This window comes from Bryocella sp. (assembly GCF_058498515.1).
Genome location: NZ_JBMHYI010000066.1, coordinates 56,326 through 170,548, shown reverse-complemented (window position 1 = coordinate 170,548; position 114,223 = coordinate 56,326). Strand labels below are relative to the sequence as shown.

General features: G+C 63.3%; 102 protein-coding genes (2 of these 102 running past the window's edge). 41 read left to right on the top strand and 61 right to left on the bottom strand.

Features of this window, described 5'->3' with window-relative positions; genetic code table 11:
* The 25 genes from rpmD to rpsL form a co-directional block, all read right to left on the bottom strand.
* Positions 1-42, bottom strand: partial view of a 50S ribosomal protein L30 gene (rpmD, locus tag AC5E6W_RS19830; protein ID WP_491754070.1) — the 5' end (the start) only. The gene continues 144 nt to the left of window position 1, outside the view; only the first 42 of its 186 coding nucleotides appear in the window; its start codon is at positions 40-42; its stop codon lies off the left edge, out of view.
* A 49-nt stretch (positions 43-91) separates the two neighbouring features.
* A complete protein-coding gene (rpsE, locus tag AC5E6W_RS19825; RefSeq protein ID WP_491754069.1) occupies positions 92-598 on the bottom strand; it encodes a 30S ribosomal protein S5 in 507 nt (168 codons plus the stop codon).
* Between the two features lie 99 nt (positions 599-697).
* Positions 698-1,063 carry a 50S ribosomal protein L18 gene (gene rplR / locus AC5E6W_RS19820; protein ID WP_491754068.1) on the bottom strand — a complete coding sequence of 122 codons (366 nt, stop codon included), beginning with the start codon at positions 1,061-1,063 and terminating at the stop codon, positions 698-700.
* 135 nt (positions 1,064-1,198) lie between these two features.
* Positions 1,199-1,738: a 50S ribosomal protein L6 gene (gene rplF, locus AC5E6W_RS19815; RefSeq protein WP_491754067.1), complete on the bottom strand. Its 540-nt coding sequence runs from the start codon at positions 1,736-1,738 to the stop codon at positions 1,199-1,201.
* Positions 1,739-1,968: 230 nt separating this feature from the next.
* Positions 1,969-2,367 carry a 30S ribosomal protein S8 gene (gene rpsH / locus AC5E6W_RS19810; protein ID WP_491754066.1) on the bottom strand — a complete coding sequence of 133 codons (399 nt, stop codon included), beginning with the start codon at positions 2,365-2,367 and terminating at the stop codon, positions 1,969-1,971.
* A gap of 165 nt (positions 2,368-2,532) precedes the next feature.
* Positions 2,533-2,718, bottom strand: coding sequence for a type Z 30S ribosomal protein S14 (locus tag AC5E6W_RS19805; protein ID WP_491754065.1), 186 nt, complete (start codon positions 2,716-2,718; stop codon positions 2,533-2,535).
* Between the two features lie 65 nt (positions 2,719-2,783).
* The gene (gene rplE / locus AC5E6W_RS19800) at positions 2,784-3,332 is read right to left on the bottom strand and encodes a 50S ribosomal protein L5 (RefSeq protein ID WP_491754064.1); all 549 of its coding nucleotides are present in this window, start codon (positions 3,330-3,332) and stop codon (positions 2,784-2,786) included.
* Between the two features lie 160 nt (positions 3,333-3,492).
* Positions 3,493-3,816 (bottom strand): 50S ribosomal protein L24, encoded by a 324-nt coding sequence (gene rplX / locus AC5E6W_RS19795; RefSeq protein WP_491754063.1) that lies wholly within the window; start codon positions 3,814-3,816, stop codon positions 3,493-3,495.
* 167 nt (positions 3,817-3,983) lie between these two features.
* Positions 3,984-4,355: a 50S ribosomal protein L14 gene (gene rplN, locus AC5E6W_RS19790; protein ID WP_491754062.1), complete on the bottom strand. Its 372-nt coding sequence runs from the start codon at positions 4,353-4,355 to the stop codon at positions 3,984-3,986.
* A 100-nt stretch (positions 4,356-4,455) separates the two neighbouring features.
* On the bottom strand, positions 4,456-4,788 hold the full coding sequence (rpsQ, locus tag AC5E6W_RS19785; protein WP_491754061.1) for a 30S ribosomal protein S17: 333 nt from the start codon (positions 4,786-4,788) through the stop codon (positions 4,456-4,458).
* Between the two features lie 2 nt (positions 4,789-4,790).
* The gene (gene rpmC / locus AC5E6W_RS19780) at positions 4,791-5,000 is read right to left on the bottom strand and encodes a 50S ribosomal protein L29 (RefSeq protein WP_491754060.1); all 210 of its coding nucleotides are present in this window, start codon (positions 4,998-5,000) and stop codon (positions 4,791-4,793) included.
* 114 nt (positions 5,001-5,114) lie between these two features.
* Entirely contained in the window at positions 5,115-5,549 is a 435-nt protein-coding gene (gene rplP / locus AC5E6W_RS19775) for a 50S ribosomal protein L16 (RefSeq protein WP_491754059.1), read from the bottom strand.
* A 440-nt stretch (positions 5,550-5,989) separates the two neighbouring features.
* Entirely contained in the window at positions 5,990-6,658 is a 669-nt protein-coding gene (gene rpsC / locus AC5E6W_RS19770; RefSeq protein WP_491754058.1) for a 30S ribosomal protein S3, read from the bottom strand.
* A gap of 197 nt (positions 6,659-6,855) precedes the next feature.
* Complete coding sequence (gene rplV, locus AC5E6W_RS19765) at positions 6,856-7,365, bottom strand: 50S ribosomal protein L22 (protein WP_491754057.1); 510 nt, start codon at positions 7,363-7,365, stop codon at positions 6,856-6,858.
* Positions 7,366-7,452: 87 nt separating this feature from the next.
* Positions 7,453-7,737, bottom strand: a complete 285-nt coding sequence (rpsS, locus tag AC5E6W_RS19760; RefSeq protein ID WP_491754056.1) for a 30S ribosomal protein S19 — start codon at positions 7,735-7,737, stop codon at positions 7,453-7,455.
* Positions 7,738-7,943: 206 nt separating this feature from the next.
* Positions 7,944-8,774: a 50S ribosomal protein L2 gene (gene rplB / locus AC5E6W_RS19755; RefSeq protein WP_491754055.1), complete on the bottom strand. Its 831-nt coding sequence runs from the start codon at positions 8,772-8,774 to the stop codon at positions 7,944-7,946.
* A 136-nt stretch (positions 8,775-8,910) separates the two neighbouring features.
* Positions 8,911-9,204 carry a 50S ribosomal protein L23 gene (locus tag AC5E6W_RS19750; protein ID WP_491754054.1) on the bottom strand — a complete coding sequence of 98 codons (294 nt, stop codon included), beginning with the start codon at positions 9,202-9,204 and terminating at the stop codon, positions 8,911-8,913.
* Between the two features lie 3 nt (positions 9,205-9,207).
* Entirely contained in the window at positions 9,208-9,870 is a 663-nt protein-coding gene (rplD, locus tag AC5E6W_RS19745) for a 50S ribosomal protein L4 (RefSeq protein ID WP_491754053.1), read from the bottom strand.
* A gap of 154 nt (positions 9,871-10,024) precedes the next feature.
* Positions 10,025-10,756 carry a 50S ribosomal protein L3 gene (gene rplC / locus AC5E6W_RS19740; protein WP_491754052.1) on the bottom strand — a complete coding sequence of 244 codons (732 nt, stop codon included), beginning with the start codon at positions 10,754-10,756 and terminating at the stop codon, positions 10,025-10,027.
* A gap of 160 nt (positions 10,757-10,916) precedes the next feature.
* Positions 10,917-11,234 carry a 30S ribosomal protein S10 gene (gene rpsJ, locus AC5E6W_RS19735; protein WP_103934077.1) on the bottom strand — a complete coding sequence of 106 codons (318 nt, stop codon included), beginning with the start codon at positions 11,232-11,234 and terminating at the stop codon, positions 10,917-10,919.
* 262 nt (positions 11,235-11,496) lie between these two features.
* Entirely contained in the window at positions 11,497-11,997 is a 501-nt protein-coding gene (locus tag AC5E6W_RS19730) for a hypothetical protein (RefSeq protein ID WP_491754051.1), read from the bottom strand.
* Positions 11,998-12,159: 162 nt separating this feature from the next.
* Entirely contained in the window at positions 12,160-13,347 is a 1,188-nt protein-coding gene (gene tuf / locus AC5E6W_RS19725) for an elongation factor Tu (RefSeq protein WP_491754050.1), read from the bottom strand.
* Between the two features lie 125 nt (positions 13,348-13,472).
* Positions 13,473-15,569 (bottom strand): elongation factor G, encoded by a 2,097-nt coding sequence (gene fusA, locus AC5E6W_RS19720; protein WP_491754049.1) that lies wholly within the window; start codon positions 15,567-15,569, stop codon positions 13,473-13,475.
* 117 nt (positions 15,570-15,686) lie between these two features.
* Complete coding sequence (rpsG, locus tag AC5E6W_RS19715; protein WP_491754048.1) at positions 15,687-16,157, bottom strand: 30S ribosomal protein S7; 471 nt, start codon at positions 16,155-16,157, stop codon at positions 15,687-15,689.
* A gap of 142 nt (positions 16,158-16,299) precedes the next feature.
* A complete protein-coding gene (gene rpsL / locus AC5E6W_RS19710) occupies positions 16,300-16,686 on the bottom strand; it encodes a 30S ribosomal protein S12 (RefSeq protein ID WP_123489299.1) in 387 nt (128 codons plus the stop codon).
* A gap of 662 nt (positions 16,687-17,348) precedes the next feature.
* On the opposite strand from rpsL, the gene AC5E6W_RS19705 reads away from it, so the two are divergent.
* The 4 genes from AC5E6W_RS19705 (at position 17,349) to AC5E6W_RS19690 (ending at position 23,573) form a co-directional block, all read left to right on the top strand.
* Complete coding sequence (locus tag AC5E6W_RS19705; RefSeq protein WP_491754047.1) at positions 17,349-18,134, top strand: GNAT family N-acetyltransferase; 786 nt, start codon at positions 17,349-17,351, stop codon at positions 18,132-18,134.
* A 48-nt stretch (positions 18,135-18,182) separates the two neighbouring features.
* A complete protein-coding gene (locus AC5E6W_RS19700; protein WP_491754046.1) occupies positions 18,183-20,198 on the top strand; it encodes a S9 family peptidase in 2,016 nt (671 codons plus the stop codon).
* A 149-nt stretch (positions 20,199-20,347) separates the two neighbouring features.
* On the top strand, positions 20,348-21,031 hold the full coding sequence (locus AC5E6W_RS19695) for a hypothetical protein (RefSeq protein ID WP_491754045.1): 684 nt from the start codon (positions 20,348-20,350) through the stop codon (positions 21,029-21,031).
* A gap of 157 nt (positions 21,032-21,188) precedes the next feature.
* On the top strand, positions 21,189-23,573 hold the full coding sequence (locus tag AC5E6W_RS19690; RefSeq protein WP_491754044.1) for a hypothetical protein: 2,385 nt from the start codon (positions 21,189-21,191) through the stop codon (positions 23,571-23,573).
* Positions 23,574-23,761: 188 nt separating this feature from the next.
* Here AC5E6W_RS19690 and nusB read toward each other — a convergent pair whose 3' ends face one another.
* Positions 23,762-24,187 carry a transcription antitermination factor NusB gene (gene nusB / locus AC5E6W_RS19685; RefSeq protein WP_491754043.1) on the bottom strand — a complete coding sequence of 142 codons (426 nt, stop codon included), beginning with the start codon at positions 24,185-24,187 and terminating at the stop codon, positions 23,762-23,764.
* Positions 24,187-25,077, bottom strand: coding sequence for a 6,7-dimethyl-8-ribityllumazine synthase (gene ribH / locus AC5E6W_RS19680; protein WP_491754042.1), 891 nt, complete (start codon positions 25,075-25,077; stop codon positions 24,187-24,189). The genes nusB and ribH overlap by 1 nt, the downstream gene beginning before the upstream one ends.
* A gap of 124 nt (positions 25,078-25,201) precedes the next feature.
* On the opposite strand from ribH, the gene AC5E6W_RS19675 reads away from it, so the two are divergent.
* The 3 genes from AC5E6W_RS19675 (at position 25,202) to AC5E6W_RS19665 (ending at position 28,848) form a co-directional block, all read left to right on the top strand.
* Complete coding sequence (locus AC5E6W_RS19675; RefSeq protein WP_491754041.1) at positions 25,202-25,735, top strand: hypothetical protein; 534 nt, start codon at positions 25,202-25,204, stop codon at positions 25,733-25,735.
* A complete protein-coding gene (gene mctP / locus AC5E6W_RS19670) occupies positions 25,736-27,253 on the top strand; it encodes a monocarboxylate uptake permease MctP (protein WP_491754040.1) in 1,518 nt (505 codons plus the stop codon).
* Positions 27,254-27,447: 194 nt separating this feature from the next.
* Complete coding sequence (locus AC5E6W_RS19665; protein WP_491754039.1) at positions 27,448-28,848, top strand: NADP-dependent isocitrate dehydrogenase; 1,401 nt, start codon at positions 27,448-27,450, stop codon at positions 28,846-28,848.
* Positions 28,849-28,959: 111 nt separating this feature from the next.
* Here AC5E6W_RS19665 and AC5E6W_RS19660 read toward each other — a convergent pair whose 3' ends face one another.
* The 7 genes from AC5E6W_RS19660 to AC5E6W_RS19630 all read right to left on the bottom strand — a co-directional run bounded on the left by AC5E6W_RS19660 (position 28,960) and on the right by AC5E6W_RS19630 (position 36,636).
* The gene (locus AC5E6W_RS19660) at positions 28,960-30,885 is read right to left on the bottom strand and encodes an alpha-L-arabinofuranosidase family protein (protein WP_491754038.1); all 1,926 of its coding nucleotides are present in this window, start codon (positions 30,883-30,885) and stop codon (positions 28,960-28,962) included.
* 60 nt (positions 30,886-30,945) lie between these two features.
* On the bottom strand, positions 30,946-31,896 hold the full coding sequence (locus AC5E6W_RS19655; RefSeq protein ID WP_491754037.1) for an alpha/beta hydrolase: 951 nt from the start codon (positions 31,894-31,896) through the stop codon (positions 30,946-30,948).
* 106 nt (positions 31,897-32,002) lie between these two features.
* A complete protein-coding gene (locus AC5E6W_RS19650; protein ID WP_491754036.1) occupies positions 32,003-33,064 on the bottom strand; it encodes a DUF7544 domain-containing protein in 1,062 nt (353 codons plus the stop codon).
* 107 nt (positions 33,065-33,171) lie between these two features.
* Entirely contained in the window at positions 33,172-33,843 is a 672-nt protein-coding gene (locus tag AC5E6W_RS19645) for an aspartate/glutamate racemase family protein (RefSeq protein ID WP_491754035.1), read from the bottom strand.
* A gap of 31 nt (positions 33,844-33,874) precedes the next feature.
* The gene (gene trmFO / locus AC5E6W_RS19640; RefSeq protein WP_491754034.1) at positions 33,875-35,329 is read right to left on the bottom strand and encodes a methylenetetrahydrofolate--tRNA-(uracil(54)-C(5))-methyltransferase (FADH(2)-oxidizing) TrmFO; all 1,455 of its coding nucleotides are present in this window, start codon (positions 35,327-35,329) and stop codon (positions 33,875-33,877) included.
* Between the two features lie 2 nt (positions 35,330-35,331).
* Positions 35,332-35,904 carry a GNAT family N-acetyltransferase gene (locus AC5E6W_RS19635; protein ID WP_491754033.1) on the bottom strand — a complete coding sequence of 191 codons (573 nt, stop codon included), beginning with the start codon at positions 35,902-35,904 and terminating at the stop codon, positions 35,332-35,334.
* A 72-nt stretch (positions 35,905-35,976) separates the two neighbouring features.
* Positions 35,977-36,636: a hypothetical protein gene (locus AC5E6W_RS19630; protein WP_491754032.1), complete on the bottom strand. Its 660-nt coding sequence runs from the start codon at positions 36,634-36,636 to the stop codon at positions 35,977-35,979.
* A gap of 182 nt (positions 36,637-36,818) precedes the next feature.
* Here AC5E6W_RS19630 and AC5E6W_RS19625 point away from each other — a divergent pair, with 182 nt between their 5' ends.
* The 9 genes from AC5E6W_RS19625 to moaC all read left to right on the top strand — a co-directional run bounded on the left by AC5E6W_RS19625 (position 36,819) and on the right by moaC (position 45,546).
* Positions 36,819-38,114, top strand: coding sequence for a 3-deoxy-D-manno-octulosonic acid transferase (locus AC5E6W_RS19625; protein ID WP_491754031.1), 1,296 nt, complete (start codon positions 36,819-36,821; stop codon positions 38,112-38,114).
* Positions 38,111-39,196, top strand: a complete 1,086-nt coding sequence (gene lpxK, locus AC5E6W_RS19620) for a tetraacyldisaccharide 4'-kinase (protein WP_491754030.1) — start codon at positions 38,111-38,113, stop codon at positions 39,194-39,196. Before AC5E6W_RS19625 ends, lpxK begins: the two co-directional genes overlap by 4 nt.
* A complete protein-coding gene (locus AC5E6W_RS19615) occupies positions 39,193-40,257 on the top strand; it encodes a glycosyltransferase family 9 protein (protein ID WP_491754029.1) in 1,065 nt (354 codons plus the stop codon). Before lpxK ends, AC5E6W_RS19615 begins: the two co-directional genes overlap by 4 nt.
* Before the next feature lie 13 nt (positions 40,258-40,270).
* On the top strand, positions 40,271-40,867 hold the full coding sequence (locus tag AC5E6W_RS19610) for a methyltransferase family protein (RefSeq protein ID WP_491754028.1): 597 nt from the start codon (positions 40,271-40,273) through the stop codon (positions 40,865-40,867).
* A 64-nt stretch (positions 40,868-40,931) separates the two neighbouring features.
* Positions 40,932-41,786 (top strand): DUF3108 domain-containing protein, encoded by an 855-nt coding sequence (locus tag AC5E6W_RS19605; RefSeq protein ID WP_491754027.1) that lies wholly within the window; start codon positions 40,932-40,934, stop codon positions 41,784-41,786.
* A gap of 63 nt (positions 41,787-41,849) precedes the next feature.
* The gene (locus AC5E6W_RS19600) at positions 41,850-42,182 is read left to right on the top strand and encodes a putative signal transducing protein (protein ID WP_491754026.1); all 333 of its coding nucleotides are present in this window, start codon (positions 41,850-41,852) and stop codon (positions 42,180-42,182) included.
* Positions 42,183-42,488: 306 nt separating this feature from the next.
* The gene (locus AC5E6W_RS19595; RefSeq protein WP_491754025.1) at positions 42,489-43,682 is read left to right on the top strand and encodes a carboxypeptidase-like regulatory domain-containing protein; all 1,194 of its coding nucleotides are present in this window, start codon (positions 42,489-42,491) and stop codon (positions 43,680-43,682) included.
* A gap of 87 nt (positions 43,683-43,769) precedes the next feature.
* On the top strand, positions 43,770-45,047 hold the full coding sequence (locus AC5E6W_RS19590) for a molybdopterin molybdotransferase MoeA (protein ID WP_491754024.1): 1,278 nt from the start codon (positions 43,770-43,772) through the stop codon (positions 45,045-45,047).
* A 13-nt stretch (positions 45,048-45,060) separates the two neighbouring features.
* Positions 45,061-45,546 carry a cyclic pyranopterin monophosphate synthase MoaC gene (gene moaC / locus AC5E6W_RS19585; RefSeq protein WP_491754023.1) on the top strand — a complete coding sequence of 162 codons (486 nt, stop codon included), beginning with the start codon at positions 45,061-45,063 and terminating at the stop codon, positions 45,544-45,546.
* A 346-nt stretch (positions 45,547-45,892) separates the two neighbouring features.
* Here moaC and egtD read toward each other — a convergent pair whose 3' ends face one another.
* The 3 genes from egtD to AC5E6W_RS19570 all read right to left on the bottom strand — a co-directional run bounded on the left by egtD (position 45,893) and on the right by AC5E6W_RS19570 (position 49,537).
* Entirely contained in the window at positions 45,893-46,879 is a 987-nt protein-coding gene (egtD, locus tag AC5E6W_RS19580) for an L-histidine N(alpha)-methyltransferase (RefSeq protein WP_491754022.1), read from the bottom strand.
* Positions 46,880-47,176: 297 nt separating this feature from the next.
* The gene (egtB, locus tag AC5E6W_RS19575; RefSeq protein WP_491754021.1) at positions 47,177-48,604 is read right to left on the bottom strand and encodes an ergothioneine biosynthesis protein EgtB; all 1,428 of its coding nucleotides are present in this window, start codon (positions 48,602-48,604) and stop codon (positions 47,177-47,179) included.
* 201 nt (positions 48,605-48,805) lie between these two features.
* Positions 48,806-49,537, bottom strand: a complete 732-nt coding sequence (locus tag AC5E6W_RS19570; protein ID WP_491754020.1) for a VIT1/CCC1 transporter family protein — start codon at positions 49,535-49,537, stop codon at positions 48,806-48,808.
* Between the two features lie 190 nt (positions 49,538-49,727).
* Between AC5E6W_RS19570 and AC5E6W_RS19565 the strand changes: the two genes are divergently transcribed.
* The 5 genes from AC5E6W_RS19565 (at position 49,728) to AC5E6W_RS19545 (ending at position 58,349) form a co-directional block, all read left to right on the top strand.
* Positions 49,728-50,588, top strand: a complete 861-nt coding sequence (locus AC5E6W_RS19565) for a hypothetical protein (protein WP_491754019.1) — start codon at positions 49,728-49,730, stop codon at positions 50,586-50,588.
* A 127-nt stretch (positions 50,589-50,715) separates the two neighbouring features.
* Positions 50,716-54,354 carry a carboxypeptidase-like regulatory domain-containing protein gene (locus tag AC5E6W_RS19560; protein ID WP_491754018.1) on the top strand — a complete coding sequence of 1,213 codons (3,639 nt, stop codon included), beginning with the start codon at positions 50,716-50,718 and terminating at the stop codon, positions 54,352-54,354.
* 89 nt (positions 54,355-54,443) lie between these two features.
* Positions 54,444-56,672, top strand: coding sequence for a VWA domain-containing protein (locus AC5E6W_RS19555; protein ID WP_491754017.1), 2,229 nt, complete (start codon positions 54,444-54,446; stop codon positions 56,670-56,672).
* A 302-nt stretch (positions 56,673-56,974) separates the two neighbouring features.
* Positions 56,975-57,874, top strand: a complete 900-nt coding sequence (locus tag AC5E6W_RS19550; RefSeq protein ID WP_491754016.1) for a tetratricopeptide repeat protein — start codon at positions 56,975-56,977, stop codon at positions 57,872-57,874.
* 85 nt (positions 57,875-57,959) lie between these two features.
* Positions 57,960-58,349, top strand: coding sequence for a CZB domain-containing protein (locus AC5E6W_RS19545; RefSeq protein WP_491754015.1), 390 nt, complete (start codon positions 57,960-57,962; stop codon positions 58,347-58,349).
* Here AC5E6W_RS19545 and AC5E6W_RS19540 read toward each other — a convergent pair.
* From AC5E6W_RS19540 to rpe, 6 genes are all read right to left on the bottom strand, one after another.
* Entirely contained in the window at positions 58,346-58,519 is a 174-nt protein-coding gene (locus tag AC5E6W_RS19540) for a C1orf53 family protein (protein WP_491754014.1), read from the bottom strand. The two genes, AC5E6W_RS19545 and AC5E6W_RS19540, sit on opposite strands and share 4 nt — an antisense overlap.
* Positions 58,516-63,750, bottom strand: a complete 5,235-nt coding sequence (locus AC5E6W_RS19535) for a DEAD/DEAH box helicase (RefSeq protein WP_491754013.1) — start codon at positions 63,748-63,750, stop codon at positions 58,516-58,518. The genes AC5E6W_RS19540 and AC5E6W_RS19535 overlap by 4 nt, the downstream gene beginning before the upstream one ends.
* A gap of 123 nt (positions 63,751-63,873) precedes the next feature.
* Positions 63,874-64,305, bottom strand: coding sequence for a hypothetical protein (locus AC5E6W_RS19530; protein ID WP_491754012.1), 432 nt, complete (start codon positions 64,303-64,305; stop codon positions 63,874-63,876).
* Between the two features lie 291 nt (positions 64,306-64,596).
* Entirely contained in the window at positions 64,597-65,559 is a 963-nt protein-coding gene (locus tag AC5E6W_RS19525; RefSeq protein ID WP_491754011.1) for a pseudouridine synthase, read from the bottom strand.
* Between the two features lie 114 nt (positions 65,560-65,673).
* Complete coding sequence (locus AC5E6W_RS19520) at positions 65,674-67,629, bottom strand: outer membrane protein assembly factor BamD (RefSeq protein WP_491754010.1); 1,956 nt, start codon at positions 67,627-67,629, stop codon at positions 65,674-65,676.
* Between the two features lie 326 nt (positions 67,630-67,955).
* Positions 67,956-68,633 (bottom strand): ribulose-phosphate 3-epimerase, encoded by a 678-nt coding sequence (rpe, locus tag AC5E6W_RS19515; RefSeq protein ID WP_491754009.1) that lies wholly within the window; start codon positions 68,631-68,633, stop codon positions 67,956-67,958.
* Between the two features lie 300 nt (positions 68,634-68,933).
* Between rpe and AC5E6W_RS19510 the strand changes: the two genes are divergently transcribed.
* Positions 68,934-69,989, top strand: a complete 1,056-nt coding sequence (locus AC5E6W_RS19510; RefSeq protein WP_491754008.1) for a cytochrome P460 family protein — start codon at positions 68,934-68,936, stop codon at positions 69,987-69,989.
* A gap of 11 nt (positions 69,990-70,000) precedes the next feature.
* On the opposite strand, the gene AC5E6W_RS19505 is transcribed toward AC5E6W_RS19510, so the two are convergent.
* Positions 70,001-71,773 (bottom strand): excinuclease ABC subunit C, encoded by a 1,773-nt coding sequence (locus tag AC5E6W_RS19505; protein ID WP_491754007.1) that lies wholly within the window; start codon positions 71,771-71,773, stop codon positions 70,001-70,003.
* Here AC5E6W_RS19505 and AC5E6W_RS19500 point away from each other — a divergent pair.
* Complete coding sequence (locus AC5E6W_RS19500; RefSeq protein ID WP_491754006.1) at positions 71,772-72,041, top strand: hypothetical protein; 270 nt, start codon at positions 71,772-71,774, stop codon at positions 72,039-72,041. The genes AC5E6W_RS19505 and AC5E6W_RS19500 overlap by 2 nt on opposite strands.
* Entirely contained in the window at positions 72,034-72,324 is a 291-nt protein-coding gene (locus AC5E6W_RS19495; protein ID WP_491754005.1) for a type II toxin-antitoxin system RelE/ParE family toxin, read from the top strand. Before AC5E6W_RS19500 ends, AC5E6W_RS19495 begins: the two co-directional genes overlap by 8 nt.
* Here the strand turns inward: AC5E6W_RS19495 and AC5E6W_RS19490 are convergent.
* Positions 72,321-73,778 (bottom strand): TldD/PmbA family protein, encoded by a 1,458-nt coding sequence (locus AC5E6W_RS19490; RefSeq protein WP_491754004.1) that lies wholly within the window; start codon positions 73,776-73,778, stop codon positions 72,321-72,323. The genes AC5E6W_RS19495 and AC5E6W_RS19490 overlap by 4 nt on opposite strands.
* A 94-nt stretch (positions 73,779-73,872) precedes the next feature.
* Between AC5E6W_RS19490 and AC5E6W_RS19485 the strand changes: the two genes are divergently transcribed.
* Positions 73,873-74,973, top strand: coding sequence for an SGNH/GDSL hydrolase family protein (locus AC5E6W_RS19485; RefSeq protein ID WP_491754003.1), 1,101 nt, complete (start codon positions 73,873-73,875; stop codon positions 74,971-74,973).
* Between the two features lie 92 nt (positions 74,974-75,065).
* Here AC5E6W_RS19485 and AC5E6W_RS19480 read toward each other — a convergent pair whose 3' ends face one another.
* The 4 genes from AC5E6W_RS19480 to AC5E6W_RS19465 all read right to left on the bottom strand — a co-directional run bounded on the left by AC5E6W_RS19480 (position 75,066) and on the right by AC5E6W_RS19465 (position 78,629).
* Positions 75,066-75,443, bottom strand: a complete 378-nt coding sequence (locus AC5E6W_RS19480; RefSeq protein WP_491754002.1) for a hypothetical protein — start codon at positions 75,441-75,443, stop codon at positions 75,066-75,068.
* Positions 75,440-76,924, bottom strand: coding sequence for a metalloprotease TldD (tldD, locus tag AC5E6W_RS19475; RefSeq protein WP_491754001.1), 1,485 nt, complete (start codon positions 76,922-76,924; stop codon positions 75,440-75,442). Before tldD ends, AC5E6W_RS19480 begins: the two co-directional genes overlap by 4 nt.
* A gap of 167 nt (positions 76,925-77,091) precedes the next feature.
* Positions 77,092-77,613: a Uma2 family endonuclease gene (locus tag AC5E6W_RS19470; RefSeq protein ID WP_491754000.1), complete on the bottom strand. Its 522-nt coding sequence runs from the start codon at positions 77,611-77,613 to the stop codon at positions 77,092-77,094.
* A gap of 53 nt (positions 77,614-77,666) precedes the next feature.
* Positions 77,667-78,629 carry a glycoside hydrolase domain-containing protein gene (locus AC5E6W_RS19465; protein ID WP_491753999.1) on the bottom strand — a complete coding sequence of 321 codons (963 nt, stop codon included), beginning with the start codon at positions 78,627-78,629 and terminating at the stop codon, positions 77,667-77,669.
* A gap of 151 nt (positions 78,630-78,780) precedes the next feature.
* On the opposite strand from AC5E6W_RS19465, the gene AC5E6W_RS19460 reads away from it, so the two are divergent.
* From AC5E6W_RS19460 to AC5E6W_RS19450, 3 genes are all read left to right on the top strand, one after another.
* The gene (locus AC5E6W_RS19460) at positions 78,781-79,317 is read left to right on the top strand and encodes a YfiT family bacillithiol transferase (protein WP_491753998.1); all 537 of its coding nucleotides are present in this window, start codon (positions 78,781-78,783) and stop codon (positions 79,315-79,317) included.
* A gap of 69 nt (positions 79,318-79,386) precedes the next feature.
* Positions 79,387-82,248: a valine--tRNA ligase gene (locus AC5E6W_RS19455; protein WP_491753997.1), complete on the top strand. Its 2,862-nt coding sequence runs from the start codon at positions 79,387-79,389 to the stop codon at positions 82,246-82,248.
* A 179-nt stretch (positions 82,249-82,427) separates the two neighbouring features.
* On the top strand, positions 82,428-83,621 hold the full coding sequence (locus tag AC5E6W_RS19450; RefSeq protein ID WP_491753996.1) for a DUF2252 family protein: 1,194 nt from the start codon (positions 82,428-82,430) through the stop codon (positions 83,619-83,621).
* Between the two features lie 3 nt (positions 83,622-83,624).
* Here the strand turns inward: AC5E6W_RS19450 and AC5E6W_RS19445 are convergent, their stop codons facing one another.
* Positions 83,625-84,038 carry a hypothetical protein gene (locus AC5E6W_RS19445; RefSeq protein ID WP_491753995.1) on the bottom strand — a complete coding sequence of 138 codons (414 nt, stop codon included), beginning with the start codon at positions 84,036-84,038 and terminating at the stop codon, positions 83,625-83,627.
* A gap of 115 nt (positions 84,039-84,153) precedes the next feature.
* Here AC5E6W_RS19445 and AC5E6W_RS19440 point away from each other — a divergent pair, with 115 nt between their 5' ends.
* The 6 genes from AC5E6W_RS19440 to AC5E6W_RS19415 all read left to right on the top strand — a co-directional run bounded on the left by AC5E6W_RS19440 (position 84,154) and on the right by AC5E6W_RS19415 (position 90,999).
* Positions 84,154-84,990 (top strand): biotin--[acetyl-CoA-carboxylase] ligase, encoded by an 837-nt coding sequence (locus AC5E6W_RS19440; RefSeq protein ID WP_491753994.1) that lies wholly within the window; start codon positions 84,154-84,156, stop codon positions 84,988-84,990.
* Positions 84,991-85,035: 45 nt separating this feature from the next.
* Positions 85,036-85,836 (top strand): type III pantothenate kinase, encoded by an 801-nt coding sequence (locus AC5E6W_RS19435; RefSeq protein ID WP_491753993.1) that lies wholly within the window; start codon positions 85,036-85,038, stop codon positions 85,834-85,836.
* Positions 85,837-85,914: 78 nt separating this feature from the next.
* Positions 85,915-86,628, top strand: a complete 714-nt coding sequence (locus tag AC5E6W_RS19430; RefSeq protein WP_491753992.1) for a hypothetical protein — start codon at positions 85,915-85,917, stop codon at positions 86,626-86,628.
* On the top strand, positions 86,625-87,806 hold the full coding sequence (locus tag AC5E6W_RS19425) for a class I SAM-dependent RNA methyltransferase (RefSeq protein WP_491753991.1): 1,182 nt from the start codon (positions 86,625-86,627) through the stop codon (positions 87,804-87,806). The genes AC5E6W_RS19430 and AC5E6W_RS19425 overlap by 4 nt, the downstream gene beginning before the upstream one ends.
* Positions 87,807-87,872: 66 nt before the next feature.
* A complete protein-coding gene (locus AC5E6W_RS19420) occupies positions 87,873-90,617 on the top strand; it encodes a ComEC/Rec2 family competence protein (protein ID WP_491753990.1) in 2,745 nt (914 codons plus the stop codon).
* Positions 90,618-90,690: 73 nt separating this feature from the next.
* A complete protein-coding gene (locus AC5E6W_RS19415; protein ID WP_491753989.1) occupies positions 90,691-90,999 on the top strand; it encodes a hypothetical protein in 309 nt (102 codons plus the stop codon).
* Between the two features lie 71 nt (positions 91,000-91,070).
* Here AC5E6W_RS19415 and AC5E6W_RS19410 read toward each other — a convergent pair whose 3' ends face one another.
* The 6 genes from AC5E6W_RS19410 to AC5E6W_RS19385 form a co-directional block, all read right to left on the bottom strand.
* Positions 91,071-94,913, bottom strand: coding sequence for a carboxypeptidase-like regulatory domain-containing protein (locus tag AC5E6W_RS19410; protein WP_491753988.1), 3,843 nt, complete (start codon positions 94,911-94,913; stop codon positions 91,071-91,073).
* Positions 94,914-95,339: 426 nt separating this feature from the next.
* Positions 95,340-96,383, bottom strand: a complete 1,044-nt coding sequence (gene glk / locus AC5E6W_RS19405) for a glucokinase (RefSeq protein ID WP_491754089.1) — start codon at positions 96,381-96,383, stop codon at positions 95,340-95,342.
* Between the two features lie 216 nt (positions 96,384-96,599).
* On the bottom strand, positions 96,600-97,406 hold the full coding sequence (gene pgl / locus AC5E6W_RS19400) for a 6-phosphogluconolactonase (RefSeq protein WP_491753987.1): 807 nt from the start codon (positions 97,404-97,406) through the stop codon (positions 96,600-96,602).
* 177 nt (positions 97,407-97,583) lie between these two features.
* On the bottom strand, positions 97,584-99,131 hold the full coding sequence (zwf, locus tag AC5E6W_RS19395; RefSeq protein ID WP_491753986.1) for a glucose-6-phosphate dehydrogenase: 1,548 nt from the start codon (positions 99,129-99,131) through the stop codon (positions 97,584-97,586).
* Between the two features lie 134 nt (positions 99,132-99,265).
* Complete coding sequence (gene gnd, locus AC5E6W_RS19390) at positions 99,266-100,171, bottom strand: phosphogluconate dehydrogenase (NAD(+)-dependent, decarboxylating) (protein ID WP_491753985.1); 906 nt, start codon at positions 100,169-100,171, stop codon at positions 99,266-99,268.
* Between the two features lie 157 nt (positions 100,172-100,328).
* The gene (locus tag AC5E6W_RS19385) at positions 100,329-101,216 is read right to left on the bottom strand and encodes an oxidoreductase (RefSeq protein WP_491753984.1); all 888 of its coding nucleotides are present in this window, start codon (positions 101,214-101,216) and stop codon (positions 100,329-100,331) included.
* A gap of 109 nt (positions 101,217-101,325) precedes the next feature.
* Here AC5E6W_RS19385 and AC5E6W_RS19380 point away from each other — a divergent pair, with 109 nt between their 5' ends.
* A complete protein-coding gene (locus AC5E6W_RS19380; protein ID WP_491753983.1) occupies positions 101,326-101,931 on the top strand; it encodes a YkgJ family cysteine cluster protein in 606 nt (201 codons plus the stop codon).
* A 31-nt stretch (positions 101,932-101,962) separates the two neighbouring features.
* Here the strand turns inward: AC5E6W_RS19380 and rpiA are convergent, their stop codons facing one another.
* The 3 genes from rpiA to tkt all read right to left on the bottom strand — a co-directional run bounded on the left by rpiA (position 101,963) and on the right by tkt (position 106,047).
* Positions 101,963-102,658 (bottom strand): ribose-5-phosphate isomerase RpiA, encoded by a 696-nt coding sequence (rpiA, locus tag AC5E6W_RS19375; RefSeq protein ID WP_491753982.1) that lies wholly within the window; start codon positions 102,656-102,658, stop codon positions 101,963-101,965.
* A 75-nt stretch (positions 102,659-102,733) separates the two neighbouring features.
* Positions 102,734-103,915 carry a TIGR03435 family protein gene (locus tag AC5E6W_RS19370; protein WP_491753981.1) on the bottom strand — a complete coding sequence of 394 codons (1,182 nt, stop codon included), beginning with the start codon at positions 103,913-103,915 and terminating at the stop codon, positions 102,734-102,736.
* A 119-nt stretch (positions 103,916-104,034) separates the two neighbouring features.
* Positions 104,035-106,047 (bottom strand): transketolase, encoded by a 2,013-nt coding sequence (gene tkt, locus AC5E6W_RS19365; RefSeq protein WP_491753980.1) that lies wholly within the window; start codon positions 106,045-106,047, stop codon positions 104,035-104,037.
* Between the two features lie 299 nt (positions 106,048-106,346).
* Between tkt and AC5E6W_RS19360 the strand changes: the two genes are divergently transcribed.
* From AC5E6W_RS19360 to AC5E6W_RS19345, 4 genes are all read left to right on the top strand, one after another.
* Positions 106,347-106,958 carry a hypothetical protein gene (locus tag AC5E6W_RS19360; RefSeq protein ID WP_491753979.1) on the top strand — a complete coding sequence of 204 codons (612 nt, stop codon included), beginning with the start codon at positions 106,347-106,349 and terminating at the stop codon, positions 106,956-106,958.
* A gap of 66 nt (positions 106,959-107,024) precedes the next feature.
* Positions 107,025-107,711, top strand: a complete 687-nt coding sequence (locus tag AC5E6W_RS19355) for a hypothetical protein (protein ID WP_491753978.1) — start codon at positions 107,025-107,027, stop codon at positions 107,709-107,711.
* A gap of 64 nt (positions 107,712-107,775) precedes the next feature.
* A complete protein-coding gene (gene pyrR / locus AC5E6W_RS19350) occupies positions 107,776-108,363 on the top strand; it encodes a bifunctional pyr operon transcriptional regulator/uracil phosphoribosyltransferase PyrR (RefSeq protein ID WP_491753977.1) in 588 nt (195 codons plus the stop codon).
* Positions 108,364-108,477: 114 nt separating this feature from the next.
* Positions 108,478-109,845 (top strand): MFS transporter, encoded by a 1,368-nt coding sequence (locus tag AC5E6W_RS19345; protein ID WP_491753976.1) that lies wholly within the window; start codon positions 108,478-108,480, stop codon positions 109,843-109,845.
* A gap of 40 nt (positions 109,846-109,885) precedes the next feature.
* Here the strand turns inward: AC5E6W_RS19345 and hemL are convergent, their stop codons facing one another.
* Positions 109,886-111,208, bottom strand: coding sequence for a glutamate-1-semialdehyde 2,1-aminomutase (gene hemL, locus AC5E6W_RS19340; RefSeq protein ID WP_491753975.1), 1,323 nt, complete (start codon positions 111,206-111,208; stop codon positions 109,886-109,888).
* Between the two features lie 75 nt (positions 111,209-111,283).
* Between hemL and purM the strand changes: the two genes are divergently transcribed.
* Positions 111,284-112,366 carry a phosphoribosylformylglycinamidine cyclo-ligase gene (gene purM / locus AC5E6W_RS19335; protein WP_491753974.1) on the top strand — a complete coding sequence of 361 codons (1,083 nt, stop codon included), beginning with the start codon at positions 111,284-111,286 and terminating at the stop codon, positions 112,364-112,366.
* Positions 112,367-112,518: 152 nt separating this feature from the next.
* The gene (gene purN / locus AC5E6W_RS19330) at positions 112,519-113,154 is read left to right on the top strand and encodes a phosphoribosylglycinamide formyltransferase (protein WP_491753973.1); all 636 of its coding nucleotides are present in this window, start codon (positions 112,519-112,521) and stop codon (positions 113,152-113,154) included.
* A gap of 440 nt (positions 113,155-113,594) precedes the next feature.
* On the opposite strand, the gene AC5E6W_RS19325 is transcribed toward purN, so the two are convergent.
* A protein-coding gene (locus AC5E6W_RS19325) for a site-2 protease family protein (protein ID WP_491753972.1) crosses the window boundary here: on the bottom strand, positions 113,595-114,223 show its 3' portion. 433 nt of this gene lie beyond the right edge of the window; 629 of the gene's 1,062 nt are visible here — the last part of the coding sequence; the start codon falls outside the window, past its right edge; the stop codon is at positions 113,595-113,597.

Sequence of the window (114,223 nt, the reverse complement as noted above, 5' to 3'; positions counted from 1 at the left end):
CGAGCGGAAGTATTGAAGCTTCATCATTTTTTCGGCTGCCATTGTTCTTCTCCGATATAAGGCCCGGGGTTGATCGCCCCGGGGCCGTTCCTTAGAGTTCGTCGACCGACTTGCCGCGAAGCGCGGCGACATCGGCCTTGTCACGCAGCTGCGAGAGGGCCACGAAGGTCGCCTTCACCACGTTATGCGGGTTGGCGGAACCGAGGGACTTCGTCAGCACGTTCTGCACGCCGGCGGCCGTCATGACTGCACGGACCGTCTTGCCGGCGATCACACCGGTACCTTCCGGCGCCGGCTTCAGCAGGACCTGACCAGAACCGAAGCGGCCGATGGTGTCGTGGGGGATCGTGTAGCTGGTCAGATTCACCTTGATCAGGTTCTTCTTGGCCGACTCGATGCCCTTTCGGATCGCCTGCGGAACTTCCTTCGCCTTACCCGAGCCGTAGCCCACAACGCCCTCGGCCGGATCACCAACGATGACCAGTGCCGCGAAGCTCATGTTCTTGCCGCCCTTGACGACCTTCGTCACGCGGTTGATCGCTACAACCTCATCCTTCAGGTTCAGGCGATTCGCATCAATTCTCTTCTTGATTACCATGAGGCACTCTTCCTTTTCTTTATTTGTCCCCGGCACACCGGTCCGGAGCTGCAGCCTCGTCGGGCTGCGTTGCGGGGCTTGAGCCCTCTTGGAAACTGTTTAGAACTCGAGGCCAGCCTCACGAGCGGCATCGGCCAGGGCCTTAATGCGACCGTGATACAGGTAGCCACCGCGGTCGAATACGACCTTCTTCACACCAGCAGCCAGGCCACGCTCAGCGATGAGCTTGCCGACTGCCTTGGCAGCCTCGACGTTGCCGCCGGCCTTCTTCTCTTCGCCCTTCTTCTGGACGGTGGAAGCCGAAGCGATGGTCTTGCCGTTCGCGTCGTCGATCAGCTGGGTGTAGATGTGGTTGAGCGAGCGGTAGACATTGAGACGCGGACGCTCAGCTGTGCCCGTCATCTTGGAACGGATGCGGGAGTGAACTCGCTGGCGGATTGCATTGCGTTGCGGCAGAGCGATCATGATGGGTTTCCTTTCCTAATGGCGTCGCTGACCTTCAACGACGTTCGGGTTGGAGTGAATAGTGGCTAGTGAATAGTGAAGAAAGACGCCGTTGTCTTGTTCACTATTCACTTCCTCACTATTCACTCGCCTTGCTTACTTGGCGCCGGTCTTTCCGACCTTCTTCTTCAGCTTCTCGTCGGAATAGCGAACACCCTTGTTCTTGTACGGGTCCGGCTTGCGCAGCGAGCGCATATCCGCCGCGACCTGGCCGACCTTCTGGCGATCGATGCCGGAGACCGTGACATGCGTCTGCTTGGGGTCGATGGCGACCTCGATGCCGGTGGGGAGCGGGAACTCGATGGGGTGGGAGTAGCCGAGCGTGAACACGACCATGTCCTTACCCTTGAGCTCCACGCGGTAACCGATACCGACTACGTCGAGTTCCTTCTTCCAACCGTTGGTTACACCCTCGACCGCGTTGAAGACGAGCGAACGGGCCAAGCCATGCAGCGCTGCCTGCTTATCGCTCTCGCGCTCCACGTGCAGAATGCCGTCCTTTTCCACCAGCGAGATGCCGGTGGGCAGGATCGCCGAGGTCTTGCCCTTGGGGCCTTCGACCACGACGAGGTTCGTCTGCACGGTGTACTTGACACCCTTGGGCAGCGTGATGGGCTTCTTGCCGATACGTGACATGATTCAATCCTTTGGTGGCTTGCGAGTCGCGGGGAAGCTAGCTTCTAGCTACTAGCTCTTAGCTTTTAGCCAAGGGCTCCGTTCCACTGCAGCCGACGGTTGCCCGCCTTACCTCAGGGGCTAAAGCCCCTTGAAACTTTGCCGGCAAATGTCACGGCCGAAGCCGTGACCTGCCGTTCTTGCCGGGCCCAGGGACTTGAATCTCAAATCCCTGGGCTCTAATTCGTTCACTACCAAACTTCGCAGAGGATCTCGCCGCCGACGTTTTCGCGGCGGGCCTGGCGGCCGGTCATGACGCCCTTGGGGGTGGTCATGATGCTGATGCCGAGGCCACCCTGGACGCGCTTGATCTCGTCACGGCCGATGTAGACACGGCAGCCGGGCTTGGAGACGCGCTTGAGGTCGCGGATGACGGACTCGTTGTTGGGGCCGTACTTGAGGTACACACGAAGCACGCGGCGGCCGTCTTCTTCGGCGGCCTTGTAGTTCGCGATGTAGCCCTCTTCCTTGAGGATGCGGGCAATTTCCGCCTTCAGCTTCGAGGCGGGAACATCGAGCTTCTGGTGGCGTGCGCCCTGCGCGTTGCGGATGCGCGTGAGAAAGTCTGCGACTGGATCGGTCAGATTCATCGTCTATCCTTTCATCCTCCGTTCGCTTCGGGCGGTACGCGCGAAGAACCAGCGAGGATGGTTGTGGCGCCCTTGAATCGATCAAGCACGCCGGGACCATGTTGCTCGCCACAGACTCACGCCCGCTTGTGCGGACAGGTCTCTGCGGCGCAGAGCCTTTGTTGCTTACCAGCTCGACTTGACGACGCCCGGGATTTCACCCTTCAGCGCCAGGCCGCGGAAGCATAGACGGCAGCAGCCAAACTTGCGCAGGTACGCGCGCGGACGACCGCAGAGCTGGCAGCGGTTGTGCTGGCGCGACTTGAACTTCGGCTTGCGTGCGTCTTTGACCTTCTTAGCAGTAGTTGCCATTTGTTTCCTCTGAGGCTTACGCCTCTGCTTTCCAGGCCCCCAAAGCGGGCCACGAAACCTAAGACTTAGTTACCCTGGCGGAAGGGCATCCCGAAGGCACGCAGCAGTGTGCGGGCTTCGTTATCGTCCTTCGCCGTGGTCACGATCGTGACGTTCATGCCCTTGGTCTTGTCGACCTTGGAGTAATCGATCTCCGGGAAGATCAGCTGGTCGCGCAGACCCAGCGTGTAGTTGCCGCGGCCGTCGAAGCTCTTCGAGCTCACGCCGCGGAAGTCACGCACACGGGGCAGGGCCACCGAGATCAGGCGATCAAGGAACTCGTACATCTTGTCGCCGCGCAGCGTAACCATTGCGCCGATGGGCATGCCCTCGCGGAGCTTGAACGCAGCGATCGACTTCTTCGCCTTGGTGACGACCGGCTTCTGGCCGGCGATCGCGGCAAGGTCGGCCGTCAGCGGATCCATGATCTTCGCGTTCTGCGTGGCTTCGCCGATACCCATGTTGATGACGATCTTCTCAAGCTTGGGAACGGCCATCAGGTTCTCGATGCCGAGTTCCTTCTGGATCGACTGCTTGAGTTCGGTTTGAAACTTCTCTCTCAGACGTGCTGCCATGATTCGTCTCTCTTTCTCACGGTGTCGGGGTGGGTACCGGTTCGTGAGGCGCTCAATTTAGCTGCTAGCTTCTAGCTCTTAGCTATTAGCCAACCGCCAGGTCCTAACTTTCCGCTCGCCGCAAACTCCCGCTAGAAGCTAAGAGCTAACGGCTAGCAGCTTACTTGGCCTTCGGCTCCGCGATGCTTGCGCCGTTGGAACGCGCGATGCGGGTCTTCTTGCCACCCTCGGTCGAGAAGCCAATGCGGGTCGGCTTGCCTTCGGAGTCCACCACCATCACATTCGAGATGTGGATGGGGGCTTCCTGCTTCACAATGCCGCCCTGCGTGGTCTGCGTGGGCTTCTTGTGCTTGGTGACGATGTTGATGCCTTCCACCAGCACGCGCTGCTTGTCGGTGTACACGCGGAGAACGCGGTGCGTCTTCGTGCCCTTGTTCTTGCCGGCGATTACGACCACCATGTCGTTGCGCTTGATCTTTGCCATCGAACTTTCTCCTTCAAACAGCCTCGGCGAACATGCTCAGTGAAGAGCGCGGAGCCGGAATCCGCTGAAATACAGTGAATAGTGGTTAGTGAATAGTGAGGTAAAGATTGAAACTCAGAGTCGTGAGGTTTTCTTCACTATTCACTCCTTCACTATTCACTCGCCAGTTAGATCACCTCAGGCGCCAGCGAGACGATCTTGAGGAACTTCTTCTCGCGGAGCTCGCGGGCGACGGGACCGAACACGCGGGTGCCGACCGGCTCCATCGAATCATTCACGACTACGGCCGCGTTCTCATCGAAGCGGATGTAGGTGCCGTCGCGACGGCGGGATTCCTTGTGCAGGCGAACGATGACTGCCTTCACAACCTTGCCCTTCTTGACCGTGCCATCCGGGGAAGCTTCCTTGACCGCGGCGGTAACCACATCGCCGAGACCGGCCTTCTTGCCAAGCCCACCGCCGAGCGGGAGGATCACCTGCAGCTTGCGCGCGCCGGAGTTATCGGCAACGGCGAGCATGGTGCGCATTTGAACTGACATGGATGTATCTCCTTGCGCTTACGCAACTACCTTCTTGTCATCCTGGGCGGGGCGAAGGATCTGCTTCCCGCGCAGTATGCCGGCAGAAGCCGGCCCAAACTTACTTGGCAGCCGCTTCGGCCCGAAGGGGCTTCTCGTCTGCAATCGCGGAGAGCGAGGAGCGGCGGATGATCTCTTCGAGATTCCAACGCTTCAGCTTCGACAGGGGACGGGTCTCGCGGATGCGGACCACATCGCCCACGCGAGCCGAGTTCTGCTCGTCGTGCGCGTAGAACTTCTTGTTCGACTTCATCACGCGCTTGTACTTGGGGTGGGCCTTGCGCATCTCGATCTCGACCACGATCGTCTTCTGCATCTTGGTCGAAACCACGTTGCCGACCTTCTCGTTGCGGCGTGCGGCTTCCTGCTGCGGTACCTGTGTTGTCTCAGCCATTGTTACTTGCCTCCCTTGGCGGCAGCCAGCACGCGCTCGCGTGCGATGGTCTTGAAGCGCGCAATGTCCACCTTGAGCGAACGGATGTTCTTGATGCCTTCCGTCTTGCCCAGGGACTTCGAGAAGCGAATACGGAAGAGCTGCTCGGCCGTTTTCTTTTCCTCGGCCTTCAGGTCCTCGTCGCTGAGACTACGGATCTTGTCCAATTCCATTTCTTTTTCCTTCCGCCTGAACGGCAGTGCTTTTCTACTCAGGAAATTTGGTGCATCCTGTCTTGCAATAGCTTCAGCCGAAGAGGCTTCCCTCTCCGGCCGAAGCCGAAATCTTTACTTGGCGGCAGCCTCAGGCGTGAAGCCCGGGCGAACGACAAAGGCGGTCCTGAGACCAAGCTTGTGAGCGGCCAGGCGCATCGCTTCCTTCGCGATGTCCACCGGAACGCCTTCCATCTCGAACAAAATCTTGCCGGGGCGAACGACCGCTACCCAGTGATCAGGAGCGCCCTTGCCCTTACCCATACGGGTTTCGGCAGGCTTCTTGGTGATGGGCTTGTCCGGGAACAGACGCAGCCAGACCTTGCCACCACGCTTGATGAAGCGGGTCATCGCGATACGCGAAGCCTCGATCTGGCGGTCTGTAATGTAGCCGCACTCGAGAACCTTCAAGCCGTAATCACCAAACGAGATATCCGAACCGCGCCACGCCTTGCCGCACATGCGGCCGCGCTGTTGCTTGCGGTACTTGACCTTCTTGGGCAGAAGCATTGTTCAATCCTTATCGTTTCCTCGAAGGCCTTGCAGCTTCGAGGGGTATTGCCAGGCAGCTCTCATGGAGCAGGCCCGGAAGATCGGCACGCAGAGCGTGATCGATCCAGCGAAGAGACGCGTTGAAACTCGCACGTCTCGATAGACCCGTTGCCGGGACTGTTGCACGGTGAAACCCTTGGAGCTTGCCGGCATCGGCCCAGAAACGGGACTGGCGCAGGAGATAAGCCTCAGTCGTTCGGCTCATCTATAAGCTCGACCGAGGTCTCTGCCACTCGCCGTAAGGCACGGGGCAGACTCAGGGCCAAACCAAATTAGTGTAGCAGAAATCCGCGCGGGGCGCGAATTTCGTAGGGTTCAGGTTCCAGGGCTCAGGGTCCAGAAAGCCGCAGCCTTCTTGGCCCCTTAAGCCCTATACCCTGGGTCCTGACTAAGGGAGCTTAGAAAGCTCCGGTGGTCGTAACGTTGTCGCGGCGCTTTTTCTGCTCGTAGATGTCGCCACGGTAGATCCAGGTCTTGACGCCGATGACGCCGAAGGTCGTCTTGGCTTCGGAGAAGCCGTAGTCGATGTCGGCGCGAAGGGTGTGCAGCGGCAGACGGCCCTGCAGGTACCACTCCGAGCGCGCGATCTCGTTGCCGTTGAGACGGCCCGAGACGCGAACCTTGATGCCCTTGCAGCCGAAGCGCAGGGCCGAATCGACCGACTTGCGCATCGCGCGGCGGAAAGAGACACGCTTCTCCAGCTGGAGGGCGATGTTCTCGGACACGAGCTGCGCGTCGAGCTCAGGCTTGTTGACCTCGAGGATGTCGATGAACACCTCGCGGCTGGTGCGCTTCTGGATGTCAGCCTTGAGCTTGTCGATCTCGGCGCCCTTGCGGCCGATGATGATGCCCGGACGCGCGGTGCGGATGATCAGGCGGAGCTTGTTGCCCGGACGCTCGACCTCAACGGACGAGACACCGGCGGCCTTCAGCTTGTCGCGAAGCTCAGCCTTGAGCTTGACGTCCTCGACGAGGAGCTTGTCAAAGCCGCGCTCGGTGAACCAGCGCGACTTCCACGGCTTGTTGACGCCGAGGCGGAATCCATACGGATGGACTTTCTGTCCCATATTTCCTTCTTTTCTCGCCTCCGCCGGTTGAGCCGGCGAGGCCTAGCTACACGGATTTTGTCTCCGGCCGCGGACTGTATTCTGCCGCGTGTCGAGGACTCACCAGGACTGCAATCATCTCCCCCGTGGTTCGTCTCCGTTGCCCGTCCAGGAATAGGGCTCAGGGCGGACAACGGAACACGGAGAACGTCGTACGGTTACTTCGCTACTGCCTTCTTGCTCGCGGACTTCTTCGCGGCCTTCTTGGCAGTGGACTTCTTGGCCGCCTTCTTGCCGGCGGTCTTCTTCGGGGCCGCTGCGGCGTCAGCCGAAGCGGTTGCCACCTCGGCAGCCTTCTTCTCGGCCACCGTGATGATGATGTGCGCGATGCGGCGCTGGTAGCGATACGCACGGCCCATTGGGGCAGGGCGGATACGCTTCATGCGCGGACCTTCATTGGCCACCGCGGTCTTCACGAACAGGTTGTCGACGTCGACGTCGAGACCGCGCTCGTCGGAGAGGTACTGGGCGTTCGCCACGGCCGAGCGGATCACCTTCTCGACCACGGGGGCGATGCGCTTGTTGGTGAACGCGACCGTATTGATCGCAGCTTCCACGCGGAGGCCCTTGATGAGGTCAAGCACCAGCTTGGCCTTCTGCGGGCTGACGCGCTGGTTCCGAGCCTCGGCGCGGAACTCAGGTGCAGCAGTTGTTGTCGTCTTTGCCATCTTCTTATCCCTTACGGCTGGAAGCCAGGAGCCTTGCGGCTGGCAGCTTCGGCCTGATCTTGTTGACCCTGATCCTGTTGGCCGAAACTACTTGGCCTTCGCCGTATCCCCGCCCTTGGCGGTGTGGCCCTTGAACGTGCGCGTCGCGGAAAACTCGCCGAGCTTGTGGCCGACCATGTTCTCCGTGCAGTACACCGGGATGAACTTGCGGCCGTTGTGCACAGCGATGGTGTGGCCGACCATGTCCGGGTGAATGGTCGAGCGACGCGACCAGGTGCGGATGACCTTCTTGTCACCAGCCTGGTTCATCACATTGATCTTGCTCATCAGGTGCTCGTCGATGAACGGGCCCTTCTTCGTGGAGCGTGACATTGGAACTCCTTGGTGCTCGATGCTACGAATCGCAGGAGGAGTGCTGCGACTTGGTCTCGCCCTTTTGGCGCCGATGTCCTGACGCTCCTCCGGGTGGCGATTAGCTCTTAGCCATTAGCTCTTAGCTACTAGCCCTTGATGTCGCCGCCAGCCGCTGCTCTTCGCTTCTTCTAACAGCTAAGAGCTAGCGGCTAACAGCTTCGTTCTTACTTGCCCTTATTGCGGCGTTGAACGATAAAGACGTCGGTGCGCTTGTTGTTGCGCGTCTTGTAGCCGCGCGTCGGCTGACCCCATGGGGTCACCGGGTGACGGCCACCCGAGGTCTTACCTTCACCACCACCGTGCGGGTGATCGACCGGGTTCATCGAGACACCGCGGTTGGCCGGGCGGATACCCTTCCAGCGGTTGCGGCCCGCCTTGCCGATGGTCACGTTCTCGTGGTCGGTGTTGCCTACCTGGCCGATGGTCGCCATGCAGTCGATGAGCACCTTGCGGGTCTCGCCCGAAGGCAGCTTCAGGAGGGCGTAGTCGCCTTCCTTCGCGATCAGGTTGACCTGCGCACCAGCGGAGCGGGCCATCTGCGCGCCCTTGCCAGGACGCAGCTCGATGTTGTGCACCGTGGTACCGACGGGGATGTTGCGCAGCGGGAGGGCGTTGCCGACGAGGATGTCGGCCTCGGGACCGCTCATCACCTTCTGGCCAACCTTGAGACCGACAGGCTGGATCATGTAGCGCTTCTCGCCGTCCGCGTAGTGGATGAGCGCGATGCGCGAGCTGCGGTTCGGGTCGTACTCGATCGTCGCGACGGTGCCGGGGATGCCGTACTTGTCGCGCTTGAAGTCGATGAGGCGCAGCTTCTGCTTGTGTCCGCCGCCCTGGTGGCGAATGGACAGCTTGCCCATGTTGTTGCGGCCACCGGTGCGCGGCTTGACCGCGAGCAACGGCTTATGCGGCTTGTCGGTGGTGATGTCGTCGTTGACCAGCTTCGTCTGGAAGCGAAGGGTCGGGGTAATCGGACGGAATGATTTGATCGGCATAGTGCCTTATCTCTCTTCTCCGCGCGGCCGTCAGACCTGCGCGATAGGTGATTCGAACTACGTTGTACGTTCTAAGTTCCACGTTGTACGTTCGACTGGCCAAGGCCGCGTAGAACGTACAACGCAGAACGTACAACTAAATCTCTGCGGCGAAGTCGGGAACCTTTTCCCCGGCCTTCAGGCGGACATAAGCTTTCTTCCAGTCGGGAAGGAAGCCGGCAAACTTGCCACGGCGGCGCTCCTTGCCCAGCACCAGCGCAGTGCGGACGCTGGCAACCTTGACATTGAAGAGCTGCTCGACGGCCTGCTTAACCTCGGTCTTCGTCGCGGTCGAAGCTACTTCGAATACCAGCGAGCTTTCGGTCTCGCGAGTCGTGAGCGCCTTCTCGGTGATCAGCGGGCGGCGGATGACTTTATATAGGGTCGACATGAGTTACGCGACCTCCTTGTGAGCTCTCTTCGAAACGTTCTTCTTCAGCGTCTCCTGCAGAGCTTCAAACGCAGCCTTCGAGAAGATGGCGCGCTCGTAGCGGAGCAGGTCGTAGGGATGCACCTCGCTCGAGAGGACCAGCTCCACACCCGCCAGGTTGCGCGAGCCAAGGTAGAGCTTCTCTTCGAGCTGCTGGGTCGACTCGACCAGCAGGGTGGTCTTCTTGGCATCGAGCTTGTTCAGCGCGTTGCGGAAGAGCTTGGTTTTGGCCTCGGACAGGAGGAAGTTCTCCACGATGGTGAGCTTGCCATCGGCCAGCTTGGACGCGATCGCCGAGCGCAGCGCGCCGAAGAGCTTCTTCTTCGGGAACTGGTACTCGTAGCTGCGCGGCTGAGGTCCGTGGACCGTACCACCACCACGCCAGAGCGGGGTGCGGATGGAGCCGACACGGGCGCGGCCCGTACCCTTCTGCTTCCAAAGCTTCTTACCTGCGCCGCTGACCGCTTTACGATTCTTCGTCGCGTGCGTACCCTGGCGGAGCGAAGCACGATAGTGCTTTACAGCCTCCCACAACAGGGCCTCGTTGATGTCTCCCGAGAACAAATCGTCGAGCTCCAGCTCGCCGACCTTTCCGCCCTCGAGATTGACCACCTGAATGCTTGCCATCTCAACTTCTCTTTTCCGTGCCCGCGAACGTTGCCTCGGGCCCTTCGGTTGTTAGGCTGCGGTACTCGCTTTGTTCCGCGCGCAGCTGTTGTTGCAAGCCGTTAGCTTTTAGCTCTTAGCCTTTCGCTAGGAACCAGAAGCTAACGGCTAAAAGCTATTTCTTCTTCGGTGCAGCCTTCTTCGAAGCCTTCAGCGCATCCTTGGTCTCGGTACCGGCGAAGCCACGACGCTCGCGCGGCGGCGACTTAGCCTTCGAGACGAGAACATAACCCTCACGCGCACCCGGAACCGCGCCTTCGACCAGGAGGAGATTGTCCTCAACGTCGACGCCGCGGATGCGGAGGTTGCGGACGGTGATCTGCGCGTCACCGAAGTGACCCGGCATACGCTGGCCCGGGAAGACGCGCGACGGGAACGACGAGGCGCCGATCGAGCCCTGGATCTGGAACATGTGACCGTGCGACTTGGGACCGCCGGCAAAACCATGACGGCGAACGACGCCCGCGAAACCACGACCCTTCGACTTGCCGATGATGTCGACGAACTTCGCGTCGTTGAAGATCTCGACGGTGATGCGATCGCCAGCCTTGGCGCCCTGATCACCCTCGCCGCCAGTGACGGACTCGAGTGCAACCTCACGGAAGACACGAACCGGGGGAGCGGAGGTCTTGCCGAGGTGGCCGGTCATCGGCTTGTTGATCTTGGAAGCCTTCACGAACTCGACCAGGCCGATCTGGGCGGCATCGTAGCCATCCTTCGCCTTGGTCTTGAGCTGCGTGATCACGCACGGGCCAACCTGCAGGACCGTGATCGGGTGAACGTCACCCTTTTCGTCGAAGACCTGCGTCATGCCGATCTTCTTACCGAGAATGCCTGTTACTGACATTACTTTCTCTCCTCATCATGCCGGACACGAGGTGCCGGCACTGTAGGTGTTCGCTGAGAGCCATTAGCTCTTAGCTTCTAGCTGTTAGCTAAATCCTTGGAAACCATAACTGCTCGTGTCGCCGACCCCAGGCTAGAAGCCAGGAGCTAACGGCTAAGAGCTACTTGGTAACCGTCTTGATCTCGACGTCGACACCGGCGGGGAGATCGAGCTTCATCAGGGCATCCACCGTCTGCTGCGTGGGCTCCAGGATGTCGATCAGGCGCTTGTGGGTGCGAATCTCAAAGGCCTCGCGGGACTTCTTGTCCACGTGGGGCGAGCGCAGGACGCAGTACTTGTTCTTCATGGTGGGCAGGGGAATCGGTCCTGCCACCTGTGCACCGGTGCGCTTGGCGGTCTCGACGATTTCTCCAGTGGAGGTGTCGAGAACACGGTAGTCATACGCCTTAAGGCGAATGCGAATGCGCTGCTGAGCCATTCGGAACTACTTTCTGACCTTCAAACAAAGATCGGTTTGGAGTATCTTGCGCGCGATCGTACCTCTGGACCGGACACGCAAGTCTCGTTTCGTGGAAGAACCGGACTTCAGATGTTTTGCGGGGGCTTCGCGTCCGCCCAGATTCCGGCAGACACAACGCACTACGGACGCAGTACGCCCAACCCAATAAGCATAGCTGGTCCCGGTGGAAAACTCAAGGGCGCGCGCCTAGAAATCAGGCACTGCGGCTCTCGCATTCGAATCACCCCTCTGCAGCCCGCCTCTTTGCGCGCGCGAGGAGACGCCGAGCGACCACGATCTCAGAGATGGCGACCACCATTGGGCCATAAAGCATGGCCGCAACATATGGCGGCATCCCTTTGGGTCCATCACTCCGCGTCCACCAGGGAGACAGACTCGGGCGAGCCCGGAGGGCCAGCATCTGCAGAAGGACGACTACCACCAGGTAAATAAGGTGGATCACCAGCATGCGCGGCACCTCGTCCTGCACATATTGGTCGCCAAGGCTGTGCTTCGTCTTGATTCCCCGGGTGCGAAAGAAGGTCCAGACGCACACAACTCCCGTGTAACTGATCGCGGTAACGATCTGAAGCCCGTACGGCTGTTCACGTAGCGTGATAAAGAGCAGCACCGATCCCAAGGCCAGCAGCAGAATCAGCACATACACGCCAAGTGCCTCGCCCAATGTCACAGGCTCTTTGGACTGCTCACGTTTTTCCCGATCGTCGAGCGACTCAAACACGCGGCCTCGCAGCTGGTAAAGCGATTCTAACCAGAGGGACCGAAAAGGCTTCAAACAGAAACGCGGTCAGCCGAAGCTGACCGCGTTTCCTATTCCTTGAGTCCCGAGGCTAGCGCCGGCTGAAGCCGGTCGCCTACCCGTAACTTAACGCGAAGCGTGAAGTTACTTGAGGATCTCGGAGATCGTGCCGGCGCCTACCGTACGTCCACCCTCACGGATGGCGAAGCGGAGACCCTTCTCCATGGCGACCGGCGTGTGCAGGGTCACCTCGAGCTGGATGTTGTCGCCGGGCATGCACATCTCGGTGCCCTCAGGCAGCTTGGCCGAACCCGTCACGTCCGTGGTGCGGAAGTAGAACTGGGGGCGGTAGCCGTTGAAGAACGGGGTGTGACGTCCGCCTTCGTCCTTCGAGAGGACGTAGACCTCACCCTTGAAGGTGGTGTGCGGTGTGATCGAACCCGGCTTGGCAAGAACCATGCCGCGCTCGACGTCTTCCTTCGCGGTACCGCGGAGGAGGAGACCGGCGTTGTCGCCCGCCAGACCTTCATCGAGCTGCTTCTTGAACATCTCGACGCCGGTGACGGTGGTGGCCTGGGTGTCGCGGAAGCCGACGATCTGTGCCGCCTCGCCAACCTTGATCTTGCCGCGCTCGATACGGCCGGTGACGACGGTACCACGACCCGAGATCGAGAAGATGTCCTCGATCGGCATCAGGAAGGGCAGGTCGACCAGACGGTCGGGCTGGGGAACCGAAGCATCGACAGCAGCCATGAGCTCGTCGATCTTGGCTTCCCACTGGGCTTCGCCGTTCAGCGCGCCGAGCGCCGAGCCGCGGATGACGGGGACGTCATCGCCAGGGAAGTCGTACTTCGAGAGCAGCTCGCGAACTTCCATCTCGACCAGGTCGATGAGCTCTTCGTCGTCAACCGCATCGCACTTGTTCAGGAACACGACGATGTACGGAACGCCGACCTGACGAGCGAGCAGCACGTGCTCCTTGGTCTGGGGCATCGGGCCGTCGGTGGCCGCGACCACGAGGATCGCGCCGTCCATCTGCGCCGCACCGGTGATCATGTTCTTGATGTAGTCAGCGTGGCCCGGGCAGTCGACGTGAGCATAGTGGCGGTTCGCCGTCTCGTACTCCACGTGGGAGGTCGAGATGGTGATACCACGCTCGCGCTCCTCAGGAGCGTTGTCGATTGTGTCGAACGAGCGGAACGAGTTCTTCGGGTTGTGCTTCGAGAGAACCTTGGTGATCGCCGCCGTGAGGGTGGTCTTGCCGTGGTCGATGTGACCGATCGTGCCAACGTTCACGTGCGGTTTGCTACGATCAAATTTTTCCTTCGCCATCGTCTTCTCCGTCTAAGAATTACTGCTGATTCCTATGTCTTGCGCACGCTCGTCAATGTTCCAGAGCTCCAGTGCGCGGCTTGCTTTGCTAAACCGTCGCAGCTTTGGGCAGATGCCCCGAGCCGCTACCTGCCGTCCTTGGCGCCGCCATTCTTGGCGATGACTTCCTCACTCACCGAGCGAGGCGCTTCCTCGTACTGCTTGAACTCCATGGAGAAGTTCGCACGACCCTGCGTGGAACCACGCATCGCCGTAGCATAGCCGAACATCGTGGACAACGGCACGGTCGCCTTGATGGCCTGAACACCACCCACCATCTCCATGCCTTCGATACGGCCGCGGCGAGAGTTGAGATCGCCGATGATCGTGCCCATGTACTCTTCGGGCACGGTCACTTCGACCGACATCACAGGCTCAAGAAGAACAGGCTTGGCCTTGCGGGCAGCTTCCTTGAACGCCATTGAGCCGGCGATCTTGAAGGCCATTTCGTTCGAATCGACGTCATGGTAGCTGCCGTCGTACAGCTCTACCTTGATGTCGACCATCTCGTAGCCGGCGAGCACGCCGCCCAGAAGCGCTTCCTGAATGCCCTGGTCGATCGGCTTGATGTACTCCTTCGGGATGGTGCCGCCCTTGATCACATTGACGAACTCGTAGCCCTTGCCGGGCTCGTTGGGCATAATGCGGATCTTGGCGTGGCCGTAGTTACCCGAACCACCCGTCTGACGGATGTACTTGCCTTCGGCTTCTGCTGTTCCGCGAATGGTCTCGCGGTAGTTCACCTGCGGCTTACCGACGTTGGCCTCGACCTTGTACTCGCGCATCATGCGGTCGACGATGATCTCAAGGTGCAGCTCGCCCATGCCGGCGATGATGGTCTGACCGTTCGTGATGTCCGTGCGGACCTTGAACGTCGGATCTTCCTGCGCGAGCTTGGCCAAGGCCATGCCCATCTTTTCCTGGTCGACCTTGGTCTTCGGCTCCACGGCAACTTCGATGACTGGCGCCGGGAAGTCGATGGACTCGAGCACGATCGGGGACTTCTCGGTGCAGATCGTATCGCCCGTGACGAGGTTCTTGAGACCGACGCAGGCGCAGATGTCGCCCGCGAGGATCTCGGTGATCTCTTCACGCTTATTGGCGTGCATCTTCAGCAGACGGCCGATGCGTTCCGTCTTGCCGGTGCGCGGATTGAGCACCGAATCGCCGGTCTTGAGCTGCCCCGAGTAGACACGGATGAAGATCAGCTGGCCGACGAACGGGTCGGTCATGATCTTGAAGCCCAGGGCCGCGAACGGCTCATTGTCATCCGCATGGCGGACCAGCTTGGCCTCGGTGTCGTACGGATCGATGCCTTCGATCGGAGGAACATCGAGCGGGCTCGGCAGGTACGCCACGACTGCGTCCAGCAGGGTCTGAATGCCCTTGTTCTTGAACGCCGTGCCGCACATCACCGGGAAGATGTTCATCGCGATGGTGGCCTTGCGGATCGCGCGCTTGAGTTCCTCGGCGGTGACGGTCTCACCCTCGAGGTACTTCATCATGACTTCTTCATCGGAGTCGGCGACAGCCTCAAGCAGCTGCTGATGCATCTCCTCGGCCTTTTCCTTCAGGTCGGCCGGGATCTCGACGACATCGTAGTGCGCGCCCATCTCCTCGTTGGTCCAGACGATACCCTTCATCTCGACGAGGTCGACGACGCCCTGGAACTTGGCTTCCTCGCCAATCGGCCAGTTGATGGGAACCGCACGCGCGCCGAGGCGCTGCACGATGGTCGAGGTCGCGTACTCGAAGTTCGCGCCCGCCTTGTCCATCTTGTTGATGAAGCAGATACGCGGAACCTTGTATTTGTTGGCCTGACGCCACACTGTCTCCGACTGGGGCTGAACGCCCTGCACGGAGTCGAAGCAGGCGACCGCGCCATCGAGCACGCGCAGCGAACGCTCCACCTCGGCCGTGAAGTCCACGTGGCCGGGGGTGTCGATGATGTTGATGCGGATGCCGTTCCAGGTGCAGGTGGTTGCGGCGGACGTGATGGTGATGCCGCGCTCCTGCTCCTGCTCCATCCAGTCCATGGTGGCGGTGCCCTCGTGCACCTCGCCGATACGGTGGTTGACACCCGTATAGAAGAGGATGCGCTCGGTCGTCGTCGTCTTGCCGGCGTCGATGTGAGCCATGATGCCGATGTTCCGACACTTATTCAGAGGTACTGTGCGAGCCACGGTAGTTCTTTCTGCAGGCCTACTGACCTGCGGTCAGGAGCTTTTAGCTGTTAGCTTCCAGCTCCTAGTTTTCGTCTGCCCGAGTCCTAGCTAAAAGCTAGGGGCTAGAGGCTGCTCTTACCAGCGATAGTGAGCGAACGCCTTGTTCGCCTCAGCCATGCGATGAACGTCTTCCTTCTTCTTCATCGCGGCGCCACGGCCGTTGGCCGCATCGAGCAGCTCGGCGGTGAGCTTTTCGACCATGCCCTTTTCGCCACGGGCGCGGCCGTAGCTCACGAGCCAGCGGATCGCGAGTGAGGTGCGGCGCTCCGGAGCGACTTCGATCGGCACCTGGTAGTTCGCACCGCCGACGCGGCGGCTCTTCACTTCGAGGGCCGGCTTGACGTTCTCAACGGCCTTCTTGAACAGCTTCAGGGCCTCCTCGCCGCCCTTCTTCTCGAGGTTCTCCATCGCCTCGTAGAAGATGGCCTGCGCGGTGGACTTCTTGCCACCCCACATCATGCTGTTGACAAACTTTGTGACCAGGGTCGACTGGTAGATCGGGTCCGCGGGGACCTCACGCTTGGCGATGTAGCCTTTTCTCGGCATTCTCTCTCTTCTTTCTTCTTCCCCCGGTGCGGTGACTTCTCACGCTGCCGGGCCTGAACTGCGTTGTACGTTGTTCGTCGTACGTTCTACGTGTCGAACGCCGGAACGGCGGCGCACAACGTAGAACGCGCGACGTAGAACTTTACTTGGCGGCAGCAGCCTTCGGACGCTTCGCGCCGTACTTGGAGCGGCTCTGCTTGCGGTTGGCGACGCCGACGGAGTCGAGCGTGCCGCGAACCACGTGGTAACGGACACCCGGGAGATCCTTCACACGGCCGCCGCGGATGAGCACGATCGAGTGCTCCTGCAGGTTGTGGCCGATGCCCGGGATGTAGGTGGTGACCTCGATGCCGTTGGTCAGGCGTACACGGGCGACCTTACGTAGCGCCGAGTTCGGCTTCTTCGGGGTCTGGGTGTAAACGCGGGTGCAGACGCCGCGGCGCTGGGGCGAACCCTGCAGAGCCGGCGAGGCAGTCTTGTAACGGGTGGGCGTGCGGCCCTGCTTGACGAGCTGGTGGAATGTAGGCACTTCGAAAAACCTCTCTCTTCTTGCAACACCGGCAGCTGCGTGGATCGCAACCTCCGGGCTTTCGACTTCTCCCTCGAACGCAACGCAGGGCAGCGCCTTCGCTCTTCTCCGCATTCATGCCGGCGTAACCTGACCGGCGCACACGCGAATGGCGGAGCTCGAGGCTGGTCTCCCAGCGGGTTGATCTCCCGTTTTCAGGGACGTGCGCAACCCAAGCTCCGGCGAAGTTCTGAATCCTGCACGCGGCCGTACTGCTCCCAAGCCGAACTGCCTGGGCGAATCCGCTTGCTGTTACTGCACAATCACTGCTCAGGCTTGAGACAGGCGACGGTGGCCGGTGTGGTCTCCCCTTCGTAAGCTTCTCGTACTTCACGAGAGGCCCGCCCAAAGAGACTGCCCAACTCCGTATCGCGCTGTTCCGGCCCCGCCGAGCCCTCTTGATATAGGTTCCGCCGGTGCAGACTCGCGGAAAGAGGGTGACGCAGGCTCTCAGACAGGTGGTTCCGCGAAACACACGGAACCCTCACACTCTATCAAGAGCCAGGGGCGGAGTCAAGAAATCGGGCACTCCAAATGGCCCAAAGGAGCCAGTGTTTCCCGCGATTTGCCTCACTTCCGGGGCAGCCGGATAGGGGCTGCGTCGCGCTTGCTATCGTCGTTCCATGCCTGCCGCCCCGTCCCAGCTCCCGCCCGAGGCCTCCGACGACCGGTTTGCCAACACCGCCCTGACGGCACTCCGCTCGACGCAGGTCCATCTGGCCGACCTTTCAGATTTTCCGAGCGAGCACATCCTCCGCTACCGTCCCGAGGTCTGCCCCTTCGTCTGCCTACTCGGCGACGCGGAGGCCGGGCTGACGGAGCTGGCCGGACGGATGCAGCCCGGTGAGATGGAGTGGGTGCTGCACCCCACCGCCGAGCCGCTTCTCCCGGACGCTTCTGCCTGGGCGGAGGTGCACGGCATGCGCCTGAGCGGCTTCGGCGGCGTGAGCCAGATGGTCTTCCCGGCCGACGCGCCGATCGCGGAAGACCCAGACTCAAATGACGCGGGCGAGATCGTTCCCATGCTCGGCCCTGATGCCGGGCAGGAGATGGTCGACCTCACGACGGTCGCCTTTCCCGGCTTCTTCCGCATCCGCACCAACGCCATGGGGCCTTACTTCGGCATCCGGCGCGAGGGCCGCTTGATCGCCATGGGCGGCGACCGCATGTGCTTCGACGAGTTCCGCGAGGTCTCCGGCATCTGCACGCTACCGGAGTACCGCGGGCAGGGGCTCGCCGGAGCCATCATCCGGCACATCCTGCGCGAGCATCGGGCGGCCGGCTTCCGCAGCTACCTCCATCTGTCGACGGCCAACATCGGAGCCCGGCGAATTTATGAGCAGCTGGGCTTTGTCTTTACGCGCGAGGTCTTCTGCACGCGGGTCATCAAGCCGTTGCCGAATAGCTGATATACCAAATCGCCCCACGAGCCGCCCATCGTTGGTAGGCTGGACGACATGATCCGCAGTGCACGTGCTCTCCTTTCTGTAGGCGCCCTGGCTTTTGCAGGCGTCCTCGCTGTGTTTCCCGTTAGCGCCCAGCGCCCGGGCCGGGTGCGTACCCCGGGCGCCGTTGCCATCTCCCCTGACGGCGCGCTGGTCGCCTGGACTCTTCGCGGGGCTGGAACCGAGGGGCTCCGCTCCGGCGGCCCGTCGACGCTGCATGTGAGCGTCGCCGCCAACTCCGCGAGCGACAAAACGATTGCCCCCGAAGGCAAAGGCTGCTCCGGGACTGACCCCGTCTGGTCGCCCGATGCGCAGACGCTGGCCTTCACCGGCAGCTGCCCTGCGGCTGACGGCAAGCGTGGGCAGGACGAGATCTATCTCTGGTCGCGCACGAGCGGCGAGGTGAAGCAGCTCACGCATGTGACCGGCATCTTCAAGCAGGCGACCTTCTCGCCGGATGGCAAGACACTGGCCTTCCTCTTCGTGAAGGACGCAACCCGCAGCGCGGGCGCTCTGGATGCGATGAAACCGTGGGCAGGTGTCATCGGTGAGGACAACCTGGAGATCCAGGGTCTTTACAGCGTCGATGTCGCGACCGGCGAGGGCAAGTGGATCGTCGCTCCTACGCCGCAGATGTACGTCTTCGAGTACGGCTGGGCGCCGGATTCGAAGACGGTCACCTTCATCGGCGCGGCTGCTCCCGGCGAGAACAACTGGTGGGTGGCGAAGCTCTACACCGGCACGACCGATGGCGCGATCCGCGTCGTCTTCGACCCGAACACCACGAAATCCGCGATGCACGGCCTGCAGATCGCCGTTCCCCGTTTCTCGCCCGACGGCACAAAGATCGCCTTTATCGGCGGGCTGATGAGCGACTTCGGTTCGAACGGCGGCGATGTCTGGGTGGTCAACGCCGACGGCAAGGGAGAACCCACGGATGTGACGCCGAAGATCGACGGCACGCCGACCTTTGAGGCATGGGTCTCCAATACGTCCATCGGCTTTGTCGAGGATCGTCGCGGCCACGTTGTGCTTCCCGACTACGACATCGCCACCCGCAAGGAGATTCCCGGATCGGCTGCCGATCTCGGCGAGGTATCACTGGCCGGTGGGCCACTGAAAAATGCGATCTCCTTCACCAACAAGGGCGTCTTCGCCTTCGTCAAGTCCGGCCTGACGGCTCCTCCCGAGGTCTTCGTCGGCTCGCTGGATAAGCTGCAACAGTTCACCCATCTGAACGATGGCGCCAAGCCTAACTCGCGCACCGAGTCCGTGGAGTGGGAGAACGAGGGCTTCCACATCCAGGGCTGGATCACCTACCCCAAGGACTACGACCCGGCGAAGAAGTACCCCATGATCGTCAGCGTGCACGGCGGTCCTTCGTCCTCCGTGGGAGCGCGCTGGAATGCAGCTTCGGAGTGGTCGGACGCGGGCTACTTCGAGTTCCAGCCCAACCCGCGCGGCAGCTATGGCCAGGGCGAGGCTTTTACCGCGGCCAACCGCAAGGATTTCGGCTACGGTGACCTGCGCGACATCCTCAAGGGCATGGACACGCTCGAGGCCAAGCTCCCGATCGACAGGAACCGTGAGGGCCTGACGGGCTGGAGCTATGGCGGGTTCATGACGATGTTCGCCATCACCCAGACGCATCGCTTCCGCGCGGCGGTGGCGGGCGCTGGCATCAGCAACTGGCAAAGCTACTACGGAGAGAACTCCATCGACCAGTGGATGGTGCCATTCTTCGGAGCCAGCGTGTATGACGATCCGGCGGTGTACGCCAAGAGCTCGGCGATCAACTTCGTGAAGAAGGTGACGACGCCGACGCTCATCATCGTGGGCGACCGCGACGGCGAGTGCCCGGCACCGCAGAGCTTCGAGCTGTGGCACGCGCTGCGGGCCGAAGGCGTGAAGACTCAGCTGGTGGTCTACCCGAACGAGGGACACGGCTTCCGAGACCCGGAGCACCTGCGCGACCGCACCGAACGCGAGCTGAAGTGGTTCGCCGAGAACATGCCTGCCGGCAACTGACCTGTCCTCCCAACCGAAGCACGATCCCGCGGGGCCAAAGTTTTCACTTTGGCCCCGCGCTCGTTGTGCAGTAGGCTGGCGAACATCCGGGCAAAGCGAGACACACAAGCAGCGGGATGTTCTTCCGCGTGCTCCCCGGAGGAGAACCCTTGACCTACCTCATCGATCGCGACGGCCAGCAGTACGGCCCCTACACGCTGGAACAGCTGCGCGGCTATGTCACCTCGGGCTCGATCCTGCCTACGGACATCGCCCGCCACACCGAAACCGGCGTCGCCACCACGGTCGCCGCGCTGCTGCAGGAAGAAAACGCGCGCTTCCCGCCGCCGGGGTACGTTCAGCCGGGCTACGGCTACGTCCGGCCGGAGCATGTGCCGATCGTGCCCCTGCCGCCCAACCTCCACTGGGCGGTGGTGCTGTTGATCAGCTTTGTGCTGAACCCTTTTGCGGCCGGTTGGTACGTCTACCAGATGGTCTGGGTCCGGAACCTCGACCGTGAGAACAAGGCCCTGCTCTACTTCGTCGCGGGGTTCGGGGTAGGTCTGGCGGGATGCCTGGCGGGCGGGCTGGCCATGGCATTCAACGAATCCGGGCACTTCCCGGTCCTCGGTCTCACCCTTTTCCTGTTCGCCAGCCTCGCCATGACCGTTCTGCACATTCTCTCGATCTTCGAGGTGCGGCGGTCCATGCTGGCCTACTACAACACTGTGGAGCCGATCGGCCTGCGCCTGTCCGGGGTCATGACGTTTTTCTTCAACGTCTTTTATTTTCAGCACCACATGTCGCGGATCGTGCTTTGGAAGCAGACCGGATACCTCAGCCCGCAGAATTGACTTCCCGGCGGGGGCCGACAAACCTCCCCCAGAGCGCAGGAAGGGGTACCCCGCCTTGCCGCTTCAACCGTCCAACCCCTAAACTGAAGACTCGGAGATTCAGCGGAATTGCGGTTTACCGCTCAGCGTGAGTTCCGGTTGAGCGGGGAGGTTCTTAGTGCGTTTGGTGGTTCATGCGACAGCGAGGCGGATTCTTGGCCTGGCGATTCTTCTGTTTCTTGCCGTGCCCTTTGGCATCTCGGTAACGGGTTGTGCAAAGAAGACGGCAACGGTGTATTGCAACGGCCTCAGCTCGGGTCCGGTCGTGGGACAGGTGGCCAGCATTACGCTGTCGCCCAGCCTCGCGACGACGGGCCTCTCGCTGAACTATGGCCAGATCGGCTCGGGACTCTCGGCGACCGCGACCGACTGCAAGGCCAACAGCGTCTCGGTCTCCAAGTACACCTACGCCTCGAGCAACCTGGCGGTGGTGGACATCAACCCTTCCGGCGGAGCGACCTGCGCGGGCACCTGGAACCGCAACACCGGTGGCGGCGTGGCGGATTACACCATCTGCACCCCACCGGCAACCGTCCCAAGCACCCACCTGGCGTACGTGACAGCGACTGCGGACGGCGCGAGTTCAAATGCCATTCCGGTGTTCGTGCATTCCACCGTCACGGCCGTGGAATTGGGCGGAGCCAGTACAGACTGCACCAACGATCCCGCCACGAACTGCACCTTCCCGGGTCTTCCCGCACCGACGACTTCGGCGACGCCGTATGACGAGAGCACCTGCGTCTCGCAGACCAAGACCGCGCAACTGATCGCGCGAGTCTTTGCCGGAACGACCAACATCACGGCGCAGGTCGGTCATCTCACGTTCTCGCCGCTGACCTCCTCCAGCGTCGGCACCATCGACGAGAACGGCGTCGTCACAGCAAATCAGCCGGGATCGACGGCGATTGCAGCCTCCATCGCGAACTCCTCGACGGCGTCCGCTGTCGGCTTCTTCTCCACTTGCCCGCCGGCCTCGATCGTGATGTCGATCCCAGGTGCAGCGGCCGGTACCTCCAGCATCAACGTATCGGTCAACACGACACAGTCGCTGAACACCGTCATCTTCGACAAGAATGGCCAGCAGCTCACCGGCGTCTCGCTGGAGTTCGAGTCGACGACGCCGCAGACCATCCCTGCCAGCTCCGGTTCCGCGACGCCTGCCTTCCCCGGTTCGGCGACCATCAATGCGGTCTGCATGCCCGGGACCTGCAACCCGTCCCCCTTCAGCCAGATCGGCTATTTAGGAAACGGCGCGCCGCTGACCTCCAACGGCATCACCATCAACACCACGGGCACCAGCGCGACCGTACTGTTCATCGGCAGCACGCAGTCGCAGTACCTATATCCGTACGACACCACCACAGGCGCGGCGAGCTCGCTGATCAAGCTGCAGTTCGTCCCCAACTCCATGGTGATGGACCTGGCCGGAACCACGATCTACCTGGGCAGCCCGCAGGGCATGATGGTCGTCTCGGCCAGCAGCCTCGCCCAGACCGCGGCGTATACCTCGCTGCAGGGAACGGTGCTGGCGGTCTCACCCGATGGTTCCACGGTCGTGGTCACGGACCCGAACCGCCAGACCGTCTCGCTGGTCACCGGATCGACAGGCGCGATTGTCACCAGCTACAACGGTGTGGGCACCAGCGCTGCCTGGACACCGGACAGCCAGATCGTCTATGTCACGACCACCACCGATACCCTGCTGAAGTACCAGAACTTCACCAACTGGCAGACGGATACAGCCAACGTGCCCTACTCGGCTGTAGCGGTGACAGTACCCGCGGTGGGAGCGTACTTCGCTGGTCAGAGCACCCCGGGGGTCGGTACGACCGACGGCCGCAGCTACTGCCCGTCGCAGAAAGCTTCGACCGGCACCGCACCGCCTTCGATCACCAATGATTTCATCCCGGTGGCCGACACGCAGCCCGGCGTGATCAATGATGTGCTGACCGCCACCACCGATGGCAAGCACATTCTGGGCGCTACGGCAGCTACGCCAGCGCGGATCAACGATCTCGCCATCACCAAATTGAATGCAAACACAGCCTGCCCGACGGCGGTGACTACTGGCTACTTCACCAGCACCAACACGCCACACAACCTCACCGGCCCGACGGTCACCTCGATCAACGGTGTAGTGGCTTCGCCGAACTCGTCGCTGGCTTTCGTCACCTACAACGGCTCGTCGGGCCTGCTGCCGGAGTACATCCCTTCCACCGGTGCGGTCTCCAACATCACGCTCGGCAACGGTGCGACGGCAGCGTCGGCGCCCGTCTCAGGCATCTTTTCGACCGACAACCTGACCTTCTGGACAGGAACTTCGAGCGACAACCAGGTGCACACCTTCTCGATCAGCGGCACCACGCCGACCGAGACCGGAGTCATCGTGCCGAAGCTGCCCTGCAGCGTTGGCAGCAACCTCTCGCCAACACCGGCCTGCACCAGCGGGACCTTCGTGATGCCCAACCTGCTCGCGCAGCATCCGAAGAAGACGCTGAACTAAAAGGCAGCAGAACAGCTGAGTAGCAGAACAGCAGAGTAGCAGAACAGCAGAATAGTAACGGCAAAACGGACCAGCCCAGGCTGGTCCGTTTGCTTTGCATACAACTCGCAGAAGAGGACGATCAAACCTGTTCTGCTGTTCTGCTGTTCTGCTGTTCTGCTGTTCTGCTGTTCTGCTGTTCTGCTGTTCTAGCGCGCGAGCCGTTTCTCCAGCAGATCCCGCCCGATGGCATCCAGCACTCCATTCAGGAAGTGAATGCTCTCCGGCGCGGCGAAGGAGCGTGCGATCTCCAACGTCTCATTGATGATCACGGCGGCGGGGGTCTTGGGGAAGCCCAGCATCTCGGCCGTGGCGGCGCGCAGCAGGCTGCGGTCGACCACCGGCATGCGCTCCAGCCGCCAGTTCTTGGCGTGCGCCTGGATGAGCTTGTCCACCTCGTCGATACGAGCCGCGGCGGTGCGGTGAATGTCGTCGGCGAAGCCGCGGGTGTCGTCATCGACATCGTCGCGCGATTCCCAGAAGAGCTTCTCGACCTGCTCGGGAGTCTGTTTGCCCAGGTCGCCCTGGAAGAGCATCTGCATCGCCAGCTCACGGGACTTTCTACGGGTTCCCATCAGGCTGTCTGCTCCGCGTGCTCGGGCTGGCGCGCGGCCAGCTTCTGTTGAATGCTGGCCATTTCGACGGCGGCAATTCCTGCTTCGAAGCCCTTGTTGCCAGCCTTGAGGCCGGCGCGATCCAGTGCCTGCTCCAGCGTCTCGCAGGTGAGCACCCCGAAGGCGTGCGGCACGCCGGTATCCTGCTGGCTCTGTCCGATGCCGCGCGAGACCTCGTTGTAGATCGCCTCGTAGTGCGCCGTCTCGCCGCGCAGCAGCACGCCCAGCGTGATGATGGCAGCGAAGCGTTTGGACTCGGCCAGCGTGCGCGCGGCGGAGGGGATCTCCCACGCGCCCGGCACACGGACGATCTCGATATCTTCCATCTTCGCGCCGGAACGCGTGAGCGCATCCAGCGAGCCTTGCAGCAGGCGATCGGTGATCACCGCATTCCAGCGCGCGACCACGATGGCCCACTTGCGGCCGGCGGCGGAGAGATCGCCCTCGATGGCGACAGGAACGCCGTGCAGCACGTTCTCCGACTGCCAGAAACCGACTTCCAGCTCCGCATCGAGCTTGACCGTGAACAGACGCGAGTTCCAGTGCGTCAGCTCGACCGCCGAAAGCTTTGCGGGAACCTCTTCCGTGCGGAAGCGACCCTGCAGCCAGGCCTCGACCGTGGCGTGCACCTGGTCCAGCTGCGTGGTTTCGATGAGCAGGCGGGGCACAGCCGGAGCCCGCCCCGTCACCAACTCAAGATTCGCCAGCGGCGCAAGAAATGCCGCGCCCCGGCCCGTACCGTCGTTCCAGTTCTTGCCGGGCTCGAAGCCCAGCGCGGACAATAGCTCGCCCAGCGCGTCGAAGGTCTCCAACGACGCGACCGGCGTGACCGCTGTAATTGCTTTAATCATGGCTCCTCGATTGTATCGTTCGCGATCCGTCGGAGGGACCTCTAACGGCGCAGCCGCCAACGCGAAGCGCTCCCCGCGAAGCGGCTAAGAGCGAAGCCGCGGCACCTCCTGCTATCCTTTCCCCGTGCGTTCCCGCTCTCTCTTCCTCCTGCTTTTTCCGGCCGTCCTGCTGGCCGGGTGCCACCGTCATCCGCCGTCGATCACCCAGCTCGAGCAGAAGAAGGCTGAGCAGCAGGCGCTGGCCAATGCACAGCGCTCCCAGGTAGAGCAGATTCCGCCACCCTCGAAGAACCGCTACATGAACATCCATACCTTCGACGAGTGGCAGAATCCCTACATCACCGTGCAGCCAGGAATGCTCGAGATCCACATCCTGCAGGCCGATGCGACGCCCGGGGTCTTCGGGTCGGGCGGCATGTTGCGGCCCGCCGGAGCGCGCCGCCAGGTGGTGATGATCGCGTTCGAGAAGCTCGGCGAGGCGGTGAGCTCCATCCCGCAGAACGCCTGGCCTTACGGGCGCGTGGTCGCCATCGAAGAGGCTCACCACACGCCCAAGACGGCCGAGCCGCTGGTCCGCCGCAACATGGAACAGGCCATCGCCACGCTGAACGACCTGGGCATCGAGGTCTACGACATCAACGAGGGCAGACTTCAATAGATGCCCATCCATCGCGTAGCTCTCGCAGTCTTCTGCCTGCTCTTCCTGCTCGTTACCGTGGCGGGATTCTGGGCAGCGCGCTGGCGGCGACCGGCGGCGGGGCTGCACTCGCTGGAGGAGTGGGGTCTGGCCGGGCGCAGCTTTGGGACGCTGATCACCTGGTTCCTCGTCGGCGGCGATCTCTACACCGCCTACACCGTTATCGCCGTTCCCGCGCTGATGTACGGTGGCGGAGCGAACGCGTTCTTCGCCGTTCCCTACGCGGTCATCGCGTACCCCTACATGATGCTGGTGCTGCCACGACTGTGGCGCGTCTGCCATCGGCATAGCTACGTCACCTTCGCGGACTTCGTGCACGGCCGCTATGGCAATCGCTGGCTGGCTGCGGCTATCGCGCTTACGGGAATCCTGGCGCTGATGCCCTACATCGCGCTGCAGCTGGTGGGCATGCGGGTGGTGTTTGAGGCGATGGGCCTGGGCGGTAGTGGCTGGAAGGGCGAGCTTCCGCTCATCATCGCCTTCGTCATCCTCGCGACGTATACGTACTCCAGCGGGCTGCGCGCGCCTGCGGTCATCGCCATCGTCAAGGACATCATGCTGTACGTGATGGTTCTTGCCGCGATCGTCATCATCCCCATCAAGCTGGGAGGCTACGCGCACATCTTCGCTGCCGCGCAGACGGCGCTGGCCGCACACAAAGCTTCTACACTGCTGCGGCCGCAGCAGTATCTCGGCTACTCCACGCTGGCGATTGGCAGCGCCATTGCGCTGATGCTCTACCCTCACACGGCTACCGCAGTGCTCAGCGCCAAGGATGAAAACGTGGTCCGCCGCAACGCCGCGCTGCTGCCGGCCTACAGCTTCCTGCTTGGCCTGATCGCGCTGCTGGGCTACATGGCGCTGGCTGCGGGCATCGTGACGAAGGACCCCAACGCCGTTGTTCCGCTGCTCTTCCTCAAGCTCTTCCCGGAGTGGTTTGCGGGCTTCTGCCTCGCGGCCATCGCGGTGGGCGCGCTGGTGCCGGCGGCGATCATGTCCATCGCGGCGGCGAACCTATTCACCCGCAACTTGCTCGGCTCGTTTTGGCACTCCGAACTCACCGACCGCGAGGAGTCATCCCTCGCCAAGATCGTGAGCCTGCTCGCGAAGTTTGGGGCGCTCTTGTTCGTCCTCAAGATGCCCATCACCTACGCCATCCAGCTGCAGTTGCTGGGCGGCATCTGGATGGTGCAGCTGCTGCCCTCGGTGGTCGTGGGCGCGTTCTCACGCTGGTTCCATCCCTGGGCGCTGTTCGCGGGCTGGGCGGCGGCGATGGTCACTGGCACGGCGATGGCTGCATCGCTAGGCTTCAAGAGCAGCATCTATCCACTGCATCTCTTCGGCCATACCTACGCGATGTACGCTGCGGTTCCTGCGCTGCTGCTGAACCTCGCGCTGTCCGCAGTGCTGACGCCGGTGCTCCGCGCGGCCAAGTTCGACAATGGCAGCGATGAGACGGTGGCGACGGACTATGCGTAGCTGGCGAACCACTGCGGGAACGCTGTCGCGCGATGATCGCGCGAGTGTGACGGGAATCATTGTCACCGCTTAAATCGCGGTGCTATGCTGCGCCCCAGGATTGACGCGGGTTTCCGCAATGCTGCGGAGCCTCGCGCTGCGCGGGCGCTCCACCAACCTTCCCGCCCGCGATCCCCGAAAGGCGAGGATTTTTCATGCAGACGAGCTACAACGGCATTCCCGTGCCCACCGACGGCGCCCCCATTCAGTACAGCGACGGCACGTACCAGGTACCCGATAACCCCATCATTCCCTTCATCGAAGGCGACGGCACCGGACGCGACATCTGGAAGGCTTCGCAGCGAGTTTTCGACGCCGCGGTCGCGAAGGCCTACGGCGGCAAGCGCAAGGTGGCGTGGTATGAGGTGCTGGCCGGCGAGAAGGCTTTTCGCCAGACGCAGAACTGGCTCCCGGACGACACTGTGAAGGCGACGGTGGACTTCCGCGTTTCCATCAAGGGACCTCTGACCACTCCGGTCGGCGGCGGCATCCGCTCGCTGAACGTGGCGCTGCGCCAGTTGATGGACCTGTACCAGTGCATCCGCCCGGTGAAGTACTACGCGGGTGTGCCCAGCCCGGTGAAGCATCCCGAGCTGGTCGACATCGTCATCTTCCGCGAGAACACCGAGGACATCTACGCGGGTATCGAGTTCAAGGAAGGCACGCCCGAGGCTGAGAAGTTCATCTACTTCGTCAACAACGAGATGCTGCAGGGCACCAAGAAGAAGGTGCGTCTCGACTCCGGCGTAGGCGTGAAACCAATCTCCATCACCGGCTCCAAGCGGCTGGTGCGGGCGGCCATCAAGCATGCGCTCGAGAACAAACTGAAGACCGTCACGCTGGTACACAAGGGCAACATCCAGAAGTTCACCGAGGGCGCCTTCCGCGACTGGGGCTACGAGGTCGCGACCCAGGAGTTCCGCGGCGATGTCATCACCGAGCGCGAGAGCTGGATCCTCGGCAACCTCGACGCCAAGCCCGGCCTGAGCGCTGAAGACAATGCCGCGATGATCGAGCCCGGCATCGACTTTGCTCCTAAGGAGTTCGGAGATTCCATCATCGCCGAGGTCAAGGATGTGGTCGCGAAGATCGGCGCCACGCACGGCAACGGCGTGTGGAAGTCGAAGATCCTCGTCAACGATCGCATTGCGGACTCAATCTTCCAGCAGATCATCATCCGGCCCAGCGACTACAGCGTGCTGGCAACGACCAACCTCAACGGCGACTACATCTCTGACGCCGCTGCCGCGCAGGTTGGCGGCCTGGGCATCGCGCCCGGAGCGAACGTCGGCGATGGCTACGCCGTGTTCGAGGCAACGCATGGAACGGCGCCAAAGTATGCCGACAAGGATGTCATCAATCCAGGCAGCGTGATTCTGAGCGGTGTGATGATGTTCGATTTCCTCGGCTGGAAAGAGGCCGCGCGCATGATCGAAAGCTCCATGGAGAAGACCATCCAGCAGAAGTACGTGACCTACGACTTCGAGCGCCAGATGCAGGGCGCGACGAAGGTGAAGACCAGCGAGTTCGCTACGCGGATGATCGAGAACATGTAGGACTGCAGTGGATAGTGAAGTAGTGAATAGTGAAGTAGAGCAAGAACACAAAGGGCTGCCCCATTCGGGTCAGCCCTTTGTCTTTCTTCACTATTCACTGCTCACTATTCGCTACTTCAACACCACATCCACCGTCTGAATCGTCAACGCCGGCACGGTGTGGCTCCATGAACTGCCTGACACCTGCGATGACGACAACAGCGGATGCACCACGCTGGGCTCGGTGATGGTGTTTGTCGCCTCATAGCTTCCCGCATGCAGCGAGGCCAGCTTAGCAACGTGCACGCCGGTCAGGCCTTTGAGCTCTACCTCCAGCGGCTGCTCGTGATCGCTTGCGTTTACAAACTTCAGGTGCAGCGTGCTGGTCTTCGAGTCCACGGTCGCGGAGTAATAGAAGCGCGAGCCCTCGGCGCTGATCGTCGACTTCGGCACGCCGTCGCCGAGATGCTCAGCGAACATCACCTGCGCGTAGTAACTCGGCGAGCCGAAGCTCGTCTGAGCGTCATAGCCGATGAGGTTCGTTCCCCACTGGGAGGCCTGCGGATTCACGTTGACCAGCAGAGGAGCGTACGCGCTCATGATGATGAGGTCGCTGTTGCGCTCCATCGAGGTCATCCAGGCGGAGTCGGCCAGCGCTGCACCGAAGTTCGGCGTCGGCGACCCGGCGAGCGTGGCCCATTCGCCCACAAAGATCTTCGGCCCGGTGCGCGGCGCATCGTCGTAGTGCTTTGTGAAGTCCAGCATGTCCGCTGTGTGCTTGTAGTAGTGGTCGTCGACGACGTCCGCTTCTTCGAGCTTGTTTGCAGCCTTCACCGGTGTGGTCGCGATCAGCTTGTACTGCGGATACTTGGTATGCAGCGCGCGCGCAAATGGTGGCCAACGCTCGGAGTAGCTTCCACTCTTGTCCAGCCAATCCTCGTTGCCGACCTCGATGTAACGCAGCGGGAAGGGCTTCGGATGCCCATCCTTGGCACGCTCTGCGCCCCACTTCGTGTTTACGTCGCCGGTCACGTACTCGACCTCATCCAGAGCGTCCTGAATGTACGGCTCGAGGTCCTTGCCAGGCTTCACATGCTCGCCCTTGAGCGAGTAGCCCGCATACACTGCGAGTACCGGCTCAACCTTCAGGTCTTCGCACCACTCAAGGAACTCCAGCAGCCCAAAGCCATCCGTCGACCAGTAGCTCCACGGCGCCTGGTGGCCAGGGCGATCCACGATGGGCCCGATGGTCTTCTTCCAGTCGTACCAATCCTGTAGGCGATCGCCCTCAAGGTAGTTGCCGCCGGGCAGACGCAGGAACGTGGGCTTCATCGCGGCCATCTTGTCCATCAGATCGACGCGGTTGCCGTTCTCGCGGCCCGCGTAGGTTGGCGGCATCAGCGAAACGGACTGCAGCCATAGCGTGCCCGGCTGGCTGACCGTGAACTCGATATGGTTCTCGGAGGACGGTGCAACCTGCCCAGTCTTCAGCGTGTACTCATACTGCGACCAGTCGCCACTCTTGAGCTTCACGATGGTCTCGGCGAGCGTCTGTCCGCTCTTGTTGGCGATGAGGCGCACGGTGAGCGGACCGCTCAAGCTCTCGGACTTCGCATAGAATGATCCCTTGTACTCGGTGTGCGGCTTGAGGCCAATTCCCCACCATCCGGGGTTACCCAGGCCCGCGGCGTTGCTCTCCGTCGCGGAGGTGATCTCCAGCCTGGCGCTGTAGTCCAGCGCTGTGCTGGGCCCGGTCTTCTTGTCGATCGACAGGCTCGCCTGCGCGTTGCCGCGGCGCACGATCTCCCATCGCTGCAGCCCAGCCCAGTCGCCGCGGAAGGTGCGATTGGAGATCAGCTCCGCGTACAGCCCGCCCTCGTAGGAGTGGTTGATCTCCTCGGTCATCAGGCCGTAGAGCATCGGGCTTACCGGATGCACGATTTCGGCCGGGTCGATGCTGAGCTTCGCCGCCTCCGGGTGCGACTCCTGCGCGCCCATCCCTGCGGGTAACGCCATCAGCGCTGACGCGTACAACCATCCAACCCACTTGCCTCTCATGCTCGCTCCATTCTGCGTTCTCAAGCCTTGAACCGATCTCTTTGTTGAAACTCGCGAGCCTTACTGCGCCGCCATCCAACCATGCACGCGCATCCACGCAGCCAGTGCCTCGGTCCACAGCTCCACGCCTGGCCGGCCCTTGGCGAGGCCGAGCCCATGCGGGCCGTGCTCGTAGAGGTGCATCTCGACATCAACGTGCTTCGCCGCGCAGGCCTCGTAGAAGCGGACGGAGTTGGCTACGGGGACGGTCTTGTCGTCGGTGGTGGCGAAGAGGAAGACCGGCGGCGTCTTCTCGCTCACCTGCAGCTCGCTCGAGAACATGGCCTGCATCTTGGGGTCGGGATCCTTGCCCAGCAGCGCGGTGCGCGAGCCCATGTGCGCGATCGCGGGGTCCATGGTGATCACCGGGTAGGAGAGTACGGCAAAGGCCGGCTTGTCGGAGAGCTTGTCGGTGGCGTCCGTCGGCAGGGATTCCGTGTTGGGCAGCGCTTCGTCGAAGTGCGTGGCGAGCACCGAGGAGAGATGGCCACCAGCCGAAAATCCCCACACGCCGATGCGGTCTTCACCGAGGCCATACTCCGCAGCGTGCGCGCGAATCACCCGCATGGCGCGCATGCCATCCAGCAGCGGCGCGGGATAGGTGTACGGTGCCACGCGGTAGTGCAGCACGAAGGCCGCGACACCATGGGCGTTGAGCCACTGGGCGATCGCCGAGCCCTCCTTCACCAGGGACTCATGCATGTAGCCGCCGCCGGGAATCACCAACACGCCGGTCTTCGTGGGGTTCGCAGCAGGAAGGAAGATGTCGATCGAGGGAATGTCCGTGGTCAGGACCTCCGTGCCGAAGCTGGTCCCCGTAGAGAGCGGGGCGGTGCCGGCCCACAACGGCAGATTGCGAGATGCCGTTTGAGCTCCGGCACACAGCGGAACGGCAGCCAGGAACGCAGCTGCCACCAGCGCGGAAGCAAAGCTGCTACGCGCAGAAAGGACTCGGGACAACGTTTTCTTCATCACCGAGGATCATTCACCCAAACCCCGAAGCCAGTCAATACGAAGCGCTAAAGTCCGCGGGCCGCGCGGTTTCCGCGCGGCCTGGGTCTCGCAACGAATCAGAGGCCTAAGAGGCTGGAGGAGCAGCGTATCCGGCCGCCGGCACGTAGGTCGGGGAGGGCGGAAGCAGCGGCTCCAGGTAGGCGCCGACCTTGGGATATCGTCCGCCCAGGAAGTACAGCGCGTAGGCCTGCAGGAACGTATAGAAGTAGCCGCAGGCCATCACCACCGCGACGATCACCACCGCCAGCAGCACCAGTCCGAGGACGATGAGGCCGCCATAGAGAACCGCGTGGCCCGCCACTCCCGCATTGTGCAGCGCGACCCACAGCAGCCCAGCCGCGCCGCCCAGCGGGATAGCCGCCACCGCCAGCAGCAGCGCTGCCCCAATCGAGATGACAGCGGCGCAGGCCATCGACAGCAGCAGGTTCATCAGAAGGAACAGAAAGATGTCTACCGGCTCGGCCTGGGCCAGCCCGAAGACCCGCCGCACGGTCTCACGCAGCGTGGTGCTCTCAAGCGCCATGGAGGGCAGCGCAAAGCTGACCAGCAGGCGATACGCCGCGCCCAGCAAGAGGCCAAGGGTGAATAGCACCATCCCGAAGCCGAGCATGCCGGCGACGAAACCGATCATCTGGTGAGGGTCGCCGGTGAGGTGGGGCATCGTCCGGAATACGTGGACGAACATAGGCGCGAGGATCGGCGCCAGCGCTACCAGTGCCACGGCCAGGAAGGCGAGCTTCAGTGCGATCCAGCGCCAGGTCGCCGCGCTGTAGCGGCTCCAGATGGGGCCGATCTGTGTGTCCCGCCGCAGCACGACCTCGAAGAGGACAAACTGCATCCGCGAACCAACGTAAAAGATGGCCGCCCAGACCAGGAAGCCGACGATGGCCAACGCCACGAAACCCGCGACGATGGCTGCCATGACCGCCGGAGGCACGACGTGATGCACGTGGTTGATCGGGCCGTGGAAACTGTTGTTGCTGGAGAAGTTGAAGCTGGCCATCTGGGCCAGCACCGCGACGAAACCAATCTTGAGCAGCAGCCGCCAGCTGCGCGGAGCCCACAGAAGATTGCGCGTGTGAGTCCACGCGGGAGAGATCGCATCAATCGCAGAAAGAGGACGCATGCTGCACCTCATGGTGAGATCGGCCTGCGGGTGTGAGTCTAGTCCAGTCCAGGTCCGAACGCTACCGTACGCAGTCTTCTACGCAAGGCGTTGGCTCGTGGTTCCCCTCACCCCAGGGCCAGTTGCGCCAACGCGTCCGCGTGGATCGCGGCGCAGTTGACGAGCGGGAACGGCGAGGTCCGCTCGTCAAAGGCCAGCGCGAGGTCAGTTCCACCCAGCATGATGGCCTCGGCCCCCTGGGTTTCGATCAACCGCTTGCTGGCCGCGTAGAAGATGGACCGCTGTTGCTCGGTGACGACGCCTGACGCCGCCATCGCGACGTAGGCCTCATGGACGGCGTCCAGGTCCGGTCCGGCGGGCGGCAGAATCTCCGCGCCGCGGATGCCGCCGTAGAAGCGCGTTTCCATCACGGTGCGGGTTCCAAGGATGCCGATCCTCCGAAGCCCGCGCGCGTCGATCGCCAGGCGAACCTCGGAGAGCATATCAACGACGGGGAGCGGGGATACGGACTTGAACTCCTCAATGCAGAAGTGGCCTGCAATCGAAGTGACGGCGACGCAGTTGGCTCCGGCCGCGGCCAGCCGGTTCGTCAGGCGAAGGTAGATCGCGACCTGCGCCGCGGCATCCTTCGTTGCCAGATGCCGCAACAGCGTCGGTGTGTCGGCGTGCACGATCGTCAAGTCCAGAGCCGCGCTTTTGCTGGCGAAGGTGGAGATCAGCCGGCGGTAGTAGTAATCCGTGGCTGCCGGTCCGATTCCTCCGATGAGTCCGATATGCATCTCTCCTCCAGTCCACCCGACGACGGGCGCACTATGCCGTCCATGCCGCGGCACTCACCGCCAGCCAGGCGTCGAAGGCCTCCAGCGCCCGTTCACACTGGATGCGGTGGCGCTCCTTCTTGTCGCGAGTTTTCTTGCGCAGCTCCTCTTCGAGCGGCACCAGGAGATCGAAGGTGATGTTCGCCGGCTGGAAGGTCTTGGCCTCGGCGTGGGTGATGTAGTGCGAGAGCGAGCCGTTGGCGCTCTGCCGCGGTGCTGGAGCAGGCTGCTGACCGCGAGCGAGTGCGGCCGCGTAGCGCCCGGCGAGCAGCCCGCTGGCGATGGACTCCGTATAGCCTTCGACACCCGAGAGCTGGCCCGCGATCATCACGCTGGGATGCTTGCGCAGCTGCAACGTCTCCGTGAGCAGCGAGGGCGCGTGGATGTAGGTGTTGCGGTGGATCTGCCCGTAGCGCAGGAAGGTCGCGTGCTCGAGCCCTGGGATGAGGCGCAGCACCTTGGCCTGCTCGCCATACTTCAGCGAGTTTTGGAAGCCGACGAGGTTGTAGCTGTCGGCGCGCAGGTTTTCCTGGCGCAGCTGCACGCAGGCATACGGCCAGCGGCCGGTCTTCGGGTCTGTGAGGCCCGCTGGCTTCATGGGACCGAAGCGGAGCGTATCGCGCCCGCGGCTGGCGAGGATCTCGATGGGCAGACAGCCTTCGAAGTACGAGGGTTTAGAAGGCGAGGGCTCAGGGCCAAGGGCCAAGGGTCCAGAAGACGCATGATTGCCGGCCACATCGTCGCCTTCTGAGCCCTGAGCCCCGAAACCTGGCCCCTCATCGATCCGTTCCCACGACTTGTGCTCCACCTTCTCTGCGCCGATCAGCGCGTCGATAAACGTGTTGTACTCGTCCCTGGTCATGGGGCAGTTGATGTAATCGGCTGTGCCCTTGTCCCAGCGCGCAGCCATGTAGACCTTGTCGCGATCGATGCTCGAAGCCTCGACGATGGGTGAGATGGAGTCGTAGAAGGCGAGCTCCGACGCTCCCGTAAGCCGGGTGAGTTCGGCAGTCAGCGCAGCGCTGGTCAGCGGGCCTGAGGCCAGAATGGTGATGCGGTCGGGATCATTCTCGTGAAGCTCGGTGACTTCTTCGCGGCGAACCTCGATGTTCGGCTGGGCGGCGATGGCCTCGGCGACGCGGCGCGAGAACTCCACACGATCCACGGCGAGCGCGTGACCCGCGGGTACGGCGGTCGCGTCAGCCTCACGTAGCAGGAACGACCCCGCGCGTCGCATCTCCTGCTTGAGCAGCCACGGCGCGGTGTTCTCGCTCTCGCTCTTCAGCGAGTTGGAGCAGACCAGCTCGGCAAAGTCGGACGTCAGGTGCGCCTCGGTGGAGCGATGCGGCCGCATCTCGTACAGCACGACCTTGCAGCCCGCCGCGGCCGCCTGCAGCGCGGCCTCCGGGCCTGCGAGGCCTCCGCCAATGATGTGAATCGTCTTCATAATCATTCCACCGGCTCCGCGATGATCGGGTCGGGCTGCATCGAAGCCGGCGCGTTCTCCCGATCCTGCGCGGCCATCGCCCGCAACGTATCGTCGGCGAGCCGCATGATGCGCCACGACTTCAGCATCGTCGCTCCGACCTTCTCGTACACCGCAATGGCGGAAGCATTCCAGTCCAGCACATCCCACTCCAGCCGCGGACAGCCTTCGTCCACGGCGATCTTCGCCAGCCGCGCCAGCAACGCTTTGCCCACGCCATTGCCGCGCTTCGCGGGCGTCACATACAAGTCTTCGAGGCGAATGCCATGATGCCCCCGCCACGTCGAGTAGGTCCAGAAGTAGAGCGCTAAGCCCACAGGCTCGCCATCGAGCTCAGCAATCAATGCAGCGAAGCGACGTTGCAGCTCACCTGCAAGTGGCGTGACGCCATCGGCAGCGAGCCCCCAGCCATCGCGCAACAGGTCAGCCCCGGTTGCAAGTACAGCATCCGGCTCGCGCTCGTATTCGGCGAGTTCGCGGATGAAGCGCATCATGGTGGGAACGTCGGAAGGTTCGGCGGGACGGATATGAATCATGAATGCTTTGGACAGCCTGGGCAAGCAAAGCTGTTCGTTCCTGGCTTCTAGCCAGGAACGAACAGCTAGAAGCTAGTGGCTATCTTTCCCTTCTACCGTGGGATGCAGCGGGATCTCAAACGAATCCAGCGCCTGCTGCGAGGACGTCCAGCGCACCTTGCGCAACTCCAACGTGGCCTTCTCGAGCACCGGCCTATCCAGCCCCTGCATGTCATAGAAGAGGTATCCCGCAACGGTTGCGTGGGCCTTCACCGTCGTGGTCTTGAATCCAAAGTCGTCCAGATCCTGCAGGATCTTCTTGTCCACGTTCTTATGCACCGTGATGGGCGGGAGAGGCAACGGCAGCGGGATCTTCTTGCCCATCGCGTCCTTCAGACCGACCAGCCGGCGCTGCAGTTCCTCATCTGTGGCTGCCGGAATGGTCGTATTGTCTCCAGCAATGAAGTGAATACGCGCATCGTCCAACGTCAGATCCTGGTCGGAGTCATTGGTCACGATGACGCGGATCGGCAGCATCTCCCGGCCGTAGTAATCCATCCGCGTGTTGGGGCGGGCGTCCTTCACATCACCTGGCTCGGCGGCGATGGTCACCTTCTCGTTCGCGTGCGTCTCGTGCATAGAATACTGGGCCGCGCCGAGTGGCGGCGGAGGCACACGAGGCTTTTCGCCCTGCATGGTGAGCGGAAACGCAAGCGTCAGCGCGGCGAAAGTAAAACCAAGGGTGCGAAGCATATCCAATCCATTATCCTTTGGTTGATGTACGGGAAGCAAAACGCGCGCCGCTATGGTGTCTTGGGTACCTCGGGTGTCTCGCCGCACGCGGGCGCCGCGACGGCGAGGACGTGATGATGGTCGGCTACAGCCTGCTTCTCTTCCTCGCTCTGACGTTGAGCGCGCCGTGGTGGTTGACGCGGATGCTGACCACCCAGCGCTACCGCGAGGGGCTTTCGCAGCGCCTGGGCCGCGTCCCCATGGCTCTGCGCGACTATGCGCGAGGGCACCGCATCGTGTGGCTGCACGCTGTCAGCGTGGGTGAGGTGCTCGCCGCCACCCGCCTCGTCAAAGAACTGGAAACCGCCTTGCGAGCGCAGGACGACAGCTTCCGCATCGCCATCTCCACGACAACCCGGACCGGACAGGCACTCGCCCAGCAACGCTTTGGCACCGAACGAGTCTTTTACTACCCGCTCGACCTCGCCTTCGCCGTGCGAGCGTACCTCGATGCCTTGAGGCCCGAGGCGCTCGTCCTGATGGAGAGCGAGCTGTGGCCGCGCATGCTGAACGACTGTAATCGCCGCGGCATTCCCCTCTCGGTAGTCAACGCCCGCGTTAGCGACCGGTCGTTTGCACGGGCGCGGCGCTTCCACGCAATCTGGTCGCGGCTGCTCGCCAAGGTCACGCTCTTCCTCGCACAGAGCGAAGAAGACGCACGCAGGCTTATCAGCCTTGGCGCACACGCCGATGGCGTGCGAAGCAGCGGAAACCTGAAATACGACGTGCGCGCGCCGAAGCAAAGCCGCGTCGCGGAGCTGATCAAGGGCATCGCAAACGGTCGCCCCGTCGTCGTTGCCGGAAGCACAGTCGCCAGCACAGAGGCGCGCGTCGAGCCGGAAGAAGCGCAAGTCATGGCAAGCTGGATGCGGGGTGCTTTGCCAAGCGGCGCTCTGCTGGTGCTGGCTCCGCGCCACCCCGAGCGCTTCGAGGAAGCATGGCAGATCGCCTACGATTTCCCATCGTTGAGGGCCACCGATCTTCTCGCTGGAAAGACCGCCCGAAATGCCGTGCAACGCAGTCATCCCGATGGAGAGAGCCTAGATAGACCGGACATCATCTTGCTCGACACCATTGGTGACCTCGCAGCCGTCTACGGCATAGCGGATGTGGCTTTCGTTGGCGGCAGTATGTTCCCGCGAGGTGGCCACAACCCCCTGGAGCCCGCACAGTTCGGCGTGCCAGTCGTCATAGGCGACTCGTTCGAGAATTTCCGGGATATCGTCGCCAAGATGCGCGACGCCGACGCCATCCGGATCGTTCACGACAAGCTGGAACTGGAAGACGTCTTCCGCTATCTGTTCGAGCATAGGGACGAAGCCCGGGCCCTCGGTGCGCGTGGGCGTTCTGTCTTCGAGCAAGAACAGGGTGCCACCACGCGCACCGTGGATGCCATCCTTCACCTCATCTGCTCCGCACCCAGTGGAGGCCCGCGATGAACGCTCGCCGCCGTTGGGCCTGGCCTCTGGTGCCGCTGTACGCCGCGGCGCTTGTGGCGAAGAACGCTCTGCGCCGCGTGAGCGCTCCACGCACCCGGCGTCTGGTCCGGCCCGTGTTGAGCGTGGGTAGCCTCTCTGCTGGCGGCGCCGGCAAGACGCCCGTGGTGATCACGCTGGCTTCCATGCTGCGCGAGCGTGGCTGGCAACTCGACATCCTTTCCCGAGGCTACGGTCGCACTGGCACGGGCGTGGCCCGCGTGGACGCTGGCGCGGACAAGGCTGCCAGCCTCTATGGCGATGAGCCAGTGCTGCTCGCGCAACGCACTGGCGCACCAGTGTGGGTCGCGAGCGAGCGCTATGCCGCGGGCCTCGCGGCCGAAGCTGCTTCAGCGCACACGCCGGACGATCCCCGCGCGTTGCATCTGCTCGACGACGGTTTTCAGCATCGGAAGCTCGCGCGCACCGTGGACATGGTGCTCATCACCGAGGCCGATCTCGACGATGCCCTGTTGCCGGCGGGCAATCGCCGTGAACCACTGGCAGCGCTGGGCCGCGCCGACTTCGTGCTGCTGCGGGAAGACGAGCGGGAGCGCATCGAGACGCGCGTCCGCGCGCTGATGCGCCCCGGTTCGCAGTCGCGGCCTGCCGCGCTGATCTGGACGCTGCGGCGCAGCCTGCACTTTGCCTCGCCATTGTTTGTCTTCGGGGCCGGTCTGCGGCCTGTTGCGTTCTGCGCGATCGCGCGGCCGGAGAGCTTCGCGATCATGCTGACGCAGGCCGGCTGCGGCATCGCGGACACCATCTTCTTCCCCGACCACCACAGCTACACCATGGCCGACATCGAGAAGATCATCGAGCTTGCTCACTCGCTCAAGGCGACCGGGCTGGTGACGACGGAGAAGGACGCCGTGAAGCTGACGCCGGCGATGCGCGAGCGGCTGGCGATCGTCGGCGCGATCATGGTCGCGGAGCTGAACGTGGAGTTCGTCTATCCGGAGCGGCTGATGCGCGAGCTGGAATCGCGCCTGACGTCTGCGCCCATGCGACAACTCAAAGAAGCGCCGCAGAGGACACGACCGTGAAGGTCCTGCTGGTGCGCACCGGGGCGATGGGCGACGTGATTCACGCGCTTCCCGCTGTCGCGGCGCTGCGCCGTGCCCGGCCCGACTGGACCCTCGACTGGGTTGTGGACCCGCGCTGGGCTCCACTGCTGGCCTCCGTGGACTCGCCGGACGCCGATCAGGGTCGTGGTCCGGGACGTGAACCGGTCGTCGATCGTGTGCATCTCGCGGAGACGAAGCAGTGGTCGACGACGCCGTTCTCGCGGGCCACGTTGCGGTCGGTTCTTGGACTTCGCAGCAAGCTTCGAGACCAGCACTACGACCTCGCGGTCGACCTGCAGGGCACGCTGCGTTCTGCGGTGCTTGGCAGACTTGCGAATGCGAAGGCGTTTGCCGGGTACGCCGATCCTCGTGAACGCCACGCCGCGGGTTTCTACTCGCGGCGTATCGAGCGCAGCGGCGGACACGTCGTCGCGATGAACGCCAACCTGCTCAGCGCAGCTACCGGGGTTGCGCTGGAACCCGAACCCTTCGCGCTCCCCGTCGAGGCGTGGGCAGAACACTGGGCTGAGCAGCATGCGGTGCTGCGGCGTCCGCTGGCGCTGCTGGCGGCGGGTGGAGGCTGGGCCGCCAAGCACTGGCCCAACGACCGCTATGGCGAGCTGGCTCGCGAGCTGCAGGCGCAGGGGTTTGACGTCGTCGTCAATGCTCCGCGCCAGGATGACCCCACAGCCCTGGCCGTCGTCGGTGCGAGCGAGGACGCCGCGCGCATGGTGGTGTGCAACGTCTCGGGGCTGATCGCGCTGATGCGCCGCGTGGATCTGGTGGTGGGCGGAGATACCGGACCGCTGCATCTGGCTGCAGGGCTTGCGATTCCCACCGTTGCGCTCTTCGGCCCGACCAGCCCGGAGCGCAACGGACCCTGGGGCCCTGGGCCGAAGATCGCCCTGCGCGATCCGGCCTCGCCCACCAGCTACAAGAAGTCCTCCGAGCTCGACCCCGGGCTCGCACGGATCACGGTCGAACAGGTCCTGGCTGCCGCCGCAGAGGTCGCTACGCTCCCTCCACGGCGGTCAATCTGAGACAATCGACCGGATGAGCTCAGCGCAGTCGAACAGGACCACCTGGCAGCGGATCGCACGCCGCATCCGCGTCCCGCTGGGGTTCGTGCTGGCGGCGGTGCTGCTCGTTCTGGCTCGGCCGACGTGGCAATCGCTGCTGCTTGGTCTTCCTCTGACGGCTGCGGGCCTGTGGCTGCGGGGCTATGCCGCGGGGTATGTGAAGAAGAATGCGGAGCTTACCCGCACCGGCCCGTACGCGCATACGCGCAACCCACTCTACCTTGGCTCGATCCTGATTGGAGCCGGCTTTGCCGTGGCGGCCGGCCGCTGGTGGATGGTCGTCCTGCTGGTGGTGATGTTCGTGGCCATTTACTGGCCCACGATCCTCAGCGAGGAGATGTTCCTGCGGTCTACCTTTCCCGGCTTCGACGACTATGCGCGCCAGGTGCCGCGGCTCGGCTGGCGCCTCACCCGTCCGCACTTTCCCGACGTCCAACTCTCCAGCGGCAGCTTCGACCCAGGGCGCTACCGCCACCACCGCGAGTACAATGCCCTTATTGGCGCGGCGGCCCTGTACGCTGTGCTAGCGGTACGAATGTGGGTCGGCAGCAGCGCTCACTGGCGAGTTTGAACAAGGCCTTCCGGAGCAGCGCCTTCAAAGGGCACTGCCTTCAAGGAAACAGGAGACCATCACGTTGAAGGCCGGCACGGTTCTACTCGCCAAGGCACGGCTGACTCTTGCCGCGGCGCTGGCGCTCGCGTTCACCGGCCTCTGGACCGGCTCTGCCGGGGCGCAGTTCCTCGGCGCGCCCAAGACGGCGGCGTCCAAGATTCCTGCCCCGCAGAAGCCCATTCCTCCGCTCACCGCGCCCGATCCCGCCTTCACCTATCCGCAGCACGAGACCCTGAGCTTTACCGTCGACTGGCGGGTGTTCACCGCCGGCGTCGCGGTGTTCAAGGTCGATCAGGTGGGTAGCGAGGTCAGAATCTCCACTACAGCCGACACGGTCGGCGCCGTGAACATGCTCTTCCCGGTCGTTGACCGCTTCCAGTCGGGCTTCGACCTCAAGACCGGCTGCTCCACGGGCTTCCACAAGCAGATCCAGGAGAACCGCCGCAAGATTGCGACGGACCTGACCTTCGACTACGCCCACGGCAGGCAGCTGCAGGACGAGCGCAACCTCGTAAAGGGCACCGCGACCCACAAGGAAGCCAACATCCCCGCCTGCGTCACGGACGATATGTCGGCGATCTTCTACACGCAATCGCAGACACTGACGCCTGGGCAGACGGTCTCCTTCCCGCTGGCGGACTCCATGCGGACCATCACCGTGGGCATGAAGGTGGAGGCCAAGGAAGAGATCAAGACGCCCTCCGGCACCTTCCAGACCGTCCGCGTGCAGGCCACCGCCGACGAGGGCGTGGTGAAGAACCGGGGCTCCATCTGGATCTGGTACACGGACGATGCGCGGCACATCCCGGTGCAGATGCAGGCCCGGCTGTTCTTCGGGACGATCACCTTCCACCTGCAGTCCATCGACATCAAGTAGCGCCGGCAGCAGCCTGGCCACCTGGCCCGCGCTTGCCATCAAATTCCAGAACAGGAGCATGCGATGAGTACTTCCCTTCCTACTGCCGAAATCCCGGGTGGCGACGAGCTTGTCACCGTGGGCACCTTCAACGACCTGACCAGCGCCGGCCTGGCGAAATCCGCCCTGGAGTCGGCGGGGATTCCGGCACTGCTGCGCAGCCCTAATGCCAACAGCCTGATACCCTTCGCCTTCGAGAGCGAGGTGCAGGTGCGCTCCGCCGATGAGGCCGCGGCGCGGAACCTGCTGGAGAGCGCCGAGGATTCGCCCGCCAGCGAAGCTGAGGTCCTGGCTGCCGAACAAGAGGACCTGGCAATGCCCACGGAAGAGCTCCCGGGCGAGAGCACCGAAGACTGATTCATCTGCCTCCGTGCGAGGATCGCTCTCCCGGGAGCTCTCCGGGTTGAACTCGGCGCGTCGTTCCATGTAACTTGATCGTGCTGCTCACCCGTCGCCTCCTTGGTGGCGCGGTGGGCCGGGTCTGCCTGATCCGAGCACTGCAGGCTGCCGCCCGGTCAAGGCTCGAGGGCAGTCCGCAGGGTATCTGGTCCGGGGAAACGCACGCGCAGATGCCGCCACCGGCCGGCTCCAGGCCACATAGAAGAACCGGGCCGCCATTGGCGCTCCGCAAGAAAAGCATCACGCGAGGAAGGTTCATCGACCATGAAGACTCTGAAGGGCACTCTCTGGATTGCGGCCGTCAGCGCCGCTCTGTTCAGCTCGCCCCTGTTTGCTCAGGCACCTGCTGCCACCACGACCACCGCTCACGGCCACATCCAGAATGCGGCGGGTCAGCCGATCGCTGGCGCCACGGTGGAGTTCACCAAGGACAAGTCGGTCGCGTACAAAGACGCCAAGATGGCCGTCAAGGTAACGGGCGACGCGAGTGGCAACTACACCGCTCCCGGCCTGACACCCGGCGACTACTACATGTACGTCTCCCAGGGCGATAAGCACATTGACCAGCTCGAGGTGACGATCAAGCCCAACACGCCGGACATGGTCGTCGATGACGACATGACCCGCGCCGACTATGTCGCCAAGATGACTCCTGAAGAGCGCAAGCAGATTGAGGAGTTCAAGAAGAAGAACGCCGAGATCATGAAGTCGAACTCCGTGATCGCGAACCTGAACAACACGCTGAAGCAGGTGCGTGCGGATCTCGCGGCGGCAGCGCCCACTCATGGCGACGTGAGCAAGGACGTCGCGGACATGAAGCAGGCCACCGACCAGAAGCCCGACGAGCCGCTGCTGTGGCTGAACTACGGTGATACCGCCGCGGCCCAGGGCGACCACCTCGCCGCCGCCGACAAGGCCAGCGGCAAGGCTCCCTCCAGCGACCCCGACACGATGGCGATGTACGACACCGCGGTGACCGCGTACAAGACGGGCATCGACAAGGATGCCGCCAGCAAGAAGCCCACCCCGGCGCAGGAAGCCGTCGGCTACGGCCAGATGGGCAACGTGCTCGCCAAGGAAGGCAAGACCACCGACGCGACCGCTGCCTACGAGAGCGCGGCCAAGGCCGATCCCACCAAGGCCGGGCTGTACTACAACAACGAGGCGGCGGTGATGCTCAATGCATCTCAGCCTGAGGCTGCTTTGGCTGCCGCCGAAAAGGCGATCGCCGCCGAACCGACCCGCGCCGATCCGTACTACATCAAGGGCCAGGTGCTGGTGCAGAAGGCGACGCTGGACCCGAAGACGCAGAAGCTGGTTGCGCCTCCGGGCTGCATCGAGGCGTACTCGAAGTACCTGGACCTGGAGCCGAACGGTAAGTTCGCGGGCCAGATCAAGGAAGTGCTCGCGGCCTTCGATCAGACGCAGGTCACCAAGTTCCGCGGCGGCAAGAAGTAAGCTTGCGGAAGACAAAGGAGCCCCGGTCAGCCTGCGCTGACCGGGGCTGTGTTCTTAACACGCGCCTCCGCGCGGAGAAGGCGGATCATGGAACGCATCCTTAGCTTCCCGGAGGCGCTGGCCGAGGTGCTCGCACAGGCTCGTGGTCTTGTGGGGCCGATGCAGGAGGAACGCGTCGCGCTGGGCGATGCTGACGGGCGCGTGCTTGCCGGGGCGATTCTTGCTGATCGAGATCAACCGCCGTTCGACCGTTCCACACGCGATGGATACGCTTTGCGGGCGGCTGAGCTGAGCAGCGGTGCGGAACTTCGGGTGATCGGCTCACTGCGAGCAGGAGAGCTTTGGAGCGGCGAGCCTTTGCGCGAGGGCGAGGCGCTGGAGATCATGACGGGCGCTCCTGTCCCAGCGGGAGCGGACTGTGTGGCGATGCTGGAGCACGTCGTCCGCGACGGAGAGAGCCTGACCGCACAGCCGGGGCGGGCTTGGAAGACGGGCGAGAACATCGTGCCGCGCGGTGCCGAAGCGCGTGCGGGCGATGTGGTGCTGCCTGCGGGACGGACGATCGGGGCCGCGGAGGTCGCTGTTGCGGCGACCTCCGGTTGCGCGGAGCTTGCGGTGTTTGCGAAGCCGAAGGTCGCGATCATCGCGACGGGGGACGAGCTGGTGGGCCTCACCGAGACACCCGCAGCCTGGCAGATCCGCAACTCCAACAGCTGGTCTCTGGCGTCGCTGGTGCGCGCGGCGGGAGGATTTCCGGGGCGGCTCGCCATCGCGCGCGACGACCTCGACGATTTGCATGATCGCATTGCGCAGGGAGCGGTGTGGGACCTGCTGGTGCTGTCCGGCGGTGTGTCGATGGGCAAGCATGACCTCGTGGAGCAAGTGCTGCGCGAAGCTGGCGCGGAGTTCTTTTTCACCGGCGTGTGGATCCAGCCGGGCAAGCCGGTGGTCTTCGGGCGCTTGCCGAAGAGCGGCATGGTCTACCACCCCAGCCGGGCGCACGAGTTTGCGAACTGGCAGGGCGAGTGGACGTACTTCTTCGGCCTGCCGGGAAACCCGGTTTCGACCGAAGTCTGCTTCCACCTGTTCGTGGCTCCGCTGCTGCGGGCGCTGGCGGGGCGCAGGGACCTCGCTCCTGCTTTCGTCGAGGCGAGGCTTACCGAGGACGTGAAGGGCGCTGGAGGACGCGCGCGGTTCCTTCCTGCTCAGCTCAGCAGCGCGTGGGACGGGGTGACCGTGAAGCTGGTTCCCTGGCAGGGCTCGGGAGATGTGGCGGCGAACGCGCGGGCGGGATGCTTCTGCGCGCTGCCGGCGGATGTGGAGGCGTTCCATGCCGGCGACGCGGTGCGAGTCCTGCTGCGGTAGTAGCCTAAGCAGCATGACTGAGAAGCCCGATAAGCTTTCCCACTACGACGAGGCCGGGCAGGCCCACATGGTCGATGTCAGCGGCAAGTCCTCAACACGGCGTGAGGCGGTGGCTCGGGCGTTCGTGGAGCTGAACGAGGCTGTGCTGGCGGCGCTGCCGGACAATCCCAAGGGCAATCCGCTGGAGGTCGCGCGGTTCGCGGGGATCATGGCGGCGAAGAAGACCAGCGACCTGATCCCGATGTGCCATCCGCTGCCGCTCAGCTTTGTCGACGTGCAGGCTACCGTCGTGGCCGGGGGGGTGGAGATTCGGGCGACCGCTGCGACCGTGGCTGGGACCGGCGTGGAGATGGAGGCGATGACGGCTGCTGCCATCGCCGCGCTGACGGTCTACGACATGACCAAGGCGCTGGACAAAGGCATCCGGATCCGCGAAGTGGTGCTGGAGTCGAAGACGGGCGGGAAGAGCGGGAAGTACAGCAGAGGGACAGCTGAATAGCTAAATAGCTAAATAGCAGAACAGCAGAACAGGAAACGATACGGCCCGAGGGTACCCCCTCCCCCCCCCGGTTTTTCCTCAAAGTCTTCAGCGCAGAGACTTTAGGGGTGGACCTCGTCTTTTCGTGTTCGCGACGGGCATCCTGCCAGCGCCGGAGATGCAGGGGTTTCCCGCGCCACGGATACTGGAAGGTGGGAGCTGGGATTTGGGAATACGGGCCTGCGGGGGCAGGGGCTACTTCCATTGTAGCCAGCGCAGCAGCAAAGTATGCCAACGTACGGCGACCGCGGAGCTCAAGGCGAGGCTGTAGAGGAGCGAGGAGTGAGGCAAGGACAGGGGTGGGGCGTTACTCCACTCTTGCCAGCGTGACGGCGAACCAGCGCTGGGGGTCGTGCCAGGTGTGCTGGGTGCGGAAGCCTGTGTCCTTCATCAATGCGTGCAGAGAGTCCTGGGAGAACTTGTAGCTGTTCTCGGTGTGAATGGTCTCTCCGGCGGCGAAGCGGATTCGTTCCCCAGCGACCCGGACGGTCTGGTCGGCCAGGCTTTGAAGGTGCATCTCGATGCGGCTCTCGGCCTCGTTCCAGCGGGCGAGGTGCGCGAAGGCGTCCAGGTCAAAATCGGCGTCCAGGTCGCGATTGAGGCGGGCCAGGACGTTCTTGTTGAAGAACGCGGTGACTCCTTCGCGGTCGTCGTAGGCGGCCTGAAGCTGGGCCACAGTCTTGCGGCCGGTCTTGCCGGTTGAGGGGCGGAGATCAGTGCCTAAGAGAAGACCATCGCCAGGTTGAAGCTGATCGCGGAGCGTGCGCAGGATCTCACGGGCCTCCTGCGGCGAGAAGTTGCCGATGCTGGAGCCGATGTAGAGCGCGAGGACTCGACAGGCGCCGTCGCGTTCGATGCGATAGCCCTCGGTGACGTAGTTGGCGACGAGGGGCTTGATGTGCACGGAGGGAACCTTCTCGCGCAGGCTGGTCCCAGCTTCCTCGAGGGCTGACGCGCTGACGTCGATGGGCTGGTAGAGCACATGGCCCTGCAGCCGCGAGGCGGCGCAGAGCAGCAGGCCGGTCTTGGAGCAGCTGCCTGCGCCGAGTTCGACGAAGCTGAGAGGCGCGGCCATGCTGGTGACGATGTCGCGGGCGTGGACGGCGAAGATTTCGCGCTCGGTGCGGGTGAGGTAGTACTCCTCGAGGCGGGTGATGTCCTCAAAGAGCTGCGAGCCGCGCTCATCGTAGAAGAGCCAGGGCGAGAGGGTTTTCTGCTCGCCGGGGGCGACGTGGAGACCTTTGAGGGCTTCGGTACGAACGGCTTCCTGCAGGGATTGGGTCGTTTCGGTCATGATTCGTCCGCGCCTCGGTGCGCTGGTCGTGCCTTTGGGTTTACGAGCTGGCTTCGGGCTTTGATGCGATCTGAAGAGAGCAGGACACGCTCTAGGGAAACGCGGCGAAACAAACCGTACCTCAGCGGCTAAAGCCGCGTCGACTCTTCAGTTTTTATGTCACGGCTGAAGTCCTTCGACGATGCTCAGGACGACCTGCCGTTCGTGCTCTCTGGCGTTTTGTGTCCGGAGAAGCAGATCCTCCGCTTCGCGAAGGATGACAACAAGAAAAACAAACGGCGGTTAGCCTGGGCCCACTTAGCTTGGGCTGTCCTGGGCGAGGCGGAGGCCGCTGAACTGCCACCTTGTCGCAGGGTGGAAGAAGTTGCGATAGGTGGCTCGGATGTGGGTCTGGGGAGTGACGCAGCTGCCGCCGCGGAGGACCATCTGGGAGCTCATGAACTTGCCGTTGTACTCGCCGAGAGCGCCGGGGAGCGGCTTGTAGCCGGGGTAGCCGATGTAGGGGGACGAGGTCCACTCCCAGACGTCGCCGAAGAGCTGTTGGGGGACGGGAGATGCAGATGCAGGTCTCTCCACTTCCCCTTCGACCAGCTCAGGGTCCGGTCGAGATGACACATCTGGGGTTGAACCGGCGATGGCGGGATGCAGGAGGCCGGATTCGAGGAGGTTGCCGGCGGGGCTACATCGCGCGGCAACGTACTCCCACTCGAACTCGGTGGGGAGGCGATGGCCGGACCAGCGGGCGAAGGCGTCGGCCTCGAAGAAGGAGAGATGGCAGACGGGGGTTTCGCTGAGCTCTTCGAGCGGCTGGAAGCCGTGCAGCGTGAAGACGCACCAGCCGGATTTCGTCTCGCTGTCGCGACGCCAGTAGAGGGGAGCGTTCCAGCCTTCGGCGCGCATGGTGTCCCAGCCTTCGGAGAGCCAGAGCTCGGGCCGGGCGTAGCCGTCTTCTTCCATGAAGGCGAGATATTCGGCGCAGGTGACGAGGCGCGAGGCGAGCTGGAAGGGCGGGAGGTAGACCTTGTGGCGGGGCGTCTCGTTGTCGAAGGCGAAGCTGGTGATGGAGGTGGGGTCAGGGGTGACGCCGATGTCTACGATGCCAGGGTCAGCGGGGGTGTAGGCGATCCAGTCGAGGGGAGGGGCGATGTTGAAACCGGGATCGGTGTCTTGGACTTCCAGATTGCCAGATACCAGGTTGCCAGATGCCAGCGCGTCGCGTGTCTGCAGCGGGGCATAGGCGGGGTGGAGGGGGTTGGTGAAGAAGGCGTGCTTGATGTCCGTCGCGGCGAGCTCGAGGTGCTGGTACTCGTGCTCGAGGCCGAGGACGATGCGGCGCATGGCGTCATCCTCGGGAGTCTGCTCGAGGAGGTGGGCGATGCCGGCGTCGACATGCTCGCGGTAGGCGAGGATCTCGGCAAGTGGAGGACGAGAGAAACTAGCGCGGAGCTTCTTCTCGGGCATTTCGCCGAGAGCCTTGTAGTAGCTGTTGAAGAGCCAGCGGAAGTCGGGGTTGAAGGGTTTGTACTGGGCGATGAACTCGCTGAGGACGAAGGTCTCAAAGAACCACGAGGTGTGGGCGAGGTGCCACTTGACGGGCGAGGCCTCGGCCGAGGACTGCACCATCATGTCTTCCGGGGTGAGCCGGGAGGCAAAGTCCATGGTGGCCTGGCGAACGGAGCGAAAACGCTCCAGGAGGGCGGTGGCGACCGGCTGCTGCGTCAGCATGGCGGAAAATCTCCAATCGCGGTGTGATGCTCCGCTGGGTCAGGGGTGTTGCTCTCGTTGGATGCTGCGCGGGGAAGGCGGTTACTCGAAATCGAGCTCCTTTCTAACTCTCCTGACACGATTTGCCAAGGCTGCTGACAATCGACCTTGGTGCGAAGACCCGGGTCCCCAAGTGCGAGGGACCCGGGGCACCCATCCCGTTTACCCCGAGTGGCTGTTGAGGAGGCGGGCGAGGAAGAATGCGACGGTGGCGGCGAGACCGCCGATGAGGACGGTCTGGATGGCGCTGCGGAGGATGTGCGAGCCGAGCAGGCGGCCTTTGAGGCCACCGAAGAGGGCGAGCGCGACGAGCGTGATGACGACAGAGGTCTGGAGCGCTGTGGTCATGCTGGCGAGCAGCAGGTAGGGCGCGAGGGGGATGGCTCCTCCGGCGATGTAGGAGGCGGCGATGGTGGCGGCGGAGCGCCAGGCGCGGCCTTTCTCCTGCTCCTCGAGGCCGAGTTCGAAGCGCATCATGAAGTCGACATAGGCGGTGGGATTGGCTTCGAGCGAGCGCAGGACAGGGGTCGCGGCTTCGCGGGAGACGCCGTACTTTTCGAAGATCTCGAAGATCTCGGCAGCTTCGTCATCGGGGCGCTCGACGACCTCGCGCTGCTCGCGGCGAAGCTCGGAGGCGTAGTGCTCGGCGTCGCCGCGGGCGGCGAGGAAGCCGCCGAGGCCCATGGCGATGGAGCCGGCGGCGATCTCAGCGAGGCCGGCGACGACGACGAGGCGCGGCGAGGAGACGGCTCCGGCGAGTCCGGCGGCGAGGGCGAAGGGCACGGTGAGGCCGTCGGCGAGGCCGATGACGATGTCGCGGACGGTGTCCGAGGACTGGAAGTGGTGCTCGTTGTGCTGGCTGGGGGAGATGGCGTTGCCGAGGGTTTCGGGCATGCTGCGAGTGTAGGAGGGATTTGGGGTTGCAGGTAGGGCAAGGTGGTGAAGGCGATGAAATCATAGGGCGACGCGAGGGCTGACCGGCTCGGTGCGGGTGTCGAAAGAGAAGGCTGCGTTTACAAATTGTTACTTCTTTGCCGCGTCTTCCGCTGGAGAATGGCGTCTACCCGTGCAGAAGGTCACTCTTATGAAGCTCACTCACTATTCCCGCCTGCATCGCGCTGGACGCGGGCTCGCTACGGCTGTGCTCGGTTGTGGTCTGATGGCCGCCTCTCTTCCTGCTCACGCTCAGGATGCTGCTGCCCCGCAGGATGCACAAGGTGGCGGACGGCGCGGCCAGGGTGGGGCGTTCGCGGGCATGCAGCGGGTTGCGGGCGAGGTGGTGTCGGTGTCCGGGGCGAACGTGATCGTGAAGGCCGAGGACGGCAGCACGGTGACGATCGTGACGACGGACAATACGCGGATCATGAAGGGCCGCGGGAACATGACGGGCAGTGGGGGTGGCGTCAGCGGTGGCGGCGCGCCCAGCACGATCAAGGTCTCCGAGCTGAAGCCGGGGGATGGGATTACGGCGGCGGGGAACCTCGACGCCCCAAACAAGACGCTGCACGCGGCGTTCCTGGCTGCGGTCGACGCCGCGCAGGTGAAAGCGATGAAGGACAACCTGGGCAAGACGTATATCGCGGGCCGGGTGACGGCGATCGACCTCGACAACGCGAAGCTGACGGTGGAGCGGCCAGATCATGTATCGCAGACGATTGGGCTGGATGATTCCACGAGCTTCAAGCGCGGGCGCGGGGGGCGTGGAGGCGGCGGTGGAATGGCCATGGGAGCAGGGGCTGGGGCTGCTCCGGCCGATGCTGGGGAGAGCATTACGCTCGCGGACGTGAAGGTGGGCGACCAGGTGGCCGGGCAGGGTGAGATGAAGGGCGGGGCGTTTGTGCCCAAGCAACTGACGGTGATGACTCCGGGGCAGGGCCGGCGCAATGGGGCCCAGGGTGGTCAGCCGGGTGCGAGTGCGCCTCCGGTGCCGCCGCCGGGCCTGTAGACCGAAACGGGCTCGAAACCAGGAACTGGAGAGGGTCCGGCAACGTTCCAACTCCAGCAAACGTTGTCCGACGCATCAAGTTTTGGCTCCAACCGCCGGCCACGAGGCCGCTACGGGAGAGGTGTCCTTGCCAAGTACGTACAAATTCGTTCGCGCTGGTGTGCTGGTCCTTGCGGGCAGCGCGGTTGGCCACGCCCAGGAAGCACCCGCGGCTCCGGTTGCCGCACCGGTTGCGCAGCAGGCTACGGCAACAGCGACGCCCAATGCGGCAGCGCAGGGTGGGACGATTCGCGGCAAGGTCTTTGCAGGGACCGCCGGGAAGCCTGGCGGCGTGCCGTTGCCGGGCGTGAGCGTGACGGCGACCAACACGCTGACCGGGCGGAAGTACACGTCGGCGACGGACGTGGATGGCAACTACGAGATGAAGATCCTGCGCAACGGGCGGTACGTGGTGAAGGCCGAGCTGACGGGGTTTTCCGCGACGACGCAGGAGGTGGTGCTAACGGGAGCGGAGGCGCAGGCCGCGGCACAGGGCATCACGATTGCTCCGAAGGCGACGGACTTTGGGCTGGAGCTGGCGAGTCGCGCTGCAGCGGCTGAGGCTGCGCAGACGGCGCGTACGACGGCTCGGGCCGGGAATGGGACTCAATCGCTGGCGCTGGCGCAGGGTGATACGGATGTGACCGATGCCAGCGCGGGAGCGGGCAACACGGGCGCCGCACTGCCTTCGCTTTCGGGACTCGACAGTGGTGCTGGCGGTGCGGCGGCGGATGATGCCATCGCGGTGAATGGACAGGCGGGGCAGACGAATGCGCTCGCGGGCGTGAGCGAGGATGAGATCCGCGACCGCGTGCAGAACGCGATGGACAATGCGCGCCAGAATGGGATGCTGCCTCCGGGAGTGGATACCAACCAGATCGTGGCCGGGGTGATGGGCATGATGGGCGGCGGTGGTGGTTTTGGCGGCCCCGGCGGTGGTGGTGGTGGACGCGGTGGGCGTGGCGGCGGGGGTGGAGGGTTCGGAAACTTCAGGAACTTTAATCCGGCGCAGCCGCATGGCAGCATCTTCTACCAGGGACTGAACTCGGCGTTGAACTCGGCGCCGTGGTCGCCGACACTGCTGCCGCAGCCGAATCCTTCGGCGTTCCAAAATCGTTATGGGATTACGCTGGCGGCCTCGCCGTACATTCCGGGGCTGACGAAGCCCAACACGAAGCAGTTTATGTTCGTGAACTTTACGGGGCAGAAGAACCTGACGCAGTTCACGGCGGTGGGGCGTGTTCCGACGGCGCTGGAGCGTGCGGGGAACTTCTCGCAGTCGACGCTGGGCTTCGGAGCGGATGCGACCGCGGTGCAGCTCTACGATCCAAAGACGGGTAACGCCATCCTGGGTAATAACCTCGCGAACGCTAGCGTGCCTATCTCGCCGCAAGCGCTGGCGCTGTTGAGCTACTATCCTGCGCCGAATACAGCGCCGAACTCGCTGGGCGATAACTACCAGACGGTATCGAACGGCGGGAACAACAACGTGGCGATCAACGCGCGTTATGTGCGGACGCTGGGATCGGCGACGAATACACCGTTTGGGCGCTTCGGTGGCGGTGGTGGCGGTGGCGGGCGAGGCGGACGCAACGGAGCGAATAACCCGAACCAGAAGCCGACGCTGCGGCAGAACATCAACATCGCTTACAACTACTCGCACTCGGCGGCGGATCAGCGGAACATCTTCCTTCCGCTGGGTGGAGCGAACGAGAGCGACGGCAATGGGCTGAATGTCGGATACACGATCAGCTATGGCAGGCTCTCGAACAATGCGTCGGTGAACTGGAACCGGCTGCACGCTGAGACGCGCAATTACTTTACGGACACGGCCATCAATCCCAGCGCGACGGCGGGAGTGGTTGTGCCGAACAACACTGGCGGCTTCTCGGATCCGCGCTTCTATGACGGCTTGCCGACGATCTCGCTCTCGGGGTTTCAGCCCCTCTCGAACACCAGCCCGAACGAGAGCGTGAACCAGACGCTCGCGTTCTCGGACTTTGTGGCGTGGCGGCATGGCAAGCACAACCTGCGGCTGGGGCTGGATATTCGGCGCGTCCACAACGACAGCATCGGCGGCAATAATCCGCTGGGCAGATTGAGCTTCACGGGCTACGCGACGGCCGACGGCGCCGATCAGGTCTCGGGCCAGGCGGGCAGCAGCGGGGCCACGGGCGATGCGTTTGCGGACTTCCTGCTCGGCCTGCCGCAGACGACGTCCATCCAGGCGAACTCCTACAAGACGTACCTGCGCGAAAACGTCTACGACTGGTACGTGATGGATGACTGGCGCATGACCTCGCACTTTACGGTCAACGCGGCGGTGCGGTACGAGTACTTTGGGCCGTTCAGTGAGAAGAACAACCGGTTGGTGAACCTGGACCACGATGCGGGGCTGCAGAACTTCGATGCGGTGTTGCCGGGAGCGAATGGCACGTACGGCGGCAAGTATCCCAACAGCCTGGTGAACCCCGACAAGACGATGTACGCACCGCGCATCGGCGTGGCGTACCGCATGCCGAATAAGGGGCTGACGAAGCAGACGGTACTGCGTGGTGGCTATGGCATCAACTACAACACGGGGCAGTATGCGGTGTTCGCGAAGAAGCTGAGCGGCCAGCCGCCATTCGCGGTCACGGAGACGAACACGCTGAGCTCGGGCTGCACTACCGTTACTCCAACTACGCCACTCAACCCGACAACGACGATGACACTTGCCAATGGCTTTGGCTGCTCGACCAGCACGCTGACCCAGAACAACTGGGCAGTCGACAAGAACTATCGGCTGGGCATGGTGCAGCTGTACAACCTGAACCTACAGCGGACGTTTGGGTTGGGCATTGTGGTGAACGTAGGCTACAACGGGACCAAGGGATCAAACCTTGATGTCGTAGGTTCGCCGAACGGTGTGCCCACGACTTATAGCTCCACGGGCATCCGGCCTGGACTGGCTGCCTTTGCGCCGTTCGACTATGAAGAGTCCGCTGCGGCTTCGCACTCCAATCAGCTGGTGGTGAGTGCACAAAAGCGTATGCAGAAGGGCATTGCGGTGGGTGCGACGTATACCTACATGCACGCGATCGATAATGCCTCGGGCGTGGGTGGCGCGGTGGGCACCCCGGTGCAGAACCTCTTTGACCTGCGGGCGGAAGAGGGCAATGCGAGCTTCGATCAACGGCACAACCTTACCGGTACGTTCGTGACGGAGCTTCCCTTCGGACCGAACCGGGCGTTCTTCAACAAGGGCGGCAAGGTGGCGTACATCCTGGATGGATGGGACCTGAGCGGGAACTTCACGTTCGGGACCGGCACGTACTTCACGCCGCAATATGCGCAGAGCGCGGCGACGGCGTTGAGCGGCAACGTTTACGTGCAGCGGCCAAACCGCGACTTCACGCAACCCATCAAGGGGCCGGAAAGACTCGGCGAGTGGTTCAACACGGCGGCCTTTACGTCGCCGCTGGTGAACAATCTTTCCGTGTATGGCAGCGCTTCGCCGGGCTCGATTGAAGGGCCGGGCACGGTGAGCGTGGCGTCATCGCTATCGCGCACCTTCACGATGGGATCGACGCGCTCGCTGGAGGCTCGCATGACCGCGAACAACGTGTTCAACACGGTGCAGTACAGCGGCATCAGCACGACGCTGAGCAGCGGGAACGGCTTTGGCCAGGTGACGAGCGCGGCCGCGATGCGGAGCATTACGTATCAGATGCGATACAGGTTCTAGCGGAGCGTTGTTCGTTGGGAGAGTAGAGAAGCAGATCCTCTCCGAGGATGACAACAAGAAAGACAGGAGCATCGGTGGCGCCGATCAGGATGAGAGTTACATCGAATCGAAGTATGGCGATGGTGATGCTGACGTTGCTGGCGGCGATGGAGCCGATGATGCTCGCTGCCCAGACTGCAGCCGCGCAGACCGCGCCTGCTCCTGCGGATGCGCAGCCGCAGGATACCAACGTCGCGCGGCAGAGCGGCAAGGGCTTCACGCTCTCCATCAATGCGGACATCGTGCTGACCAACGTGGTGGTGCGCGACAAGAGGACCGGGCAGGTCATCACGGGGTTGAAGGCCTCGGACTTCACGATCATCGAGGACAAGGCTCCGCAGCAGATTGTGAGCTTCGACTACCAGAACGTGGACCAGGCGGCGCAGCTGGCGGAGAAGTCGACGGTTGCGGGCAAGGCTTCGGTGGCGGACCTGCTGGAGCGGAACTTCGCGGCGGATCCGAAGGCGCTGCATGATCATCGGCTGATCGTGCTGTTCTTCGACCTGAGCTCGATGCAGGATGAGGACATCGATCGGGCTGTCGATGCCGCTACGAATTACGTGAATAAACAGATGGCTCCGGCGGATCTGGTGGCGCTGGTGAGCATGTCCACGGGCCTGACGATGGACCAGGACTTTACCGGCGACAAGGCCACGCTGCTGCGCGGGATCAAGCGCTACAACGGGCAGGATGCTTCGGGCTTTGCGAACGGTGGGACGGGATCGACCGATGGTACGGGGGACGATGCGACGGCGTTCGCGGCGGATGATACGGAGTACAACTCGCTGAACACGGATCGCGAGTTGCTGGCGATTCAGGCTATTTCCAAGTCGCTAGAGCATGTGGACCAGCGCAAGTCGATGCTGTATTTCTCAGGCGGGCTGACGCGCAACGGCATCGAGAACCAGGCGAGCCTGCGGGCGGCGACGAACGAAGCGGCGAAGGCCAACATGGCGATCTACGCGGTGGATACGCGAGGGCTGCAAGCGCTGCCTCCGGGCGGTGCGGGCAACTCGGGTTCCATCCGGGGAGCGAGTGCTTACTCCGGATCGGCGATCACGTCGCAGCTGGCGTCGAACTACAGCTCGCAGGAGACGCTGGACACGCTGGCGCGCGACACGGGCGGCAAGGCGTTCTTCGACGACAACGACTTTGCTCCGGCGTTCCAACAGATTCAGCACGACACCGAGGCGTATTACATTCTCGGCTTCCACTCGAGCAACAAGGCTCGTGATGGAGGGTATCGTCACCTGACGGTGAAAGTGGATCGGCCGGATGCGAAGCTGGAGTTCCGTCCCGGCTACTATGCGCCTGCAGACTTCCAGCACCAGAAGACCGAAGACCGCGAGCTGGCGCTGACGCAGCAGATGCGCAGCGATCTGCCGGCTACCGATGTTGCGGTCTACCTGCAGGCGTTGTACTTCCGGCAGACCGAGGCGCTGTTCTATATCCCGATCTCGCTGGTGATTCCTGGCTCGCAGATTCCGTTCACTACGGTGAAGGATACGAGCAAGGCTTCGATCGACATCATGGGCCGGGTGCAGAACGGACAGGGTGTGACGGTGGGCAACGTGCGCGACACCGTCAAGCTATCCCTGGATGCGGCGCAGCATGTGGAGCGCAAGAACATCCAATACGGCACGGCGTTCACGCTGGCTCCGGGCAAGTATCACCTGAAGTTCGTGGTGCGTGAGAACCAGACGGGAGCGATGGGGAGCTTCGAGACGGACCTGCAGGTTCCGGACATGAAGAAGCTGCCGATCAAGACGAGCTCGATTGTGCTGGCGAGCCAGCGCACGCCGGATACGAGCAAGAACAGCGGCAACAACCTGCTGGTGCGCGATGGTCTGAACTGGGTGCCGAATGTGGCGCACGTCTTCCGGCAAGACCAGCATTTGTACTTCCTGTACGAGGTCTATGACCCCACGCGGGCGAAGGATGCTCCGGCGCCGGCGCCGACGCCTGGGATTGTGCGGCGGGATGGTGGGCCGGTGCACGTGCTCACCTCGATCGAGTTTCTCTCCGGCGGCGTAAAGGTGTACGAGACTCCGCTGGTGACCGCCGATGCGGTGAACATTCCGCAGCGGGGAGCTGTGGCGTTCCAGTTCGATGTGCCGCTGGCTCCGCTGAAGCCGGGGACGTACATCTGCCAGGTGAATGTGATCGACGATGCGGGCGGGAGCTTTACGTTCCCGCGGATGGCGGTGCGGATCCAGGCGGCGGCGCAACCGGCGGTGGCGGCACCGGCCGGTGCGACAGCGGCGCCTCCTTCCGATTAGGGAAAGCCTTGCGCAGAGTTCTTCGCTGCTCAAGGATCCGACACCTCAGGGGCTAAAGCCCGGTGATTGCTGGCCGTTGATGGCGGGGCTAAAGCCCCGTCCCTTCAAACCGCGCTCCATGAGCATCCTGCGAACCCACCTCTCAGGATCGAGAGGTGGGGCACCCTGCATCCTGCAAATGAGCCCGGGTCCCTTAAGGGACCCGGAACACCCAGACAGCGCAGCAGCTGCGGTGGAGACGGCTTGACGCGTACCCGGGCGGGGAGCATGATGTTGGCCCACCGATAAGGAGGGGCCAATTCATGCGCCCACTTCGCTGGTTCCCGTCCACGATGCTCGCAGCCGCGCTCGCGTGCGGCACCCTCTCAGCACAGAATCCGGCGGTCGGCACGTCGCCGGAGGAGCGCGCCAGCCTGCACAGCGGTCCCGAGTGGGACTCGATCGCGCCGCATCTTCCCGATCCGAAGACGGCGAGCGCAGCCAAGCTGGAGATGGCCGGCGATGTGTTGCGCGCGCGTCGCTTTCCCGAGGATGCGCTGGATTACTACGAGTACGCCGTGCAGCGCGGCGGGGATGTGGACCACCTGCTGAACAAGATGGGCATCGTGCGCCTGGAGCTGCGGCAGGATGAACTGGCGCGGCAGCTGTTCCTGCGCGTGGTGCGCGTGAGCAAGAAGAACTCGCAGGCGTGGAACAACCTCGCCGTGACGGAGTTCACCGAGACGCATTACGCCGCGGCGATCGACGACTACAAGAAGGCGATCCACTACGACCGGCGCTCCGGGGTGTATCACGCGAACCTGGCGATGGCGTACTTCGAGAAGAAGGATATGGAGAGCGCGCAGCAGCAGTTTGCGGCTGCGCTCCGGCTGGATCCGACGATCATGCGGGAGCGCGAGACCGGCGGCGTGACGGCGCACGTGGTGGGCTCGCGGAACTACCCGCAGCTGTGCTTCGAGATGGCGAGGCTGTATGCGAAGTCGCGACGTCCCCAGCTGACGCGGGAGTGGCTGGCGAAGGCCAGCGAGGGCGGCTTCGAGGTGCGTGCCGCGATGGCCGAGGACGCGGCGCTGCGGCCTTACCTGAATGACCCGGAGGTGAAGATCATGCTGAGCAACGCGGACGAGTTGCGGAAGCGTCGCATTGCGTCGGCGGGGAGCCTACCCGCCCTCGGAGAGGCGCCGAAGTCGACGATGGATTAGGGCGGCTGCGAAGCATGTGATTCAACAACCAAGCCCTATCTGCCGATTGCTTCCCAGTGGCCGTAGAAAGGTCCGGAGAAGCACTATGAACTTGCAACAGGCAGTCACTGCCCATACGGGATGGAAGATGAAGGTAACCCGCTACCTATCGTCTCCAGATGGAAGCCTTCAACCAGCGACAATTCGCCAGGATAGCCGTTGTGAACTCGGGAAGTGGCTTTATGGCGAGGGCCGGTCTTTTCAGCATCTGCCCGAGTACCAGAAATTGATGAACGACCATGCGCGGCTGCACGAGTCGGCCAGCGATCTGATCCGCCGCACCAACTCGGGTGAGTACCTCCAGCCGGAGACGGTGATGGGCGACCGCAGTCCTTTTGGCATTGCGGCCAGGGTCTTCGTCAAGTCGCTGCAGAGCTTGCAAGATCGCACGGGCCTGCACGCGCGGACGGGCCTGCACGTGCACCCAGGTCTCTAGGAGATCGGCGACTCTTTGTAGGGACAGTGGCGACAGCCGTTCTCGCAGCAGTAGCCGCGCCGGCGAAGGAAGCTGGCTGTGAAGACCACGAAGCCGTTCTCCATGTAGAAGTCGGCTTCGGGTTCTCCGGGGTTTTCCTGTTGCGTCTCGGGCTGATTCTCGTCGCTCACGAGAACAATCGTAGCGGCGCGTCGTGCGGCGCGGAACGGGTTGCGACGGCGTCGGCACGGAGCATGTCTGCGACGCTTTGGACGCGGGCCTTCCTGGGCGGACGCTTGGAGGCTACGAGCTGCATGGACTCGTCCTCAAGCACAGTGCCATCGACAAAGCGGACGGCTCTGCCGGGGATGGCGGCGACGCGGTCTCCTGGAATGAGGATGCCGACGAGGTTCAGCGGGTCCGCCGCAGCGATGGAGACTATGCGCGGCGCGGTTTCTTGCGCACGCGTGGCGTTGCTGCGGCGGGCGGCGCGGAGGGAGTCGACGGCTTCTTTGAGGGCATACTGCTCGCCGAAAGGGCCGGAGACGAAGCGTCCACCGCGGATTTCTCCGCGGGCTTCCAAGCGGCGGAGGATGGGGACGAGGTCGCGCCACTTGGGGGCGTTGGACTCGCGGGCGAGGAGATCGCGGAAGAGGACGCCGTAGCGGGTGAGCAGGATGCGGGCGTGGGCGTCTAGGGCGGCGGCGCGGGATTTTGCGGCGGCGATAGCGCGTGCCTGCTTTCGTGTCTGATCCCACATCTCTTCGAGATGTGGGGCACCTAATTCTGTGGAAGGGTCACAGAGGAGGGACCAGCGGCCGGCGGTGGTGCGAGCGAAGGCTCGCTTCTTGAGGCTGGTGACGGGGGTTTGCTCGATGGCGGCGGACTTGCGGCGGGGGTCCATCATGGCGCGCATCTGGTCCCAGCCGTCGGCGGAGGCGAGGCCGGCGGTGGCGAGCTCCCAGAGGGCGGTGGTGGTCTCGAGCTTGGTGAGGTTGCCGAGGCGTTGCAGGTCGGCGGTGAAGGCAGCGCCCTTAGCGCGAAGCAACGTGCGGAGGGTCTGGGCGTGCGGCGAGAGCGATTGTGCGAGGACTTGTTCTTCGACGCACTTCTCGGCGAGGGCGTGGTGCAGCCAGTCAGCGCCCTCGCGGAGGAAGAAGGTGATGGGGGCGGCGCTGGTGGGGATGACGCGGCGGGGGCCGGAAGCGACAGAGTTCGGTTGGGGGGCTTGATCCCATGTCTCAGAAGCGAGACGTGCGGCACCCGGGTTCTTTGCCGCGTCGGGCTTGAGGTCATTCCAGGCGGGGTGGGGCGAGATGCGGCCCCAACCGACGATACCGGCGAGGCACAGGTTGTCGAGCCAGGCGGGATCGTAGTGGGCGACGCGGGCGGGGAGCAGGGTGCGCTCCCACTCGATGGCGGGGGCTTCGAAGCCTTCCAACTGTTCCAGAGCCGCGAGGACGCCTTCTTCCCCGCTGAGCTGCGACTGCGGGGCGGCGTGCTGCCAGGTGAGGAGCCAGTCCATGAAGGCGGCAGGCGAGACGGGCTCGATCTGCTTGCGGAGCGTGCCTAGCGTGAGGCGGTGGATGCGTTGGAGGATGCGGCGCTCGCACCATTCTGTGGCGTGAGGCGCGTCGTCTGCGGACTTGGGGTGCTCGAAGACGCCGCGCATGGCGAGGCCCTGGATCTCCATGGCGAGGACTGCCTGGAAGATCAGCGCGGGATCGAGCTGGACGAGTGCTGCGAGGGATCGCGACGTGATAGGGCCGAGGAGCTGCAGCCAGCCTTGCGTGAGAGCGAGAGCGGCTGTATCGCGGGGGGCGAAGGTCTGGGGCTCTCGGTATTCGGTGCCGGCGAGGACGAAGTCGTTCTTCGGAGTTCCGATCTGCGGCAGGTTGAGAGGGACTAGATCGGGCCAGAGGAGCTTGGCGTCTTCGAGGCGCTCGGCGGCGATCCAGAAGTGTTCGCCGTTGATGTCGAAGGCGAAAGCTCTTCCCTGCTCCTGCAAGCGTGCGAAGTGGTGGGGCCAGTGGCCGGCGCGATGCGTGGCAGCTTGATCTCCCACTGCGAACGCGGTGGACGCGGCGTACGCAGTGGGGCGCGGCGTTTGTTGGGTGGTTTCCTCTGCGTCACTCTGCGTACTTTGCGTTTGCAGTTGTGATTGTTCGTGCAAAAGCTGTTCATACAGGAAGGAAAAGGGCAACGCTACTAGCTGGAGCAAGAGGTCGTGGAGCTCGTGCTCGTCGCGGATGTCGGGGAAGAGTTCTTCGCGGATCTGGGCGATGGCTGCGGGATCGAGGAGGCCTTCGCCGTCGGCGATGTTGTCGGGCAGAGTGCGGCGCGTGGAGACGTTGCGGGCGCGGCGTTCTTCGAGGCCAGCCTCATCGAGGTAGGCGTAGGGCATGGCGTTGATGAGCTCATGCGCGAACTGCGATGGGACCGGGGTGTCGACGGCGAGGCACTGGATGGCTCCGGACTCGATGTCGCGCAACAGCTCTTCAAGGCCTTCGATGTCCATGGCTTCAGTGAGGGTGTCCTTCATCACCTCGCGGACGAGTGGGTGATTGGGGATGACGATGTCGCCGGTCATGGTCTCGGGGCAGGCGGAGGCGTGGGGGAAGACGCTGGCGAGGAGATCGTCGGAGCGGGTGCGCTGGATTTGCGGGGCGACGCGCTTGCCTTTCTGCATGCGGAGGAGCTGGAGCGAGCGGCCGGCGGCCCAGCGCCAGCGGTTCTTGAAGAGCGGGTTGGGGATGCAGGCCTGCTCGAGCAGTTCGCGCGCGGTGTTGACGCTGAGGAAGCGGAAGACTTCGTGCAGCGGGAAGCTGTGCTGCTCGGCGAGGGAGATGTTGATGCCGTTGTCGGTGGCGGCGGCCTGGAGCTCGAAGTTGAAGCCGCGGCAGAAGCGTTTGCGCAGGGCGAGGCCCCAGGCCTTGTTGAGGCGGCCACCGAAGGGGGCGTGCAGGATGAGCTGCTGGCCGCCGCCTTCATCGAAGAAGCGTTCGGCAATGATGGTTGTCTTCGTCGGCACAGCGCCGAGTACGGCGCGGCCGGTGACGATGTAGGCGATGAGCTGGCGGGCGGCGGAGTCGGAGAGGAAGCAGGTTTCGCGGAGCCAGGCGATGGTGGAGAGGAGTTGGTGGTGGGGGGAGGACTGAGGGCCAAGGGTCGAGGGCCAAGGGTCAAGGGGGCTCTGCGAATTTTGGTGGTGGTTCTCCCACCTCTCAGGATCGAGGGGGCGGGCACCCGAATTTTCGCTCTCCGGATCGTGCATGCCCGACAGGTGGGTGGGTCCGACGTAGGAGGTGCGGAGGTCGATTTCGTGGCGGAGGTCGCTGACGCCGTCCGAGAGGACGGAGGTGCGTTGGGGGGCTTCGCCTTCCCAGAACGGGATGGTGGGTGGAGCTCCGTGGGCGTCTTCTACGAGGACCTTGCCGGCGGGATCGATGCGCTGGATGCGCCAGCTGGTGTTGCCGAGGAGCACGACGTCACCGGGGGACGAATCGACGGCGAAGTGCTCGTCGAGCGTGGCGATCTGGACGTTTTCGGGCTGCAGCATGACCGCGTAGTTGGCGGTGTCGGGGATGGCTCCGCCGTTGGTGATCGCGAGGGAGCGTGCGCCGCGGCGGGCCTGGAGGCGGCCGTTCACGCCGTCGCGCAGCAGCAGCGCGCCGTATCGGCCGCGGGAGCTTTCGATGCCGGTGTGGAGCAGCTTGATGACTTCGTCGAACTCGTTGCGGGTGAGGTTGCGATAGGGCCAGGCGCGGGTGACGAGGGCGTAGAGCGCGTCTTCTTCCCAGGGCTCGGCTCCGCAGGCGGCGACGATCTGCTGCATGAGGACGTCGAGGGGGGCGTCGGGGACTTCGAGGAGGTCGAGCTCGCCAGCGACCATCTTGCGGAGGAGCGCGGCCTGCTCCATGAGGTCGTCGCGAGTCATGGAGAAGAAGCGGCCCTTGGGAATGGCTCCGCGCCAGTGGCCGGCGCGGCCGACGCGCTGCATTGCCACTGCGACATTGCGGGTGGTGGCTATCTGGCAGACTAGGTCGACGGAGCCGATGTCGATGCCGAGTTCGAGCGAAGCGGTGGCGACGAGGATTTTGATCTCGCCGGCCTTGAGGCGCTGCTCTGCGTCCAACCGCAGAGCACGAGATAGCGAGCCGTGGTGGGCTCCGACGGCAGCGTCGCCGAGGCGGTCGGCTAGCTCGAAGCTGATTTTTTCGACGAGCTTGCGGGTGTTGACGAAGACCAGCGTGGAGCGGTGGGAGTGGGTGAAGGCGGCGAGCTTGTCGTAGACCTCAGTCCACATGGCGGTGGAGGCGACGGAGCTGAGTTCGTCGGAGGGGATTTCGATGGCGAGGTCGAGGATGCGGCGTTGGCCGACCTGGATGATGCAGGGATTAGGGATTAGGGGATAGGGATTAGGGCCAAGGGCTGAGGGGTCAGGGGCCAGGGGCCAGGGTTCAGAGGGCGGTGTTGCATCAGGCGGAGAAGCAGGTCTCTCCGCTTCGGCTTCGCTACGCTTCTCCTCGGGTCGAGATGACACAACTTGCTGAGTCCGAGAAGCAGGTCCTTCGCTTCGCTCAGGATGACAACCGGAGGAGTCCCGGGCTCCCACCGGGGCTGAAGCCGCTTCGTTGTGGGGGTGTGTTTCCGCGGGCTGAAGCCCGCTGCTACTCCCAAAGAGGAAGTTGGCTACTAGCTGGATGGGATTCTGGGTGGCGGAGAGGCCGATGCGTTGCGGGGCGTGGGCCATGCCGGTGAGCATGGCGCCGGGGGAGAGGCGGTTGTCGCCGCGGACGAGGGCGTCGAGGCGCTCCAAGGTGAGGGCGAGGTGGGAGCCTCGTTTGTCGTCGGCTACGGCGTGGACTTCGTCGATGATGATGGTCTCTACGCGGCCGAGGTTCTTGCGGGGTTTCTCGGCGGTGAGGAGCATGTAGAGCGATTCGGGCGTGGTGACGAGGATGTGCGGAGGGTTGCGCAGCATGGCTGCGCGGTCTTTCTGCGGCGTGTCGCCGGTGCGGATGCCGGTGCGGATCTCGGGGCAGAGGAAGCCGCGTTCGAGCGCGAGGTCGCGGATCTCGCGGAGGGGGCCGTCGAGATTCTTCTGGACGTCGTTCGAGAGCGCCTTGAGCGGCGAGACGTAGAGGACGTGGGTCCAAGGCGCGAGGCGGCCTTCGAGCGCAGCGCGGAGGAGGCGGTCGATGGCGACGAGGAACGCTGCGAGGGTCTTGCCGGAGCCGGTGGGCGCGGAGATCAGGGTGGGGTCTCCGCGCAGGATGGCGGGCCAGCCGGCGATTTGCGGCTCGGTGGCGGAGCCGAACTTCGCGAGGAACCACTCGGCGACGACGGGATGCGCCCAGGCGAGGGCCTGCGCGGGATCGTCGGCTGCGGCGGTGTCGAGGAGGGGCGCGGGCGAAGCCATGTGCGATTGTAGCGCTGTTCGTGGTTTGTTCGCCCAAGTGCAATCGTTCCGGTGCACCGCAGCAAACGGCCCCGAAGCTTGGAGCTCGGGGCCGTTTCAGACGAACAGGATGGATAGAGAGCGTTAGCGGGGGTGACCGCCGCCATCGTGGTGGAAGCCGTGATCGTCGTGCTCTGCATGGCCGTCGTAGTAGTGGCTGGCGTGGAAGTTGTTCCAGTGGTCGGCGGGCTCATGGTACGCGCCGCCACGCTCTGGGAACGCACCGTGATAGCCATAGTGCGGATCGTAGGCGTGGTTGATGTGACCGTGGAAGTGATCGCCGCCGTGGAACCAGGGACCCGCGCCGATGAAGACGCCGTTGCCGAACCACTCCGGACCGTAGTAGCCGTAGGGAGCGCAGTTATAGGGAGCGTAGCCATAGTAGCCATAGGGGCATGCCGGGGCAGCGCCGATGTTCACGCCGAAGGTGACCTGAGCTTGTGATGTCTTAGGAGCGGCGGTTGCCAGGGCAACGGCAGCTGTAGCCACAGCGGCAATCTTGAGGAAACGCATCATTCGTACCAACCTTTCCTGATTCCTGGAGCGAGTCCTGCGTTGGCTATAAGGCCGAACGCGGGAGCCAGCTTGCTCCGTTCGGACCCGGGTTGGCCAAATCTCGGCATCGTCCGGACCAGAAGGCTGGCCTGTCAGTAAGAGACCCTAACCTGCTCCCGTGGTTGTGCCGGAGTGCGGAAGAATTCGCTGCAAGGGCGGAGTCCCTCCAGGGCTGAAGCCGAAATGCTTTCAGGCTTTTGCGGCAGGAGCTGAAAGCCCCGCCGTTTCAAAGCGGGGTTCTTGCAGGTTCCCTTAGGCCCGAGGACGGCTCATCGGAGACTTGCCGCGCGAGGAGGACTTTGCCGGGCGCTTGCGCTTGGGCGGTACAGGCTTTTTGAGTTGCGCAGCCTCGGGCAGGACCTTCTTGCGCTCAACCTTTTTGCCGGCGGCGGCGCGGCCAAGGGCCATCACCTCACCCATGGTGAGTTCGCGGAAGGTGCCGGGAGGAACGTCGAGGACGAGAGCTCCGTAGCCGATGCGGCGAATCTTTTCGACGTGGTGGCCAACCTCTTCGAACATCTTGCGGAGCTGGCGGTTGCGGCCCTCGGTGAGGGTGACTTCGAACCAGGGATTATCGCCGCTGCGGACGCGCTCGACCTTCGCGGGCTGGGTCATGATCTTTTCGCGCTTGGCGGAGCTCCTGGGGAGATCGGGAGTGATGCGGCCGCGATCGATGAGAACGCCGCGACGCAGGATGTCGAGCGATTGCTCGGTGGGGACGCCTGCGACCTTGACGAGGTAGGTCTTCTCGACACCCGCGGAGGCCTTGGAGAGCCGGTTGGCGAGATCGCCGTCGTTGGTGAGGAGCAGCAGGCCTTCGCTGAGGTAGTCCAGGCGGCCGACCGGGAAGAGCCGCGGCATGCGCTTGTGCTCGCCGGTGACCTTCTTCTGGGAGTCCTCGCTGATGAGGTCCATCACGGTCTTGCGACCTTCGGGATCTTCCGAGGTGGTGACGTAGCCGCGGGGCTTGTTGAGCATGAAGTAGCGGACGGCTTGGCGGCCGTGGAGCAGCTTGCCATCGACGCGGACGTGGTCGTGGTCGAGGTCGGCGCGGGTGCCGAGTTCGGTGACGGTCTGGCCGTTGACCTGGACGCGGCCATCGAGGATGTACTGCTCGGCGGCGCGGCGGCTGGCGATGCCGGCCTGAGCGAGGATCTTCTGCAGCCTGTCGCCGCGGGGGGATTCTTCGATCTTGTTTTTTATAGGGCTTTTCATGGGGACTTCTCCTGCGCTATCTCAGCGGTTTCTTCTTGTATTCGAACAGCAACGAAAAGGGGCACCCGCCCTTCGGCAAAGCGCCCCTTCTTCGTTGCCAGTTCGGTGAAGCGTTTAGAACGGGTTGAGCTTGCCGAGACCCTTCTTCTTCTTGTCCTTGCTGGAAGACTCGTCGGTCTTGTCTTCCTTGGGGGCCTTGGCCTTCTTCTTCTTGCCCTTGGCATCGGTGGCCTGCTGATCCTGGGGCAGGACGGGCTGCGGCTTGCCGGCAACCTCGTTGATCTGGTCAGGAGCTTCGGCCGGCTTTTCTACGTCAGGAAGAGCGGAAGTGTTGGTGGGGGCAGCGGTCTTGAGGCCGAAGTTGGGATCGGCCTTGCCGGAGGCCGAGGGAAGATCGCTGGCGGGGGCGAACGCTGGCTTCGCGGTCACCGGAGCGGAGCTGCCGCCGTTGGGATTGAGCACCTCGACGCCAACGCCTGTGCCCGAACCGCCTGTGCTGCCGGTTGCGTTGGACATCGTTCCCGTGCTGCTGTCGACGGGGCTGCCACCGGGGCCGGGAACATCCGAGAGAGACGGTGCGGCCGTGGAGACGGGTTCCGCGGCGGCGGTGGTATCACCAGCCGGAGCTGCAGGGGCACCAGGGGCGGCGGGCAACTTGGGGGCGTTCGGGTTCAGCGCGGAGACGTAGGCTTCGCGGATCTCCTTCAGCACCGCAGGAGCGGTGGTTGCCGGTGGATCGTCGAGCGGTGGCGCTCCGATTTGCGCAGCCGTAACGGTGTCCGGGCGGCGCATGATGAGGAGTTCCAGACGGCGGCGGATGTTGTACTGGGCGCGGCTTCCCTCCAGGGCGTCGCTGGCGGCGACCTGCTCGGCCGTGGGCGTGGGGATGGGCAGGTTCATCGCCGCGAGGCGCTCCTTGGCATCTTCCACGTGCGGGGCGGCGGCGTGCTCGAGGACAACCTTGCGGTAGGCGTCGGCGGCGGTGCCATCGTCGTACTGCAGCAGGCGGGCCTTCACGTCTTCTGTGAGGCAGGGACCCAGCGGCTTCACGTTCGGAATGCAGGTGGGGGTGTTGCGAACGGTCTTGGCCTGCGCCTCGTAGGCATCGCCCTTGCCGATGTACGCATCGTCCATGTGGCTGTAGAGCGGATAGCTGTCGATGACGGTGTCGTAGCGGGCGATGGTGGCGGCCCAGTTCTCGTGCGAGGCGTAGAAGGCGGCGATCTCAGCCTCGCGGGTGGCGAGGACTTCCTGCACCTCGCGGAGCTTCTGGGTGGCTTCGTCGCGGACGGTCTTAGGCGAGTCCGGATACTGCTTGAGCATGGTGCGGTATGCGGCTTCGGCCTTGTTGGCCTTGGCGTAGTCGCGGTCCGGGACGTCCATCTGCTTGAAGTAGATGTCGCCGATGCGCATCTGGGCTTCGGCGGCTTCGGGGACGTTGGGGAAGAAGGTGATGAAGTCGTTGTACTCCTGCTCGGCCTGGGTGAGGGAGGCGCTGCCGCCTTCCTTGTACCAGCAGTCGGCGACGGCCAGCTTGGCGCGCATGAGGTACTGCGAGTCGGGATAGGTGTTGAGCAGCGTCTGGAGGTCGAGGCGGGCGACGTCGAAGTGGCCGCTCTTCTCCTGCGCGATGGCCTTGTCGTAGAGCTGCTTGTCAGGAAGGGTGGCATCCTTGCCGACGAGGATCTTTTCGCGCGACTCCTTCTTGACTTCCTTGACGGTGTCCTTGGTCTGCTTGACTCTCTCGTCCTTGGCGACGCGCTCCTTCGGCTTGTCGGCCTTGACCTGCACAGCCTTGGCCTTGGCCTCCTTCGCCTGCTCCGCCTTGGCCTGGTCTTCCTTGGCCTGTTCCGTCGGATTGATGCGGGCGAAGATGGGCTTATGCTTCTTCGGCGCGGGCTGGTCGTCTTTGGCGGGAGCGGGCGAGGCGGAGGTCTGCTGCGAGGCGGGAGCCGGAGCTGCAGCGTCCTGAGCCTTCAGCGGCAGGGAGACAAGAGCCACCGCCAGGGCCAGGCCAGCAAGCTGGGCTGCCTTGCGGCTGGGAAAGAAGCTGGACATCGTAAAGCGCATGAAGACTCCGGAACCTCGTGGAGCGCCTGCCCGGGGCAGCCGCACCTATTCATTGTAGCCGCCTGAGGGCCAAGACCACAGCCTGGGCGGACGCTGAAATTGGCTTTCTGAGCGGGCTCGCTAGCCCCTGCATGTGGGACGAGTGCGGGCGGCGTTCGTTACACGGCCGGGCTGAGGCCGAGAGCGGCGGCTGGATTGTCGGAGTGGAGCGGCCTTCTCACCAAGTCCCCAGCACTCCCTCAGTGGCTAAAGCCACCCTGCTGTCACCACTCTTGTGGCGGGACTGAAGTCCCGCCCTGACAAAGCGGGGACCTTTGAGAGGTTCCCTAGACGACCGGTGCGGGTGCGGCGGCGCGGGCTATCTCGAGGAAACGTTTGGCGTTGGCTTCGGTCCTGCCGGGCTCGAAGATGGCGGAGCCGGCGACGAGCATGTCCGCTCCAGCTTCGACGACGCTGGCGACGGTGTCGTCGGCCACGCCGCCATCGACCTCGATGCGGAAGTTCAGGCCCAGCTCGTAGCGCAGGCGGGCGAGGTGGGCGATGCGGGTGACGGAGCGCGGAAGGAACTTTTGGCCACCGAAGCCGGGGTTCACGCTCATGACGAGGACGTGATGGACCATGGGCAGGACTTCGATGAGCATCTCGACGGGGGTGGCGGGGTTGAGGACGACGCCGGCGAGCATGCCGTTGTCGGTGATGTGCTGGAGGGTGCGATTGAGGTGACGGCAGGCCTCGATCTGCACGGAGACCATGTCGGCGCCGGCTTTGGCGAACTCGGGGATGAAGGCGTCCGGGTCCTCGATCATGAGGTGGCAGTCGAGCGGCAGCTTGGTGATGGGCCGGATGGCCTTGACCACCGGCGGGCCGAAGGTGATGTTGGGGACGAAGTGGCCGTCCATCACGTCGACGTGGACGATGGTGCCGCCGCCGCGCTCGGCGGTGGCGATTTCGTCGGCGAGGTGCGCGAAGTCCGCGGCAAGGATGGAGAAGGCCAGCTCGATCATTTGGTGTTCAGTTTAGCAGCGGGGTATCTCGCCTGGCGTATGCCTACCGCGAGCGACGAGGTCGCGACTCGCTGACTGAGGGCAAAAAAAGATGCGTTCGAGACCGCTGGTTTTTATCCAAAGGGAAACGGCCATCTTCCTTCTTCCCTGGATGTGAGCGCCGGAGTAAGAATGATCGCGTTTTGCGCGACGTGGCGAGAGAAGAGCGGACCGCTTCGTTTTCGTTGCCGGAACACAGACCTTGCGAGGGGTGACGCACACCATCGGGCCCAGGAAACTTTCTTTGTAAAGGAGACTTTCATGCCTGAACTTACGAGGAACTCTGTGGGTATGCCGCGGATTGGCGAGCGGCGCGAACGTGCCCAAAGCGTGGCGCTACAACACAAGCTGATGCTCGGCGTGATGACTGCCATGCTCGGCGTTTTGCTTCAAGGTTGCACCGCAGGCGACCATCCTTCCCAAGGCGAAACCAGCCTGGCCAATGCGGCGAAGGACGTTTCCATTCCGCTAGAGGCTGGGAAGATGAAGAACCCGCTGCCCACGACGGATGAGGTCGTGAGCCAGGGCCAGGAGGTGTTTCTAGGGTCCTGCGCCCAATGCCACGGTGCGGATGCGCGCGGAGATACCAATGTCGGGCGCAACATGAACCCGCCTGCCATGGACCTGACCTCGGCCCACGTGCAGCACTGGACCGACGCGGAATTATTCTGGATCATCCAGAACGGAGTTCGCCTCACAGGGATGCCTGCCTGGAAGTCGAGCCTTCCTGAAAACGACACCTGGAAGCTTGTCCATTTCATCCATAAGCTTCCTCAGCTGAACGCTGTCTCCGCCTCCGCGGTTGTTCCCGCGAAGGCACAAGGCATTGTTTCCGCGCAGGACAAGTACACCCTCAAAGTGCCGAATGGACTGGCTTTCTCTGAATTCAGAGGATATGAAGGCTGGCCGGTGATCTCCCTCAGCCATAACGGACATGCGCTGGCGGCGATTCTGGGAAATCCTGTGATGATCAACGCCTATAAGGCGGGCATTCCTGGGAACGGTAAGCCGTTCCCGGATGGCGCCAAGATGGCGAAGGTCCATTGGATCCCGAAGGTGAATGCCGCGGAACCCGGCGCCCCGACTGTGCCAGACGCCCAGCATGACGTTGACTTCATGGTGAAGGACAGCAAGAGGTTTGCGGACAGCGGCGGATGGGGTTACGCGGTCTTCGAGTATGACGCAGCGTCGGATACGTTCCGGCTCGGAAACTTATCGGACAAGCCACCACAGGGGAACGACGCCAAGTGCGGGTATGCGTGCCACTCCAGCGTGAAGAGCAAGGATTATGTCTTCACGGAGTTTGGGCACAGGTGACGCGTAGGAGCCTAACGGGGGTTCTGGTTCGCATCATCGATGAGCTGTGATGGCAGGACGGCTTTGCCGCGGCGGCCGCGTTTGGGGAGGACGGGAACGATGCGTTCAACGCCTTCGCGGCCTTCGTGGAGGGTGCGGGTTTTGAGGTCTTTGGTGAGTTCCTTGGCGGCTTCGCGGTCTACGGGCGGGGCTTCGGCGGGAGGGCCGAGGACGGCGCGGGCGGAGGCGTTGAGGATGCGGCGGACGGGCCATTCTCCGGCGTCATTCGGGAGGAAGCCTTCGCCGGCGCGTTGTTTCTCGGGGCGGTAGTACCAGCGGCGGAAGAGGGAGAGGAAGTCGCAGCGCTCGGAGAGTTCGGGGTCGCCAAGCGATTCGGCCTTCGCGTGGAGATCGGCGAAGACGGCGCGGGCCCGGTCTTCGGGAGAGAGGGTCGAGGGGCTAGGGCCAAGGGCCAAGGGGCTAGTGGGGACTGCCGGGGGCGGTGTGGGCTCGACTGACGCCCAGGTCTCAGCGTTCAGGGTCAAGGGTGCACGGCCAAGGGCCAAGGGGTTGCCTGCGTCTCCAGTACCGTCCGGATGGGATGGCTCGGCGAGGGGGATGGCGGCGAGCATGAGCGGCTGGGCGAAGAGGGAGCTTCCTACTGCCGTCTGCTCGCGGACCGCGCGGACGCCGAGGGTGGACAGCCGCTGGGGGCCGACGATGCGGCCGCGCTCGAAGAGGAAGATGGCGGCGTCGAGGTTGGTGTCGTGTGTTTTCTCGAGCTCAGCTTGCGTGGGGGAAGAAACGACAGCAGGTCTCTCCACTGCGTCCGCAAAGAGCGCGGACTCCGGTCGAGATGACACATTTTGCAGGGAGTCCGCAGTGGGCTCAACGTTGATCGGTGCGGCCTTCTGGACGATGAGGGCGCGGAGTTCCGTTGCGGGGCGGACGAGTTCGTCGGCGAGGTTGGCGGCGGCGCGGGCCTTTTCGTACTGGGCGTGGAGAGCGGCGGCGCGCTCGAAGTCCATCGCTTCGCTGGCGGCTTCGCGGTCGGCGGCGAGCTGGGTGAGCATGGACTCGCCACGCGTGAGGAAGAAGGCGTAGACGCGGTCGGCTTCGACGCGGTAGTCGGCGTCGGTGACGGCTTGCTGGCAGGGGCGGAGGCACTTGCCCATCTCGCCGTAGACGCAGCCGGGGTGTTCGGGATACGGCGCGAGGTCTTCGTAGCAGCGGCGGAGCTTGAAGAGCTCGAGGACGGCGTCACAGTGGCGCTCGGCGGCGGCGCGTGAGGGGTAGGGGCCGATGAACTCGTTGAGAGCGCGTTTCGAGAGCTTGTTGGTCGCGTAGACGCGCGGGTAGGGGTTGGTGAGCGTGATGCGGAGGAAGTAGGGAGCGTAGAGGCGGAGGCGCTTGCGGGCGACGTCGGCTCCGAAGACGGCGCGGGTGGCGCAGTAGAGGACGAGGACGGATTCGAACTCGGAGCCGGTGTGGGTCCACTCGATGAAGCGGACCTTGTTGCGGAGGTTGAGGCGCTTGGAGAGGACAGGCTGGCCGTCTTCGCTGCGCATCTCCGGCGGTGCGAGGAGGCGCTTGAGGCGGCGGCGGATGTCAGCGGCACGGGTGAGGTAGGGCTCGGCGGATTCGTCGGCTCCGCGGAGCGCGAAGACGCCTGCACCCGCGGGAACCAGGCGCAGGATGCGGTCGGCGTCTTCGGGAAGAAACTCGACGCGATGCTGAAATTCGTAGGCCGCGCTCACAGGTTGGATTGTAGTTTGGCGCTGGGGTGCGGCGTATACTTCGCGCATGGCAGTGACACTCACGCCCGAGGTGCAACAGCGGATTGAGCGACGGCTTTCCGAGGGAAAATGGGTATCAGCCTCAGAAGTAATGTCGAGGGCGCTCGATTTGCTGGATGAGATGGAGCACGAGGATCTGCTATCCAGTATTCCCGCGGAGAGGCTTAAGGCCTTGCTGGATGAAGCTGACGACGCCGAGAGGCGGGGAGCGATGGTGACTCCGGCGGAATCCCGCGCCCGCATAGAACGCTTGAGGGCCGGGCTGGTCCGTGGCTGATTACATCCTGACCGAGCCGGCTCAGATCGACCTAGAAGACATCTACGATTACATTGAGCGAGATTCAGGCTCGAACGCAGCGTATCACGTGGTCAGCGCGATTTACGCGGGCATCGATGATCTCGTTCGGCTTCCCGCGATGGGACACAGGCGTCCGGACGTCATCGCTGGCGACTATCTTTTTCACGGTGTGTTCCGCTACCAGATTGTCTTTCGCAGGAGAGATCGCGTAGTGATCTTACGTGTCATCCACGGGACGCGCGATCTCCCGCGACGGCTCTAGCTGCCGGCGACGGTCATGCCTTCGATGCGGACGGTGGGGACGGCTCCGGAGCCTCGGAATTCGAGGTCGTTGGCGATGGCGCTGACGTTGCGGAACATGTCCTTGAGGTTGCCGGCGATGGTGATCTCTTCGACGGGGTAGGCGAGCTCGCCGCCGTCGATCCAGAGGCCGCTGGCACCGAGGGAGTAGTCGCCGGTGACGAGGTTGACGCCGAAGCCCATCGTGGAGAGGACGTACAGGCCCTGCGGCACGTCGGCGATGAGCTCGTCGCAAGTCAGGGCGCCGGGCTCGAGGAAGTAGTTGCCGCCGCCGATGCCGGGGGCTCCGGCGAGCGAGCGCGAGGCTTTGCCGGTGGATTCCATGTGCAGCTTGCGGCCGGTGTAGGTGTTGAGCATCAGCGCCTTGAGCACGCCGCGCTCGATGACGACGGTGCGGCGCGTGGCGAGGCCATCGCCGTCGTACGGCGAGGTGCCGAAGCCTCCGACGCGGATGGAGCCTTCGGCTCCGCCAAGCAGCTTGTCGCCGCCAAGGGAGTGCTCGAAGACCATGGTGCCGTCATCGACCATGGTGATGTTTTCACCGGCGACCTGCTCGCCGAGCTTGCCGGAGAACATGGACGCGTTGCGATAGACGGAGTCGCCGTCCGCTGCGGAGAGCAGGTTGCCCATGAGGCCGCGGGCGATTTCGGGCGCATAGACCACGGGGCACTTCTGGGTGGGCACGCGGCGGGCTCCCATGCGGCGGATGGCGCGCTCGGCGGCCTTGCGGCCAACGCTCTCGGGTGATTCAAGCAGCCGCGCGGTGCGGGCGGAGGAGTACCAGTAGTCGCGCTGCATGGCGCCAGTGGCATCCTGCGCGATGGGGGTTACGGAGAAGCCACAGTAGCTGCGGCGGTATTCGCCGCGGAAGCCACGGGAGTTGACCATGACGCGATGGGTGCTGGAGGCGTCGAAGTCAGCTCCGGCGGAGTTTTGGATGCGGGCGTCGTGGGCCATGGCCGCGGCTTCGCAACGGCGAGCGATCTCGATGCGTTCTTTCGCAGGAATGGCGTCAACGTCATCGAAGTAGAGACATAGCTCGTCCGTTGCAGGTGGGTGAGCAAACGAGCCACGTTCGGGCAGGCCAGCGAAGGGATCGGGGCCTGTAACCTTGGCGAGAGCCACTGCGCCATCGATGAGCTTGCGTAGACCGTCGTCACTCAGATCGGAACTTGATGTACTTGCGGTACGCTGACCATCAGGGCTGTCGAAGAAGACTCGTAGTCCGATAGCGCGCGAGCCTGACTCGGTGAGCTGTTCCACCTGGCCGAGCCGCACGTGAACCGCAAACTCTTCGCCGGCAAACGCGACGGCTTCGGCATCGCAGGCTCCGGCGGCGAGCGCACGCTCCACCGCCTGCTCGGCCAGTGCATCCAATTGCTTCGCCGCCACCAGCCGGTCTACGCTAGTATCCATCTTCTGTACCCGCCGATTTCTGGGAGATTCAATGTCTCATCCCGCGCATGGGAGACACTTCGCTCTCCGCTGCCTTCCCATTGTATGCAGCGCCATGCTCCTGATGTCTGGGGGCTGTGGGAACACCCATTCGATACAAGTCGGTACGACACAGATCACGCAGCCCAATACTCCGCTGACACCGCAGGCCACGCAGGTGCAGAACTATGGCGACTCGATCACGTGCGCCTACATCGCGCAGCCGGTTCTCGACCAGACGCCGAACAGCCTGGGCACGTTTGTCGTCAGCAAGTACGGTTATGCGCCGCTGCTGAATGCTTACCTTGGGGAGACGTGGATTAACCTGTGCCGTCCCGGGGATCAGGCCGCGGATATGGCGCGGGATTGGCTATACCTCAATGCCGTTCCAGCGGCGGGCGCGAGCCAGCTGTACACGGTAATGATCGGCACCAACGATGCTGATTTTTGCGGTGGGACGCAGGGGTGCCTGAGCAACTGGGCTCTCTCGCTGCGGGCTTCGCTGGCGTGGTTGGGGCTTCCGGCAGCGGACAAGGTGTTGGGGAAGGACGCCGCGCTTGGGACCGACTGGGTCGAGGACCTGGGATTCGGAGCGGCGACCACCAAGCCGAACGACACGATCACGTTTATGGTGAACCAGGCGGTGGCGAATCGGAGCCTGTTTGTGGCCTACCGGGTGTTCGATGCGGGCACCCTGACGCCAGGCTCAGCGACGCTGAGTGTCGACGGCACTGTGGTGGACACACTGAACACGCAGGTCAATACGGGGCATCCGATCCTGACGGCGCACAACGTGAGCGACACTGTGTTTCTCGAGACCGTGCCACTGGGCGCGGTGGGCATGCATACGGCGCAGCTGAAGACATCCGCGACGGGAGGATTCTTTTCCGTGATGTGGGCAGGAGCGTCAACACAGAACTACGCGACCGTACCGGGATCTCCGCGGATCCTCATTGCGCAGATCATCAACAGCATCGATCCGACGGTCGACGCGAACATCGCGACGTACGACGCGCAGCTCCCGCAGATCCTCTCCAGCTTCACGGCGGAGGGCTTGTACATCACGACGGCGCCGACCTACAACGTGCTGAATCCGAGTACGGATTACGCGGATACGATTCACCCCAACGGGCAGGGTCATGCGAAGCTGGCTGCAGTGTTCGAGTCCGTGCTGTAGCTCTGCGAGTGGGCGCGAAGACTTCGCGCGCGGACAACAAAGCCCCCACGGCATGGGTGCCGTGGAGGCTTCGCGAGTACGTACAGACCGCGTTACTTTACGGGAGCTTCGGACATCCTTGGCTCGCGGCCGTCAGTAGAGCGGCGGAAGTACATGCCTCCGGGGCAGTACTCCGAGTCCTCTTTCATCAGGTGCTCGACGTGCGAGGCCGGGCCTGCCGGCAGCCGCTTGCGAAACAGCTTCACGCGGCCGTGGCAATCCTTGCAACGGAACTCGGTGTCTTCATCTTCCACCGCTTCCTGCACGGACTTGAGCTTCCAGAACGGCTGGAAGGTTCCGGACTCCGTCCTGCGGCGGCGCTTGACTTCGCACTCGTAGATCTTCTCGCGCTTTTCTTCGGTGCTCTTCGGGGTCTTTGTAGGGGCCTTAGTGGCCTTAGTAGTCGTAGTGGCGATCGTCTCTTCTATCATCGTCCGGTTCCCCCAACTGTCATTCGGTCGAGCTTGATTGTCGGCATACCTACACCCACCGGAACGCTCTGTCCTGCCTTGCCGCACGTGCCGATGCCTTCATCGAGTGCGAGGTCGTTGCCGACCATCGAAACATGTTTGAGAGCCTCAGGCCCATTGCCGACGAGCGTTGCGCCCTTGACGGGAGCGGTCACTTTGCCGTCCTCGATCAGGTAGGCTTCGCTCGCGGAGAAGACGAATTTGCCGTTGGTGATGTCGACCTGGCCGCCGCCGAAGTTGACGGCATAGAGCCCGCGTTTGACGCTGCGGATGATGTCTCCGGGATCGTCCTCGCCGTTGAGCATGTAGGTGTTGGTCATGCGCGGCATGGGGATGGCCTGGTAGCTTTCGCGGCGGCCGGAGCCGGTGTTGGGCATGCCCATGAGCTTCGAGCTGAGCTTGTCGGAGAGATAACCGCGCAGGATGCCGTTCTCGATGAGCACCGTCTCCTGGGTAGCATTGCCTTCATCGTCGACGTTGAGCGAACCGCGGCGGCCGGGCATGGTGCCGTTGTCGACGACCGTTACCTTGTTGGATGCGACCTGCTTGCCGATGAGGCCAGCAAAGGCTGAGGTCTTTTTGCGGTTGAAGTCGGCCTCGAGGCCATGGCCCACGGCCTCATGCAGAAGCACGCCGGGCCAGCCGGGGCCGAGGACGACTTCCATCTCGCCGGCAGGAGCAGCGGTGGCGCCGAGCTGCAGGATGGCGGTGCGGGCGGCTTCGCGGGCGTAGTGCTCGGGGGACTTGCCGGGCTGCTCGAAGAAGTCGAGCGTCACGCGCCCGCCGCCGCCGGAGGTTCCGCGCGCGGTATTCTGCGAGGCTGCTCCTTCTTTGGCTTCGCGCGCGATAACGAAGACGTTGAAGCGGGCGAGGGGCTGGGTATCGGCGGCGTAGGTGCCGTCGGAGGCGGCGATGAGAATGCGGCGGAGCTCGTCGTTGATGCCGGCGCGGACCTGCGTGATGCGGGAGTCGAAGGCGCGGGCGGCTTTGTCGGCACGTTCGATGAGCGCGATCTTGGTGCTGAGTTCAGCGTCCGTGCTGAAGCCCGCCACAGGATAGAGCTGCGGCGTGTGGGTGTTGTGGAAGCCCTGCACGCGCTCCACCTGCGGGCCATTGGCGATGAGCGCCGCGGTGCGGGCGGCCTTCAGCAGGCGTTCGGGAGAGAGGTCGTCGGTGTAGGCGAAGCCGGTGCGCTCGCCCGAAAGCACGCGGATGCCGCAGCCCACGCTGATGCCCTGCGCGGCAGTCTTGAGGATGCCTTCGTCGATGCCGAGCGAGGTGGAGGTGACCGCTTCGAAATAGAGATCGGCAAAGTCACCGCCAGCGGAAAGGGCCTCTCCGAGGCAGCGCTCGAGAAGCCTCTCGCTGAGTCCGAGATGCGTGAAGAACCAGCGTTTGTGATCGAGAACCTCAGGTGCGGGCGTGTGCGGAGCAGCAGCCATTCATTCCATTGTAATGGCCGAATCGCCGCGAATGGTGCGGCGACGCCGATCGCCGACCGATTCCGTCAGTGCTTCCAGCTCTTGGAGGCAAATTCCAGGCTGGATCCGTCCGGAAAAGGAGGGGATTCCGAACGGAATCTTCGTCTCAGCGCAGAGGGCTTCCCAATTCAGGATCCTGAGGGCGTTTCGAGGCGCGCAAAGAGCGCAGGAAGATCGACGTAAATGGGCGTTCCGGCGACCTCAAGCCTCTGGGAAGCGATCCATCCGGTAGCCAGACAAACGCGCCCGCTGCGGGTACTGGGATCGATGATCCAGACGGTCGCAACCCCCATCGACAGATAGTCCTGGCAGCGTTCTTCGAGGGCGGAGTACGTGTCGTCGGGGGAGAGGATTTCGATGATGAGCAGCGGCGGATCGGTGAGGACGTCAGGCTGTGGACCGGGGCGAAGGACGACGAGGTCCGGAACACGAACGCGAGTCGTGGAGACGTGCAGGCGCTGCTCCGTGCTGCCCATGACGTCCCACTGCTGCTCGTGTTGCAGAAACCAGCCTGCAAGCAGCCATTGAAGACGGGCGTGCTCCCACTTTCCCACGTTGCGCTCCAGGACTTCTCCATCCACGTACTCACGATCCGGACGGAAGGTGGTCTGGAGGTACTCGGACACCGGGATTTGAACCGCGCTGGCCATGTGGGGACAGTGTAGCGCCGAACGAGACCGACGTGCAGATCCGGAAAGACGGATCAGCGGCCGTGGGAGGGGTCTGCACTGGAGGCAATATCCATGTCCAGAAAGACGTCAGAGAGGCCCGGAGCGTAGCAGTTTCCGTCGGCGGCGTAGGTTGCCGCACACGCCTTTGTGATTTCGGGACGGCGGGGCGACTGGGCGTATTGCCAGGCGCTGAGGTCGGGCTCGCCGGCTGCGGAGAGCGGCTTTGCCCCTTTGACGGTGCAGCCGGGTGCGGGCGGGCAGGCATCCTGGGTGTCGAAGATCGCAACTTCATGGAGGTGCTGGGTCTGGATACGCTGACGAATGTCGCGAACGGTATCGATCCACTTGCCGGGATCGTCCTGGACGAGCTGGCCGCTGGCGTAGACGCCGGCGCGGAACCCTGACTTCGCGATGGCCTCGGTCCAGGCGAGAAGATATTGCGCCTGCTCGTCGAGAAGGCGCCCGCCTTCTTCCTGATCGAGGAAGAGGGTGGTGTGGGCTGGGAAGCCCTCGGTTTTTGTGGAGGCGATGGCTTTGGCGGCATCCTGCTGGCCGAGTTGCTCGGGGGTAGTTCCCTTCTTCTGGGCGGCGAGGATCTCCTTGTCGAAACGGCCGTCGGCGAGCACGAGGAAGCCCCAGCCTTGCTGCTTGAGCAGGAGGCGCTTGCCTGCCCAGTTGTTGGCGGTCTCGCCGGGAGGCGGGGTGACCCAATAGCCAGTGAAGGCGAAGGTCTTCTTCATGGCAGCCATGGCGGCATCGCCGGGGTAGTCGTTGCGATCGAAGCCGGCGAAGCCTCCTGCGACTGCGCCGATGGCAAGATCCTGTGCGGCATCGGACGTCGACGCAGCTGCCTGTGGCTGTGGTGTACCACCCGAAACGGGGACCACCTGTCCGTCCGGAACGAAGGTTCCGTTTGTGGCAGGAGCCGCAGGTGGAGCACTTCTGCATCCGGCAACGAGCACCGAAGCGACGACGACAAGGCGGATCCAGCTCATGCGTTCTATCCTCACTGCGCGGTGTTGCAACTCGCAACTGGATCAGACGCGATTGACGGAGAATTCGTGGGCCAGTTGGGGGAAAGAGGTTTGATCGAGTTTCGAGTTCCGGGCCGTGGGTTTGGAGTCCCGAATCGCTTATCTTGCTTCTATGCCTACTGATCCTGCTTTCGATCCGCGCTATCCCGTTGGTGACTTCCGCAAACCGGTTTCGATCGCGGCGACAGACCGCGTCGCTGCGATTGCGACGCTTCGGGAGCTGCCGGTGAGGTTTCGTGCGGCCGTCGCGGGCCTGAGCGATGCGCAGCTGGACACGCCGTATCGCGAAGGTGGATGGACGGTGCGGCAGGTGGTGCACCATGTGGCGGATTCGCACATGACGGCGTTCCATCGGATGCGCAAGGCGCTGACCGAGGATTGGCCTATGGCCGCTGGTTACGACGAGGCGAAGTTTGCGGAGCTGCCGGATTCGGCGCTGCCGATTGAGGCTTCGCTGGTGATCCTGGATGGGCTGCATGAGCGCTGGGTCGCGATGCTGGAGGGGCTGAGCGAAGAGCAGTGGCAGCGGGGCATCACACACAGCGAGAACGGACGCCAGACGATTGAGCTGCTGGTGCTGGTGTACCAGTGGCACTCGCGGCACCACACGGCGCATGTGACGGAGCTGCGGAGGGCGAAGGGCTGGTAGAGAAGGAGATAGGGCCAAGGGGATAGGGCCAAGGGTTTGCGCGCTTGTGCTGCTACCCTTAAGGGCAGTATGAGCAACGAGCGTCCCGCCAGCAGCAACGAACTTCCCAAGGCATACGATCCCTCAACCATTGAAGAGAAGTGGGCGAAGTATTGGATCGAAGAACGCCTCTTTGACGTCGCGACGCCGGCCGATGGCCGCGCGCGCAACCCTTTTGTTCAGCTTCTTCCTCCGCCCAACGTCACGGGCCGTCTGCATATGGGCCACATGCTCAACCAGACGGAGATGGATGTGCTGGCGCGCTGGCATCGCATGAAGGGCGACACGAGCGTGTGGGTTCCGGGCACGGACCATGCGGGCATCGCGACACAGATGATGGTGGAGCGGCAGCTGAAGGCCGAGGGTGGGCCGGGCCGCAAGGAGCTGGGCCGCGAGGCGTTCACCGAGCGTGTGTGGGCGTGGAAGCAGCAGTATGGCTCGGCCATCACCGACCAGATGAAGCGGCTGGGTGCGAGCGTGGACTGGTCGCGCGAGTACTTCACGATGGACGAGAAGCTGTCCAAGGCGGTGAAGGAAGCGTTCGTGCGCCTGTGGGAGCAGGGGCTGATCTATCGCGGGGCGTACATCGTGAACTGGGATCCTCAGATCCAGACGGCGGTGAGCGATCTCGAGGTAGAGAACGAGGAGCGCGCGGGGCACCTGTATCACGTGCGGTATGACTTCGCGGACGGTTCGGGGTCGATCACCATTGCGACGACGCGGCCGGAGACGATGCTGGGCGACGTGGCAGTGGTCGTGAACCCTAGCGATGAGCGCTATACGGCGATGCTGGGTAAGAGCCTGGTGCTTCCGTTGAGCGGCGTAAATGGGGAAGCTGATCGGGAGATTCCGCTGCTCGCCGATGAGTGGGCGAACCCGGAGTTTGGGACCGGTGCGGTGAAGGTGACGCCGGCGCATGATCCGAATGACTTCGCGATCGGGCAGCGGCACAAGCTTCCGCAGCCTTCCATCATGGATGAGCAGGGACGCATTGCGCTGGCGGGTTCTCCTTACGATGGGCTCGACCGGTTTGAGGCGCGGAAGAAGATCGTTGCGGATCTTGAGGCGAACGGACATCTCGTTGCGATCAAGGACCACACGCTGACGCTGCCAGTGTCGCAACGCACGGGCGCGATCATCGAGCCGCGGCTTTCGATGCAGTGGTTCCTCGCGGTGAACAAGAAGCCGGAGACTGGTGGCGATTCGATTGCAGAGAATGCTATCGCTGCTGTTCGCGATGGGCATATCAAGTTCACGCCTGAGATGTACTCGAAGACGTACTTCGAGTGGATGAACAACATCCACGATTGGTGCATCAGCCGGCAGTTGTGGTGGGGACATCGGATTCCTGCGTGGCACTGCGGCGCGTGCGGGAAGATTACGGTGTCGGTAGAAACGCCGAGCGCGTGCTCGGGATGCGGCATCACGGACATTCGCCAGGAGACCGACGTGCTCGACACGTGGTTCTCGTCGGGGCTGCTGCCGTTCACGGTGTTTGGGTGGAACCTTGATGAGGGCCAAGGGTCAAGGGTCAAGGGCCAAGAGAACAAAGGCTCTCTGACGCCGGACCTGAGCGCGTTCTATCCGACGCAGCTTCTCGTGACGGGGTTCGACATCCTGTTCTTCTGGGTCGCGCGGATGATCATGCTGGGCTCGCACTTCATGCTGGATGTGCCGATGCCGGATGGGTCTCCGCGTTCGCTTGAGAACGCGGTTCCATTCAAAGCTGTGTACATCCACGCGCTCGTGCGCGATGCGGACCGGCAGAAGATGTCGAAGACCAAGGGCAACGTGATCGATCCGATTGAGATCATCACGAAGTATGGGACGGATGCGGTGCGGTTCACGTTGGCCTCGCAGGCTTCGCCGGGCACGGACATTGCGTTCAACGAGGCGCGGACCGAGGGCTATCGCGCGTTTGCGAACAAGATCTGGAACGCGGCGCGGTTCCTGCAAGGGAAGATCGAGCTTGGCAAGGAGGCTGGCTACACGGTTTCTCTTGGCTCGCATGATTCGTTCTCGCTGGAGCTGCCTGCAAGCACGCCGCTCGAGACGCGGTGGATCTTCTCGCGATTGTCTTCTGTTGCTGGAGATGTGGAGCGAGCGCTGGCGGCGTATCGCTTTGATGAGGCGGCACAGGCCGTCTATCAATTCTTCTGGGGCGAGTTCTGCGATTGGTACGTGGAGCTGGTGAAGCTGCGGCTGGACTTCACCGCGGAGAAGAACGACGTCACCGAGCTCACGCTGGGTGCGCTGGTGAATGTGTTCGAGGCCGCGCTGCGACTGCTCTCGCCGTTTATGCCGTTCCTGACCGAGGAGCTTTGGCATGCGTTGTATGCGAGCGTGGACAGCGCTGTGCCGGCGAAGTCGATTGCGCTGACGCGCTATCCGCAGGCGGAGGACTTTGCCGCGGATGGATCTTCCGTCGAGGCGATGACTACGCTGCAGGAGCTCATCGTAACGGTGCGTGGACTGCGCAAGGAGCTTGGTGTTCCGGAGAAGGAAGCGACGCCGATTGAGGTCTTCTCCGCTGGATACGCGGCGAAGCTCGCTGCAGCGAATGCCGACGTGCTCGCCAAGCAGGCACGCGTCAGCAGCGTGCAGTTGGCTGTGGCAGCGCTCAGCGGCAACAATGCGCGTTCGACGGCGAGCTTCGATGTGGCGGTGGTGTATGAGAAGCAGATCGATGTGGTGGCAGAGCGCGAACGGCTGACCAAGGAGATTGCGAAGCTGAGCAAGGGTGTGGAGTCTGCGCAGAAGCAGCTGGGGAGCGAGAGCTTCCTGGCGAAGGCGCCCGCGCACATTGTCGAGGGCTTGAAGAAGCAGGCCGCGGAGACGCAGACCTTGTTGGACAAGGCGAAGGACGGGCTTGACGGCCTGCCGCCGGCATAAGCAATCGCGCAACGACGCAGTATGGTGAGGGTGGTCTCTTTGAGACCACCCTTTTGCTTTGACCTACTGCACAACTTGCGAGGCGACTCCTGCGTCCTATCCGCATTGTGAAAACAGCAAAAAAGGCCCTCGGAAACAGCAAGACAAGCGGGGAGTCGGCCGTCGAATACGCCGAACGGATGAGGATTCTCGAGCGGGCGCAGCATCGCAAGATGGCGCAGAGCGCGCATCGCTACGTGCGCGGCAGCACGGTGCAGTTCTACGAGTGGCTGCTGCGCAGCAAGCGGCAGAGCGTTCCGGATGGGCCTCCGGTGTGGATCTGTGGCGATTGCCACCTGGGCAACCTTGGGCCAGTGGCGAACCATGAGGGCAAGGTCGAGATCGAGATTCGCGACGTGGATCAGACGGTGATTGGCAATCCAGCGCATGACCTGGTGCGGCTGGCTCTCTCGTTGGCCTCGGCGGCGCGCGGGAACGATCTTCCCGGCGTGACGACGGCGCACATGATGGAGCACATGATGGAGGGCTATCAGCAGGCGTTGAAGCGACCATCGACGATCCGCAGCGACGATGCCAAGGGCGATGCGCTGAGGCCGATCGCGAATGCGCTGCGGGTTTCGATGCACCGTCGCTGGAGGCATCTCGCGGATGAGCGCATCGAAGGAGTGGAGCCGGTGATCCCTTTGGGCAAGCGGTTCTGGGCGCTGCGAGAGGAAGAGCGCGAAGCGATTGAAAACCTGTTCGTGGAGGAGGCAACGGTGGCGATGATCCGTCGCCTGGCTGGAGACGACGCGCCGAAGAAGGTCGCTGTCGTGGATGCGGCTTACTGGATGAAGGGCTGCTCGTCGCTGGGCAAGCTACGGTATGCGGTGCTGCTGGGGTTGGGAAAGGGCGCGAACCGGCGCTATCGTCTGATCGACATCAAGGAGGCCGTGAAGGCGGCGGCGCCCGGGGCGTCGCGCTCGGCGCTGAAGCGGGCCGGCCTGATACAGCCTGCAGACTTCGCGCAGCGTGTCGTTACCGGAGCACGCGCGCTTTCGCCATTTCTCGGCGAGCGGATGCTGCCGGCTACGCTGCTGCATCGTCCTGTCGTGCTACGCGAGCTAATGCCACAAGACCTGAAGCTGGAGATGGAACGCATGACGTGCGATCAGGCAGTGGCTGCGGCGCGATTCCTCGCGGCGGTGGTTGGCAGGGCGCATGCGCGGCAGATGGATGCAGGGACGCGCAAGCGATGGAATGCGGAGCTCGATCGGCATCGGCCGAAGACGCTGGACGCGCCGAGCTGGCTGTGGAATAGCGTAGTGGAGCTGTTGGGCGAGCACGAGGCAGCGTACCTGCAGCATTGCCGGCGCTATGCTTTGGCGGCGTAGTACTTAGCGTTTATCGGCTTCGGGAAGGTCTTTCTGTTCGACGGCAATGGAGACGTTCTCGTGCTTGATCTCGAGCCGGAGATGATTGAAGACGCTCATGTAGACGTTCGCGAGCCAGACCAGGGCGAACCACGCAACCATGTAGCCGCGCCACCCCGCGTAGAGAAGCTGAAAGCGAAAGAGCAGCAGGGCCAGAGCTGAGACGTAGTGCGAGAAGCAGTACTCGCAGGTGAAGAGGTAGAAGAATTTTCGTTCGACGAGACGGTGGCAGCTTTGGCTGCGGCTCTTGCAGAACTCGCGGGGTTCGCGGAAAACTTCCTCGTGCGTGATGGTCCACGCGACACAGGCGACGGGAATGGCGAGCAGCAACAGCATGGCTGTCTGGTGCCGCAGGGGAATCGTGAGTTCAATTGGCATAAGAGGTTGTGCGCTGAAGCGGCCCCGAGGTCGCCCTCTGTTGGATGCTGGCTTTGGCTGCGTAGCCGCACGGTGGTGCGGCACGACTCCTGCGTGCTGCCGTAGCATACGAAGGATGGCTGTATCGCGACAGAGCGAAGACCTGAATCCGGTAGCGCTCAATCGCGCGCTGGTGGGAACGCGCTTTGCCGGGCGTGTGCATCACTTCGCGCATATTGGCTCGACCAACACGGAGCTGCTGGAGGCTGCGGCCGAGGGTGCGGTGGAGGGCACAGTGTATCTTGCGGACGAGCAGACCGCGGGCCGCGGACGCGGAGGCCATGCGTGGCACTCGGCTCCCGGCGATGGGCTCTACGTGAGCGCGCTGGTGAAGCCCACGCTCGCATTACGCGATGCTTTGCTGCTGTCGCTGGCTACGGGACTCGCGGCGGCTAGCGCCATCGAACAGACCACAGGGCTCCGCATCGATCTGCGCTGGCCAAACGACCTTCTGCTGGCGTCGCGCGACGAGCATACGCGCAAGGTAGGCGGCATCCTTGTGGAGAGCGCGGTCGAGCCGGGCCCTGATCCTATGCTGCGCTATGCGGTGATTGGCGTGGGAATCAACGTGCACCATGCGGCGTTCCCTGCCGAGCTCGCAGCGCTCGCCACCTCGCTGGCGCTGGAGATGGAGGGTCCTGTGTCCCGCAGCGCGCTTGCGATTGCGCTGCTGCGTGGCGTGGACCTGGAGCTGACTCGGTTGGAGCAGGGTGAGGCGAAGGAAAAACTTCTGGCGCGCTTCAGCGAGCGCTCGACATGGGCACGAGGCAGATACGTCAGTGTGCCGGAGCAGGGCGGCTATACTGGCGTAACCGCTGGGCTGGATGGGCATGGCTATCTGCAGGTCGACTGTGATGACGGCATGCGCCGCATTGTGCGGTCGGGCGGAGTTCGCGAGCGCGATAAACCCTGACTGCTTGTTGACAGCCCAAAAGAGCGCGACTAAGGGAAGAGACACATGCTGCTGGCCATCAATGTTGGCAACACGAATACGGTGCTGGGACTCTTTCATCCCGCGGAGGCAGGCAAGATGCCTGAACTGGCCGCGGACTGGAGGGTGAGCACACCTTACGGTCAGACGTCCGATGAGCTTGGCCTGCTGTTCCGCACGCTGTTCACAACACGCGGTCTGAAGACGGAGGACGTCGGGGGCATCGTGGTCGCGTCAGTCGTGCCGCCGCTGGACTCTGCGATGCGCCAGGCGACGGAGGCGATCTTCCGCATGCGGCCACTGTTCATCGAGCCCGGCATCAAGACGGGACTGCCTATCCTGGTCGATTCGCCGAGCGAAGTGGGAGCAGACCGGATCGTGAACTGCGCGGCGGCGTTCGAGAAGTACGGCGGGCCCGCGATTGTGGTGGACATCGGCACGGCTACCAATTTCGATGTGGTCTCGCGCAAGGGCGAATTTCTTGGCGGAGCGATTGCTCCGGGGCTAGGCATCTCGGCCGATGCGCTGTTTGCACGCGCGGCGCGGCTAGCGCGCGTGGAGATACGCAAGCCGCCGAAGATCATTGGCACCAATACGACGGACAACCTGCAGATCGGGCTGTACTACGGTCACATCGGCATGATCGACGGGATCCTCGAACGCATGATCGCAGAGCTTGGTCCGGATGCCAAGACGGTGGCCACGGGCGGGTACGCGACGCTGCTGTGCCCCGACAGTAAGTTCATCCAGAACGTGGATCCGACGCTGACGCTTACCGGGCTGCGGCTGATCTACGAGCGCAATCAGGACCGGCACAGAAGAAAGTAACGAAGAGACTAGATGCGAGAGGCGAGATGCGAGGTACGGCTCACTCGCGCTTCGCATCTGGCACTTGTATCTCCTCCTATGAACTACTTTGAATATTTTAGCGAGATCGAAGAGCGCTTCAGCCGCAGGCGAGGTTCGATCCTGCTGCTCTCAACGCTGGACTGGGCGCTGATCGAGACATGGCGTGAAGCGGGCGTTCCTCTGGAGGCTGTGCTGCGCGGCATCGACAATGCGTTTGACAAGTACGATGAGCGAGCGCTGCGCGGCGGGACACGTGCGCGCAAGGTGAATGGCCTGGCATGGTGTGCGCAGGCGGTGCTCGATGCCGCTGAGGAGCTTGTTGAGTCGTCGACGGGCGTGCCTGCGCAGCGGCCACAGCATGAGCAAGAATCGGGCTTCGAAGCAGAACGAGTTGCGCGCTATCTCGAGGCGACCGCGCGGCAGCTTGAGGCTGCGACGACGGGAGAATGGAGCGCGAAGGTCCACGAGACGGCACAACGTTTGCGTGAGCTCGCTGGCTCGCTGCGGCTCGATCCTTCACAGCGGCTCGAAGATCTCGATCGCACGCTTACGGTTCTTGAGGAGCAGTTGCTCCTGGCATTGCAGAGCTCCGCGAGCGAAGCGGAGCTGGTCGCGCTGCGTGAGCAGGCGGATCGCGAGTTAGCGCCGTATCGCTCGCGCATGTCCGGGGTGCAGTTGAAACAGGTGCAGCAGCAGTTCCTGCATAAGCGCCTCCTCGAGATGCGGATGCTGCCACGGCTGAGCCTCTTCTATATGGGAGTGGGCGAGTGATCGATCTCACGCGCATCCTCGACACACCCGCGGAGATTGATGCTCGCTGCCCTCACTTCGGCGCCTGCGGAGGCTGCCAGCTGCAGCATCTGCGCTACGAGACGCAGGTCGAGCACAAGCAGGCTGCGCTGGAGGCTCTGTTTGCGGACGCGGGTCTGCGCGATCTTCCATCAATCACAGCGCATGCGGCCGAGCCATGGCACTATCGCAACCGCATTCGCCTTCGCATTGAGCGTGTGGACGGTGAGCTTCGCTTCGGTTATAGCCGCCGCGCGAGCCATATCTTCCTGCCCATCGAGGAGTGCCCCATTGCAGCCGCGCCATTGTGGAGCAGGGCTTCCCTGCTGCTGGAACTCGCGCGAACTGACGCTGCGGCTACGACTCTGCTCGAGGCCAGCGCCGAGCTTGAGCTGTTCGCGAACCACGATCTCTCGCGTGTGCAGCTCACCTTTTTTGCGCGCAGTAAGCAGACGAGGTCCATGCCGCAGTTCGAGCGGGCGATCGTGAGTCTTCAGGCTGCGCTGGGCATCAACTTGCTCGACAACGCGGCCCTGGTCTACGCAGATCCGCAATCGGGTCGCATCCTGCGCACGCTCAGCGAGCATGGTGCGGAAGGCCTCGCGTATCGCGTAGGGGAGGAGAGTTACTGGATCACGCGTGGGGGCTTCTTCCAGGTAAATCGATTCCTGCTGGAGAGCCTCGTCGACCTTGTGACCATGGCTGATGGTGCACCACGCACGGGACCGCTGGCGTGGGACCTCTTCTCTGGTGTCGGGCTGTTCACCCGGGTGCTTGCGCGGCACTTCGAACGTGTCACGGCCGTCGAAGCCAACCCGATTGCGGTTGACGATCTTCGCCCTGCGCTCAAAAAGATCAGTCCTGCGAGCACCGCGGTAACGGCGACGACGGTCGACTTTCTTCGTCGCGCGGCAGTGGGCCGCGATCGTCCTTCTCTGGTGGTGCTCGATCCTCCCCGTGCAGGAGCGGGCGTGGAGGCTTGTTCGCTGCTCGCGAAGATTGCACCAGCGCAGATCGTGTATGTCTCATGTGATCCCGCGACGCTCGCGCGGGACCTTGCGGCGCTGGCTCCGAGCTACGCTGTCGAGGCGCTGCACATGGTCGATCTCTTCCCGCAGACCGTGCACGTTGAGAGCGTCGCCGTCCTGAGTCGGCGCTAAAGCACGCGCTGGCGTATGCTGGCGTCACGCAACACACATCCTGATTGTTGTTTGGTAGCGCTCCCCATGCAGAGCAATGGTGCTGCCCGCCCCTGGATTGTCCCGCCGTCTCCTGTTGAGCCGCTGACGTTTCGCCGCGTGCCTATGCTTACCGCCGCGATCGCATTCGCTGCGGGTGATGCGATGGCGCGGCAGTGGCATACGCCCGCGGCGCTGCTGGCGACCACAATGGCGCTGCTGCTACTCGCGCTGCTGTCTCTTCGCGTGTCCATGCGGTTGGCTTTGCTGCCGACGCTGGTCTTCTGGATCGCTATTGGATGCTGGTGCGCACAGCTTGAGCCACCAGCCGGGCCGCAGATGGCGCTCGCGCCGTATGCGGATGGCTTGAGCCGCACGTTTCGTGTGCGCGTGCTGCGGATCCGGGAGTTGCATGCAACCGGCGCTGCAGATGGGGGCCATGCCGATGAAGGCCCGTGGATGATCGATGACGAGGCCTGGGAGAACGACACGCAGGCTCCCGTGCAGTCGCTCGATCTCGATGTACTGGCAGCGGAGGATGTAACGCCGAATGCTTCAACGATGAGGCCTGCACATGGAGGCATTCGCGTCACGATCACTGGGCCTCCGCTTGCTGTGCACTGCGGCGATACGCTCGAGTTGCCGCTGAGGTTGCGACAGCCTGACGTGTACCGTGATCCCGGTGCGTTCTCCTATGCGGATGCGTTGCTCGCTGAGGGCATTGGGTATCTCGCGTCGGGCACGGCTGAGAGTGCGATGCGTCTTCCGGAGAGCGCGCCAGGGATGCGCTGCCGGCTGTATGCAGCGCAGGCGTGGGCGTCGTCGCGAATCGCGAGCTTTCCTGGTACGAGGACCGACCGCCTTCTTCCACGCGCTGTTCGGCTCAGCACGGAGGATGCGGCGCTGCTCAACGCGATGCTGTTTGGCGACCGGTCGGAGCTGACGCAGGCGCTGCGCGTGGGCTTCGAGCGGACGGGCACGTTCCATCTCTTCGTCGTCTCAGGTATGCATGTGGCGTTGCTGGCGGCGGGACTTTACTGGGTGATGCGACGCATGCGCGTCCCACTGTTCTTGGCATTGCCTATCACGCTCTCCTTGACGTTCGCTTACACCTTGCTCACAGGGTTTGGTGTGCCGGCTCAACGGGCGCTCTGGATGACTGCGTGCGTGCTGCTGGCCCGTGGCCTGTGGCGTCGTGCGTCGCCCTTGAATGCGCTTGGCTTCGCTGCGGTTGTCGTGCTTGCGCTGAGCCCGCGTGCCCTCTTCGAGAGCGGCTTCCAGATGACGTTTCTGGTGCTGCTGGCGATCGCAGGCGTGGCAGCCCCGCTGGATCAGCGGCTGTTCTTCCGGTTCGCGCGCTCGATCGGGCGGCTCGATGAAACTAGACTGGATGCTTTTCTTCCGCCGTGTGAGTCTCAGCGTCGCGTGCGGTTGCGCATGGTCTGCGGCCTGGTTGCGGACCTGCTTCATCCGCGGCTGCGAACTCTTCCCGTGTGGCTGCTGCGAGGAACGTTGCGGATGATGGAGCTGGTGCTCTTCGGCATGATCACCGAGGCCGTGATGATGTTGCCGATGGCGATCTACTTCCATCGAGCTACGCTGCTTGCGCTGCCTGCGAATGTCTTCGTCGTGCCGCTGGTTGGAGGTTTGCTGGCAGTGGCGTTGGTGTTCTTCGTTTGCCTAATCGTCAGTCCCTGGGTTGCGCTGCTTCCAGCCGCTTTTGCCGCGGGGCTGCTGCACTTGATCGAACTCCCGCTCGCACACCTCAACCACAGTCCGCTTGCGGATGTGCGCATTCCTGCGCCTGATCCGCTGGCGGTGGCATGTGCGGGATTGCTGCTGGCCTTCGGATGCTGGGCTCTGCGTCGCTCACGCGCAGCGATGAACGCGGGTGGGCTGGTTGCGGTGCTGCTTCTTCCCGTGCTCACACTGTGGCCGGCGCGGGCGCTGGTGCACCCCGGGTTGCTGGAGCTGACGGCCATCGACGTGGGACAGGGAGACAGCCTGCTGATGGTCTCTCCTACAGGCCATACGCTGCTGCTGGATGCCGGTGGCCCGAGCGGATTCGCGGCGCTTGTGCGGTCGAACCAGCGGCCTACCGATCGTTGGGATGTTGGCGAGAGCGTGGTTGCGCCATACCTCTGGTCACGGCAGATTCGGCATCTCGATGTTGTAGCTATCTCGCATGCGCATTCGGACCACATCGGAGGCATGGCAGCGATCCTGCGGGATTTCCATCCGCGCGAGTTGTGGCTCTCCATCGAGCCGGGCGATTCGGCTGCGCTGCGGGCGCTGCTTGATCAAGCGCGGGCACAGCACATGGTCATCCGGCATCTCGCTGCGCCGCAGCGCTTCGATTGGGACGGCCTGGCGCTTGAGGTGCTCGCACCCGAAGCGACGTATGCCAATGCGGGCACACCTGTGAACAATGATTCGCTCGTGCTGCGCGTGGGCTTTGGGCAGGCGAGCGTGCTGCTGGAAGGCGATGCCGAGGCGCAGAGCGAACAGGCGATGATTGCCAATGGGCGCGTGGAGACTTCGACGCTGCTGAAGGCGGGCCATCATGGCAGCCTTACGTCGACCGGGCAGGCGTTTCTCGACGCGGTGCAGCCGCGGGATGCGGTCATCAGCGTGGGGCGGAGCAACACGTACGGTCACCCGCGCGAGGAGATCCTGCAGCGGTTGGAAGCGGGCCACGTACGGACCTTCCGCACGGACCGGGGCGGAGCGGAGACCTTTCTGCTGGGGAGCGACGGCAGCATCGTCGCACGCAATGGAGCATCTTATCCGTAGGCCGCCGCGAAGCATGGCTGCCTCCACGCCCGCGCATTCTGTCGGCGCGCGTGTCCCGCACCAAGGAGCTGCGATGATTGATTCCACCCCACAGGCCCCGCAAACAAATTCATCCACGGAGAGCGCGACTCCACGCCGTGCGCCTCTTACGCCCGAAGAACAGGAAGAGGCGCGGTTGCTGCGCCGGCTCCAGTTCATGATGACGCTGACGCTGCAGACCATCGCGCAGTCGCACGATCTCAGCATCGACGAAGCGTCGCAGATGATTGCCGATGCGCGTGCGGCTGCACTGGCCATGTTCCCGGGCAAGGAGTTGGCCTACGATTTGATATGGCGGCCACGCTTTCAGCGGTTGATGCGCGAGCGATATCGCATCATGTAGCCCTTGTTCCATCTGCGCAAGAGGAAAGGCCACTCCGTGGGAGTGGCCTTTTTCATCGGGTTGGGTTGACGTTAGAAGTTGATGCGGGCGGAGAACTGCGCAGCCTTACGCTGCGGATTCGCGGTGTTCGTGGTCAATGTGCCAAACGACGAGTTGCCGTACGCCGTGCTCGCCAACGCCCAGAAGGTGTGATTCGTCACGTTGTACCACTCGGCGCGGAAGTCCAGCGAGGAGTGTTCGAAGTGCAGCGGGAAGGTGCGGACCAGGGAGAGATCGAGGTCAATGTCTCCAGGGCCGTACAGGTTATAGGGAGCCGCGCGTGGCGTGTTGCCGAAGGTGTAGCTCGGCGGCGTTGCGAAGGCTGTGCTGTCGATGAACTTTACGGTTGTGTAGTTCGTCCTCGTAACCCCCGAGCCGTACTTGCCATTCAGGCGCGGGTTGCCGCCGGTGTAAGCGGGATTGTACATCGGCTCGCAGGTGGACTGCGCGGGGTTGGTATTGCAGCTTGACTGGGTAACCAGCAGCGGCGAACCCGTGAAGGCCTGGAAGATCTCTGACAGCTTGAAGCCGCCGAGGACATTCCGTTCCCATGCATGATCGGCCAGAATCCTCTTGCCGAAGGGCAGCTCGTACACACCGGTCAGCACCACGTGATGCTTCTGGTTGGTGGTGGAGACGGTGCGCTCGATGCGGTCCGGAGCCCACGACACGTTCGGCTCATTGGCGATGGTTCCCGCGGGAATGGTATAGCCGGTGCGAAAGGTGCCGCCGTCGTCGATGGTGTGCGACCAGGTGTAGTTGGCCATGAACGATAGGCCATGCTGCGGACGCATGTTGGCCTGTAGTTGCAAAGCGTTGTAGTTCGAGTTGCCGACGTAGCCGAAGGTATCGCTAACGCCCTGGAACGGGAACGGCTTGAGGGCGGTCGCCAGCGACTGACCGGTATTGAAGCCGGCTGGGCAGGGCAGCGAATAGGTCGTGCAGTCGGCGGTGAGGGCAGTACCGGTGTCGGACAGGTGCTGGCCCAGGTAGAGATACTTCGGATCGAGCTGGTCCGCATAGTAGCCGCGTGGGTTACCGCCGTCGGTCGGCAGGAAGTGGCCCTGCGAACCGACATAGGTCATCGTGGTGGCGATGGCCTGCGTCCACTGGTGCTGCATGCCAAAGGTGTAGTTGATGTACTCCGGAGCACGCGCGCCGAGGTACGGGTCGGTGTAGCCCATGCTCTGCGGCGTGCTTGTATAACCCGCGGTGGTCGTATAACCGGTGCCGTAGGCGTTGCCCGAAGCAGTTCCTGTGGGCGACACGTAAGTGGGAAGGATATAGCCCGAGGCTGCAGTCAACGGCGCCGTGCTGAGGTCCGAGCCATTGGCTGAGGCCGAGAGACCGCCAGAGAATCCAAGGGTGCCGAGGCTGCTGGCCGAACCACCGACTGCACCACCGTGAGTGAACATCACGCCATAGCTGGCGCGCAGGACGGTGTTCTGATCCAGCTGATACGCCGCACCGAGACGCGGGCCGAAGTTCTTGTACCACTTCTGGACCGGCGTATCGCAATTGCAGGTGTTCGGGCCGTAGCCGGTGAAGACCAGAGCTCCGGGCAGGTTGGTGATCGGGTTGGTTGTCGTAGGTGAGAAGAAGCTGCCCGCGTCGTGAACCTCGCGCAGCGAGGGGAAGTAATCCCAACGCACACCGAGGTCGAGGGTTAGTTTGCTGCTGACCTTCCAGTTGTCCTGCACATACGGAGAGATGGGACGGAAGCGAGCGCCGAAGACCTGCTGCAGATACTGAGTGAAGCTAGCCTTGTCGATCTGACCGATGAGGAAGCTGGCGTAAGACTGCCCGGAGCCCGTCTGAACGGTGTAGGAATTGTTCAGGCCGCCGGTCTCGGTTTGGGCTGTGGCCAGCGTGAGGTCGGTGGAACCGCCAGTAGCGTTATTCACGTTGTAAAGCAGCCACGCGATCTGCGCGCCGAAGGTGAAGTTATGACGTCCTTTCACCCACTGCGCGGTGTCAACCAAGGTGTAGTTCTGAGCGATGGTGACACCGGGTGACGTTCCGGCCCACTGCGTGGCAGGATTGGTACCGGCGAACGTGGTGATGGGGAAGGCCTGCGCCGCGGCTCCTGGCGGGAGGCCGGGAGACGCCTCGCTGATACCCATCGCGGTAGCAGCGTAGGCCGGAGCTTGATCGGAATCGAAGGTCGGGCCGTTGTAGCGCGCGTAGCCATACTTCAACTGGTTGACGAGGTTGGGCGTGAAGGTGTGCTCCAGCTCGACGATGCCGACGGCGGTCTTCGGGGCATAGGCCTGGCCGTAGTTGTACGGAACCGGACCGACGTTGCGCCCGGTGGTCGTTTGGCCGACTGGGTTGGACGAGGCCTGGCGGCCGATGGCGCCAGTAAAGGTGATGTGATCCCTCTTGGTTGCGACCCAGTCGATGCGGTCTGTCGTGGACCAATTGACGAGGCCCGTCTTGTTCGGCGCGATGTAGTTATTCTGTAATTGAGTTCCTATCCCGCCCGGCATGAAGCTCTGCATCTTCAGGGCGACGGCAGAGAACTCGCTCGAGGGAATTACGTCGACGCCGGCAGTGCCGCCTGGTCCGAGGACAGGATTGCCAAACAGTCCGGGAGCTCCGCCATAAACATAGCCGTAGCGATAGCGGCAGGGGCTACCACCATTGTTTGCAGTGCACTGTGTCTGGGTATTCGGATCGTAGATGCCGATGGCAGGCGTGCAGTTCTTAGCGATCTGTCCGGCGGTACTCGTTACTGGCAGACCACTGCAGGTTGCGACAGATTGCAATTCCGATCCGCTGTTGGAATTGAGCACGGTCTGGAAGTTCCCAGCTTGCTGCGCCGCGGTCGGGAACGTGATTGCCGTGGGGGTTGAACTGGCGTAACGGAAGCCGTTGTAATTGCCGAAGAAGAAAACCTTGTCGCGCCAGTGACCGAAGGGGACCAGAGGACCACTGAGGTTGATGCCGAACTCATTGGAGTTTTCGATCGGCTTCTTGACCGCACCGGTGGCCGGGTTGGGAATGGCGCCGAAGAAGCCCCAGCTATCGAGCGCGGTGTTGCGGAAGAACTCGTAGATGGAACCGTGGAAGTCTCGGCCGCCCTGCTTGATGACGTAGTTCTGAATGCCCTGGCCTTCATACACGGCAGAGTAGCCGGAGGTCTGGAGCTGGAACTGATCGACTGCGTCGACCGAGATGGCGGTCCACACGTAGCGGGGATCGCCGTTGCCGCCGGCGCGCACAAACGCTACGCCGTCGACGTACACATCCGAGACTGCACCCTTGGAGCCGGAACCATTGACGATACCAGTGTTGGTGGTCGGGTTGCCGCTGGTGTTGTTGCCCTGCACGCCGGGCATGAGGAACGCGAAGTCGGTCGCGCGGCGCTGGTCGGCCTGGCCGTAGGCTCCCATCTCGATGGGCAGCGCGGAGTACATCTCGTTCTCCATCGTTGCGCCAAGGGTAGCGTTGGTTGTCTCCAGCTGTGGAGGGATGGTGTCGACGGTGACGGAGACGTCCGTTCCGCCGACGGTGAGCTTGGGGCTCAGAGACTGGGTCTCGAGGGCGTTTACGGTGACGTTCTTCTGGGTCAGGCGCTCAAATCCCTGGGCTACGACGGTCACAGTGTATTCGCCGGGATCGAGAGAGACCGAGAAGTCGCCGGCCGATGTGCTGGTCGCAGTGGTAGAGACGCCGTTGGCGACGTTGGTGACGGTGATCGTGGCTCCCGGGACGGAAGCGCCGGTGGGGTCGAGTACAGTACCGGAGATCGCGCCTTTGCCGGCGAGTTGCGCCAGCGCGGGGCCGCCCAGGATGAGCAGCAGCGCGAAGAACAGCGCAACCGTATGGCGCAGGGTCACGGCAGGTTTTTTGTAGAGAGATCGGAAGGTCATTGGGCTCCTCAGAAAAAGTCGCAGACATGCGTGAACCGCCTGGACGGCGTGATTGCCGTTCTCGTTGCGGGCACCTGGTTCTGCGACTCGAAAGCCTCTACCCAATGCGCGACAGCTGTCAAGCTAAACTGCCAGCCAGTCATACAGAAGGTTCAGAGCGGGACTCGGGGCTGTCTCGTAACTTACAGATTTATTTAGACTTAGGTTCTGTGTACAAATATTCACGATCCGCACTGACAGCCTTTAGGGATTAGCGCTAACTGTCAGACCGCAGGCTGGAGAACCGATATTCGGGCACGCCGCTTGTCAGACCGGGATACGCTGTGGGACCTGCTGAGGCTTACGGTCACATTCACGAATGCCAGCAGCGCAAAAGGAACAGGGGCCCGAAGGCCCCTGTCAGTCAGCTTGGCTGGCGTGCGCTCTCTAACTTGCCGTCGAAGCTGCTCGTTCGGAGTGTCCGCTGAGTTCGGCGGCTCTCGCCTCGGCGTATGCGGCCGCTCCCAAAAGGGCACAGGTGTCGTCGAGGATGATGCGCACCGGGATGGCATGGAGCAGCGGAGAGAGCCGGCCCTTGTCGAGGTACGCGGCGGTGAACTCGCCTTCCTGCATGGTCTTCATGATCTTGGGGGCGATGCCTCCGCCGAGGTAGATGCCTCCCATGGCGAGGAGCTTGAGTGCGACGTTGCCTGCCTCGGCACCGTAACTTGCGACGAACATGCGCAGCGTCTCGCGACAGATTTCGCTGGAGCCATCCTCGCCGCACTGGCCGATGACGGCGTTGGGATCTTCCTTCTCCATGCGCTCGCGGAGCCAGGCGGGCTCGTCCATCTTCTGGTCGTCGCGGAGGAAGGCGTAGATGTTCTTGATGCCGATGCCGGAGACGACGCGCTCGTAGCTGACGCGGCCGTTGAGGGTGCGCTGAAGGTAGCGCAGCAGGGCGATCTCGCGGTCGTTGCGCGGGGCATAATCGGCATGGCCGCCTTCGGTGGGCAGCGGATGATGGCGGCGCGACTTTGCGTCCCAGATGAGCAGGGCTTCGCCGAGGCCGGTGCCGGCAGAGACTACGGCGCGATGGCCGACGCCTGCGGGGTCGCCGGCGTAGAGAGTGAAGAGTGCCTCGGGTGCGAGTTCGGGGATGCCGAAGCCGTTGGCTTCGAGATCGTTGATGAGGAAGATGTGCTCGATGCCAAGGGATTTTGCGAGGAGGCGCTGATCGAGCTCCCACGGGAGGTTGGTGAGCTTGAGGCGGCCATCGCGGACGGGACCGGGCACGCCGAAGCAGGCCGCGACGACCTGGTCATGCTCCTTGCCGTCCTGCTGCGCGAAGAAGGCCTTGACCACATCGTCGAGGCAGCCGAATTCGCCGGCGGGAAACTTGTGGTCGCGCACGGGAACGAGCCTGCCGTCCGCAAAGTTGTACAACGCCAGGTGGACCTTGGTGCCGCCTACATCGCCTGCAAGAATCATGGAGCCTCGAGAGACAGTGAATAGTGAATAGTGAAGATCGCGGAGGTCGATGCGATGCACTTCACGAACCGGCGTCACCGCGCTCTTCACTTTACCCTGCGGTGCAATATGGAGTCGCTTCGCTACCCCAGCGGCTAAAGCCGCATCGGTCTGAGCCGGTTTTGTCACGGCTGAAGCCATGACCTGCCGTCCGTTCCCCTCGGTCGAAGTCCCAGATCAGATTTCGAGCGTGCCGACTTTGGGTTCGCCGTCGTTGAGCACCGTTGCTGCAGGTAGCTTGGCTGCGGCTTCTTCGTCGAGCAGGAAGAGCAGTTTGCCGTTGGATGGGCGGATGAGTTGCGAGGGCAGGCGTTCGACATCGCGCGGACCGGTAAGAACCTTGGCGAGGACGTCGGTCTTCTCATCGCCGGCGATTTCGAAGACGACCTCAGCACCCTGGTTGATGACGGGCGAGGTGAGCGTGATGCGCCAGGTGTCTTTCTCGGGTACGAAGTTGGCGACGCAGATGCGGCCGAGCTCGTTGATGGCGTCGGTGTGCGGGAAGAGCGAGGCCGTGTGGCCGTCGGGGCCCATGCCGAGCTCGATCATGTCGAAGTGCGGGGACTCTGCGCCTTCGAGCTTGAGGGCGTTGCGGATCGTGGCCTCGTAGCGCGAGGCGGCTTCCTCGGGATTGAGCTCGCCTTCCATGCGGAAGACGTTGGCCTCGGGGATGGAGACTTTGCTCAGCAGCAGGTCGCGACAGACACCGTAGTTGGAGTCGGGATGATCGGGTGGGACACAGCGTTCGTCGACCCAGAAGAGCTGGAGCTTGTCCCAGGGGACGGTGTTGACGAAGGGCTGCGAGGGGTCGGCGAGCAGCTTGAACATGGCCTGCGGGGTAGAGCCGCCGGAGATGGCTAGCCGCGCGATGCCGCGGGCGGCGACGGCCTGCTCGACCTTTTGCGCGAAACGCTTTGCGGCGGCAAGGGCCATGGATTCAGCATCGGGCCAGACTTCGTAGGTGACTTGGACGGGACGAGGCAAAGGACAGCTCCTGGAGTACAGCTCTTAGCTATTAGCTTCTAGCTCCTAGCTTTTAGTCTTGTCGGTATAGACAGAAGTGCCGCCCATCACAACGCCTCGCGATGAGCGGCCACTTTCATATCCGATGCACAAAGCCGTTAGCTAAAAGCTAGAGGCTAAGAGCTAACGGCTTCGCCGTTACAGCTTGCGCCACTTGCGACCATCGGCCTTGAGCATGGCATCTGCCATGACGGGGCCCCAGGTGCCGGCAGCATAGTTGGGGAAGTCCTTGACGGGATCCTTGGCCCAGGCCTGGAGGATGGGAGTCATAAGAGCCCAGGTAGCTTCGACACCATCGCGGTGAGCGAAGAGCGTACCGTCGCCGAGCATGGCGTCGAGCAGCAGACGCTCATAGCCGTTGGCCGAGCTGGCGCCGAAGGCATCCGCGTAGCTGAAGTTCATGTTCACCGAGCTCATGCTCATGTTCGGGCCAGGGACCTTGGCTGCGAAGCGCAACGCAATGCCTTCGTCCGGCTGGATGCGCATGGAGATGACGTTCGGCTTGATGCCTTCTCCACCCTTGCCCTGGGTGTCCTTGAAGAGCATGAGCGGCGGCTGCTTGAACTGGATGGTGATCTCGGTGACGCGCTTGGCCATGCGCTTGCCGGCGCGGATGTAGATGGGCACGCCCGCCCAGCGCCAGTTGTCGATCTCCACGCGAAGAGCAGCGTAGGTCTCGGTCTGGGAGCGGGGATGGACGCGGTCTTCCTGGCGATAGCCGACGACGGCCTTGCCATCGACGAGGCCGGGGCCGTACTGGCCGCGGACAGTGTCGGCGGGATGGATGGGCTTGATGGCGCGCCAGACCTTGACCTTTTCGGTGCGGACGGCGGCGGCGTCGAAGCTGGAGGGAGCTTCCATCGCGATGAAGCTGAGGACCTCCATCACGTGGTTCTGCACGACGTCACGCAGCGCGCCGGCCTGCTCGTAGAACGGGCCGCGGCCTTCGATGCCGATGGACTCGGCAGCGGTGATCTCGACGTGGTCGATGTAGTTGCGGTTCCAGACGGGTTCGAAGATGCCGTTGGCGAAGCGGAAGACGAGGATGTTCTGCACCGTCTCCTTGCCGAGGTAGTGATCGATGCGGAAGATCTGGCTTTCGTCGAAGACCTTGTTGACTTCATCGCTGAGTGCGCGGGCGGACTCGAGGTCATGGCCGAAGGGCTTCTCGATGACGGTGCGAACCCAGTGCTTCTCGCCCGCTACGGGCTTGTTCATGCCCTGCTTGCCGAGGAAGCCGATGATGTCGGAGAAGTACTCAGGCGCGACCGAGAGATAGAAGAGGCGATTGCCCTTGGTGTTGAACTGGGCGTCCATCTCTTCGAGCTTCTTCTTGAGGCCGGCATAGCCGCCCTCATCGTCGAAGTTCATCGCGAAGTACTGCACGCGCTCCATGAAGGGAGCGAGCTTGGGGTCGTTGGTCTCGACGCCGCCGCCCTTGATGATGCCGTCCTTCATGTCGTCGGCGAAGGTCCCGGTGAGGTCGCGGCGGGCGACACCCAGCACAGCGAAATCCGCAGGCAGGAATCCGGACTGATCGAGGTGATAGAGCGCGGGCAGGAGCTTGCGCTTGGTGAGGTCGCCCGAAGCGCCGAAGATTACCACCACGCACGGGTCGGGCCGGCGATCGAGATGCTGGCTGCGCTCGAGCGCCGCGGGGCTCACATTTACCTGGGTAGTTGCCATTTCGTTCTCCTTGAAACTCCTGAGAGGAAAGAGCCGAGATGCGAAAAACGAGATGCGATAGGAGCCTTAGCCCCGTTCGCACCTCGTTGGTCACACTGCACTCGCATCTCGCATCTCGTATCTCAAATCTGTTGCTAAGCCTTCTTGACGGCGTGACCGCCGAACTCATTGCGCATGACAGCGAGCATGCGGTCGGTGAAGTTGTTCTCTTCACGCGAACGCAGGCGGCGGATCAGCGATTCCGTAATCACCGGTGCGGAGACGTTCAGATCAATCGCCTCGTAGACCGTCCATCGGCCTTCGCCCGAGTCCGGGACATAGGCCTCGAGGCCATCGAGCTCCGGATTCTTCTTGAGCGCATCGGCTGTGAGGTCGAGCAGCCAGGAGCGGACGACCGAACCGTAGCGCCAGATCTCGGAGATCTGCGTGAGGTCGAGGCCGAGCACCTTCTTGGCCTTCATGATCGAGAAGCCCTCGGCATAGGACTGCATCATGCCGTACTCGATGCCGTTGTGAATCATCTTGACGAAGTGGCCGGAGCCCGAAGGACCGACGCGTCCCCAGCCCTTGTCGGGTGCGGGAGCGAGAGTTTCGAAGATGGGGCGCAGACGCTCGACGACATCCTCGTCGCCGCCGACCATCATCGAGTAGCCCTCGGTGATGCCCCAGATGCCGCCGGAGGTGCCGCAGTCCAGGAACTCGAATCCCTGCGGTTTCAGCTCGTCGTGGCGGCGCTGCGTGTCTTTGTAGTTGGAGTTGCCGCCGTCGATGAAGATGTCGCCCTGGGAGCACATGGGCTTCAGCTTCGCGATCGTTTCATCGACCGGATCGCCGGCCGGAACCATCACCCAGATCGCGCGAGGAGCCTGAAGGTTCTTGACCAGGTCCTCCAGCGTCGATACACCCACGGAGCCCGCGTCGTTGAGCCGCTTCACTGCATCGGCTGAAAAATCAAAGCCCACGACCTTATGGCCGGCGCGACGGAGACGCTCCGCCATATTGCCGCCCATCTTGCCGAGTCCGATTAGACCAAGTTCCATTTTCGCTTGTCCTCATGGCGCGAAGAACGCCACTTAAAGAGTAACCGCAATCGCAGTCAAACGGGGCCGTCCGGTCATCGGCAGAGGCCATGAAAACGCTGTCTTAACACAATTCCCTTCCCCGGTGCTTCGAGCAATCCTGCGGGTGCGGCGCGGGCTACTCAAAGTCGGTGGCAGCGCCAAAGGCTTCCCATGCGGCCAGCTCGGTGCTCAGGGCCTGGAGCTGGTTCTTCCAGCGCTGGATGGCGATCTTGCCAAGAACGAGATGCTTGGGCGGCTCTGTGGCGCTGACGGCGGCGACGATGGCCTCTACCGCCTTCTGCGGGTCGCCCGGCTGCCTGCCGGACTGAGTGCGGAGGTACTCGCGGGCCTTGCCTGCGGTGTCGCGGTAGTCATCGATCTCGACGGCGGCTTCCTGTCCGGAGCGGCCGAGGAAGTCGGTGCGGAAGGGGCCGGGCTCGACCACGGTGACGTGGACGCCGAGGGGCACCATCTCGCCCTGGAGCGCCTGGCTGAGGCCTTCGACGGCAAACTTGGTCGCGTTGTAATAGCCCCAGCCTGCGCTGCCGATGAGGCCGCCAATGGACGAGAGATTCACGATGCTGCCCGAGCGACGCGCGCGGAACTGCGGCAGCAGCGCCTTGGTCACGTGGATGAGCCCGAAGACGTTGGTCTCGAACATGGGGCCGAACTCGGCGTCGGAGACTTCTTCGATTGCGCCGTTGACGCCGTAGCCGGCGTTGTTTACCAGCACATCGATGTGGCCGAGCTTTGCGAGCGCGTTGCTGACGGCCGTCGCGATCTGGTCCGGCTTCGAGACATCCAGGGTCTCGGGGAAGATGTTGTCGGGGTACTTCGCGGCGAGATCGGCGAGGGTCTCCGGCTTGCGCGCTGTCGCGATGATCTTTGCGCCGAGGCCTGCGAGGTACTCCGTCAGCAGGCGGCCGAAGCCGGTGGATGCGCCGGTGATGAACCAGTGTTTGCCGCTCTGCGAGGCGGGATCGCCCGCCGGGGCTGCGTTCGGAGTGTTCTCCTCAAATGCCATGCCGTTAAAGACGTCCGTACCCCGGGCCGCGATGCAAGGTTCTGCGAAGACAAGCGTTCGCCGGCGTGTTTTGCAGTAGGCTGGCGCAGGAAGGTCCACCATTTCTGCTGTGACTGCGATCGCGCCCAATCCGCTCTTTCCGATGATCGACTCTGCTCTGGAGTCGGCTGTTGAACGCTCGGGCGCGTGGCTGGCCTGCCGGCCGGGCTGTCATCAATGCTGCGTCGGGGTCTTCCCGATCTCGCCGCTGGATGCGGCGGCGTTGCGCGACGGGCTTGCACTGTCTGCCGATGACGTTCGCGTGCGGATCCTGGCAAGGGCTGAAGCCAGCCGGGAGCGGCTCATTGCGATGGGTTTCCCAGGAGATGCTGCCACGGGTGAGCTCTTCACTGAGCGAGAGCATGAAGAGCTGTTTGAGGACTTCGGAAATGATGAGGTCTGTCCGGCGCTGGACCCTGTGGCAGGAACCTGCGACCTGTATGCCTATCGGCCGGTGCAGTGCAGGACGTTCGGGCCGCCGGTGCGAGACGACGAGGGTGCACTGACGGTGTGCGAGCTTTGCTTCGTCGATGCGCCGGAGGACGAGGTGGAACGCTGCGAGATGGACCAGAGCTGGCGGGGGCTGGAGCAGGAGCTGATCGAGGAGATCGATCCGGAGGATCGGCCTACGCTGGTGGCGTTCGCACTGCTATCGAGTGCAGCTCAGCGACCATGACGGCAAAGCAGGAATTCTGGAGGAATGGCGGCTAGCTTTCGAGTTCCTCGACGCCGTTGTCTCCGGCGATGAGGACCTTGGAGGCCATGCCGAGGAAGAGGCCGTGTTCGACGACGCCGACGATGGAGCGGATCTCGGCAGCGGTCTCTTCGGGATCTTCGATGACGCCGGCCTGGCAGTCGAGGATATAGTTCTGCTCGTCGGTGAGGACGGGGCCTGAGTCATCCTTCTTGATGCGGAGGACGGGATGGAGGCCGAGGTCGGCGAGGCGGCGCTCTACGAGGGGCCTGGCCATCTTGATGATCTCGACCGGCAGGGGGAACTTGCCGAGCTTGGGGACCATCTTGGACTGGTCGACGACGCAGACGAACTTGTGCGCGGCGCTGGCGACGATCTTCTCGCGCAGCAGGGCCGCGCCGCCGCCCTTGATGAGGTAGAACTCGCCGATGGGGCTGATGGCGACTTCGTCGGCGCCATCGATGTAGAGATCGAGCTCGGGGAGCTCTTCGAGCGTGACGACGTCCATGCCGAGCTCGCGGCCCAGCGCGGTGCTGGAGTCCGAGGAAGCGACGCAGCGGATCTTGAGGTCCTCGGCCTGCACGCGCGCGCCGAGCGCCTTGATGAAGGCGACCGACGTGGAGCCTGTGCCGAGCCCCACCCGCATGCCGCTTTCGACCAGCTCCGCGGCCCGCTTGCCTACCAGTGCCTTCGCTTCGTCCTGAGTCATCGCTTCCCTCGCCTTCGAGATTACCGTTGCTCGCGGTGCGGAGCCAAGCGCGAGGGCGGATAGTGGGCAGGGCGATCAGTTGGCGGAGGGGTGATCGACCTTGTGGACGAGGTAGACCGGGGCGCTGGAGCGGGTGGCATCGACCTTGAGGCCGAGCTGCTCCTGGATGGCGGTGAACAATACGGGCGGAGCGTCGGCCTCCATGGCTGGAGGAGCGTCGTCCCTGGTCCAGCGCAGGCGGAAGTCGTAGCGGCCTTCGAGACCGGTATGGTTCACGACGGGCCGGTCCTCGGAGAAGCTCAGCTCGCTGGCAAACTCGTCCATGGTGATGTTGCTGTAGCGGTAGCTCTGGACGCCGTTGTTCCCATTTCCCGAGGCATCGGGAAGATTGGTCTTTGCGGCGCTCCTGGTGAGGCGCGGCGCGTCCTTGGTGGTGATGATGGCGTAGACGGGGATCTCACGCGTGGTGGCTTCCATCTGCAGGCCGAAGCGTTCGGCGAGGAGCTTGCGATACATGGCGCGGAGCTGGGGGAGGCTGGGTTGGCCGGGGATGTCGGCGATCGAGTCGATGGTCCACTTCTCGGAGCTGACCCACGCGGGCGCTTCGAGGACCTGGGAGCGGTGGATGTCGTAGGCGAAGCAGATGATGTCCCGCACAGACTCGTTGAGGGACCGGTAGCGATTGCCGTCGAGCTGAAAGCCGCTGCTGTGGCCGTCAGGATCGGCAACCTTGATGGTGGCCACCTCGAAGGTAGGGTCAGCGGTGAGAGGCATCGCAGCGTCGACGTGAGGAAGCTCCCAGGCGGCGTCGCCAGTGACGTGAACGAGCTTGAGAGGAACGCTATTGCCGTGGGTGGTCCAGATGCCGGTGAGGGCGCCATCGGGGCTGAAGCTGCCGGAGAAGCCGACCTGGATATTTGCGACGGAGAACGCGAGGTGGTCCTTGGTGGTCTCCAGAGAGCTGGTCGCGTGGGGCCACTCGGCGTTCTCGCCATCGAGGAGATACACGACCCCCTGCTTGCCACCGGCGCCGTTGAGCAGCAGTACGATGCGCAATGGGGATGGGCCTTCGGTGGTGCCCTGCCATTGGCCAGAGTCGTTGGATGGGGTCTGGGCGTGAGCACGGATCGTTGCCGCGCCGAAGCTCAGGACTGCCAGCACCATAGCAGCGACGATGCGGGTCACCAGCAGCGCGACAGAGGCGTGGGGGTTCGCTGGTTCGGACTGGCGGCTGGCGGGTCGGCGGATGGGGATCATGCGCAACTCCTGAAAAAGAGGATCTGCTGCAGATACGCGACGACCGCTTCGGTTGTTCCAGTGGACTCACAAAAGCAAAAGGCCGGAGCGATTGCTCGCTCCGGCCCCGTGCGTTTTGCTTACTTCTTGACCAGGCCTTTGGCAGCCTCGACCACATGGGCGACCGAGATGCCGAGCTTTTCGAGGGCGATGGGGCCCGGAGCCGACGCGCCGAAGCGGTCGATGCCGATGGCCACGCCATCCGAACCGATGTACTTGTACCAACCCATGGTGGCGCCGGCCTCGATGCCAATCTTGGGCACGCCGGCCGGGAAGATCGACTTCTTGTACTCGGGGGTCTGCTCCTCGAAGATCTTGAAGCTGGGCATGGAGACGACGGTGGCGTTGATGCCCGCGGCCTTCAGCTCATCGGCTGCCGCAAGTGCGAGCGAGACTTCCGAACCGGTGGCGGCGATCACCAGGTCCGTGCCGAAGTTCTCGAGGATGTACGCTCCCTTGCGGGCTCCCTCGAAGACCTTGTACTTCTCGGCATCGATCACGGGCAGGTCCTGACGGCTGAGAGCCATGAAGCTGGCGCTCTTGCGCTCGAGGGCCAGCTGCCAGCAGGCAGCGGTCTCGTTCGCGTCCGCGGGACGGAAGTCGGTGAGCTGGGGGATGGCGCGCAGGCTCATCAGGTGCTCGATGGGCTGGTGCGTGGGACCGTCTTCGCCGAGGCCGACGGAGTCGTGGGTGAAGATGTACAGCGAGTGGGTGCTCATGAGAGCTCCCATGCGCAGCGCCGAGCGGCAGTAGTCGGAGAAGGTGAAGAACGTGGAGCCGAACGGGATGAGGCCACCGTGCGCCGCCATACCGTTGACGGCAGCCATCATGCCGAACTCACGGACGCCGAAGAAGACGTTGCGGCCCTTGGCGTCGCCATGGAAGTTGCCCGAGTCCTTGAAGATGGTCTTGGTGGAGCTGGTCAGGTCGGCTGCGCCGCCAAACAACTCCGGAAGCACTGCGCCTACGGCGTTCAGGACGACCTGGCCGGCGTTTCGCGTAGCCACGGGCTTGGCGGTGGGGAAGGTCGGAACCGATTTCTCCCAGCCTTCGGGAAGCTTTGCGGCAAAGACTCGCTCGTACTGGGCGGCCAGCTCCGGGAACTCTTTCTTGTAGGCATCGAAGCGCTCGTGCCATGCGGCTACAGCAGCCTTGCCCCTGGGAATCGCCTGACGCCACACCTTGAGGGCTTCTTCAGGGACGACGAAGCTCTGCTCGGGATCGAAACCGAAGAACTTCTTGGTCTCCTTCGTTCCTTCCGGCCCGAGGGCTTCGCCGTGCACAGCCTTGGTGCCGGCGCGCGGTGCGCCGTAGCCGATGACGGTGCGGACGCGGATCAGCGAAGGCCGGGTGCGTTCCATCTTTGCGGCCTCGATGGCCTTGTTCAACTCATCGAGGTTGTTGCCGTCCGAGACGAACTGTACGTGCCAGTCGTAGCCCTCGAAGCGCTTGGTGACGTCCTCGGTGTAGCTGAGGTCGGTGGGGCCGTCGAGCGAGATGAGGTTGTCGTCATACAGCACGATGAGCTTGCCCAGCTGGAGGGTGCCCGCGAGAGAAGCGGACTCGTGCGAGATGCCTTCCATCAGGTCACCATCGCCGCAGAGGACGTAGGTGTAGTGGTCGACGATCTTGTACTCGTTGTTGTTGTAGACGGCACCGAGGTGCTTCTCCGCCGCCGCGAGGCCGACAGCCATCGCGAAACCCTGGCCGAGCGGACCGGTGGTGACTTCGACGCCGGGCGTCTCGCCGTACTCGGGGTGACCCGGGGTGTGCGATCCCCACTGGCGGAAGCTCTTGAGCTGCTCCATCGGGAGATCGTAGCCGGCCAGGTGCAGAGTGCCGTACAGCAGCGCGGAGGCGTGGCCGTTGGACAGGACGAAGCGATCGCGGTCCGACCACAGAGGCTCCGTCGGGTTGTACTTCATGAACTTGTTGTAGAGCAGGTAGGCAATCGGCGCGCATCCCAGGGGGGCGCCGGGGTGGCCACTATTGGCCTTCTGCACCTGGTCGACGGCCAGAAGCCGGAGAGTGTTGATCGCCAATTGCGTCACGTCCGCTGTCAGCGGCGCTGCATCCTGATGCTGTTCGCTCATTCCTGTCCTCAACGAAAAAATGTCACGAGCCGCAGCCGCTCCACCGACGGGGCGGCGCTCTCTGTCACTCGCAAAACCGTGGCTTTAGTGTACTCGTCCTCTTTGCGGGAGCGTGAATCTCTTCCGAGCCGCGCGGGTCACCTCTAAAGGATGGGGCAACGAGGGTGCGGGTCCCAAAAAATCTTCGGGAACGAACGGAAAACTCGAGAAACTATTGGGGAACTATCGGGGAATCCCCGTCGTATGCTGATCTGCACAGCGAATCTGGCGGAGAACCATGTCTCCGCCATGGAGGACGCATGAAGATCAACCTCGCAGCGGCCGTCTCGGCCACCCTGACGCTCGCGCTGATTACCGGCTGCCGGGTCAGCGACCAGGAGCACGGCGACAAAAAGAACGTGAATATTTCGACGCCGTTCGGGTCGATGAGTGTGAACACGGACGAGAAGTCGGACACCTCGGCGATCGGGCTGAGCGTGTATCCAGGCGCCACTCCTTACAAGGATGGCGACGGCGACCACAAGAACAATGGATCGGCTGACATCAACCTGAGCTTCGGGGACTTCCACCTCGGGGTGAAGGCGGCCAGCTTCATCACTCCAGATTCGCAGAATAAGGTGCTGGCCTTCTACAAGAAGGAGCTGGCGCGCTATGGTGACGTGATCACGTGCCGCGGTGACTCCACGGTGGGCGAGCCGAGCCGCACCGCGCAGGGCCTTACCTGCTCGGAGCATAAGAAGGGTCACGTCAACACCGACATCAAGGCCCTCGACGACCATGACCTGGAGCTGCGCGCCGGCAGCGAGCAGCATCAGCACATTGTGGGCGTGGAGGACCGGAACGGCCAGACCAAGATCGGGCTGGTCGCGCTGGACCTTCCGGTGAGCCATAGCAAGGATGAGGTCGAGTAGGGGGTTACGTTGGGTGGTGGACCTGCCCGTTTGCCGCCAGCCCGCTGCACGCATACCCTGTGAAGAGTGATCGACCGCCTCTGCCCGCGCTGCCATACCCGACTCGAGCTCGAGGAGTCGTCGCTGGTGTTCTGTTTCCATTGCGGTGCGCCGCAGGTGTTGCTGAGCCAGGACCTGCGCGAGGCGGCCGAGCAGCAAGCCCCCGTCGACGCTGACGGCCTGGCGCAGGTGGCGGTGACTCCGGAAGACCCTGCGGCCATCCAGTGGCGGCCGATGATGCGACTTTCGCTGATGGTCAGCGCCGGGTTCTCGTTGTTTGTCTTTGCCCTGGCGCCGCTGTCACTGCTGGTGCCGGCGGTTACGCTTTCTCTGTACGCCAGCCGTTACCGTCAGGCTCGAATCACGGCTGGTCTTGGAGCGCGGATCGGCTTGCTCTGCGGGCTGTTCCTGGCGTCCATCGTGTCGATCATCGCGGCCCTTAGCTCCCTGGGCGTGCGGCTGCGCACCCACGGCGTGACCAGCGCGGACGTGGCGCTGAACGCGCAATTCCAGCAGTTCCGGGACCAGCTTTCGGCGCAGCATGTTCCCGACGTGGCCGCGTCCACCAGCTTTCTGAACATCCCTGAATTTCGCGCCGGGCTCATGCTGTGCGGTGTGGTGATGGCAATCGCCGTCTTCCTCGCGGCCATCAGCGCGGCGGGCGCGGTGGCGGGCTATGCCCGGTCCCGCACCACCGGCCGCGCGGTCCTATAAGCGGCTGGCGAGTGTGTGAGATCACGCGATCCCCAGCCGGGGCGCTGCTATGATTGCAGCCATTATGAGTGAAGCCACCACCGCTACGACCGACACCCGTTCGCCCCGCCTCCGTGAGAAGGGCCGCCTGATGTCCGCCTCCGAGATCGAGCGCACGCTCGTCCGTCTGGCCCATGAGATTGTGGAGCGCAACAATGGAGCGTCGAACATCGGGCTCGTCGGCATCAAGCGCCGCGGCGTGCCGCTGGCGCAGCGCATCGGTGCGCTGATCGAGAAGATTGAGAAGACGCCCGTTCCCGCGGGTACGCTGGACATCAGCTTCTATCGCGACGACCTCTCGACCGACGGTCCGCGACCGACAGTGAACAAGGGCGAGCTGGGCTTCGACGTAAACGGCAAGGACATCATCCTGATGGACGATGTGCTGTACACGGGACGGACGATCCGCGCGGCGCTGGATGCGCTGTTCGACCACGGCCGCCCGAAGAGCGTGCAACTGCTGGTGCTGATCGATCGCGGTCACCGCGAGCTTCCCATTGAGGCACGATTCATCGGCCGCACTGTTCCCACGAGCCGCCGCGAGATCATCGAGGTGAAGCTGCGCGAGATCGATAACGATGAGCAGGTTCTGCTGGTGGAGTTGATCGACTAACGCTCTAACTGCCACGAAACAAACCAGGGGCGTCTCCACAGCGTAACTACGCGGGAGACGCCCAAAGTTTTGCTGCTACCATTCCTTCACCCCAACATCTAGAGAGTTCTGACCATGGAACAGAGCCAGAATCCAGCCGTCGACGAGCGCGTCGAGGCCACCGAAGCTATTCCCATTCCACAGCCGACCGCACCGGCTGAGCCGCTCTCGATGGGCGCTGTGCTGAAGATTGCGCCGATGCGGCGGCTCTGGTATGCGCAGATCGTTAGCGTGTTTGGCGACTTCCTGGCGCTGTTCGCGATCATCACGATCATGACCTTCGACATGCATGCGACGCCGCAGCAGGTGACCGGACTCAACATCGCCTACCTGCTGCCGATCGCGGTGCTGGGCGTGATCTCGGGTGTCTTTGTCGACCGCTGGCCGGTGAAGCTCACGCTGGTCGGCAGCGACTATATCCGCGCGTGCCTTTGCCTGCTGCTGTTCTTCGTGCACAGCATCACGGGCTTCTACGTCGTGATGGCGACGATCAGCATCTTCTCAAGCTTCTTTTCGCCGGCGCAGGGCGTGGCGCTGCGGTCCATCGTTCCGATGCATGGGCTGCGGTCGGCGAATGCGCTCATGCAGCAGGTCATGTTCATTATGCGGATCATCGGCGGCCCGATCGCGACGACGCTGGTGCACTACACCGGTCCGAGGCTCTGCTACGGCGTGGATGCGGCGAGCTTCCTCGCGTCGGGCTCGCTGATTGCATCGCTGGCGTTGACGATCCCGAAAAGGCCAGCTGCTGCGCCCACGGAGGCTGCAGCGGCGGCGAAGAAGGGTGTGGCCAGCATTCTGGAGGACATGAAGGTCGGCTCGGGGTTCATCTTTCACCACGCTGCGCTGCTGTTCGTGATCGTGGCGCTGGCGGCGGGCATGTTCGTGATGGGCTGCTTTGGGCCTCTGATCGCGATCTATGTGCGCGACACGCTGCGTGCGTCGACAAACACGTTCGGCGTCACGAGCGCTTCCATTGGCATCGGTCTGCTGGTCGGTGTGAACGCGTTGAACGCATTTGCCAAGCGGATTGCCAATACGACGCAGGTGTACCTTGGGCTGGGCGGCATTGCGTTGGGAACGCTGCTGCTGGCGCTCGCGCCAATCGCCAGCTTTGTGGTGCTGCACGTCGCCATGCCGATCGCGATTACTGTGTTCGGGTGCTTCCTGATCGGCTTCGCGTGTGCCGGAATTATTGTGCCTTCGCAGACACTGATCCAGCAGGAGACGCCACAGGAGCTGATGGGCCGCGTGGGGTCGACAACGATGTCGGCGATCTTTTCTGCGCAGATCGCGGGGCTGCTGCTCTCGGGCATCCTGGCGAACCATACCAGCGTGCGGAGTGTGTTCGCGATCTGCACGGGGATGCTGGTGGCGCTGGTGATTGCGGGCAAGCTATGGATGGAGCCGGAGCCGCATGAAACAGGCGCTCGTACAACGTAGAACGTACAACGTTGTACGTTCTACGTCGCACGAAGAATCCCTACTTCAACACGGCCTTCAGCGCATCGGCTGCGGCTTCGAGGATGTGCGCTACTTCCGCTTCGCCGATCGCCGTCGAGACGAATGCGGCTTCGAACTGGCTGGGCGGCAGCCAGACGCCGGCTTCGAGCATGGCGCGATGGAAGCGGCCAAAGGCGGCGGTGTCGCTGGTGCTGGCGCTGGCGAAGTCGGTGACATTTTCCGGCGTGAAGAACCAGGTGAACATGCTGCCGACGCGGTTGGTAGTGAGAGCGATGCCATGTTCGGCGGCGAGCTTGGCTACGCCTTCGGCGATCTTCCTGGTCGTGGCGTCGTTCTGCGGGTAGATCGTGTCCTTGTTCGCGAGGATTTCGGTGAGCATCGTCTTGCCTGCGGCCATGGCCAGCGGATTGCCGCTGAGCGTGCCCGCCTGGTAGACGGGGCCGAGTGGGGCGAGCATCTTCATCACGTCGAGACGGCCGCCGAAGGCTCCTACTGGAAGTCCACCACCAACGATCTTGCCTAGAGTCGTCAGGTCGGGAGCCGACTCACCTTGATCCATGCCGAAGTAGCCTTGCGCTCCACCCTTGGAGAGGCGGAAGCCGGTCATCACCTCATCGAAGATGAGCAGCGCGCCATGGCGGCGGGTGATTTCGCGCAGACCGGCGAGGTAACCCGGTGCGGGCGCGATGGTCCCGGCATTGCCGACGACGGGTTCGACGATGACGCAGGCGATCAGGTCCGGGTGTGCGGCGAAGGCGGCTTCGACTGCGCCAAGATCGTTGTAGGGGAGCGCGAGGGTGTGCATCGCGGTCTCGTCCGGCACACCGGCGGAGCCGGGAATGCCGAAGGTGGCAACGCCCGACCCGGCTTTGACGAGTAGAGCATCGGCGTGGCCGTGGTAGCAGCCCTCAAACTTGATGACGAAGGGCCGGCCGGTGAATCCGCGCGCTACGCGGATGGCAGACATGCAGGCCTCGGTGCCGGAGCTGACGAAGCGCATGGACTCGATCGAGGGAAAGCAAGCGTTGACCAGCTCGGCGAGTTCGGCCTCGGCGGCGGTGCTGGCGCCGAAGGATGGGCTGCGGCCTGCGGCGTCGCGGATGGCTTCGACCACCGGAGGCCAGGCATGGCCGAAGAGCATCGGTCCCCAGCTGCCAAAGAGGTCGACGTAGCGGTTGCCGTCGGCGTCGACGAGGTAGGCTCCCTCGCCGCGCTCCACAAACGGCGGATGCCCACCCACAGCGCGGAAGGCCCTCACCGGCGAATCCACGCCTCCCGGCAGCCAGCGCTGCGCCTTCTCCTCAAGCTGAGCCGAACGTGTGCGATCCGTGATCTTTCTCATGCCGTAAGTATATGAGCGGCTGGTACACTTCCCGTGAAGCCAGGCACTGATCCTCCTCTTCGTAAGGTGGTTGTCTTGAGCAGGTTTCCCGCGGAGTCCAACCCTCCGACCCCGCCCTTGAGCGAGGAAGAAGAACTGGCTGCGCGCGCGACCTGGCTCGGCGACCGGTACCTTCAGTCCAACGACCGCATCAAGGGCCTGGCCCGCCGCACCTTCAGCAAACAGGTATTGAGCGAGCTGGGAGGCTACTCCGGGCTGTATGCGCTGGATGCCGAGCGCTATCCCGAGCCTGTGCTTGTCGCGTCGTCTGCGAGCATTGGAGCGAAGCTGGAGTTTGCGGCGCAGATGGGGCTGCATGGCGTGCTGGGCGCGGACCTGGTGAATCATTGCGTGAACGATGTAGCCGTGCAAGGAGCGACGCCACTCTACTTCATGGATTACTTCGCGGCGGGACGGCTCGATCCGCAGATCGTCGAGCAGGTTGTCGGCGGGTTGGTGGACTCGTGCAAGGCCAACGGTTGTGCCTTGCTGGGCGGCGATACTGCGGAGCGGCCGGGACTGCTGCGCGAGAACGAGTATGAGCTGGCAGGCTTCCTGACCGGGGTGGTCAGCCGGGCGCGATTGCTCGAGGCCGAGCATATTCAGGACGGCGACTTGATGCTCGCGCTGCCTTCCAATGGATTGCACAACACAGGCTTCGATCGGGCGCGGCATGGGTTGCTGGACACCGGGCACTACCAGATCGAGCAATACGTGAATGCGCTGCAGGACAAGGTCGGCGCCGCGCTGCTGCGACCGCACCGCAGCTACCTGGCGCCGATCCGCAAGCTGATCCAGGCGGACTGCTCGCACGGCTTTGCGCACATTACGTCGGGTGGCATTACTGACAGCCTTCCGCGCGCGTTGCCGCGCAGCCTTGCGGCCCACGTCGATCTTTCCAGCTGGGAGGTGCCGCCACTTTTCCAGCACCTGCGCGAGCTTACCGAGCTGGATCAACATGACATGCTGCGGACGTTCAACATGGGCGTGGGGCTGGTGGCGTTCGTTCCTCCGGCGCTGCTGCCCAAGGCGCGGGCGGTGCTGCATCGCATCAACGAGCGCAGCTGGCTGCTGGGCCGCGTGGTGCGGGCTCCGCAGCGCAAGGTGCAGTACGTCTGATTGCGCCACCGAGGCGCACTCTCCCGCGAGAACGCCTGAGCTCATGCCGAGACACCCGTGGCCTGGCCAGGTGAGCAAGGTGCTGTAGAGGTGCGAGGTCAGCAGGTACCGAGGTACGAGCAGGTCTGCTCTGGACTGCTACCCTTAAAGGGATGAGTTCTTCTCCTACTCGCATTGGCATTCTGATCAGCGGCCGCGGCTCCAACTGCATGGCCATCGTTCGCGCGGTACAGGAAGGCCGACTTCCTGGCTGCGAGATCGCGGTCGTGCTCTCGAATATCGCCGGCGTCGCGGGCATCGAAGCCGCGCGTGAGGCTGGCGTTCCCGCGATCACCCTGGAGAGTAAAGGCCGCCCTCGCGTGGAACATGAGCAGGCCGTAACTGCGCTGCTGGAGGAGTTCGGTGTCGAGCTGGTGTGCCTGGCCGGCTACATGCGGTTGCTCTCAGAGGAATTCACGCGGCGCTGGAGCGGGAGGATGCTGAACATCCATCCATCGCTGCTGCCGGCGTTCGCGGGGCTGCATGCGCAACGGCAAGCGCTGGAGTATGGCGCACAGGTTACGGGCTGCTCCGTGCACTTCGTCGATGAGGTGATGGATGGTGGCGTGCTGATCCTGCAACGCACTTGCGCGATTCTGCCTGAGGACACGGAGGAGACGCTGTCCGCGAGGTTGCTCGACGAAGAGCACAAGGCCTATGTGGAGGCGATTGAGCGGGTGGTCAGTGGAGAGTATGCGGTGGTGGGGCGGAGGTATTTGAAGAGCGAGGGATTAGGGATTAGGGATTAGGGGACAGCACCCAACTCACAAAAGGGGTCACTCACTCCAGGACTTCAACGTGCGTTCCGGGAACTTGTCCCGGTGTCTAACGGACTGCCACGCTTGCCAGCTGCGAAACACGAGATGCTGGCAGCCCGCTCATTCGCAAATGCCAGGGAGCCGGAAACTATGCAACCCGTGACCACCGAGAGTTCTTCCGACGCGCAGTTAGCCGTTTCGCTGGCGCGGTTGTGGCCCAACAGAGAGCACGAGTCCAATGCCGTGGCCGGGCTTCTTTGTCGCGCGGGGGTGCATTATTGGAGACGGCTGGACCTGGCGGATCAGGCGCCAGGCAGAGACGTTCGCTTCTGCTTCTGGTGCTCGAAGGTCGAGATTGATGGAGTGGTTTACACGCCCTAGGGACGGGCGCGGTGAATTACAGCCAGCGGCCTTGGGCGCAATCCTGCGGTCTACATTCCCTGGACTTGCGAGCGCAGCAGCAATGCTCCCAGACCGATGGCGAGCACCTGAAAGATCGCGAAGATCTTGCCGGAGGTTTCCTCGGGCGCGACGTCGCGGCCCAGAGCTCGCCATCCCATGCCGAGGCCGAGGATCAGGAAGATCCAGTGGGTGTTCGGGCCGGTGGGATCGGCGCCTGGGTTCATGCTCACGGTGAGGCCGAAGAAGAGAAGGAAGGTCGCTGCCATCAGGATGCGCTGCATGCGCGAGAGAGCGATGACTGCCTGCGCTCCATCGAAGGCGAAGATGAAGGCGATGGGAAAGAGGTTGAAGAGGTTGATCCACGCGCCTAAATAGGCCATGAGGTGGAAGAAGGGCGAGTGCGTGAAGAAAAAGATCACGTACGCGATCACAGCGACGGCGAGGCCCATCATGGGCCCGGCGAGCGCGATGATGCCGAGGTCCTCGCGATTGACTCCCTGGCCGTACCAGCGGACGTAGGCTCCGAAGCCGGGGAGGAAGACGGGGAGATCGACGGGCAAGCCGCGACGCTTGACGGCGATGTAGTGACCCATCTCATGCAGGCCCACGGTGAGCACCAGCGCGGAAGCAAAAGCCCAGCCAAAGAGCGCCCAGTAGA

Excerpts from the sequence above, each read along its gene's own strand:
- rpsE (WP_491754069.1), bottom strand. The coding sequence starts at position 598 with ATGGTAATCAAGAAGAGAATTGATGCGAATCGCCTGAACCTGAAGGAT.
- rplR (WP_491754068.1), bottom strand. The coding sequence starts at position 1,063 with ATGATCGCTCTGCCGCAACGCAATGCAATCCGCCAGCGAGTTCACTCC.
- rplF (WP_491754067.1), bottom strand. The coding sequence starts at position 1,738 with ATGTCACGTATCGGCAAGAAGCCCATCACGCTGCCCAAGGGTGTCAAG.
- rpsH (WP_491754066.1), bottom strand. The coding sequence starts at position 2,367 with ATGAATCTGACCGATCCAGTCGCAGACTTTCTCACGCGCATCCGCAAC.
- AC5E6W_RS19805 (WP_491754065.1), bottom strand. The coding sequence starts at position 2,718 with ATGGCAACTACTGCTAAGAAGGTCAAAGACGCACGCAAGCCGAAGTTC.
- rplE (WP_491754064.1), bottom strand. The coding sequence starts at position 3,332 with ATGGCAGCACGTCTGAGAGAGAAGTTTCAAACCGAACTCAAGCAGTCG.
- rplX (WP_491754063.1), bottom strand. The coding sequence starts at position 3,816 with ATGGCAAAGATCAAGCGCAACGACATGGTGGTCGTAATCGCCGGCAAG.
- rplN (WP_491754062.1), bottom strand. The coding sequence starts at position 4,355 with ATGTCAGTTCAAATGCGCACCATGCTCGCCGTTGCCGATAACTCCGGC.
- rpsQ (WP_491754061.1), bottom strand. The coding sequence starts at position 4,788 with ATGGCTGAGACAACACAGGTACCGCAGCAGGAAGCCGCACGCCGCAAC.
- rpmC (WP_491754060.1), bottom strand. The coding sequence starts at position 5,000 with ATGGAATTGGACAAGATCCGTAGTCTCAGCGACGAGGACCTGAAGGCC.
- rplP (WP_491754059.1), bottom strand. The coding sequence starts at position 5,549 with ATGCTTCTGCCCAAGAAGGTCAAGTACCGCAAGCAACAGCGCGGCCGC.
- rpsC (WP_491754058.1), bottom strand. The coding sequence starts at position 6,658 with ATGGGACAGAAAGTCCATCCGTATGGATTCCGCCTCGGCGTCAACAAG.
- rplV (WP_491754057.1), bottom strand. The coding sequence starts at position 7,365 with ATGGCAAAGACGACAACAACTGCTGCACCTGAGTTCCGCGCCGAGGCT.
- rpsS (WP_491754056.1), bottom strand. The coding sequence starts at position 7,737 with ATGTCACGCTCCACGAAGAAGGGCCCGTTCATCGACGAGCACCTGATG.
- rplB (WP_491754055.1), bottom strand. The coding sequence starts at position 8,774 with ATGCCGATCAAATCATTCCGTCCGATTACCCCGACCCTTCGCTTCCAG.
- AC5E6W_RS19750 (WP_491754054.1), bottom strand. The coding sequence starts at position 9,204 with ATGTCGACCCTATATAAAGTCATCCGCCGCCCGCTGATCACCGAGAAG.
- rplD (WP_491754053.1), bottom strand. The coding sequence starts at position 9,870 with ATGGCAAGCATTCAGGTGGTCAATCTCGAGGGCGGAAAGGTCGGCGAG.
- rplC (WP_491754052.1), bottom strand. The coding sequence starts at position 10,756 with ATGTCAGTAACAGGCATTCTCGGTAAGAAGATCGGCATGACGCAGGTC.
- rpsJ (WP_103934077.1), bottom strand. The coding sequence starts at position 11,234 with ATGGCTCAGCAGCGCATTCGCATTCGCCTTAAGGCGTATGACTACCGT.
- tuf (WP_491754050.1), bottom strand. The coding sequence starts at position 13,347 with ATGGCGAAGGAAAAATTTGATCGTAGCAAACCGCACGTGAACGTTGGC.
- rpsG (WP_491754048.1), bottom strand. The coding sequence starts at position 16,157 with ATGCCGAGAAAAGGCTACATCGCCAAGCGTGAGGTCCCCGCGGACCCG.
- AC5E6W_RS19705 (WP_491754047.1), top strand. The coding sequence starts at position 17,349 with ATGCCTGCCGCCCCGTCCCAGCTCCCGCCCGAGGCCTCCGACGACCGG.
- AC5E6W_RS19700 (WP_491754046.1), top strand. The coding sequence starts at position 18,183 with ATGATCCGCAGTGCACGTGCTCTCCTTTCTGTAGGCGCCCTGGCTTTT.
- nusB (WP_491754043.1), bottom strand. The coding sequence starts at position 24,187 with ATGGGAACCCGTAGAAAGTCCCGTGAGCTGGCGATGCAGATGCTCTTC.
- ribH (WP_491754042.1), bottom strand. The coding sequence starts at position 25,077 with ATGATTAAAGCAATTACAGCGGTCACGCCGGTCGCGTCGTTGGAGACC.
- mctP (WP_491754040.1), top strand. The coding sequence starts at position 25,736 with ATGCCCATCCATCGCGTAGCTCTCGCAGTCTTCTGCCTGCTCTTCCTG.
- AC5E6W_RS19665 (WP_491754039.1), top strand. The coding sequence starts at position 27,448 with ATGCAGACGAGCTACAACGGCATTCCCGTGCCCACCGACGGCGCCCCC.
- AC5E6W_RS19660 (WP_491754038.1), bottom strand. The coding sequence starts at position 30,885 with ATGAGAGGCAAGTGGGTTGGATGGTTGTACGCGTCAGCGCTGATGGCG.
- AC5E6W_RS19655 (WP_491754037.1), bottom strand. The coding sequence starts at position 31,896 with ATGAAGAAAACGTTGTCCCGAGTCCTTTCTGCGCGTAGCAGCTTTGCT.
- AC5E6W_RS19650 (WP_491754036.1), bottom strand. The coding sequence starts at position 33,064 with ATGCGTCCTCTTTCTGCGATTGATGCGATCTCTCCCGCGTGGACTCAC.
- AC5E6W_RS19645 (WP_491754035.1), bottom strand. The coding sequence starts at position 33,843 with ATGCATATCGGACTCATCGGAGGAATCGGACCGGCAGCCACGGATTAC.
- trmFO (WP_491754034.1), bottom strand. The coding sequence starts at position 35,329 with ATGAAGACGATTCACATCATTGGCGGAGGCCTCGCAGGCCCGGAGGCC.
- AC5E6W_RS19635 (WP_491754033.1), bottom strand. The coding sequence starts at position 35,904 with ATGATTCATATCCGTCCCGCCGAACCTTCCGACGTTCCCACCATGATG.
- AC5E6W_RS19630 (WP_491754032.1), bottom strand. The coding sequence starts at position 36,636 with ATGCTTCGCACCCTTGGTTTTACTTTCGCCGCGCTGACGCTTGCGTTT.
- AC5E6W_RS19625 (WP_491754031.1), top strand. The coding sequence starts at position 36,819 with ATGCTGACCACCCAGCGCTACCGCGAGGGGCTTTCGCAGCGCCTGGGC.
- lpxK (WP_491754030.1), top strand. The coding sequence starts at position 38,111 with ATGAACGCTCGCCGCCGTTGGGCCTGGCCTCTGGTGCCGCTGTACGCC.
- AC5E6W_RS19610 (WP_491754028.1), top strand. The coding sequence starts at position 40,271 with ATGAGCTCAGCGCAGTCGAACAGGACCACCTGGCAGCGGATCGCACGC.
- AC5E6W_RS19600 (WP_491754026.1), top strand. The coding sequence starts at position 41,850 with ATGAGTACTTCCCTTCCTACTGCCGAAATCCCGGGTGGCGACGAGCTT.
- AC5E6W_RS19595 (WP_491754025.1), top strand. The coding sequence starts at position 42,489 with ATGAAGACTCTGAAGGGCACTCTCTGGATTGCGGCCGTCAGCGCCGCT.
- AC5E6W_RS19590 (WP_491754024.1), top strand. The coding sequence starts at position 43,770 with ATGGAACGCATCCTTAGCTTCCCGGAGGCGCTGGCCGAGGTGCTCGCA.
- moaC (WP_491754023.1), top strand. The coding sequence starts at position 45,061 with ATGACTGAGAAGCCCGATAAGCTTTCCCACTACGACGAGGCCGGGCAG.
- egtD (WP_491754022.1), bottom strand. The coding sequence starts at position 46,879 with ATGACCGAAACGACCCAATCCCTGCAGGAAGCCGTTCGTACCGAAGCC.
- egtB (WP_491754021.1), bottom strand. The coding sequence starts at position 48,604 with ATGCTGACGCAGCAGCCGGTCGCCACCGCCCTCCTGGAGCGTTTTCGC.
- AC5E6W_RS19570 (WP_491754020.1), bottom strand. The coding sequence starts at position 49,537 with ATGCCCGAAACCCTCGGCAACGCCATCTCCCCCAGCCAGCACAACGAG.
- AC5E6W_RS19565 (WP_491754019.1), top strand. The coding sequence starts at position 49,728 with ATGAAGCTCACTCACTATTCCCGCCTGCATCGCGCTGGACGCGGGCTC.
- AC5E6W_RS19555 (WP_491754017.1), top strand. The coding sequence starts at position 54,444 with ATGAGAGTTACATCGAATCGAAGTATGGCGATGGTGATGCTGACGTTG.
- AC5E6W_RS19550 (WP_491754016.1), top strand. The coding sequence starts at position 56,975 with ATGCGCCCACTTCGCTGGTTCCCGTCCACGATGCTCGCAGCCGCGCTC.
- AC5E6W_RS19545 (WP_491754015.1), top strand. The coding sequence starts at position 57,960 with ATGAACTTGCAACAGGCAGTCACTGCCCATACGGGATGGAAGATGAAG.
- AC5E6W_RS19535 (WP_491754013.1), bottom strand. The coding sequence starts at position 63,750 with ATGGCTTCGCCCGCGCCCCTCCTCGACACCGCCGCAGCCGACGATCCC.
- AC5E6W_RS19530 (WP_491754012.1), bottom strand. The coding sequence starts at position 64,305 with ATGATGCGTTTCCTCAAGATTGCCGCTGTGGCTACAGCTGCCGTTGCC.
- AC5E6W_RS19525 (WP_491754011.1), bottom strand. The coding sequence starts at position 65,559 with ATGAAAAGCCCTATAAAAAACAAGATCGAAGAATCCCCCCGCGGCGAC.
- AC5E6W_RS19520 (WP_491754010.1), bottom strand. The coding sequence starts at position 67,629 with ATGCGCTTTACGATGTCCAGCTTCTTTCCCAGCCGCAAGGCAGCCCAG.
- rpe (WP_491754009.1), bottom strand. The coding sequence starts at position 68,633 with ATGATCGAGCTGGCCTTCTCCATCCTTGCCGCGGACTTCGCGCACCTC.
- AC5E6W_RS19510 (WP_491754008.1), top strand. The coding sequence starts at position 68,934 with ATGCCTGAACTTACGAGGAACTCTGTGGGTATGCCGCGGATTGGCGAG.
- AC5E6W_RS19500 (WP_491754006.1), top strand. The coding sequence starts at position 71,772 with ATGGCAGTGACACTCACGCCCGAGGTGCAACAGCGGATTGAGCGACGG.
- AC5E6W_RS19505 (WP_491754007.1), bottom strand. The coding sequence starts at position 71,773 with ATGCGCGAAGTATACGCCGCACCCCAGCGCCAAACTACAATCCAACCT.
- AC5E6W_RS19490 (WP_491754004.1), bottom strand. The coding sequence starts at position 73,778 with ATGGATACTAGCGTAGACCGGCTGGTGGCGGCGAAGCAATTGGATGCA.
- AC5E6W_RS19485 (WP_491754003.1), top strand. The coding sequence starts at position 73,873 with ATGCTCCTGATGTCTGGGGGCTGTGGGAACACCCATTCGATACAAGTC.
- AC5E6W_RS19480 (WP_491754002.1), bottom strand. The coding sequence starts at position 75,443 with ATGATAGAAGAGACGATCGCCACTACGACTACTAAGGCCACTAAGGCC.
- tldD (WP_491754001.1), bottom strand. The coding sequence starts at position 76,924 with ATGGCTGCTGCTCCGCACACGCCCGCACCTGAGGTTCTCGATCACAAA.
- AC5E6W_RS19470 (WP_491754000.1), bottom strand. The coding sequence starts at position 77,613 with ATGGCCAGCGCGGTTCAAATCCCGGTGTCCGAGTACCTCCAGACCACC.
- AC5E6W_RS19465 (WP_491753999.1), bottom strand. The coding sequence starts at position 78,629 with ATGAGCTGGATCCGCCTTGTCGTCGTCGCTTCGGTGCTCGTTGCCGGA.
- AC5E6W_RS19460 (WP_491753998.1), top strand. The coding sequence starts at position 78,781 with ATGCCTACTGATCCTGCTTTCGATCCGCGCTATCCCGTTGGTGACTTC.
- AC5E6W_RS19455 (WP_491753997.1), top strand. The coding sequence starts at position 79,387 with ATGAGCAACGAGCGTCCCGCCAGCAGCAACGAACTTCCCAAGGCATAC.
- AC5E6W_RS19450 (WP_491753996.1), top strand. The coding sequence starts at position 82,428 with ATGAGGATTCTCGAGCGGGCGCAGCATCGCAAGATGGCGCAGAGCGCG.
- AC5E6W_RS19445 (WP_491753995.1), bottom strand. The coding sequence starts at position 84,038 with ATGCCAATTGAACTCACGATTCCCCTGCGGCACCAGACAGCCATGCTG.
- AC5E6W_RS19440 (WP_491753994.1), top strand. The coding sequence starts at position 84,154 with ATGGCTGTATCGCGACAGAGCGAAGACCTGAATCCGGTAGCGCTCAAT.
- AC5E6W_RS19435 (WP_491753993.1), top strand. The coding sequence starts at position 85,036 with ATGCTGCTGGCCATCAATGTTGGCAACACGAATACGGTGCTGGGACTC.
- AC5E6W_RS19430 (WP_491753992.1), top strand. The coding sequence starts at position 85,915 with ATGAACTACTTTGAATATTTTAGCGAGATCGAAGAGCGCTTCAGCCGC.
- AC5E6W_RS19420 (WP_491753990.1), top strand. The coding sequence starts at position 87,873 with ATGCAGAGCAATGGTGCTGCCCGCCCCTGGATTGTCCCGCCGTCTCCT.
- AC5E6W_RS19415 (WP_491753989.1), top strand. The coding sequence starts at position 90,691 with ATGATTGATTCCACCCCACAGGCCCCGCAAACAAATTCATCCACGGAG.
- AC5E6W_RS19410 (WP_491753988.1), bottom strand. The coding sequence starts at position 94,913 with ATGACCTTCCGATCTCTCTACAAAAAACCTGCCGTGACCCTGCGCCAT.
- glk (WP_491754089.1), bottom strand. The coding sequence starts at position 96,383 with ATGATTCTTGCAGGCGATGTAGGCGGCACCAAGGTCCACCTGGCGTTG.
- zwf (WP_491753986.1), bottom strand. The coding sequence starts at position 99,131 with ATGGCAACTACCCAGGTAAATGTGAGCCCCGCGGCGCTCGAGCGCAGC.
- gnd (WP_491753985.1), bottom strand. The coding sequence starts at position 100,171 with ATGGAACTTGGTCTAATCGGACTCGGCAAGATGGGCGGCAATATGGCG.
- AC5E6W_RS19385 (WP_491753984.1), bottom strand. The coding sequence starts at position 101,216 with ATGGCATTTGAGGAGAACACTCCGAACGCAGCCCCGGCGGGCGATCCC.
- rpiA (WP_491753982.1), bottom strand. The coding sequence starts at position 102,658 with ATGACTCAGGACGAAGCGAAGGCACTGGTAGGCAAGCGGGCCGCGGAG.
- AC5E6W_RS19370 (WP_491753981.1), bottom strand. The coding sequence starts at position 103,915 with ATGATCCCCATCCGCCGACCCGCCAGCCGCCAGTCCGAACCAGCGAAC.
- tkt (WP_491753980.1), bottom strand. The coding sequence starts at position 106,047 with ATGAGCGAACAGCATCAGGATGCAGCGCCGCTGACAGCGGACGTGACG.
- AC5E6W_RS19360 (WP_491753979.1), top strand. The coding sequence starts at position 106,347 with ATGAAGATCAACCTCGCAGCGGCCGTCTCGGCCACCCTGACGCTCGCG.
- pyrR (WP_491753977.1), top strand. The coding sequence starts at position 107,776 with ATGAGTGAAGCCACCACCGCTACGACCGACACCCGTTCGCCCCGCCTC.
- AC5E6W_RS19345 (WP_491753976.1), top strand. The coding sequence starts at position 108,478 with ATGGAACAGAGCCAGAATCCAGCCGTCGACGAGCGCGTCGAGGCCACC.
- hemL (WP_491753975.1), bottom strand. The coding sequence starts at position 111,208 with ATGAGAAAGATCACGGATCGCACACGTTCGGCTCAGCTTGAGGAGAAG.
- purN (WP_491753973.1), top strand. The coding sequence starts at position 112,519 with ATGAGTTCTTCTCCTACTCGCATTGGCATTCTGATCAGCGGCCGCGGC.